The sequence below is a fragment of the Vicinamibacterales bacterium genome (assembly GCA_036496585.1).
In the GTDB taxonomy this organism is placed as follows: domain Bacteria; phylum Acidobacteriota; class Vicinamibacteria; order Vicinamibacterales; family 2-12-FULL-66-21; genus JAICSD01.
The window spans coordinates 57,672-172,582 of record DASXLB010000029.1 but is presented as its reverse complement, the minus strand read 5'-3'; the positions used below and the strand labels follow the sequence as shown (position 1 = coordinate 172,582).

Annotated in this window: 107 protein-coding genes (2 of these 107 cut by a window edge); 65 read left to right on the top strand and 42 right to left on the bottom strand. The window is 68.3% G+C overall.

Translation table 11 applies throughout. The features are described from left to right. From VGI12_10260 to folK, 4 genes are all read left to right on the top strand, one after another. Positions 1–1,918, top strand: the 3' portion of a protein-coding gene (locus VGI12_10260; GenBank protein ID HEY2433044.1) for an FtsX-like permease family protein. Its footprint begins 674 nt before the window's first position; the window shows 1,918 of its 2,592 coding nt (coding positions 675–2,592); the start codon falls outside the window, past its left edge; the stop codon is at positions 1,916–1,918. Positions 1,919–2,237: 319 nt separating this feature from the next. Beyond that, positions 2,238–2,579: a TraR/DksA family transcriptional regulator gene (locus VGI12_10255; protein ID HEY2433043.1), complete on the top strand. Its 342-nt coding sequence runs from the start codon at positions 2,238–2,240 to the stop codon at positions 2,577–2,579. Further along, positions 2,576–3,073, top strand: a complete 498-nt coding sequence (locus VGI12_10250) for a hypothetical protein (GenBank protein HEY2433042.1) — start codon at positions 2,576–2,578, stop codon at positions 3,071–3,073. Before VGI12_10255 ends, VGI12_10250 begins: the two co-directional genes overlap by 4 nt. Positions 3,074–3,104: 31 nt before the next feature. Further along, positions 3,105–3,560, top strand: a complete 456-nt coding sequence (gene folK / locus VGI12_10245; GenBank protein ID HEY2433041.1) for a 2-amino-4-hydroxy-6-hydroxymethyldihydropteridine diphosphokinase — start codon at positions 3,105–3,107, stop codon at positions 3,558–3,560. Between the two features lie 115 nt (positions 3,561–3,675). Here folK and VGI12_10240 read toward each other — a convergent pair whose 3' ends face one another. The 9 genes from VGI12_10240 to VGI12_10200 all read right to left on the bottom strand — a co-directional run bounded on the left by VGI12_10240 (position 3,676) and on the right by VGI12_10200 (position 13,056). Further along, entirely contained in the window at positions 3,676–4,125 is a 450-nt protein-coding gene (locus VGI12_10240) for a hypothetical protein (protein HEY2433040.1), read from the bottom strand. A gap of 56 nt (positions 4,126–4,181) precedes the next feature. Further along, the gene (locus VGI12_10235; GenBank protein ID HEY2433039.1) at positions 4,182–5,399 is read right to left on the bottom strand and encodes an ABC transporter permease; all 1,218 of its coding nucleotides are present in this window, start codon (positions 5,397–5,399) and stop codon (positions 4,182–4,184) included. Positions 5,400–5,406: 7 nt separating this feature from the next. Further along, a complete protein-coding gene (locus VGI12_10230; protein HEY2433038.1) occupies positions 5,407–6,267 on the bottom strand; it encodes an ABC transporter ATP-binding protein in 861 nt (286 codons plus the stop codon). A gap of 15 nt (positions 6,268–6,282) precedes the next feature. Further along, positions 6,283–8,085: an efflux RND transporter periplasmic adaptor subunit gene (locus tag VGI12_10225; protein HEY2433037.1), complete on the bottom strand. Its 1,803-nt coding sequence runs from the start codon at positions 8,083–8,085 to the stop codon at positions 6,283–6,285. 33 nt (positions 8,086–8,118) lie between these two features. After that, positions 8,119–9,801: a TolC family protein gene (locus tag VGI12_10220; protein ID HEY2433036.1), complete on the bottom strand. Its 1,683-nt coding sequence runs from the start codon at positions 9,799–9,801 to the stop codon at positions 8,119–8,121. 38 nt (positions 9,802–9,839) lie between these two features. Beyond that, positions 9,840–10,346 (bottom strand): Spy/CpxP family protein refolding chaperone, encoded by a 507-nt coding sequence (locus VGI12_10215; GenBank protein ID HEY2433035.1) that lies wholly within the window; start codon positions 10,344–10,346, stop codon positions 9,840–9,842. Between the two features lie 208 nt (positions 10,347–10,554). Continuing rightward, positions 10,555–11,760: a 4-hydroxy-3-methylbut-2-enyl diphosphate reductase gene (locus VGI12_10210; GenBank protein HEY2433034.1), complete on the bottom strand. Its 1,206-nt coding sequence runs from the start codon at positions 11,758–11,760 to the stop codon at positions 10,555–10,557. Further along, positions 11,760–12,374: a hypothetical protein gene (locus VGI12_10205; GenBank protein ID HEY2433033.1), complete on the bottom strand. Its 615-nt coding sequence runs from the start codon at positions 12,372–12,374 to the stop codon at positions 11,760–11,762. Before VGI12_10205 ends, VGI12_10210 begins: the two co-directional genes overlap by 1 nt. After that, a complete protein-coding gene (locus tag VGI12_10200) occupies positions 12,361–13,056 on the bottom strand; it encodes a sigma-70 family RNA polymerase sigma factor (protein ID HEY2433032.1) in 696 nt (231 codons plus the stop codon). Before VGI12_10200 ends, VGI12_10205 begins: the two co-directional genes overlap by 14 nt. 91 nt (positions 13,057–13,147) lie before the next feature. Between VGI12_10200 and VGI12_10195 the strand changes: the two genes are divergently transcribed. Then, the gene (locus VGI12_10195) at positions 13,148–13,816 is read left to right on the top strand and encodes a DUF4159 domain-containing protein (protein HEY2433031.1); all 669 of its coding nucleotides are present in this window, start codon (positions 13,148–13,150) and stop codon (positions 13,814–13,816) included. 12 nt (positions 13,817–13,828) lie between these two features. Here the strand turns inward: VGI12_10195 and VGI12_10190 are convergent, their stop codons facing one another. Continuing rightward, on the bottom strand, positions 13,829–14,761 hold the full coding sequence (locus tag VGI12_10190; protein ID HEY2433030.1) for a SpoIID/LytB domain-containing protein: 933 nt from the start codon (positions 14,759–14,761) through the stop codon (positions 13,829–13,831). Positions 14,762–14,883: 122 nt separating this feature from the next. On the opposite strand from VGI12_10190, the gene VGI12_10185 reads away from it, so the two are divergent. The 9 genes from VGI12_10185 (at position 14,884) to VGI12_10145 (ending at position 26,105) form a co-directional block, all read left to right on the top strand. Further along, complete coding sequence (locus VGI12_10185) at positions 14,884–16,233, top strand: sigma-54 dependent transcriptional regulator (GenBank protein HEY2433029.1); 1,350 nt, start codon at positions 14,884–14,886, stop codon at positions 16,231–16,233. A 129-nt stretch (positions 16,234–16,362) separates the two neighbouring features. Further along, positions 16,363–18,732, top strand: coding sequence for an ATP-binding protein (locus VGI12_10180; GenBank protein HEY2433028.1), 2,370 nt, complete (start codon positions 16,363–16,365; stop codon positions 18,730–18,732). Further along, positions 18,729–20,159: a sigma-54 dependent transcriptional regulator gene (locus tag VGI12_10175; protein HEY2433027.1), complete on the top strand. Its 1,431-nt coding sequence runs from the start codon at positions 18,729–18,731 to the stop codon at positions 20,157–20,159. The genes VGI12_10180 and VGI12_10175 overlap by 4 nt, the downstream gene beginning before the upstream one ends. Positions 20,160–20,272: 113 nt before the next feature. Continuing rightward, positions 20,273–21,316 carry an HD domain-containing phosphohydrolase gene (locus tag VGI12_10170; protein ID HEY2433026.1) on the top strand — a complete coding sequence of 348 codons (1,044 nt, stop codon included), beginning with the start codon at positions 20,273–20,275 and terminating at the stop codon, positions 21,314–21,316. A gap of 84 nt (positions 21,317–21,400) precedes the next feature. Then, positions 21,401–22,849 carry an Asp-tRNA(Asn)/Glu-tRNA(Gln) amidotransferase subunit GatB gene (gatB, locus tag VGI12_10165; GenBank protein ID HEY2433025.1) on the top strand — a complete coding sequence of 483 codons (1,449 nt, stop codon included), beginning with the start codon at positions 21,401–21,403 and terminating at the stop codon, positions 22,847–22,849. Next, a complete protein-coding gene (gene ftsE, locus VGI12_10160; protein HEY2433024.1) occupies positions 22,846–23,505 on the top strand; it encodes a cell division ATP-binding protein FtsE in 660 nt (219 codons plus the stop codon). The genes gatB and ftsE overlap by 4 nt, the downstream gene beginning before the upstream one ends. Next, positions 23,505–24,395, top strand: coding sequence for an ABC transporter permease (locus tag VGI12_10155; protein ID HEY2433023.1), 891 nt, complete (start codon positions 23,505–23,507; stop codon positions 24,393–24,395). Before ftsE ends, VGI12_10155 begins: the two co-directional genes overlap by 1 nt. Positions 24,396–24,481: 86 nt before the next feature. Next, positions 24,482–24,763 carry a hypothetical protein gene (locus VGI12_10150; GenBank protein HEY2433022.1) on the top strand — a complete coding sequence of 94 codons (282 nt, stop codon included), beginning with the start codon at positions 24,482–24,484 and terminating at the stop codon, positions 24,761–24,763. Continuing rightward, entirely contained in the window at positions 24,714–26,105 is a 1,392-nt protein-coding gene (locus tag VGI12_10145) for a DUF4147 domain-containing protein (protein ID HEY2433021.1), read from the top strand. The genes VGI12_10150 and VGI12_10145 overlap by 50 nt, the downstream gene beginning before the upstream one ends. A gap of 39 nt (positions 26,106–26,144) precedes the next feature. Here the strand turns inward: VGI12_10145 and VGI12_10140 are convergent, their stop codons facing one another. From VGI12_10140 to VGI12_10130, 3 genes are read right to left on the bottom strand one after another with little or no spacing between them, the layout of a single operon-like run. Then, a complete protein-coding gene (locus VGI12_10140) occupies positions 26,145–26,714 on the bottom strand; it encodes a hypothetical protein (GenBank protein ID HEY2433020.1) in 570 nt (189 codons plus the stop codon). Positions 26,715–26,726: 12 nt separating this feature from the next. After that, positions 26,727–27,320, bottom strand: a complete 594-nt coding sequence (locus VGI12_10135) for a hypothetical protein (protein ID HEY2433019.1) — start codon at positions 27,318–27,320, stop codon at positions 26,727–26,729. After that, entirely contained in the window at positions 27,313–27,918 is a 606-nt protein-coding gene (locus VGI12_10130; protein ID HEY2433018.1) for an RNA polymerase sigma factor, read from the bottom strand. Before VGI12_10130 ends, VGI12_10135 begins: the two co-directional genes overlap by 8 nt. A 55-nt stretch (positions 27,919–27,973) precedes the next feature. Here VGI12_10130 and rnr point away from each other — a divergent pair, with 55 nt between their 5' ends. Both rnr and selB read left to right on the top strand, forming a co-directional pair. Further along, positions 27,974–30,229, top strand: coding sequence for a ribonuclease R (gene rnr / locus VGI12_10125; GenBank protein HEY2433017.1), 2,256 nt, complete (start codon positions 27,974–27,976; stop codon positions 30,227–30,229). 10 nt (positions 30,230–30,239) lie between these two features. Beyond that, positions 30,240–32,108 carry a selenocysteine-specific translation elongation factor gene (gene selB / locus VGI12_10120; GenBank protein HEY2433016.1) on the top strand — a complete coding sequence of 623 codons (1,869 nt, stop codon included), beginning with the start codon at positions 30,240–30,242 and terminating at the stop codon, positions 32,106–32,108. 25 nt (positions 32,109–32,133) lie between these two features. Here the strand turns inward: selB and tatA are convergent, their stop codons facing one another. Next, entirely contained in the window at positions 32,134–32,364 is a 231-nt protein-coding gene (tatA, locus tag VGI12_10115) for a twin-arginine translocase TatA/TatE family subunit (protein ID HEY2433015.1), read from the bottom strand. Between tatA and VGI12_10110 the strand changes: the two genes are divergently transcribed. Continuing rightward, the gene (locus VGI12_10110; protein HEY2433014.1) at positions 32,351–33,169 is read left to right on the top strand and encodes a VWA domain-containing protein; all 819 of its coding nucleotides are present in this window, start codon (positions 32,351–32,353) and stop codon (positions 33,167–33,169) included. The two genes, tatA and VGI12_10110, sit on opposite strands and share 14 nt — an antisense overlap. On the opposite strand, the gene VGI12_10105 is transcribed toward VGI12_10110, so the two are convergent. Beyond that, the gene (locus VGI12_10105; GenBank protein ID HEY2433013.1) at positions 33,105–34,355 is read right to left on the bottom strand and encodes an NAD(P)/FAD-dependent oxidoreductase; all 1,251 of its coding nucleotides are present in this window, start codon (positions 34,353–34,355) and stop codon (positions 33,105–33,107) included. The two genes, VGI12_10110 and VGI12_10105, sit on opposite strands and share 65 nt — an antisense overlap. Positions 34,356–34,445: 90 nt before the next feature. Between VGI12_10105 and VGI12_10100 the strand changes: the two genes are divergently transcribed. The 3 genes from VGI12_10100 (at position 34,446) to VGI12_10090 (ending at position 40,390) form a co-directional block, all read left to right on the top strand. Then, positions 34,446–35,270, top strand: coding sequence for a TonB family protein (locus VGI12_10100; protein ID HEY2433012.1), 825 nt, complete (start codon positions 34,446–34,448; stop codon positions 35,268–35,270). A 176-nt stretch (positions 35,271–35,446) separates the two neighbouring features. After that, positions 35,447–38,743 (top strand): TonB-dependent receptor, encoded by a 3,297-nt coding sequence (locus VGI12_10095; GenBank protein HEY2433011.1) that lies wholly within the window; start codon positions 35,447–35,449, stop codon positions 38,741–38,743. 126 nt (positions 38,744–38,869) lie between these two features. Then, positions 38,870–40,390 (top strand): Gfo/Idh/MocA family oxidoreductase, encoded by a 1,521-nt coding sequence (locus VGI12_10090; protein ID HEY2433010.1) that lies wholly within the window; start codon positions 38,870–38,872, stop codon positions 40,388–40,390. A gap of 53 nt (positions 40,391–40,443) precedes the next feature. Here the strand turns inward: VGI12_10090 and VGI12_10085 are convergent, their stop codons facing one another. Then, a complete protein-coding gene (locus VGI12_10085) occupies positions 40,444–42,228 on the bottom strand; it encodes a thiamine pyrophosphate-requiring protein (protein ID HEY2433009.1) in 1,785 nt (594 codons plus the stop codon). A 78-nt stretch (positions 42,229–42,306) separates the two neighbouring features. Between VGI12_10085 and VGI12_10080 the strand changes: the two genes are divergently transcribed. Further along, entirely contained in the window at positions 42,307–42,501 is a 195-nt protein-coding gene (locus VGI12_10080; protein HEY2433008.1) for a hypothetical protein, read from the top strand. A 62-nt stretch (positions 42,502–42,563) separates the two neighbouring features. Next, positions 42,564–42,866: a hypothetical protein gene (locus tag VGI12_10075; protein ID HEY2433007.1), complete on the top strand. Its 303-nt coding sequence runs from the start codon at positions 42,564–42,566 to the stop codon at positions 42,864–42,866. A 60-nt stretch (positions 42,867–42,926) separates the two neighbouring features. Here VGI12_10075 and VGI12_10070 read toward each other — a convergent pair whose 3' ends face one another. Genes VGI12_10070 through VGI12_10055 form a run of 4 tightly spaced genes read right to left on the bottom strand, consistent with a single transcriptional unit; the run spans position 42,927 to position 47,863 of the window. Beyond that, entirely contained in the window at positions 42,927–45,860 is a 2,934-nt protein-coding gene (locus VGI12_10070; protein ID HEY2433006.1) for an FAD-binding and (Fe-S)-binding domain-containing protein, read from the bottom strand. A gap of 9 nt (positions 45,861–45,869) precedes the next feature. Further along, on the bottom strand, positions 45,870–46,964 hold the full coding sequence (locus VGI12_10065) for an enolase C-terminal domain-like protein (protein HEY2433005.1): 1,095 nt from the start codon (positions 46,962–46,964) through the stop codon (positions 45,870–45,872). Positions 46,965–47,000: 36 nt separating this feature from the next. Continuing rightward, complete coding sequence (locus VGI12_10060) at positions 47,001–47,507, bottom strand: GNAT family N-acetyltransferase (protein ID HEY2433004.1); 507 nt, start codon at positions 47,505–47,507, stop codon at positions 47,001–47,003. An 8-nt stretch (positions 47,508–47,515) separates the two neighbouring features. Next, on the bottom strand, positions 47,516–47,863 hold the full coding sequence (locus tag VGI12_10055) for a phage holin family protein (GenBank protein ID HEY2433003.1): 348 nt from the start codon (positions 47,861–47,863) through the stop codon (positions 47,516–47,518). Positions 47,864–47,976: 113 nt separating this feature from the next. Here VGI12_10055 and VGI12_10050 point away from each other — a divergent pair, with 113 nt between their 5' ends. Beyond that, the gene (locus VGI12_10050; GenBank protein ID HEY2433002.1) at positions 47,977–48,588 is read left to right on the top strand and encodes a DNA-3-methyladenine glycosylase I; all 612 of its coding nucleotides are present in this window, start codon (positions 47,977–47,979) and stop codon (positions 48,586–48,588) included. Between the two features lie 65 nt (positions 48,589–48,653). Here the strand turns inward: VGI12_10050 and groL are convergent, their stop codons facing one another. The 5 genes from groL to VGI12_10025 form a co-directional block, all read right to left on the bottom strand. Continuing rightward, on the bottom strand, positions 48,654–50,279 hold the full coding sequence (groL, locus tag VGI12_10045) for a chaperonin GroEL (GenBank protein ID HEY2433001.1): 1,626 nt from the start codon (positions 50,277–50,279) through the stop codon (positions 48,654–48,656). A 48-nt stretch (positions 50,280–50,327) separates the two neighbouring features. After that, the gene (groES, locus tag VGI12_10040; GenBank protein HEY2433000.1) at positions 50,328–50,618 is read right to left on the bottom strand and encodes a co-chaperone GroES; all 291 of its coding nucleotides are present in this window, start codon (positions 50,616–50,618) and stop codon (positions 50,328–50,330) included. A gap of 189 nt (positions 50,619–50,807) precedes the next feature. Beyond that, positions 50,808–51,017 (bottom strand): helix-turn-helix domain-containing protein, encoded by a 210-nt coding sequence (locus VGI12_10035; GenBank protein HEY2432999.1) that lies wholly within the window; start codon positions 51,015–51,017, stop codon positions 50,808–50,810. 5 nt (positions 51,018–51,022) lie between these two features. Further along, positions 51,023–51,937: a phosphoribosylaminoimidazolesuccinocarboxamide synthase gene (locus tag VGI12_10030; GenBank protein ID HEY2432998.1), complete on the bottom strand. Its 915-nt coding sequence runs from the start codon at positions 51,935–51,937 to the stop codon at positions 51,023–51,025. Between the two features lie 128 nt (positions 51,938–52,065). Then, positions 52,066–53,151, bottom strand: a complete 1,086-nt coding sequence (locus tag VGI12_10025; protein HEY2432997.1) for a hypothetical protein — start codon at positions 53,149–53,151, stop codon at positions 52,066–52,068. 132 nt (positions 53,152–53,283) lie between these two features. On the opposite strand from VGI12_10025, the gene VGI12_10020 reads away from it, so the two are divergent. Genes VGI12_10020 through VGI12_10005 form a run of 4 tightly spaced genes read left to right on the top strand, consistent with a single transcriptional unit; the run spans position 53,284 to position 58,580 of the window. After that, positions 53,284–54,420: a lysylphosphatidylglycerol synthase transmembrane domain-containing protein gene (locus tag VGI12_10020; protein ID HEY2432996.1), complete on the top strand. Its 1,137-nt coding sequence runs from the start codon at positions 53,284–53,286 to the stop codon at positions 54,418–54,420. Next, on the top strand, positions 54,417–54,875 hold the full coding sequence (gene nrdR, locus VGI12_10015) for a transcriptional regulator NrdR (protein HEY2432995.1): 459 nt from the start codon (positions 54,417–54,419) through the stop codon (positions 54,873–54,875). Before VGI12_10020 ends, nrdR begins: the two co-directional genes overlap by 4 nt. A gap of 23 nt (positions 54,876–54,898) precedes the next feature. Beyond that, positions 54,899–57,187, top strand: coding sequence for an ATP-binding protein (locus tag VGI12_10010; protein ID HEY2432994.1), 2,289 nt, complete (start codon positions 54,899–54,901; stop codon positions 57,185–57,187). A 19-nt stretch (positions 57,188–57,206) separates the two neighbouring features. Further along, positions 57,207–58,580: a sigma-54 dependent transcriptional regulator gene (locus VGI12_10005; GenBank protein ID HEY2432993.1), complete on the top strand. Its 1,374-nt coding sequence runs from the start codon at positions 57,207–57,209 to the stop codon at positions 58,578–58,580. Positions 58,581–58,715: 135 nt separating this feature from the next. Here the strand turns inward: VGI12_10005 and ftcD are convergent, their stop codons facing one another. Then, positions 58,716–59,642, bottom strand: a complete 927-nt coding sequence (ftcD, locus tag VGI12_10000; GenBank protein ID HEY2432992.1) for a glutamate formimidoyltransferase — start codon at positions 59,640–59,642, stop codon at positions 58,716–58,718. A gap of 30 nt (positions 59,643–59,672) precedes the next feature. On the opposite strand from ftcD, the gene VGI12_09995 reads away from it, so the two are divergent. The 10 genes from VGI12_09995 to VGI12_09950 are packed head-to-tail and all read left to right on the top strand — an operon-like array spanning position 59,673 to position 68,599. Beyond that, positions 59,673–60,452, top strand: coding sequence for a hypothetical protein (locus VGI12_09995; GenBank protein ID HEY2432991.1), 780 nt, complete (start codon positions 59,673–59,675; stop codon positions 60,450–60,452). Then, entirely contained in the window at positions 60,453–61,325 is an 873-nt protein-coding gene (locus tag VGI12_09990; protein ID HEY2432990.1) for an RDD family protein, read from the top strand. Beyond that, positions 61,322–61,786, top strand: coding sequence for a phosphatidylglycerophosphatase A (locus VGI12_09985; GenBank protein HEY2432989.1), 465 nt, complete (start codon positions 61,322–61,324; stop codon positions 61,784–61,786). Before VGI12_09990 ends, VGI12_09985 begins: the two co-directional genes overlap by 4 nt. A gap of 1 nt (position 61,787) precedes the next feature. Further along, complete coding sequence (locus VGI12_09980; protein HEY2432988.1) at positions 61,788–63,050, top strand: competence/damage-inducible protein A; 1,263 nt, start codon at positions 61,788–61,790, stop codon at positions 63,048–63,050. Positions 63,051–63,093: 43 nt separating this feature from the next. Next, entirely contained in the window at positions 63,094–63,699 is a 606-nt protein-coding gene (gene plsY, locus VGI12_09975) for a glycerol-3-phosphate 1-O-acyltransferase PlsY (protein ID HEY2432987.1), read from the top strand. Further along, positions 63,696–64,703 (top strand): NAD(P)H-dependent glycerol-3-phosphate dehydrogenase, encoded by a 1,008-nt coding sequence (locus tag VGI12_09970; GenBank protein HEY2432986.1) that lies wholly within the window; start codon positions 63,696–63,698, stop codon positions 64,701–64,703. Before plsY ends, VGI12_09970 begins: the two co-directional genes overlap by 4 nt. 37 nt (positions 64,704–64,740) lie before the next feature. Continuing rightward, positions 64,741–65,664, top strand: a complete 924-nt coding sequence (gene ftsY / locus VGI12_09965; GenBank protein ID HEY2432985.1) for a signal recognition particle-docking protein FtsY — start codon at positions 64,741–64,743, stop codon at positions 65,662–65,664. A gap of 22 nt (positions 65,665–65,686) precedes the next feature. Continuing rightward, positions 65,687–66,775: a bifunctional diaminohydroxyphosphoribosylaminopyrimidine deaminase/5-amino-6-(5-phosphoribosylamino)uracil reductase RibD gene (ribD, locus tag VGI12_09960; protein HEY2432984.1), complete on the top strand. Its 1,089-nt coding sequence runs from the start codon at positions 65,687–65,689 to the stop codon at positions 66,773–66,775. Continuing rightward, positions 66,756–67,358, top strand: a complete 603-nt coding sequence (locus VGI12_09955; protein HEY2432983.1) for a riboflavin synthase — start codon at positions 66,756–66,758, stop codon at positions 67,356–67,358. Before ribD ends, VGI12_09955 begins: the two co-directional genes overlap by 20 nt. A gap of 17 nt (positions 67,359–67,375) precedes the next feature. Beyond that, the gene (locus VGI12_09950) at positions 67,376–68,599 is read left to right on the top strand and encodes a bifunctional 3,4-dihydroxy-2-butanone-4-phosphate synthase/GTP cyclohydrolase II (GenBank protein ID HEY2432982.1); all 1,224 of its coding nucleotides are present in this window, start codon (positions 67,376–67,378) and stop codon (positions 68,597–68,599) included. Positions 68,600–68,605: 6 nt separating this feature from the next. On the opposite strand, the gene VGI12_09945 is transcribed toward VGI12_09950, so the two are convergent. From VGI12_09945 to VGI12_09930, 4 genes are read right to left on the bottom strand one after another with little or no spacing between them, the layout of a single operon-like run. Then, positions 68,606–69,244, bottom strand: coding sequence for a phosphoadenylyl-sulfate reductase (locus VGI12_09945; protein HEY2432981.1), 639 nt, complete (start codon positions 69,242–69,244; stop codon positions 68,606–68,608). Beyond that, positions 69,241–70,539, bottom strand: a complete 1,299-nt coding sequence (locus VGI12_09940) for a GTP-binding protein (protein HEY2432980.1) — start codon at positions 70,537–70,539, stop codon at positions 69,241–69,243. Before VGI12_09940 ends, VGI12_09945 begins: the two co-directional genes overlap by 4 nt. Next, a complete protein-coding gene (gene cysD, locus VGI12_09935) occupies positions 70,539–71,435 on the bottom strand; it encodes a sulfate adenylyltransferase subunit CysD (protein HEY2432979.1) in 897 nt (298 codons plus the stop codon). The genes VGI12_09940 and cysD overlap by 1 nt, the downstream gene beginning before the upstream one ends. Continuing rightward, positions 71,435–72,313: a sulfite exporter TauE/SafE family protein gene (locus tag VGI12_09930; GenBank protein HEY2432978.1), complete on the bottom strand. Its 879-nt coding sequence runs from the start codon at positions 72,311–72,313 to the stop codon at positions 71,435–71,437. The genes cysD and VGI12_09930 overlap by 1 nt, the downstream gene beginning before the upstream one ends. Positions 72,314–72,726: 413 nt before the next feature. Here VGI12_09930 and VGI12_09925 point away from each other — a divergent pair, with 413 nt between their 5' ends. The 4 genes from VGI12_09925 (at position 72,727) to VGI12_09910 (ending at position 81,714) form a co-directional block, all read left to right on the top strand. Beyond that, a complete protein-coding gene (locus VGI12_09925) occupies positions 72,727–75,222 on the top strand; it encodes an HD domain-containing protein (GenBank protein HEY2432977.1) in 2,496 nt (831 codons plus the stop codon). Then, positions 75,219–75,551: a P-II family nitrogen regulator gene (locus VGI12_09920; GenBank protein ID HEY2432976.1), complete on the top strand. Its 333-nt coding sequence runs from the start codon at positions 75,219–75,221 to the stop codon at positions 75,549–75,551. The genes VGI12_09925 and VGI12_09920 overlap by 4 nt, the downstream gene beginning before the upstream one ends. A gap of 135 nt (positions 75,552–75,686) precedes the next feature. Further along, positions 75,687–80,267, top strand: a complete 4,581-nt coding sequence (gltB, locus tag VGI12_09915; protein HEY2432975.1) for a glutamate synthase large subunit — start codon at positions 75,687–75,689, stop codon at positions 80,265–80,267. Next, positions 80,260–81,714 (top strand): glutamate synthase subunit beta, encoded by a 1,455-nt coding sequence (locus VGI12_09910; GenBank protein HEY2432974.1) that lies wholly within the window; start codon positions 80,260–80,262, stop codon positions 81,712–81,714. Before gltB ends, VGI12_09910 begins: the two co-directional genes overlap by 8 nt. 105 nt (positions 81,715–81,819) lie before the next feature. On the opposite strand, the gene VGI12_09905 is transcribed toward VGI12_09910, so the two are convergent. The 5 genes from VGI12_09905 to amt form a co-directional block, all read right to left on the bottom strand. Next, positions 81,820–83,043 carry a porin gene (locus VGI12_09905; protein HEY2432973.1) on the bottom strand — a complete coding sequence of 408 codons (1,224 nt, stop codon included), beginning with the start codon at positions 83,041–83,043 and terminating at the stop codon, positions 81,820–81,822. 167 nt (positions 83,044–83,210) lie between these two features. Next, positions 83,211–83,348 carry a hypothetical protein gene (locus tag VGI12_09900; GenBank protein HEY2432972.1) on the bottom strand — a complete coding sequence of 46 codons (138 nt, stop codon included), beginning with the start codon at positions 83,346–83,348 and terminating at the stop codon, positions 83,211–83,213. Continuing rightward, the gene (locus VGI12_09895) at positions 83,345–83,854 is read right to left on the bottom strand and encodes a hypothetical protein (protein HEY2432971.1); all 510 of its coding nucleotides are present in this window, start codon (positions 83,852–83,854) and stop codon (positions 83,345–83,347) included. Before VGI12_09895 ends, VGI12_09900 begins: the two co-directional genes overlap by 4 nt. A gap of 3 nt (positions 83,855–83,857) precedes the next feature. After that, positions 83,858–85,420, bottom strand: coding sequence for an ammonium transporter (locus VGI12_09890; protein ID HEY2432970.1), 1,563 nt, complete (start codon positions 85,418–85,420; stop codon positions 83,858–83,860). Between the two features lie 372 nt (positions 85,421–85,792). After that, positions 85,793–87,067: an ammonium transporter gene (amt, locus tag VGI12_09885; GenBank protein ID HEY2432969.1), complete on the bottom strand. Its 1,275-nt coding sequence runs from the start codon at positions 87,065–87,067 to the stop codon at positions 85,793–85,795. A gap of 79 nt (positions 87,068–87,146) precedes the next feature. Between amt and VGI12_09880 the strand changes: the two genes are divergently transcribed. From VGI12_09880 to VGI12_09870, 3 genes are all read left to right on the top strand, one after another. Beyond that, positions 87,147–88,982, top strand: coding sequence for an SLC13 family permease (locus tag VGI12_09880; GenBank protein ID HEY2432968.1), 1,836 nt, complete (start codon positions 87,147–87,149; stop codon positions 88,980–88,982). 134 nt (positions 88,983–89,116) lie between these two features. After that, positions 89,117–90,700 carry a sigma 54-interacting transcriptional regulator gene (locus VGI12_09875; GenBank protein HEY2432967.1) on the top strand — a complete coding sequence of 528 codons (1,584 nt, stop codon included), beginning with the start codon at positions 89,117–89,119 and terminating at the stop codon, positions 90,698–90,700. 51 nt (positions 90,701–90,751) lie between these two features. Further along, positions 90,752–92,287, top strand: coding sequence for a hypothetical protein (locus VGI12_09870; GenBank protein HEY2432966.1), 1,536 nt, complete (start codon positions 90,752–90,754; stop codon positions 92,285–92,287). A 30-nt stretch (positions 92,288–92,317) separates the two neighbouring features. Here the strand turns inward: VGI12_09870 and ilvA are convergent, their stop codons facing one another. Next, complete coding sequence (gene ilvA / locus VGI12_09865; protein ID HEY2432965.1) at positions 92,318–93,829, bottom strand: threonine ammonia-lyase, biosynthetic; 1,512 nt, start codon at positions 93,827–93,829, stop codon at positions 92,318–92,320. Between the two features lie 754 nt (positions 93,830–94,583). On the opposite strand from ilvA, the gene VGI12_09860 reads away from it, so the two are divergent. Then, positions 94,584–94,976: a nucleotidyltransferase domain-containing protein gene (locus VGI12_09860; GenBank protein HEY2432964.1), complete on the top strand. Its 393-nt coding sequence runs from the start codon at positions 94,584–94,586 to the stop codon at positions 94,974–94,976. Next, on the top strand, positions 94,973–95,404 hold the full coding sequence (locus VGI12_09855) for a DUF86 domain-containing protein (protein HEY2432963.1): 432 nt from the start codon (positions 94,973–94,975) through the stop codon (positions 95,402–95,404). Before VGI12_09860 ends, VGI12_09855 begins: the two co-directional genes overlap by 4 nt. A 25-nt stretch (positions 95,405–95,429) precedes the next feature. On the opposite strand, the gene VGI12_09850 is transcribed toward VGI12_09855, so the two are convergent. From VGI12_09850 to VGI12_09840, 3 genes are read right to left on the bottom strand one after another with little or no spacing between them, the layout of a single operon-like run. Next, the gene (locus VGI12_09850; GenBank protein HEY2432962.1) at positions 95,430–96,956 is read right to left on the bottom strand and encodes a VWA domain-containing protein; all 1,527 of its coding nucleotides are present in this window, start codon (positions 96,954–96,956) and stop codon (positions 95,430–95,432) included. Further along, on the bottom strand, positions 96,953–97,264 hold the full coding sequence (locus VGI12_09845) for a hypothetical protein (GenBank protein ID HEY2432961.1): 312 nt from the start codon (positions 97,262–97,264) through the stop codon (positions 96,953–96,955). Before VGI12_09845 ends, VGI12_09850 begins: the two co-directional genes overlap by 4 nt. A gap of 6 nt (positions 97,265–97,270) precedes the next feature. Then, complete coding sequence (locus tag VGI12_09840) at positions 97,271–97,756, bottom strand: hypothetical protein (GenBank protein HEY2432960.1); 486 nt, start codon at positions 97,754–97,756, stop codon at positions 97,271–97,273. Positions 97,757–98,084: 328 nt separating this feature from the next. Here VGI12_09840 and VGI12_09835 point away from each other — a divergent pair, with 328 nt between their 5' ends. The 14 genes from VGI12_09835 to VGI12_09770 all read left to right on the top strand — a co-directional run bounded on the left by VGI12_09835 (position 98,085) and on the right by VGI12_09770 (position 108,107). After that, on the top strand, positions 98,085–98,651 hold the full coding sequence (locus tag VGI12_09835; GenBank protein ID HEY2432959.1) for a hypothetical protein: 567 nt from the start codon (positions 98,085–98,087) through the stop codon (positions 98,649–98,651). Positions 98,652–98,865: 214 nt separating this feature from the next. Further along, complete coding sequence (locus VGI12_09830) at positions 98,866–99,363, top strand: hypothetical protein (GenBank protein HEY2432958.1); 498 nt, start codon at positions 98,866–98,868, stop codon at positions 99,361–99,363. Between the two features lie 65 nt (positions 99,364–99,428). After that, positions 99,429–100,787: a signal recognition particle protein gene (gene ffh, locus VGI12_09825; protein ID HEY2432957.1), complete on the top strand. Its 1,359-nt coding sequence runs from the start codon at positions 99,429–99,431 to the stop codon at positions 100,785–100,787. After that, the gene (gene rpsP / locus VGI12_09820) at positions 100,787–101,056 is read left to right on the top strand and encodes a 30S ribosomal protein S16 (GenBank protein HEY2432956.1); all 270 of its coding nucleotides are present in this window, start codon (positions 100,787–100,789) and stop codon (positions 101,054–101,056) included. Before ffh ends, rpsP begins: the two co-directional genes overlap by 1 nt. After that, complete coding sequence (locus tag VGI12_09815) at positions 101,053–101,292, top strand: KH domain-containing protein (GenBank protein HEY2432955.1); 240 nt, start codon at positions 101,053–101,055, stop codon at positions 101,290–101,292. The genes rpsP and VGI12_09815 overlap by 4 nt, the downstream gene beginning before the upstream one ends. A 29-nt stretch (positions 101,293–101,321) precedes the next feature. Beyond that, positions 101,322–101,852: a ribosome maturation factor RimM gene (gene rimM / locus VGI12_09810; protein ID HEY2432954.1), complete on the top strand. Its 531-nt coding sequence runs from the start codon at positions 101,322–101,324 to the stop codon at positions 101,850–101,852. Positions 101,853–101,921: 69 nt separating this feature from the next. After that, complete coding sequence (trmD, locus tag VGI12_09805) at positions 101,922–102,614, top strand: tRNA (guanosine(37)-N1)-methyltransferase TrmD (GenBank protein HEY2432953.1); 693 nt, start codon at positions 101,922–101,924, stop codon at positions 102,612–102,614. An 11-nt stretch (positions 102,615–102,625) separates the two neighbouring features. Continuing rightward, positions 102,626–102,979: a 50S ribosomal protein L19 gene (gene rplS, locus VGI12_09800; GenBank protein HEY2432952.1), complete on the top strand. Its 354-nt coding sequence runs from the start codon at positions 102,626–102,628 to the stop codon at positions 102,977–102,979. 55 nt (positions 102,980–103,034) lie between these two features. Next, positions 103,035–103,661, top strand: a complete 627-nt coding sequence (locus VGI12_09795) for a ribonuclease HII (protein ID HEY2432951.1) — start codon at positions 103,035–103,037, stop codon at positions 103,659–103,661. A gap of 14 nt (positions 103,662–103,675) precedes the next feature. Then, on the top strand, positions 103,676–105,643 hold the full coding sequence (locus VGI12_09790) for a tetratricopeptide repeat protein (protein HEY2432950.1): 1,968 nt from the start codon (positions 103,676–103,678) through the stop codon (positions 105,641–105,643). A gap of 80 nt (positions 105,644–105,723) precedes the next feature. Further along, positions 105,724–105,897, top strand: coding sequence for a hypothetical protein (locus VGI12_09785; protein ID HEY2432949.1), 174 nt, complete (start codon positions 105,724–105,726; stop codon positions 105,895–105,897). A gap of 11 nt (positions 105,898–105,908) precedes the next feature. Continuing rightward, a complete protein-coding gene (locus VGI12_09780; protein HEY2432948.1) occupies positions 105,909–106,460 on the top strand; it encodes a thiamine phosphate synthase in 552 nt (183 codons plus the stop codon). A 10-nt stretch (positions 106,461–106,470) separates the two neighbouring features. Then, positions 106,471–107,256, top strand: coding sequence for a helix-turn-helix domain-containing protein (locus tag VGI12_09775; GenBank protein HEY2432947.1), 786 nt, complete (start codon positions 106,471–106,473; stop codon positions 107,254–107,256). Positions 107,257–107,327: 71 nt separating this feature from the next. Continuing rightward, positions 107,328–108,107 carry a hypothetical protein gene (locus VGI12_09770; protein ID HEY2432946.1) on the top strand — a complete coding sequence of 260 codons (780 nt, stop codon included), beginning with the start codon at positions 107,328–107,330 and terminating at the stop codon, positions 108,105–108,107. Here VGI12_09770 and VGI12_09765 read toward each other — a convergent pair. From VGI12_09765 to VGI12_09755, 3 genes are all read right to left on the bottom strand, one after another. Beyond that, positions 108,104–108,292 (bottom strand): hypothetical protein, encoded by a 189-nt coding sequence (locus VGI12_09765; protein HEY2432945.1) that lies wholly within the window; start codon positions 108,290–108,292, stop codon positions 108,104–108,106. The two genes, VGI12_09770 and VGI12_09765, sit on opposite strands and share 4 nt — an antisense overlap. Before the next feature lie 27 nt (positions 108,293–108,319). Further along, positions 108,320–109,585, bottom strand: a complete 1,266-nt coding sequence (locus VGI12_09760; GenBank protein ID HEY2432944.1) for a helix-hairpin-helix domain-containing protein — start codon at positions 109,583–109,585, stop codon at positions 108,320–108,322. Between the two features lie 71 nt (positions 109,586–109,656). Continuing rightward, positions 109,657–110,652 (bottom strand): hypothetical protein, encoded by a 996-nt coding sequence (locus VGI12_09755; protein HEY2432943.1) that lies wholly within the window; start codon positions 110,650–110,652, stop codon positions 109,657–109,659. Positions 110,653–110,718: 66 nt separating this feature from the next. On the opposite strand from VGI12_09755, the gene nagZ reads away from it, so the two are divergent. Next, positions 110,719–111,816, top strand: a complete 1,098-nt coding sequence (gene nagZ / locus VGI12_09750; GenBank protein ID HEY2432942.1) for a beta-N-acetylhexosaminidase — start codon at positions 110,719–110,721, stop codon at positions 111,814–111,816. Positions 111,817–111,907: 91 nt separating this feature from the next. Next, positions 111,908–112,834 (top strand): LD-carboxypeptidase, encoded by a 927-nt coding sequence (locus VGI12_09745; GenBank protein HEY2432941.1) that lies wholly within the window; start codon positions 111,908–111,910, stop codon positions 112,832–112,834. After that, positions 112,831–114,228 carry a UDP-N-acetylmuramate:L-alanyl-gamma-D-glutamyl-meso-diaminopimelate ligase gene (gene mpl / locus VGI12_09740; GenBank protein ID HEY2432940.1) on the top strand — a complete coding sequence of 466 codons (1,398 nt, stop codon included), beginning with the start codon at positions 112,831–112,833 and terminating at the stop codon, positions 114,226–114,228. The genes VGI12_09745 and mpl overlap by 4 nt, the downstream gene beginning before the upstream one ends. Further along, the gene (pxpB, locus tag VGI12_09735; protein ID HEY2432939.1) at positions 114,225–114,911 is read left to right on the top strand and encodes a 5-oxoprolinase subunit PxpB; all 687 of its coding nucleotides are present in this window, start codon (positions 114,225–114,227) and stop codon (positions 114,909–114,911) included. Before mpl ends, pxpB begins: the two co-directional genes overlap by 4 nt. After that, on the top strand, positions 114,908–114,911 hold the 5' end (the start) of the coding sequence (locus VGI12_09730; protein ID HEY2432938.1) for a biotin-dependent carboxyltransferase family protein. 923 nt of this gene lie beyond the right edge of the window; only the first 4 of its 927 coding nucleotides appear in the window; it begins with the start codon at positions 114,908–114,910; its stop codon lies off the right edge, out of view. Before pxpB ends, VGI12_09730 begins: the two co-directional genes overlap by 4 nt.

Genomic DNA, 114,911 nt, shown 5'->3' with positions numbered 1-114,911 from the left:
CGCGCTGACCAAGCGGATCCGCGCAGACTTCCGGACGCGGTTCGTGACCGTCACGTCGTTCCGCGCGACGGAAGATCAGATTGGCGACGATCTGAACCGCGCCGAGAACTACCTGAGCCTGGTCGGCTTCGTCATTCTGGTGCTGGGCGGCATCGGCGTGTGGAGCGTGACCCGCGTGTTCGTGCGCCAGAAGATCCGGAGTGTCGCCATTCTCAAGTGCGTCGGCGCGACGACCCGGCAGGTACTGGCGGCGTATGTGCTGCAGGTCGTGTTCCTCGGCCTGGCGGGGAGCGCGATGGGCGTGGCTCTGGCGCGCCTCGGGATCGCCGCGATTCCGGCCCGCGTCGCCGCGGCGCTCGGTGCCTCCGCCTATCGCCTGACGGCGTCGGCGTCGGCGCAGGGGGTCGCGGTCGGGCTGCTGGTCTCGCTGCTGTTCTCGCTGGTCCCGCTCCTCGAAGTACGCCGCGTCAAGCCGCTGCTGCTCATCCGCGGCGCAGCGGCCGGCGGAGAGGCGGGAGTGCGCTGGTGGACGCCGGCCGGCCTGCGCGCCTGGGCGGCGGCGCTCGATCGGGTGCAGGCCGCCGCGGCGGTGCTCGTCGTGGCCGCGCTCGTCGCGGTCGCGTCGTGGCAGGCGGCGTCGCTGCGCGTCGGCCTCTATGTCTGCGGCGGTTTCGCCGGGATTGCGTTCGTCCTGCACCTGGTGTCGACCGGGGTCGTCGGCCTGGTGCGGCCGATCGCGCGGGCGCGGTGGTTTCCGCTGCGGCACGCGGTGCTCAGCCTCGGGCGGCCTGGCAACCAGACGCGGGTGATCCTGCTGGCGGTCGGGATCGGCAGCTTCTTCGTGATCGGCGTCCGGTCGCTGCAGGCCAACTTGCTGCAGCAGTTCACGCTCGAGCTCGGGTCGAGCGGCGCCGACATGTTCCTGATCGAGATTCTGCCCTCGCAGGTCGGCGGCGTCCGCGCGTTCCTGGACGGACACCAGGCGTCCGGCGCGGCGGCGCCGCGGCTCATCCCGGTGCTGCGCGCGCGGGTCACCGGCGTGCACGGCGGTACGACCGCGCTCGACACCTACGAAGACGTCCGGCGCCAGGGGCCGTTGTCCCGCGAGTTCACGATCACCTACCGCGATCATCTCGAGGCCAACGAGAAGATTGTCGACGGCGCCTTCTGGAGCACGCCGACGCCGGCGGGCGGCATGGCGGAGGTGTCGATCGAGCGCGGCCTGCACGATCGCGCGCGGGTCGAGGTCGGCGACATGATGCGGTTCGACGTCCTGGGGCGGGTCCTCGACGCGCGGGTCACCAGCGTGCGCTCGGTGGAGTGGGAGGACGCGCGCAGCGGCGGGTTCATGTTCGTGTTCCGGCCCGGGCCGCTCGACAAGGCGCCGCAGACCTACATCGCCATCCTGCAGGCGCCGCCCGACCCGGCGGCGCGCGGCCGCTTCCAGCGCGATCTCGTGGAGGCGTTCCCCAACGTCTCGGCGATCGACGTGCGCGAGATCCTGGCGACCGTGCAGCAGGCGGTGGCCAACGTCACGCTGGCCGTCTCGATCGTCGGCGCCGTCGCGCTGGTCAGCGGCATCCTCATCCTGGCCGGGGCTGTCGCGATGACCAAGTTCCAGCGCGTCTACGAAGCCGCCATCCTGAGGACCCTCGGCGCCAGCACGCGCACGCTCGCCGCGATGCTGGCGCTCGAGTACGGCGGCCTCGGCCTGCTCGCCGGGCTAGTGGGCGCCGGCGGCGCGATGGCGCTCACCTGGGGCGTCTCGCGCCACGTCTTCGACATCCCGTGGCACCCGGCGCCCGGCCTGGCCGCGCTGGGCGCGGTCGTCACGACGGTCCTGGTCGGGGTGGTCGGGGTCGCGTCGAGCTACGACGCGCTGCGGAAAAAGCCGCTGGGTACGCTGCGCGCCGAATAGTTCGCGCCCGGCCACGTCGGCCGAGGGTGCTAAGGGTGCTAAGGGCGCCAAGGGTGCTAAGGGTGCTGGTGCGAAGGGTGCTAGAGGTGCGGAGGGTGCAGGGGGCGGAGGGTGCGAGCTTCGCACTCAGCACCCTTCGCACGGAGCACCCTTCGCACCAGCACCCTTCGCACCAGCACCCTTCGCACCAGCACCCTTCGCACTCTTGGCACCAGCACCTTTAGCACCCTTGGCGCCCCTAGCACCCTTGGCACCGACAGCATCGACTCCAAGTGATACTATGGAAGTTTAGTCAGGCCTTCCCGCGGAGAATCAGGGAATGGATACGTCGAGCTACAAGGAAGCGCTGCTCAAGAAGCGCGGTGAGATCCTCTCCCAGGGCGGTGGCGTCAAGCCGATCCAGACGACCATGGGGGACGTGAATTCGCGGCAGGGCGATCTGGCCGATCAGGCCAGTGGCAACAACGAAGTACACATCCAGCTCAAATTGAAGCAGACCGATGCCAAGATTCTCCAGGCGATCGAAGAGGCGCTCTGGCGGATCGAGAAGGGCACCTACGGCATCTGTCGCGACTGCGGCGAAGAAATCGCCGCGCCGCGCCTGAACGCCATCCCGTGGACCCGCGTCTGCATCACCTGCAAGGAAAAACAGAGCGCGTGAAACCTTCAGAACTGATCGAACTGCTCCGCGACTGCTTCCGCGACAAGGCCGTGCTGCTGCAGCGGCACATCGCCGCCGCCCGCGTGGTCGGCGACTACGACTTCAACAACACGTACCAGTACGTGATCAACCGCGAGGAGATCCAGCTGCAGTGGCTGCGCGACGCGATTGAAGATCGTGGCGCGAAGGCCGAGGAAGCGGCGGAGGTCCGGGTCAAGGCGCCCGGGACGAGCAAGGGCGCCACGCTGGCGTTCTTCACCGAGGAAGCCGCCGCCGTGCAGGCGTTCATCGACAAATGGACGCCGCGCGTCGAGCATGTCACCAACGCCCGCAACCGCTCGCTGCTTCACGTCATCCTCGGCGAGACGAGCGAGGCGAAGCGCTTCTTCGATCAGATGGCGGCCGGGCGCACCGATCTACTCGGGCGCAGCGCCGACGGCGCGAGAACCAGCGGTGTGGTGCTGCCGACGCGCTGGGTGGGCGACACGCGCTGATCGCGGCCGGCTGACGCTGCCTGGTGCACGCGTGATCGTGGTCGCGTTCGGCTCCAATCGCGGCGACCGACGGCAACAGATCCTCGAGGCGGCCGATCAGGTCGCCTCTTTTCTTTCCGGCTTCCGTCTCTCGCCCCTCATCGAGACCGCCCCGGTCGGGCCGGGCACGGAGGGGCAGCCGCCGTATCTCAACGCCGTCGGCGTGGGGGAGTCGGAGCTGCCTCCGGCTGCACTCCTGGCGCGCCTGCAGGCGATCGAGGAAGCCGCCGGGCGGACGAGGCCGTATCCAAACGCGCCGCGCACGCTGGATCTGGATCTAATCCTTTACGGTAATGAAATTCTGGAGACCAACGGCCTGCAGGTTCCGCATCCACGATTCCGCGAACGGAGATTCGTGCTCGAGCCCTTGCTGACGCTGGCCCCGGATCTGCGCGATCCGCTGACCGGACTGACCGTGAGCGAGCTGCGGGCGCAGCTGGAAACCTAGCTCCAGACGACTTTGGTCATGGCTGCCTTGCGGGGAACAGCGCACTATACACAAAAAAAGGCCGGGGCGTTCGCCCCGGCCCGGACCATCCGATGATCCCTATCCCGCCGATGTCTTACGTGCTCTTCTTGTAGGTCTGTTTGACGGGGCCATTCGGGCCCTGGCGCTCGATGCTGAGCTTGCCGCTGTCGAGCGACCACGTCTGCACCTGGTCACCATTGTCGGTCTTGGTGGTGATCACGAGCTTGCTGCCGTCCCACTTCGCGGTCGCCTTCATCATCGCGCCACCGCGCCCGGCGACTTCGAACTCCGAGCCGTCGGTCTTGTAGACGGTCGTCGTCGCGCCGTTGCGGCCCTGGCGTTCGACAGAGATGTCGGCCGCCGTCTGCTTCACGGTCATCGGGCCACCGCCCATACCGCGGCCACCACCACCGCCGCCGGCCGGCGCCGCCGCCGCCGGATCGACGTCTGGGGTCCACACGCCGGAGAAGTCCGGCTTCTGCGCGTAGCCGGCCACCGCCAACGCGACGACGAGGGCCGCCGCCAATCCGAGTTTCCGCCTCATGCTCTATCTCCTTCTGATTACGAGTAATGACTCACACGTGCTATTGAAAGCGTGCGTTACTCGAAGCGCAGCGCCTCAATCGGGTCCAGGCTCGCGGCCTTGCGAGCCGGGTAGAAGCCGAAGAACACGCCCGTCAGGGCGGAGAAGCCGAACGACAACGCGATCGCATCCGGCGAGATATCAGCCGGCCACTGCATGAACTTCTGCACTGCCGCGCTCAAGCCGAAGCCCATGCCGATGCCGATCATCCCGCCGATCAGGCTGATGACCACCGCTTCGACGAGGAACTGCAGCAGCACGTCCTTGCCGCGGGCGCCGATCGCCATGCGCAGCCCGATCTCGCGGGTCCGCTCGGTGACCGACACCAGCATGATGTTCATGATGCCGATGCCGCCGACGAGCAGCGAGACGCCGGCGATGCTGGCGAGCAGCGTCGTCATCGTCTTGGTGGTCTCGGTCTGGACGCTCGCCATTTCCTCGAGCGTGCGGACCATGAAGTCGTCGTCAGCCGGGTTGCTGATCTTGTGGCGGACCCGGAGCACGCCGCGGATCGCCTCGGCCGTCTCCTGGATCTGATCGCCTCTTTCCGCCGACACCGTCACGTTGTTGATGTTGGTCTGCCCCTGCAGCTTCTTCATGACGGTGGTGTAGGGGACGAAGATGGTGTCGTCCTGGTCCTGTCCCTGCGACGACTGGCCCTTGCTGATCATCACGCCGATGATCTTGAACGGCTCGTTCTTGATGCGGATGATCTGGCCGGTCGGGTCGACGTCGTCGCCGAAGAGCACGCCGGAGACGACCGTGCCGAGGACCGCCACCTTGGCGGCGCTCTGCACGTCCTGCGGCGTGAAGAACGAGCCGAACTTGCACGGCCAGCTGCGGATCTGCGGGAGATCGATGTCGGTTCCCTGGACCTGGGTGGACCAGTTCTGGTTGCCGGCGATGATCTGGGAGCGCGTCGTCGCGCCGGCCGCCGCATACTCGACGCCGGGGATCTGCTTGATCGCGTTGGCGTCCTCGGGCGTGAGCTTGGTCGAGTTGCCCTGGCCCATGCGGACGCCGCCGGTGGAGAAGTTGCCGGCGTTGACCAGAATCATGTTGGTGCCGGCCGACTTGACCCGCTCCTCGATCGTCGTCCGCGCGCCGGTGCCGAGCGCCACCATGGTGATGACGGCGCCGACGCCGATGATCATGCCGAGCATCGTCAGGACGGTGCGCAGCTTGTTGCGGTTGAGCGCCTTCAGCGCGATCCGCAGAGTCATGAGAATCGACATGTCAGCCTCAGTGAGACGGGGAAGGCGGCGGCTGTTGTGCCTGCTGCGCCTGCACTACCGATGCCGGCAGGTGCGACGCGTCGTCGTCGGCCGGCGGCAGCTCCTTCAGTTCGTCGCCGGCCATGCGCCGAGCGGCAATCTGCTGGTCGATCTGGATCCGGCCGTCCCGGAACTTGACGATGCGCGTGCCGTGCTCGGCGATGTCCATTTCGTGGGTGATGAGCACGACCGTGATGCCGCGCTCCATGTTCAGCTTCTGAAAGATGTCCATGACCTCGATCGAGGTGCGGGTGTCGAGGTTGCCGGTCGGCTCGTCGGCCAGCAGGATTGAGGGCTGGTTGATCAGCGCGCGGGCGATGGCGACGCGCTGCTGCTGACCTCCGGAGAGCTGGTTCGGGTAGTGATCCATGCGCTTGCCGAGACCGACGACCTCGAGCACCTCTGTGGCGCGTTTGTGACGCTCGGCCGATTTGAGCTTGTCCTTGCCCGCGTTATAGAGGAGCGGCAGCTCGACGTTGTCGAGCGCGGTCGTGCGCGAGAGCAGGTTGAACCCCTGGAACACGAAGCCGATCTTCTTGTTCCGGATGATCGCCAGCTCGTCCTTCGACATGCGCGAGACGTCTTTCCCGTCGAGGAAGTAGTTGCCGCTCGTCGGCCGATCCAGACACCCGATGATGTGCATGAACGTCGACTTGCCGGACCCGGAAGGCCCGGTGACGCAGACGAACTCCCCCTTCTTGACGTCGAGAGAGGCGCCCCGGAGGGCGCGCACCTCGATGTCCCCGACCTGATAGGTCTTGGTCAAGTCGCGGACGGAGATGACGGTCTCCGATGACGCTGCCGGTGTCGGTGTCGGTGTGGGTGTCATGTGCAGTCTCAGCGACTAGCGGCCGGGACCGGGGCCGCGTCCGCGCTGCTGCGGCATCAGCGGATTGCCGTTCTGGTTGTTGGTCTGGCCGGCCGGACGGCTCGCCATCTCCGGCGTCACGAACGTGACCACCACGTCGGTGTTCACCTGGAGTTCCGCCGGGTCGTTCAGGATCTCGGTGTAGGTGCCGTCGCTGATGCCGAGACGGAGGTCGATCGACTTCAACTGCTTGGCGGCGTAGAGCCACGCGCGGCCGCGGGTCTCGACGGCCGGCAGCGGGCCGAACAGCGCGTCGATCGTCGTGGCGTTCTGCGGCGCCTTGGTGTTCGGGGCAGCATTGCCGCCGTTCCGCGCAGGCCCCGCGGCGAGGTTGCCCTGGCCGTTGCGCTGGAAGTTGGCGCCGCCGCCCTGGCCGCCGCCGGCATTGCCGCCGCTGGCGGTGCCGCCGCCGAAGCCGCCGCGGCCACCGCCGCCGCCATTGGCTTCACGCTGCTTGCGGCGCTCTTCGAACTGCGCCCGCTCTTCGGGCGTCATGTTCTTCATCCGCTCTTCCATCGCCTTCTGGCGCTCCTCGGGCGTCATGTTGGCGAACCGGCCGCCGCCGCCAGGGCCCTGGCCCTGACCGCCGGCCTGGGCCACAACGCCCTTACCCTGAGCCACTGGGGCACCCTGCGGGGCCGTCTGCCCACCCTGTCGGTCGGCTCGCGCCTGCTGACCCGTCGCGCCCGATGGGGCACCCGCACCCGATGGGGCACCCGCGCCCGACGGGGCACCCGCGTTGAATCGTCCGCCGCCGTTGCGGCCGCGGCCGCCGAACCCGCGCTCGAGCTCGGGCGGCATCGCCTGGTTGAGCGAGTCGAACATGTCCTTGGTCGGACGGAAGCGGATCGCCGCGTTGGGGATGCGCAGCACGTTGTCGCGACGCGCGATCTGGATCGTGACGTTGGCCGTCATGCCCGGCTTCAGCTTGAGCTCGGGGTTCGGCACGTCGATGACGGTGGAGTAGGTCACGACGTTCTGGACCGTCGTCGGGTTCAGGCGCACCTGCTTCACCGTGCCGCGGAAGTTGTCGGTCGGGTACGCGTCGACCGTGAAGTTCACGTCCTGGCCCGGCCGCATGCGTCCGACGTCGGTCTCGTCGATGTTCGCGTTGACCTGCATCTTGGTCAGGTCGGCGGCGATGATGAAGAGTTCCGGCGCCTGCATGCCGGCGTTGACGGTCTGGCCGCGGTCGACGCTGCGCTTGATGATGATGCCGTCGATCGGCGCCGTGATCACCGTGTGGTCGATGTCGACGTCAGCCTTGCTCACTGCCGCCTGGGCCTGGACAATCTGCGACTGCGTGGACTTGAGCTGCGCGTCGGCCGACTTGACGGCGACCTCCGCGTTCTCGAGATCGACCCGTGTCGACAACTGCTTCGCGTCGAGCTCCTGCGCGCGCTTGTACTTGACCTGGGCGTCTTCCAGCGCCACCTTCTGACGCTCGAGGTTGGCCTCGGCGTTGACCAGGTTGGCCTTCGCCGTCTCGAGCTGCGTCTGCAGGATCGAAGGGTCGAGGCGGGCGATCACCTGGCCCTTCTTGACGATGTCGTTGAAGTCGGTGGGAAGGTCCTGGACGATGCCGGAGACTTGCGCGCCGACGGTGACCGAGGTCACCGCCTGCAGCGTGCCCGTCGCGCGCACGCCATCGATAATCGTGCCGCGCGAAATCGGCAGCGTCGTGACGGTCGGTTCCTTGTCGCCGCGCTTGGCGTAGAAGACCGCACTACCGGCACCGACGGCAATCAAAATGATCAGAACGGGAAGCAGCTTTTTCATGACTATTAGGTGGTTGTATCTGCGAATCCGAATTTAGAGGCCGCCGGGGCCGCCCGTACCGCCGGTGGTGGTCGTGTTGGTGTTGGTGGTGCCAGTCCCACCGGTGCCGCTGCCGACGGTCGAGCCGACGGCGCGCGAGCCGACCGTCTGCGCCGTCTCGAAGTTCACCAGCGCCTTGCGATAGTTGGCGACGGCGCGCAGCTCGGCGTTCTGCGCGTCGAAGAAATCGCGCTGCGCCTGCACCACCTCGTAGTTGGTGGACATGCCGACGTCGAGCTTGCTCTGCGTGGCGCTCAGCTTTTCCTGCGCGAGCTGCCGCGCGACCTGCGCCGCCTGCACGCTCTCGAGTCCGCTCTGGACGCTGAGCGCAGCGTTCTGCACGTCGGTCGCGATTTGCAGCTCGAGCGCCTTCAGATTCGCGTTCGACTGTTCGACCGACAGCTTCGAGCGTTCGACCGTCGCCTGCTGCGCGCTCCGTCCCAGGGGATACGCGAAGTTCACCAGGAAATTCCACTGCGGCGCGTCGAGCCCGTAGATGTTCGAGATGGCGTCCCAGTATCCGGACGGCAGGCTGCTGCCGTTCGCGTTCAGCTGCGGACCGCCCAGACCCTGCAGACCATAGCTCGTCGTCAGGGTGAGCTGCGCCCGCGTCTGGTCTTCCTGCAGGCGGAGATTGATGTCGCTGATCTTCAGGCTGTTCTTCGACTGCTGGAAATCGGTGCGCTGGTTCAACGCACGCGCGATCGCCGCGTCGACGTTCAGCGGCTCCGGCGTCGCCGGCGGACGGTCGGTCGGGTTGATCGACGACACCCACACGGGATCGTCGGTGCCACTGACGATGAGTCGCTTGAGCGCCAGTTCGGACGTGCGCACCGTCGCCTGCGCCTCGACCAGCGTCAGGCGGGTATTCGCCGCTTCCGCCTCCGAGGTGCGAACGTCGAGCGGCGCCAGCGTGCCGATCTCGACGCGGGCGCGGTTGTCCGTGACCAGCTTGTTGGCGATGTCGAGCGAGCTCTGGGCCGCCTCGACCGCCTGGATCGCATAGACCAGATCCCAGTAGCCGTTGCGGACGCTGGCGTCGGTAGTGGCGACGGTCGTCTGCAGCGCGATCTCGTCGTTCTGCTGGCTGATGCGTGTCGTCTGGAGCGAGGCCCGGGTCGCGTCGATCCTCAACCCGCGCATCAGCGGCTGCACGTAGGAGCCGGCGAGCGTCGAGTTGAATTGGGGATTGCGGAGGTTGTTGGCGGCGGGCGTGTTGACGCGGGAATTCTGGAAGTTCAGCGTCCAGTTTCCGCCGCCGTGCCACATGTTCTTGGCGAACCCGGACGACCATCCGCTCGTTGTGGTCGGCGTGATGCTCGTGATGCCCTGAATCGTGCTGGTCGGCAGGCGGCTGCTCCGCTGTTGATTGCCCTGCGCGGTCAGGTTCACGACGTAGTTGGCATCGAGACCGGCGAGCGAGAAGTCCGACAACCGCGGCGTGATGCGGGCGACGGCAATGTCGATGTTCTTCTCGCGCGCGCGTGCGACCGCTTCCTCGATCGAGAGATCGATGCGCGGACCCGGGGTCTTGAAGGTTTCCGATGGCTTCAAGACCGGGGCCGGAACCGGCTGCGGCGTCTGTGCCTGCGGCGTCTGCGCTGGTGTCGTCTGCGCTGCGGCCGGCACCAGCGACGCCAGCACGAGCGCAGCTGCCGTCAGTACGTTCTTCTTCACGATTGCCTCCAACTAACGAGTGGGGTGAAACCTAGAGTCTACCGGTGATCGCCGCGGCCGTCACGCTGGTCGCGCATCGCCTTGGCCTTGTCGGCCAGCTTGGTGCGCTGCTCTGGCGTCAGCAGCTTGTTGATGCGATACAGCATCAGCACGCGTGCCTTGCTCGCCTCGGTGCGTGCGGCCTCGACCCGATCGATCTGCGCCACGACGGCCGCTTCGTCGCTCGACGCCTCGACCATCATCTGGTCGAGCTGCGCTTCGAGCTTGTGGACCCGCGCCCCGGTCTCGGTGCGCTGCGACAGGTCCCGCTGCCAGATCGCTTCGATCGCGGTCGACTGCTGGTCGGTGATGCCGAGTTCCGCGCGCAGTTTGGGATCGACCCAGAACTTCGGCGGCTGATGCGGGGAGTCCGTCCTGCCGTCCGTGTGGCTGGCCGGCGACGCCCCCCGCGCGGGCGGGTTCTGTCCCTTGTCACACTCCGCCGCGAACCCAGACGCGGGAAGCACTAGCAGGGCCGCGAACGCCCACGCCAACAACCTTGCCATGTAGGTGAATCTCTCCCCTTGGACTTCTGCCGCTAATACGACCTCCCGCGGTGGCCTGTTTACTGGTCGGCGTAAGGTGACGGGCGATTCGTGGCAGGGATGTGACGCCCGTAAGACATTGCAATGGCACGGCTTCCGTCTGCACATCGACTGATCGGCTGATTGTGCGATCGGAAGAGTTGAGCCTGGGCCTCAGCCGATCCCGTGATCACCCGATGCCTGTGAACTTTTCCAGCGTCTCGATGACCTGGCCCACGATGTTGTTGGGGGTCGACGCGCCAGCGGTGAGGCCAATCACGACCGGACCGCTCGCCGGAAGCCAGTCCTCCGACATGACCTGCGGCGCCGACGCGGTCGAGGGAGCGCCGACGGGGCGGTGGAGGATGCGATTGGCCGACACCAGGCACGCCGGGTCGGCGATGTGGAACGTGCGGACCCGTCCGGCACAGATGCGCGCGAGGTTGCAGGTGTTGCTGCTGTTGTAGCCGCCGACCACGATCATCATCTGCACCGGCTCGCGATCGAGGAGGGCCACGACCGCGTCCTGCCGCTCCTGGGTGGCGCTGCAGATCGTATCGAAGGCGCGGAAGTGCTCGGGCAGCTGCTCGGCGCCGTAGCGGGCGCGCATCGCCGCCGCGAACATCTCGCCGATCTCCAGCGATTCCGACATCAGCATCGTCGTCTGGTTGGCACAGCCGATCCGATCGAGATCGGCGTCCGGGTCGAACCCCGGCGACATCGCCTGCGCGAAACGCTCGAGGAACCGGGTGCGGTCGCCGCCCAGCCGGATGTGGTCGCAGACGAACTGCGCCTCGTCGCGATCGAGGACGACGAGATACCGGCCGCGCGGGTACTTCAGCGCCTGTGAGGCGGTGGCGCGCGTCTCCTCGTGCTTCACCTTCCCGTGAATCACGGCGGTGAAGCCGTCCTGGGCGTAGCGCACGACGTTCTTCCAGACGTTGAGCACCGAGCCGCAGGTCGTGTCGACGAGCGTGCAGCCGAGATCGGTCAGCCGCACCATGTCCTGCACGGCGATGCCGAACGCCGGCAGGATCACGACGTCTTCGGGGCCCAGCGCGTGGCCGCGTTCCCCGGCGTCGCTGAGGAACCGGATGCCGCTGGCCCGGAGGCGATCGTTGACGTGGGGGTTGTGGATGATCTCGCCGGTCAGGAAGACGTTGCGCTCGGGGAAGCGGGCGACCGCCTGGTAGGCGTAGTCGACGGCGCGATCGACGCCGTAGCAGAACCCGAACTCGCGTGCGAGGTGGAGCGTGAATCGCCCCCGCTGATGGACGAAGCCGCCGGAGCGGACCTCGTCGACGAGGCGGCTGTGGTACGCGGCGGCGAGCTCTCCGGCAACGGCCTCTTTCATGTCGAGGCCCTTGCGGAAGATGAGAGGCTGCGCGGGCGCCACTACTTGTTGCGGCGGTTCAGGAGGATGTCGCGCGCGTGCGGCGTCATGTCGTCGAGCGCGCTGAGGGCCGAGACGTGCGAGCGGCTGAACGCGTCCGACAGGAGTTCGTCCTCGCTGATCGACTCGACGACCGGCGCGATCTCTTCCGCGCGCTGGACGGCTCTCGGCAAGGTGAGCGTCGCGGCCGCGACCGGGTGCCGCGGGCTCACCGTCCGGAGCGGGACGATCTGACCCAGGCCAAAGCCGGCGATCAGGCTCGCGGCGGCCGCCACCGTCACCCAGCGCCGGACGTGCGAGTGGCCGCTGATCACCGCACGGGCGGCTTTCGGGAACGCGATGACCTTGGCGGGGCGATCGACGGTTTCGAGGCGCCGCGCGATCTGCGCCTGCTGGACGGCCAGCCGCTCCGGCGTCAGCAGTTCGTCGGCCTCGCCGCGCATCTCCTCCGAGATGTCCATCGCCCAGGCGCCGAAGTCCGAGAACCGCTCACGGCAGGCGGGGCAGGTGTCGAGGTGCGGATGCGCCGGCTGATCGCCGGCGGACGCGGTAGCCCACAGGCGCGCACACGTTGCGTCGCTCAGGTGACCCCGGCCAAGGCGTTCAAGAAGTGACACGGCGTTTTCCTTTCTGTTCCGCTTGCGCGGCAGTACCATCGTGCGTCAGCAGCGCCCGCAATTTTCGGATCGCGCGGAACAGGTGCACGCGAACCGTCGACTCATTGAGCCCCGTCAGCGCGCTGACCTCCTTCGACGTACGCCCCTCCACGTGACTCAGCACGAACACCGATCGCTGCCGCTCGGGCAGCCGCGAGAGCGCCGCCGCAATCTCGCGGCGCCGCTCGCGCCCCAACAAACTCTCCTCGGGCGACAGCCCGCGGGCGGCCACCCGATCGGTCAAGTCGCGCTCCGGCGCGACCGAGTCGCTCCCGGACGAGATCGGCCGCGTCACCATCGGCACCAGCCACCGCTCGCGGCGCGTCCGCGCCTTGATCCGGTCCAGGCACCCGTTGATCAGGATGCGCGTGAACCAGACGTCGAACGGCAGCTCTTCGCGGAACGAGGCCAGGTGCTGATATGCCTTGACGAAGGCATCCTGCACCGCTTCGTCGGCTTCGGCCGCGTCCCGCAGGTAGTGGTACGCAATCCGACCGGCCCGGCGCTGATGCCGGGCCACCAGTTCCGCGTACCGTTCGCGAGCATCCGCCTGCTCACCCGCGGCCTGCATCGCCTTGACGGCTGAGGCCGCGACAGAGTCGGCTTCACGGGCGGCGACGAGTGCGGGCGAGCTTCCTGCCATGGAGATACGCCATTGCGGCGGGGGCGTTTACCGCCCCTGAGGGGCGCCGCGGCTGCCATTCATTATAAAGGGCGGGCGGTAAGATACATCGATGGAATTGTTTCCGGCCGACGCCAGCCAGCAGATCCGCCGGCCGGCCGCGTCCGAATTCGTCTTCGCCCGCCTGCGCTACGACTCGGGCGACTGGGACTATAACCCCAAAGTCGCGGCCAACGTCCTCAATTCGCTCGTCGAGTACACCAGTATTCCGGTCTATCCCGAGGAAGTGGTGGTCACGGCAGACTCGGCCGAACTGCTCGCGTTCCCCTTTCTCTTCATGACGGGTCACAAGCTGGTGCGCTTCGCCCGCGAGGAACGGGAACGGCTGCGGGTGTTCGTCGAGCAGGGCGGCCTGCTCTTCAGCGACGACTGCAACCACGACGTGAACGGGTTGTATGCGAAGAGCTTCGAACAGGAAATGCACACGGTCTTTCCGGGTCCGACGACGCTCGCCAAGCTGCCGGCGCAGCACCCGCTCTATCGGTGCTTCTTCCATTTTCCGGACGGCCCGCCGACGACCTCGCACGAGCTCAACGGCTGGGGGGACGACATGGTCCACGACTATCTGCGGACCGTCGACCACCGCGGCCGCATCGGCGTGCTGTATTCGAACAAGGACTATGGCTGCGAGTGGGATTACGACTGGCGGAACAAGCGATTCCAGCGCGAGGACAATACGAAGTTCGCGGTCAACGTTGTCGTCTACTGCATGACCAGCTAGCAGGGGGCAGGGTCAGTGGACGGTAGTGCCTGGGAAGTAGTGCGCGAGTACTGCGTCCACGCTGGCGCCGGCTTTGAGTCGTGCGAGGGCGCCGGCCTGGCAGAGGCCGACGCCGTGGCCGTAGCCTTTGCCGGTGAACGTGAGGTCCTGACGGCCTTTGCTGACCGAGAAGAGGGTGCTGCGGATCGACTTCGCCCCCAGCGTACGCGTCACCGCGTCGCGGAAGATCTCGCCACGCACGACGAACGTGCGGGTGCCGCGCAGGATGACGAGCTCGGCGCGTCCCGCCGAGTCGCGGCCGCTGACCTCGACGCCGTCGAGGCGCGCCCCGACCGCCGTTCGCGGATCGGCGTTGAGCGCCGCTCGGAGGGCGCTCGACGCGACGGCGAACGTCCATGCCGTATGCGCCGCGTCCGCCGGCCCGTCGTCCTTCGCGCCATCGAGATAGGGAGGGGCCGGGCCGCCCCAGACGGCGGACGCGTCGCTCGTGTGGCCGCCGCAGTCGGCGTGGAACAGCGCGAGGGCCGGTGCGTCGGCGAACCAGAGCAGCGCGCCTGAGGTGTGCGCAACGGCCTGACGAGCGGTCGGCGCCCAGCGCGACGCCGTCAGCCGCGACGGCTCGTACAGCTGGCAGTGCGTGGTCGAGCAGAGGTCGAACCCGTCCTTCGCGTGGCGGCCGCGGTTGGCCATCGCGTAGGTGCGGGCGAGGACCGCCTGGACTTCGAACACGCGCTCGGCGATCGGCGCGTCGGCGATGTCGGGGTGGACTTCCGAGAGCGCGGTGGCGGCGACGTAGTCTTCTAGCGGCACGTCGCGGACGACGAGCTGATCCCCCTCGCGCACCTGGACGCGGAGGCTGATCGGCCGCGCGGCGTGCGACGCGCGCGGCATCGCCACCTCGATGGGCCCGGGCGCGCAGCCGGCCAGCACCAGTCCGGTCAGCATCCAGATCCACCCAGCCCGTCCGGTGGCACTGGCCGCCGCTCCCCATCTGTCGTGCCTGTCAGTTCGCCCGTGCATCTCCAGTACCCTGGTATCGGCGCCGCGTTGTCATAGACTTAGCCCCCGTGTCCCGCATCCTCGTCATTGACGACGATCAGGGCGTTCGCGACAGCATCTCGCGGATGCTGCGCGGCGCCGGTTACACCGTCGAGACCGCCGGGAGCGGCGAGGAGGGGGTCACGCTCGCGCGCGGCAACGCATTCGACGTCATTCTCTCCGACATGCGGATGCCGGGCATCTCCGGCCTCGACGTGCTGCGGCGGCTGCGCGACCAGCGCGTCGACACCGCGTTCATCGTGATGACCGGCTTCGGCACGGTCGACAGCGCGGTGGAGGCGATGAAGCTCGGCGCGGTCGATTTCGTGCAGAAGCCGTTCTTCCGCGACGAGCTGCTGATGCGGGTCAAGTCGGTCGCCGATCGCCGGCAGCTCGCGCGCCAGGTCGATCTGCTGCAGCGGCAGGTGCGGCGGCCGCGGCCGCCGCTCGACGCCCTGGTGGGCGACAGTGAGGCGATGCGCCGGGTCACCGATCTGATCGTCCGCGCCGCGGCCGTCGCGGGCACGGTCCTCATCACCGGCGAGACCGGCACGGGCAAGGAACTGGCGGCCCGCGCGATCCACGGGCTCAGCCCGCGCGCCGAGCGCGCGTTCGTGGCGCTCAACTGCGCCGCGCTGACCGATTCGCTGCTCGACAACGAGCTGTTCGGCCACGCCCGCGGCGCGTTCACCGGCGCCGCCGCCGCCCGCGCCGGGCTGATCGAGCACGCCAGCGGCGGCACGCTCTTCCTCGACGAGATTGGCACGATGCCCGGCGGCGTGCAGGCAAAGCTGCTGCGGGCGCTCGAGGCCGGGGAAGTGCGCCGCATCGGCGAGAACGAGCCGCGCCGCGTCGACGTCCGCTTCGTCGCAGCGACCAACGCGGACCTGCAGGCGGCCGTCGACGGCGGCAGCTTCCGCAGCGATCTCTTCTACCGGCTGAACGTCCATCGCATCCACTTGCCGCGCCTCCGCGATCGCCGCGGCGACGTCGAGATCCTGATCGCGTTCTTCCTCGATCAATACGGCGCGCCGGCCGGCGTGACCGGGATGAGCGACGCCGCGCGCGAGGCGCTCGCGGCCTACGACTATCCGGGCAACGTGCGGCAGCTCGAACACATGATCCAGCGGTCGGTGGCGGTCGCGCGCGGAGCCGTGCTGGAGCCGGCGGATCTGCCCGAGGAGCTGTTCGCGTCGCGCCAGGCCGACGCGCAGGCCGCCGCGGCCGACGGCACGGTGGCGGCGGCGCGCGAGCGCGCCGAGCGCGAGATGATTGTCGCCACGCTGACCCGCCACAACGGCGAGATGGCCGCGACCGCGCGCGAGCTGCAGGTGAGCCGCACCACGCTCTGGCGGCTGCTGAAGAAGCACCAGATCTGAAACACGGTCCGTTTCACGGCTGAAACAGGCGCGGCGGCGGTGCGACCGTCTGCGAGCGTTTGGCAGGCAAATCGCCGCGTGTGCGCGTGTGCGGCTGCGGCCCGCCTCTTGCTGATCTGCAGCCGGACTGTGGGGAAACCGATCACGCTGCTCATCGTCGAAAGCGATCCGGATCTGCTGACCATGGTCGCGCATCATCCGGCCGCGGCCGCCTACGCCGTGACGGCGGCGCCGACCCCGACCGCGGCGCTGGCCGCAATCGCGCGGCAGCCGTACGACGTCGCGCTGATCGACCTCGGCGCCGGCGACGATGCCGGCCTCGAGGCGATGCGCGCCATCCGCGCGCGCACCCGGGACACCGAGATCGTCGTGGTCGCCGGCACCTCCTCGGTGAACGCGGCGGTCGCGTCGTACGAGATGAACGCGTTCGCCTTCATCGCGAAGCCGTTCGAGGCGGGGCACCTGCTGGCGACGGTGCACCGGGCCATCGAGCACCGCGCCGTGAACCGCGCCAACGTGCGGCTCGCCTGGGAGCAGGCGCTGCTCAACGAGATCGGCGACGACCTGCGGCATCTGCTGGCGCCGGAGCAGCTCGTCGAGCGGGTGCTGCAGCGGCTGATGCGCGGACTGGAAGTCAACGTCAGCGACGCGCGACTGCGCGATCCCGAAACCGGCACCTACGATTTCCGGATGATCAGCGCGCCGGGCGAGATACGCGACGCGTGGCTCGCCGCCGAGCCGCTGGCGCCGCGGCCGAGCGACCGCGTGCTCGCCACCGGCCGGCCGGTCCGCTTCGACGACCTTCACGAGTGCGTCGCGGTGGAGCACCGCGCCGCGGTGCCGATGCGCGCCGCGCTGAGCGTGCCGATGCTGGTCGGCGACGAGCTGATCGGCGCGCTGAGCGTCGGTTGCACCGAGCCGGGGCGGTTCACGGCCGACGACCAGCGGCTCCTCTGTACCGTCGCCAATCAGGTCGGCGTGGCGGTGCAGAGTGCGCGGCTTCACGACTACATCCGCGCCGGCAAGCAGCAGTGGGAGGCGACCTTCGACGCGATTGGCGACGCGATCGCGGTGTTCGACCGCCGCGGCCGCCTGCTGCGGGGCAACACCGGCCTCAGCACGATGCTGAACCGTCCGATCCGATCGCTGCGTGGTCTCTCCTGCGACGAGGTCGGGCTGTGCGATGCGCCGTTTCCGCGCTGCGCCGTCGGCGGGGCCGCCGGTCGCGCCTGCGTCCGTGACGAAGTGTCGCGCGGCGACCAGATCTTCAGCGTCACGACCTGTCCGGTGCTCGACGCGACCGGCGGCGCCGCGATCGTGCAGATTGCCAAGAACGTGACTCCGGAAATCCAGAGCGCGCGGCGGATGCGGCAGATGAGCGATGAGCTCGCCGCCACCAACGCGCGGCTGGTCGCCACGGTCGACCGCCTCAAGGCGACGCAGGCGCAGCTGCTGCAGTCCGAGAAGCTCTCGGCGATCGGCCAACTGGTGGCCGGCGTCGCGCACGAGCTGAACAACCCGCTGACCAGCGTCATCGGCTACGCGCAGCTGCTGCAGGAAGAAGTGCGGGAAGTGGCCGAGGGTGCGCCGCCGCGGCCGACCGCCGAACTGGGCCAGGACCTGCGCCGCATCGCCGAAGAATCCGAACGGGCCGCCCGCATCGTCCGCAACCTGCTCGCCTTCGCGCGGCGCCAGTCGGCGGCGCGCGCCGCGCAGGACGTCGGCGAGCTGCTCAACCGCGTGCTCGCCCTGCGCGCCTACGAGTTCCGCCTCAACGCCGTTGAGCTCGAGACCGAGTGCCAGCCGGCGCTGCCGCCGGTGCTCGGCGACGGCGGTCAGCTGCAGCAGGCGCTCCTCAATCTGGTACTCAACGCCGAACAGGCGATGCGCTCGCGCCCGCTCCGGCGGCTGCGGGTCGCGGCGCGCCACGTGCGCGAGGCCGACGCGGTCGAGTTGTCGATCGCCGACACCGGCCACGGCATCGCCGACGAGAATCTGCGCCGCATCTTCGATCCGTTCTTCACCACCCGCGAAGTGGGGCAGGGCACCGGACTCGGCCTGAGCATCTGCTACGGCATCATCCGCGATCACGGCGGCCAGATCGCGGTCGACAGCCGGGTCGGCGAGGGCACCCGCTTCACGGTCCTGCTGCCGGCGTCGGTGACGGCGGCCGGCGAGGCACGCCGCGTGATCGTGGCGCATCACGATTCGACCGAGCGCGACTATGTCGCGGCGGCGCTCACCGGCTGGGGCCATGCCGTGACCTGTGCGGAGAGCGCCGAAGACGCGCGCAGCCGGCTGGTTGCGGGCGGGTTCGACGTGGCGTTCCTCGACCCGGCCCTTGTGAGAGACCGCCGCGCCGGATGGGCCGCACGCGCCGGCGAGCCGACTGTCGTGATCCCGATGACCGACGAGACCGGAGACGGCGGCGTGGCGCCGCCCTACGAATTGGCGGCGCTGCGGGCGGCGCTGCGCGGGCAGGCAAAGGAGTACGCATGAGCGGGCCGAAGCCGCTGCTGGTTGTGGTCGACGACGAACAGGGGATCCTCGACGTGGTCAGCCGGTTCGCGCGCCGGATGGGCTACGACGCGGAGACCTGCTCGAGCGGCGGCGCCGCCATCGCGTTGCTGCAGACGCGGCGCGCCGATCTGCTGATGGTCGACCTGCGCATGCCCGACGTCGGCGGCCTCGACGTGCTGCGCGCCATCCGCGACATCGACCCGCGCTGTCAGGCGGTGCTGATGACCGGCTACGCGTCGGTGGAGACCGCGGTCGAAGCGATCAAGCTCGGGGCCACCGACTATCTGAGCAAGCCGCTCGACTTCCATCGCCTCGAGCAGCTGCTGACGGGCGTGCGCGACGACCTGGAGCGGCGCCGCAGTCTGCTCTCGATCGAGGGCGATCTGGCGCGGCGGCTCGAATTCTGCGGAATGATCGGCCGCGGCCCGGCGATGCAGGAGCTGTTCGGGATGATCCGCCGTCTGGCGCCGCACGTCCGCACGGCGCTGATCAGCGGCGAGACTGGAACCGGCAAGGAGCTGGTCGCACGGGCGCTGCATCGCACGGGTCCGCGCTCCGATCGGCGCTTCGTCACCGTGAACTGTTCGGCGGTCGTGGAAACGCTGTTCGAGAGCGAGCTGTTCGGGCATGTCCGAGGCGCCTTTACCGGCGCGACCGAGCACAAGCCGGGCCTGTTCGAGCTGGCCGACAACGGCACGCTGTTCCTCGACGAGATCGGCGAGCTGCCGCTGACCGTGCAGGCGAAATTGCTGCGGGTGCTGGAGCTCGGCGAGGTGAACCGCGTCGGTTCGATCGATCCTCGCAAGGTCAACGTCCACGTGCTGGCCGCGACCAATCGCGATCTGCGCGCGGAGGTGGCGGCCGGCCGATTCCGCAGCGACCTCTACTACCGACTCAACGTCGTCGAAGTGCGGCTGCCGCCGCTGCGCGACCGGCGGGAAGACGTGCCGTATCTGACCGCGGCGTTCGTTCGCGAGACGGCGGAGCGGCTCCAGAAGCCGCTGCGCGGCATGACGCCGGGGGCGGAGCGGCTCCTCGGCGTGGCGGTGTGGGACGGCAACGTGCGCGAGCTGCGCAACGTCATCGAGCGCGCGTGCATTCTGGCCGACGGCGATTTCATCACCGAGCGCGAGGTGTCGGTGAGCATGCCGCCATCGGGGGCGGCGTGGGGCCCGCAGACGCCGGCTGCCGGCGCCGCCGCGGCGGGGACCGCGGAGGACGCCCTGCTCGTCAACGTCGAGCGCGAGCACATCCAGCGCGCGCTGCAGCGCGCCAACGGCAACAAGAAGGCGGCGGCGCGCATGCTGGGCCTGAGCCGGCGCGCGCTCTATCGGCGACTCGAACGCCTCAATCTCGCCGACACGATCTCGCGGCGTCAGACCGGACTCCAGAACGTGGGCGCCTGAGGCGCGCGGTGTGCGCGGGCGTGCCCCGGCCGCACACCAGTTCGCACACGACACGCCATTTCGGCCGCGTTCGAAGCTGATCCGCTGGCGGCATCTTTGCACTGTCCTCGCGCATGACGCCGGCCTCCGCCGCTCCCGTGCACTTGAACCCATCGATCCTGGTCGTCGACGACGAGGACGGCATTCGCGAGCTGATCGCGCGCTGGCTGATCGCCGGCGGCTACGACGTGCGCACCGCCGCCAATGCCGAAGAGGCGCTCGACCGTGTTCGCCATCGCGCGCCGGCGGTGGCGCTCTGCGACATCCGCATGCCCGGCCACGACGGCCTGTGGCTCGCGCAGCACATCCGCCGCGACTCGCCCGAGACGGCGGTGATTATGGCGACCGGCGTCCAGGACGTGAATTCGGCGGTGACCAGCCTGCGTCAGGGGGTCATCGACTATCTCACCAAGCCGTTCGGCCGCGACCGTCTTCGCGACTCGGTGCTGCGCGGGCTCGAATGGCACAAGGCGGCCGCCGATTCGCGCCGCTGGCGCGAGTCGCTCGACGCCGAGGTCGAGCAGCGCCGCCAGCGTCTGAGCGACGCGCTCGCCTCGCTGACGATCGACTCCGATGAGGCGCTCGACGGCCTGCTGTCGGCGCTGACGCTCTCGGATCCCGACGCCTATGCCCACGCCTACCGGGTCGCCGCGCTGGCGGCCAGCGTCGGCTGTGCGCTCGGCCTCGCCGAGGAGGACATGACCGCGCTCGAACGCGCCGCGCTGCTGCACGACGTCGGCAAGCTGGCGATGCCGGAGGCGGTCCTGCGCAAACCGGCGCCGCTCACCGCCGAAGAGCAGGCCATCATCCGCCTCCACCCCGAAGTGGCTGCCGATCTGATCGCCGCCGTGCCCTATCTGGCGCCGGCCGCGGAGCTGGTGCGCGACGCCTGCGAGCGCGTCGACGGGCTGGGCTACCCCAACGGCGCGCCGGCGCTCGACGTGGCGCTCGGCGCGCGCATCATCGCGGTCGCCGACGCCTACGACACGATGACCCGGCCGCGCGTATTCCGCGACGCCATTTCGCCGCGCGAGGCGGTCCTCGAACTCGACCGCTGCGCCGGCTCGCAGTTCGACACAGCGGTCGTCGAGGTGTTCAAGAGGGTCGTGCAGATCTGATGTGGAAATGTGGGGATGTGGAAATGTGGAAACGACATCTCCACATTTCCACATCTCCACATTTCCAAATACAATCGGCCGCACGTGCCCGAATTCGAGCCGGTCATCGGTCTGGAGATTCACGCCCAGCTGCTGACCGCCACCAAGATCTTCTGCGGCTGTTCGACGCGGTTCGGCGCCGAGCCCAACACCGCGCTGTGCCCGGTGTGCCTGGGGCTGCCCGGCGCCCTGCCGGTGCTCAACCGCCGGGCGGTGGAGTTGGCGGTGCGCACGTCGCTCGCGCTCGGCTGTCAGGTGCATCCCGCCTCCGTGTTCGCGCGCAAGAACTACTTCTACCCTGATCTGCCCAAGGGCTACCAGATCTCGCAGTACGACCAGCCGCTGGCGACCGACGGCGAGATCGCGTTTTCGACGGACGGCCGTCGCATCGCGGTCGGCGTCATCCGCGTGCACATGGAAGAGGACGCGGGCAAGTCGCTCCACGACGGGCTCCCCGACTCGTCGCGGTCCACGTACCTGGATTTCAACCGCAGCGGCGTACCGCTCGTCGAGATCGTGACGCGTCCCGACCTCCGATCGGCCGCCGACGCCGCCGAGGCGTTCAGCCGCGTCCGGGAGATCCTCGTGGCGGTCGGCGTCAACGACGGCAACATGGAAGAGGGCAGCCTGCGCTGCGACGCCAACGTCTCGGTCCGGCCCGCCGGCGAGACGGCCTTCGGCGTCAAGACCGAGCTGAAGAACCTCAACTCGTTCCGCCACGTGCAGCGGGCGGTCGAGTTCGAGATCGCGCGGCACGTTCAGGCCCGGCGTGACGGCACCCCGCTCGTGCAGGAGACGCGGCTCTTCGATCCCTCGACCGGCCGGACGACGGTGATGCGCACCAAGGAAGAGGCCGACGACTACCGCTACTTTCCGGAGCCCGATCTCGCGCCGCTGGCCGTCGACCCGGCGTGGGTCGAAGGGATCCGCGGGTCGCTGCCCGAACTGCCCGAGGCACGCCGCGCCCGCTTCGTGTCGCAGTATGGGCTCCCCGAATACGACGCGGGCGTGCTCACGCAGTCGATGGCCTTCGCCGATTATTTCGAGCGGGTGGCCGCCGCGAGCGGCAACCCGAAGGCGGCGAGCAACTGGGTGATGGGGGAACTCGCGCGCAAGCTGAAGGAGACCAGGGATGCGATCGAGTCGGCGCCGCTCGCCGCCGAGGCGCTCGGCGGCCTGATCGCGCTCATCGACGCCGGCACGATCACCGGCCCGGTCGCCAAGGACGTCTTCGAGAAGATGTACGGGACGCCGCGCTCCGCCCGCGACATCGTCGACGCCGAGGGGCTGGCGCGCATCGACGACGCCGCCGCAATCGATCGCATGGTGCGCGAGACGCTGGCCGGGCACCCCGCCACCGTCGCCGAATACCGGGCCGGCAAGTCGAAGGCGTTCGGCTTTCTCGTCGGCCAGGTGATGAAGGCCTCCGCCGGCAAGGCCGATCCGGCGACGGTGAACGCGGCGGTGAAGCGCTTCCTCGAGGAGCCCGCGTGATCGAGGCGCAGCACGTCTCGAAGATGTACAGCCGCGGCGTCTACGCCCTGCGCGATCTGTCGCTGCGGATCGACAAGGGGGAGTTCGTGTTCCTGACCGGACCGAGCGGCGCCGGCAAGTCGACGCTGCTGCGCATGCTGCTGCGGCAGGAAATCCCCAATGACGGGCGTCTGGTCGTCGGCGGTCGCGACCTGTCGCAGTTGTCGCTGCGCCAGGTGCAGGCGTACCGCCGTTCACTCGGATTCGTCTTTCAGGACTTCAAGCTGCTGCCGAACAAGACCGTGCTCGAGAACGTCGCCTTCGTGCCGCGCGTGCTCGGCATGGTGCCGACGCAGCAGCAGCGGCGGACGTTCCAGGTGCTGAAGTGGGTCGGGCTGCAGCACCGCATGTCCGCCTATCCGCTCGAGCTGTCGGGCGGCGAGCAGCAGCGGGTCGCGATTGCGCGTGCGCTCGTCAACGATCCGGTGATCATTCTCGCCGACGAACCGACCGGGAACCTGGATCCGGACCTGTCGCTCGAAATCATGAACCTGTTCCGCGAGATCAACGCGCGCGGTACCACGGTGCTGGTGGCGACGCACGATCGCGAGTTGATCCGCCGGGTCGGCCGCCGCACCGTCACGCTCGATCACGGCGCGCTCGTGGAGGTCGCCTGATGCGGGCCCTCGGCTATTTCTTCAGCGAGGCGGCGGAGAGCCTCTGGCGAAGCCGCCGCGCCGCCGTGGTGTCGATCGCGACGATTGCTGCGGGCCTCTTCGTCCTCGGCTTCTTCGTCATGGTCAACGCCAACCTGCAGCGAGTCGTCCGCGGCTGGACCGACGCCGCCGAACTCGCGGTCTATCTGCGAGACGATGCGTCGCCGGCGCAGGTCGCGGCGGTCGGCGAGATGGTCAACCAGAGCGGTCTGGCGTCGTCCGTGCAGTTCGTGTCGAAGGACGACGCGCGGCGCGAGTTCGCGCGGGAGTTCCCGGACCTGGCGCCGGCGTCCGCATCGCTCGATCACAATCCGTTTCCGTCCTCCTACGAGGTCCGCCTCAACGACGTCGCGCAGGACGCGACCGCGGCGATCGACACGCTGGTGACAACGCTCGGCGCAGTCGGCGGCGTGGCCGATGTGCGCTACGACCGGACGTGGATTGCACGCCTCAACGCGACCGTGCGGGTCGTCCGCGGCGTCGGCGTCATCATCATCGTGCTGCTGACGGTCGCCAGCGCGATGACCGTCGCCAACGTCGTCCGACTGGCGGCGCTCGCGCGGCGCGAGGAAATCGACATCATGCAGCTGGTGGGGGCCCCTTTCGCCTACATCCGCGGGCCGTTCATCGCCGAGGGTCTGGTCCAGGGGGGCATGGGGGCGGTGCTGGCGGTGGCGGCGCTGCTGGCCGCCTTTGCCGCGATCCGGGTGCGCTATGCGGCCTTTCTGGGGGATGCGGTCGGGCTGACAGGGCTCGCCTTTGTGCCGGCGCAGGTGGTACTCCTGCTCGTAATCGGGGGTATGGCGCTCGGCTGCCTCGGCGGTTTCGCCGTGGCGCGCGGCGTCCGCTGAGTCCGTGTGACATTTGTTTGACAAGCTCCGGCGCCGCGACTTAGACTCGATTCATCCACTCGGATATGTCTCACCCGAGGAGTCGCATGGCACGCGTTACCAGCCCGGATCGGGTCTCGAGCGCAGCTTTTCTCACCGCCTTCTACCGCGAAGAATTCCTGAAACACCGCGCGTGTCTCGCGCGACAGCGCGAATACTATTCCGAGCGCGCCATCACCGACGCTGACTGCGCCATCTCCCGGGTCTTGAACCAGCTCGAGCATCTGTGCGTTCGCGATGATGCCGACGCCGTGATGACCGGTCTGCTGCGGAAGTTCGATGTCGTCACCGGCCTGTCGGGCTGGAACGATCCCAGGAAATATCACTAATCGATTCGACGCCCACCTCCGTGCGATTGTTGCGGGTGCCTTGCGCGCCTGCGATGCGTCCGCGCTCCTCTCACGCGCGCTGGCGCTCCACCCGGTTTCCCCTGACGTTCCGCTGACTGTCATAGCTGCCGGCAAGGCAGCCGTGCCGATGGCCGATGCCTTCCGGCGAGTGTATGGAGCGCGGATCCGCGAGCTGCTGGTGGCTCGGGGATCGCACCCGCTGCCCGATGCGGCGAGCGTCGAGTCGGCGCGCCGGGCGCTTGCCCTGGCGGCCGAGTCGCGCCGGCGGAACGAGCTGCTGGTGGTGCTGCTGTCGGGAGGCGCGTCGGCCATGCTGGCCGCCCCGGCCGAGGGGCTGACCCTGCAAGACAAGATCGGCCTGACGCGCTGGCTTCTCGGAAGCGGTCTGCCGATCGCGTCGATCAACGCCGTCCGCAAGCACGTCTCGGCGATCAAGGGTGGACAGCTCGCGGCAGCGGCCGGCCTGTCGGTGACCTACGCGATTTCCGATGTCCACAGCCCGATCGAAGACGACCCCGCCGTCATCGGCTCCGGCCCGACCGTCGCCGACCCCTCGACCTTCGCTGCCGCCCTCCACGCCCTTCACCCAGGGTCAGACCGGGGTCAGACCGGGGTCAAACCGGGGTCAGACGGGGGTCAGACCACCTTCGCCGGTCTGTTCGCCGGCGACGAGCAGTCGCGGAGCCGCATCGTGCAACTTCTGCAGCGGGGCCTCCGCGGCGAGATCGCAGAAACGCCGAAGCCCGGCGATTCGCGTCTGGCGGGAGCCCACTTCGTTCTGGCGGGGTCGAGACGTGACGCGATGGACGGCGCGGCTGCGGAAGCCGCGCGGCTCGGCTACGTGGTCGAGCGCATCGATCCGCCGACGTTCGGGGCGGCCGCGCCCGCCGGCCGGGCGTTCGTCGAGCGTGCGCAGGCCCGTGCGGCCCGACACGACCGGCCTGCCTGCATCATCGCCAGTGGCGAGACGACGGTGACGCTGGAAGGGAAGACGGGAGTGGGGGGCCGCAACCAGGAGTTCGCGCTGGCGGCCGCGCTGGCGATGGCGCGCGGCGGCGACATCGCCCTGGCCAGCATCGGCACCGACGGGATTGACGGCCCGACGGATGCGGCGGGTGCCATCGCCGACGCGACGACGATCGCGCGGGCGCAGGCGCTCGGCCTGGACGCCAGCGGGGCGCTAGGGCGGCATGACTCGCATCCCTTCTTCCTGGCACTCGGCGATCTCGTCGTCACCGGGCCGACCGGCACGAACGTGGGGGACCTGCAGGTGTTCGTGAGCGGCGAACCTGAAGGCACGCCCGACGGGCCGCGGAGATAGGGCGGACCCGACATCCGCCCTTCAGATCGCAGAGGCAGGCTACTTCAGAATGGTCGCAGTGACCTCCACGGTGATCTTGCGATCGGACATGGGGTCGGCCGCCTGTGACACGATCATCGGCTTGCCGGAGTCGAGCACGAGCGTGAGGCGCTCGTTCAATTGCGACATGCCCGGTTCGAGTTCCTCCGACCCGCCGGCGGACTTCGGGAGATACTCGAGGCCAAAGGCGACCAGTACTCTGTTCGGCTCCTTCTGGACGATGGTCGGGCGCGCGTCGACGTTGATAGTCACGTTGCGATAGTTGACCATCGGTCCGTTCGCGCCCGCCTTCACAGGCATGCTCGCGCTGCTGCGGATACTGTTACTTTGGCGATCGCTCGTGATCATCGTCACGATCTTCTTCGCCGGCTGATTCGTGCCCGTCTGATCGGTAATCGACACCTCGATCTTGACGTTGATCGGCAGCGGCGCCGGTTCGGGCGGCGCCGCCTTCGCGGGTGCCGCATCGCTCTTGCTGACTTCCTTTGCCGGCGCGGCTTTGGCCGTCTGCGCTGACGCTGTGGCGGCGAACGCGACGGCCAGAATCATGAACACGACTCTCTTCAACATAGGCTCCTCGTCTTACCGCCGGTCGGGCGGTGTCAATGGTGCGATCTGCATTTCGGCGATCGGAGACAACGGGGCGATTGCAATCGTTGCCGGCGTGACGCGGCTCCCGGCAATCGGGGCGACGTTGATCGGTGCGATCCTGTTCAAGGGTTCGATCGTGATCGACGGGCCATCCAATTCGACGGCGGCGGCCGCAATCCTGCGGGGCGCCGCGGCGGCCACCGGGCGCGGCGGCGCAAGCGGGATCGCCGGCGGCGGCTCGACCGCCGCCACGCGTTTGGCAGGCAGCCGCGTATCCAGCGCCGTGGCGACAACCGGCGCGTGCGGCAGGATCGCCGTATCGTGCCGCGTGACGACCAGCGCGAGCAGGATCGCCGCCGCGACCCCCGCAGCGAGGATCCAGCGAGTCCGCTGCGAGCCGGCTGGAAGCCACAACCCGGCGCCCGGCAGCCGCGAGCCGGATCCGGGCAGCTGCGACACGATCCGCGCCCGCAGATCCGCCGGCGGCTCGACGTCGAGCATCTCGCGCACCGCCCGATCGATCGCCCGGTCGAACCGGTCGTGCGACCCTCGACCCTCGAACTGCGGCTCGCCGACCTCAGACATCCGTGTACCCCATCCCCGCCATCTTCTGTTTCAACACCCGGCGCGCCTCAGAGACGCGCCACTTCACCGTCCCCAAAGGAATACCCAACATTTGACTGATCTCTTCGTAACTGTAATCACCCGATCCCGCCAGCAGCAGCGCGTCGCGCAGCTTCCTCGGCAGCGCTGCGATGAGCGGCTTGAGCCGCCGCCGCAGGTCCGCCGTCAGCGCGTCGTCCTCCTGCGTCCACGATCCCGCCGACAACCGCTCCAGCGGATCCCGCTCCTCGCCGTCGCGATGAGCCGCGGGCGCCGCCAGCCGCTCCAGCCACCGGGTCACGCTCTTGCGCCGATCGATCGCCTTTCGCCAGGTGATCGACAAGAGCCATGTCTTGAACGACGCCTCGCCGCGGAATCCCGCCAGCTTCTGGAACGCGGTGATGAACGCGTCCTGCGCGACCTCGTCGGCCTCCACCGGCGACCGCACCGCGGCGAGCGCCGCCCGGAAGACCGCACGGCGGTGCCGTTCGACGAGCGCCCCGAACGCGTCCGCGTCTCCAGCCTGGGCTCGGCGCACGAGCGCCAGGTCGTCGGCGGGGGCGGCCTCCGCGGCGGTCACACGGTCTATAGAGTGCTGAGCCGGCATTCCGGTTGGGAAAAGTAGAATGAACGCAATGTTGAACGGCGAACAACTGCTGACGCTGATCCGCGAGAAGGTCGAACATCCTGCCACGTCCCGCGAACTGTTGCAGCGGCTGCAGATCCCCCGCGAGCAGCGCGCCACGGTAACCCGGCTCCTCAAGGAGCTCGTCCAGGCCGGCCATCTCGTTCAGACGCGCGGCAACCGTTTCGGTCTGCCGGATCGCATGAACCTGGTCGTCGGCCGCGTCCAGACCCATCCGCGCGGTTTCGGCTTCGTCGTCCCGGATCGGCCACTCGAGGGCGTGGCGGGCGATATCTTCATCGCCGGCACCAATCTCAATCAGGCGATGCACGGCGACAAGGTCGTGGTGCGCGTCGAGCGGACCGGCGAACGCGCCGAGGGACGGATCCTGCGCATCCTCGAGCGCGGCGCCTCGAGCGTGGTCGGGCGTTTCGAGGTCGATGAATCGGGAATGGGTTTCCTGGTGCCGTTCGACCGCCGCCTGATCGTCGACGTGCTGATCGCCAGCGAGGAACGCGGCGAGGCCAAGGCCGGGGACATGGTGGTGGTCGAGATCACCCGCTGGCCGACGCCGACCCGCAGCCCGCTCGGCCGCGTCGTCGACGTGCTCGGCGGCATCGACGAGCCGGGCGTCGACACCGAGATCATCATCCGCAAGTACGGCATCAACGACGCGCATGGCCCCGCGGCCATCGAGGAGGCGACGCGCCTCGGCGGCGCCGTGAAAGAGAAGGACATCCGCGGCCGCACCGACTTCCGCCCGCAGACGACGGTGACGATCGACGGCGAGCACGCGCGCGACTTCGACGACGCGATCACGATCGAGAAGCTCCCCAACGGCCACTACTGGCTGGGCGTCCACATCGCCGACGTCGCCCACTACGTGCCGGAAGGCGGCGCGCTCGACGAGGAGGCCTACGAGCGATCGACGTCGGTCTACTTCCCCGAACGCGCGGTCCACATGTTCCCGGCGGAGCTGTCGACCGGCCTGTGCAGCCTGAACCCGCAGGTCGACCGCCTGGTGCAGTCGTGCCTGATGGAAATCGACCGCCGCGGCGAGGTCGTCCGCTACGAGATCCACGACGGCGTGATCCACAGCGACGCGCGCATGACGTATACGGACGTCAGCGCGATCCTGACCGATCGCGAGCCGCGACTCCTGCGCCAGTACGCGACGCTGGTGCCGATGTTCGAGACGATGCGCGAGCTGTTCGAGATCCTCAACGCGCGCCGGCGCCGGCGCGGCTCGATCGACTTCGACCTCAAGGAGCCGGAGATCATCCTCGACGACCAGGGGATGGTCGAGCAGATCATCGCCCGCGAGCGCAACGTCGCCCACCGGATCATCGAGGAGTTCATGCTCGTCGCCAACGAGACTGTCGCGCAGCACCTCGACGAGCACGCCGTGCCGACGCTCTACCGCGTGCACGAATCGCCCGACCCGCTCAAGGTCGAGGAGTTCGAGGAGTTCGTCAGCACGCTCGGCTACAGCCTCGGCGCGCCGACCAATGCCGTCAAGCCGCGCCACTTCCAGCGGCTGGTGGAGAAGATCCAGGGGAAGCCCGAGGAAAAGCCGATCGCCTTCCTGATGCTGCGGACGATGCAGAAGGCGCGCTACGACCCGGAGAACCTGGGGCACTTCGGCCTGGCGGCCAGCTACTACGCGCATTTCACCTCCCCGATCCGGCGGTATCCGGATCTCGTGGTGCACCGCACGCTGCGCGAGTCGCGCCGCGGTATGCCGGCCGACCGCGTCGAGCAGCTCACCGAGGACCTGCCCGAGATGGCGCGCCACACCTCCGAGCGGGAACGCCGGGCCAACGACGCCGAGCGCGAGCTCGTGCAGTGGAAGAAGGTGCGCTTCATGGCCGACAAGGTCGGCGACGAGTTCGAGGGCTACCTGACGGGCGTGACCGCGTTCGGCCTCTACGTCGAGCTCGTCGAGCACTTCGTCGAGGGCATGGTGCACGTCTCGACGATGGCCGACGACTACTACCGATTCATCGAGCGGGCGCACATCCTGCGCGGCGAGAACCAGGGACGCGTCTACCGGCTCGGCGATCGCGTCCGGGTGCAGGTGATCAAGGTCGACATGGAGCGCCGGCAGATCGACCTCGGCCTCGCCGAGATCCTCGATCGCGTGCGCCTGTCCGAGCAGAACCGCGGTCCGCGGCGGAGCAAGGCCGAGCCCAAGGCCGAACGCCGCCCCACCAACAGCCGGCCGGGCAAGAAGGAGCGGCAGGAGCGACGGCGGAGGCGCCGCTGACGAGCCACGCATGAGGGATGCCGCACGGGCCACGCCGACGTCGGTCGTCATCGGGACGGCAGGGCATATCGACCACGGCAAGAGCTCGCTCGTCCTGGCGCTGACCGGCACCGATCCCGATCGGCTCAAAGAGGAAAAGGCCCGCGGCATCACCATCGATCTGGGCTTTGCGCACGCCTCGGTCGGCAACGTCGACCTCGCGTTCGTCGACGTGCCCGGGCACGAGCGGTTCGTGAAGAACATGCTGGCGGGCGTCGGCGGGATCGATGCCGTGCTGCTGGTGGTGGCGGCCGACGAATCGGTGATGCCGCAGACGCGCGAGCACTTTGCGATCTGCCGGCTGCTGCGGATTCCGTGTGGCGTCATCGCCGTCACCAAGACCGATCTCGTCGATGCCGACACGCTGGCAGTGACGCAGATGGAGGCGCGGGAACTGGTGGCCGGCTCGCAGCTCGCCGACGCGCCGATCGTTGCCGTCTCGGCGCGTACGGGCGAGGGGCTCGATGCGCTCCGCGCGGCGCTCGCCGATCTGGCGCCGGCCTCAGCCGGGCGGCCGCCGCACGGCGCCCCCCGGCTGCCGATCGATCGGGTGTTTTCGATGCGCGGGTTCGGCACGGTGGTGACCGGCACGCTGACGTCCGGGACGCTGCGCGCCGACGACGACCTGGTCGTGCTGCCGGACGGCCGCCGCGTCAAAGTGCGCGGTCTTCAGGTGCACGGCGCGCCGGAGACGCGGGCTGAGGCCGGGCGGCGGGTCGCGGTCAACCTCGGCGGTGTCGAGGTGTCGGACCTCGCCCGCGGAGACACCCTCACGATCGAGGGCGGGTTCGAGGTGACGCGCCGCTTCGACGCGCGGGTGGAACTGCTCGAAGACGCGCGCCGGCTCCGACACGGCGGCCGCGTCCGATTTCACCAGGGGACCGCCGAGCTGCTCGCGCGTGTCGGGCTCGCCGACGTCACCGAGCTCAGGGCGGGTGAAGGCGCCTTTGCGCGGATCCGTCTCGAAGCGTCAGCTGTACTGGCGCGCGGCGATCGGTTCGTGCTGCGGCAGTATTCGCCGCCGCTGACGATCGGCGGCGGGATCGTCCTGGATCCGCAGCCGTCGCGAACGCCGATCCGGACCGCGCCAGCTCTCGCGCGTTTCAAGCGGCTGGCCGCCTCGGATAGCGACGCGGCGATGGCCTTCGTCGAGGAAGCGCGCACCCGTGGCATCGAGCGTGCGGCGCTCCTGCGGCGCGCCGGCGCCCTGCCGGCCGGTGAGGTCGTGACCGTCGGGTCGGCGCTCTTCGCCGCGCCAGTGGTGGCGGATCTCGAGGCCCGCCTGCTGGCGGCGCTCGACAGCTACCACGGCGCGCACCCGCTCGCTGACGGCATGCCGCGCGAGGAAGCGCGCGAGCGGATCTTCGGCGCGGCGCCGGCGGCGCTGTTCGACGAGGTCGTGCAGCGGCTTGGCAAGGCAGGCAGGCTGGCCGGGCGCGATCGGCTCGCGTTGCCGGGGCGCGGGGTGACGCTCAGCGACGAAGAAGGGAAGGCGCAGACCGCCATCGCCGGGGTGTTTCGCGCCGCCGGACTGGCGCCTCCGGACCTCGCCGCAGCCGCGGCGTCAGCGCAGGTGACGGGGGCGGTGGCTGATCGTGTGGCGAAGCTCTTGCTGCGGCAGAAGACGCTCGTGCGGATCGAGACGATGCTGTTTCACGCGGAAGCGCTGGATCGCCTGAAGCAGGACGTGACCGGATTGAAGGGGAGCCGGGCGACGGTGGATGTCGCGGCGTTCAAGGAGCGGTTCGGCGTGACGAGGAAGTTTGCGATCCCGCTGCTCGAATGGCTGGACCGCGAGCGAATCACGAGGCGGGTCGGCGATGCGCGGGTGATTCTGTAGGGCCGATCCCGGGATCAACCGAGAATCAGCTCGGGTCTTCGCCTTCCTTGGTGGCGTCCTTGAAATTGCGGATCCCCTTGCCGATGCCGCGACCGATCTCCGGCAAACGGTTTGCCCCGAAGATCAGGATGACGATCATCAGGATGATGATGAGTTCCGGGATACCGAGCCTGCCGAGCATGATGAAGCCTTTCCCTGAAACAGAACGCTCCGATTCTACCACTTTCGGGGCGCTGGCCGCCTTGTTCCTGAGCACCGTCGGGCTGGCGGCGCAGTTCACGTCCGGGGTCAACCTCGTCGAGGTCTACGCGGCGGTGGTCGATCGGGAGGGTGCACCGGTGACCGGCCTGACGCGGGCCGACTTCACCGTGCTGGAAGAGGGCGAGCCGCAGTCGCTCTCGGCCTTTGCGGAGGGGGAGTTTCCGTTGTCGGTGGCGGTGGCGATCGACCGCAGCTTCAGCATGACGGCGCGGCTCCCGACCGCGGTCGCCGCGGCGAGCGCATTTCTTGGGGACCTCCGCCGCGAGGACCAGTCGACGCTCATCGCGATCGGGTCCGAGATCGAGACGATCGCGCCGCTTTCGTCCGACCGTCCGCCTCAGCTGGGGGTGCTGGACGCGCTGAAGCCGTGGGGAACGACCGGCCTCCACGACGCCGTGATCGCGTCGATCGACGCGATCCAGTCGGCGCGGGGCCGGCGTGCGCTCGTGCTGTTTTCCGACGGCGTCGACCGTTACAGCCGCGCCGGTGCGCGCGAGGCCCTGGCGCGCGCGCGGGCGTCCGACGTCATGATCTACCCGGTCGCTCTCGGCGAGGCCCGAGCCGAGCTGTTTCCACAGCTGGCCGCTTTGACGGGCGGGCGCTCGTTCCAGACGCGCGATCCGGGGCAGGCGACTGCCGCGGCGCACCAGATCGCCTTGGAACTGCACCACCAGTATCTGCTCGGGTATTCGCCGGCGAGGCCGATCGTCGCCGGCGCGAACCAGTGGCGCGCCATCAGCGTGCGGGTCCGTCGTCCCGACGTGACCGTGCGCGCGCGCGACGGCTACCTGGCGCGCTGAGCTGGCGGGGTTCGCGAGCCCAGTCCTGGCGCAGGGCCTGCCATGCGAGCCCGACCTCGAGCGTCCGGAGCAGGCGGCGCTTCAGCCCCCGGTACGGCTGGCGGCCGGCCACCAGGTCGATCATCACGTCGCGGATGCCGGCGCTGTGCTGCAGAGCGTCGACGAGCAGCGACGTGAAACGCGGACGGAAGAAGCCGGCCTTCAGCCGCGCGGCTCGGCGCACCTCGGCGTACAGCTCGTCGCGAACCGCCGCGGCGTACTGGCGCGCCGGGTTCGCGGTGGTCAGCGCCGCGGCCGCGAGCTGCCCCGAGCGGAGCGCGAAGAAGATCCCCTCGCGGGTGATCGGATCGACCAGGCCGGCGGCGTCCCCGAGGAGCAGCCAGCCGTTCCCGGCCGGGCGCTCGGCGTCGACGTCACCTGCCGACAACGACGGGATCGGCCAGGCGTAGCGCCGCCGGTGTCCCGACGCCGCCGGAGCATACCGGTCGAGCCACGCGTCGGTGATGGCGTGCATCTCCCTGGTTGACGTCTCATCGGCCTGCGCGCACGTGCCGACCGCGAAGTGTCCGGGTCGCGGAAAGGACCACAAGTATCCGCGCGGACGATCTACGAACCTGATTACGATTTCCGGAATGTCGGGAGCATCCACGTACGATCCGGCCGCAATCGACAGCTGCGACCGCGAGAAGGGGCGCGCGACCGTCTTCCTGACGATCCCGGCCGCGCCATCGGCGCCGAGGATCCACGGGGCGGTCGCCGATCGGCCGTCGGCGAATGCCACCGTCCACATCCCGGCGTCGCGGGATATGGATGTGGCGCGCGCCCGAATCAGCGAGGCGCCTCGTGCGACCGCCGTTGCGACCAGGGCCGCGTCGAACGGCTCGCGGGCGAACACATCGAGGTCGCCAGCCGGAAGGGGGACCGTTGCGGCGCGAGCGCCCGCCTCGAACCGCACGCGGCCAACCGGCGCGAAGGGGACCGGCGGGTCGGGCGATGGGTGTCCATCGATGCCGCTGAGCGCGCGAATCAGCTCGAGCGCGCGCCGCGTGACGCCGCCGCCGCACGGTTTCTCTCGTGGATGGCTGCCGTCGGCCATCGCCACCCGTGCGCCGCCGGATGCGAGCGCGGCCGCCGCCACGGCCCCGGATGGTCCTGCTCCGATGACGATGACCTCGAAACGCTCCACCCCTGGTAAGCGTATATCGCGGCCAGGGGGGAGGATTCTGCGTCCAAAGCGAAGGACTCGAAATTGCGTACAATGGTCGTAGCCCCCGCCATGGCGGACGCACAATTCAAGGGCGCGAGCCCGAACTCCCAGTTTCTCGTCGGCGAACTGCCGCACGGTCAGGTCAAGACCAGTTGGTGGGAGGGTACGGGTGTCTCCATCGTGGCGCACGTGCTGCTGCTCGGCCTGTTCATCTACACCGCCACGCACGCCCGGCAGATCGTCCAGACCGTCACCGACGTGCCCACGAAGCTCGATTTCATCTTTTTGCCACAGAAGGGTCCGGGGGGCGGCGGCGGCGGGCGGCCCAAGGACTTCGAGCCGCCGCGCAAGGCGGAGATCGTCGCGAGCAAGCCGGTCGAGGTCAAGCCGATTCCGAAGCCGGCGAACGTGCCGATGCCGGACATCACCGTGCCGCTCCAGACCGCGAATGCCGTGCAGACGCTCCCGGGCTCGATCTCGGGACTCGAGGTGCCGACTGGAACCGGCTCCGGCAGCAACGGGCGCGGCAGCGGTATCGGCAACGGCACCGGGAGTGGCGTCGGCGAGGGTAGCGGCGGCGGCATCGGTGGGGGCGTCTACCAGATCGGCAACGGCGTCACCTCGCCCGTGCTGATGCGCGAGGTGAAGCCCAATTACACGGGCGACGCCATGCGCGCCAAGCTGCAGGGGGTCGTCGAAATGGAGTGCGTCGTGCTCCCCGACGGCACCGTCGATCCCAAGTCGATCAAGATCACCCGGTCGCTCGACTCCACGTTTGGCCTCGATCAGCAGGCGGTCATTGCGGTCAAGCAGTGGCGGTTCCGGCCCGGCATGTTCAAGGGACAGCCCGTCCCGGTCATCGTCAACGTCGAACTGACGTTCACACTCCGCTAACGATTCCCGTCTCGCCCGGCCGGGAACCGGCCGGCGCCGACATTCCCGTCCGTACTCCGGTCCCACAGGCATACTGGGGACCAGTCCCCTTTCCCTCAGTATTCGGTTGCCGCATGGACTGCCATGCGCTACGCTTCGCCCGGCCTCGGAACATCCGTCTTACGGGAGGAAGTGGAATGTTTAGGCGCGTTCTCACGATCAGCATGCTGATCGCGGCAAGCGCGGCCGGCCCCGCATTTGGGCAGGCCGTCAGCGGAACCATCCTCGGAACCGTGACCGACGCGACCGGTGCCATCCGGCCCGATGCGAAAGTCACGGCGGTGAATGAAGGCACCGGCCTCTCGCGTACGATCACTTCCAGTGCCAGCGGCGAGTACACGTTCCCGTCGCTGCCGACGGGGCACTACACGGTGACCGCGGAGCTCACCGGATTCCGCGCGCTCGCGTTGTCGAACATCGAGCTCGGCGTCGATCAGAAGGTCCGCGTCGATCTGAAGCTCGAGACCGGCGCCTTGTCGGAGACGATGACCGTCGTCGGGCAGACGCCGCTGGTCCAGACCTCGACGTCCGAGCTGGGGGCGACGATCACCAACCAGAATATCGAGGCGCTGCCGCTCAACGGCCGCAACTTCGTCAATCTGACCCGCACGGTGCCGGGCGTACTGCGCGGCATTCCTGGCGCGAACATCGACGGCGCCGGCAGCCTCGCGTGGCGCGCCTCGGCGTCGTTCTCCGCCAACGGCCAGCGTCCGCGCGACAACAACTTCATGCTCGACGGGGTCGACAACAACGAGACCTGGCTGCAGACGGTCGTCATTTTCCCGAGCGTCGACTCCCTCGACGAGTTCAAGCTGCAGACCTCGACCTACTCGGCCGAGTTCGGCCGCTCGCTTGGCGGCGTCGTCAACCTGCAGATCAAGTCGGGCACCAACAATCTGAGCGGGAGCGCGTTCGAGTTCCACCGCGACTCGGCGTTCGACGCCAACGACTTTTTCAACAACCGCGCCGGCCGCGCCAAGCCCGACTTCAAGCAAAACCAGTTCGGCGGCACGCTCGGCGGCCCGATCTTCAAGAACAAGACGTTCTTCTTCGGCTCCTACCAGGGGCATCGTGAAGACCAGGGGCAGACGTTCCTGTCGACGGTGCCGTCGCTGGCGATGCGCAACGGCAACTTCTCCGAGCTGAACCGCACCATCTTCGATCCGCAGACCGGCCAGCCCTTCGCCGGAAACGTGATTCCGACCGACCGATTCGACCCGGTGGCGGCCAACATCCTCAAGCAGCTGTATCCGGAGCCGAACACCGCCGGCACGCGCTCGTCGAACGGGCAGATCATCAACAACTACCTGATCAACCCGGTCAAGACGCGGCACGACGACCAGTTCGACACCAAGTTCGATGAGAACCTGTCGGACGCCAACCGCTTCTTTGTGCGCTACAGCTACCAGAAGACGCACCGCGTGCAGCCGGCCTCGCTGCCGCACGGCGACGCCGGCGCGACCTTTGGCGCCGGCGACGGCAACGTCAAAGCGCAGGGGCTGGCGTTCAACGACACCCACATCATCTCGAGCCACCTGCTCAACGAGGCGCGCTTCGGCTGGACGTCGATCAAGTTCTTCATGACGCCGATCGACTACCTGGCCAATCCGGCCGCGGCGGTCGGCCTGGCGAACATCAACCTCAACGACGCCACCTCGGGCATGACGCAGCTGACCTTCCAGAACATCCGCAACCTGGGGGCGAACAGCAATCAGCCGCTCATCACCAACCAGAACGACTTCTCGTTCGCCGACAACGTAACCTGGACGAGGAACAAGCAGACGATCAAGATGGGCGGCAACCTGATCCTGCGCTCGCGCGAGATTCTCAACGCCGACACGATCGTCGGGCAGTTCGGCTTCAACAACAACATGACGTCGAACTGCGCCGGCCAGCCGGCGGGGTGCACGGTCAACAGCACCACCGGCTTCGACGTGGCGAGCTTCGAGCTCGGCCTGACCGCGGCGAAGAACCGCAACCTGTTCGACGCCAACACCTACACCGAGAAGCGCCCGGAGATCGGCGCCTACCTCCAGGACGACTACCGCGCGACGTCGAAGCTGACGGTGAACATGGGCCTGCGCTACGACGTGTTCCCGCCCTGGGACGAGATCGACAACCGGCAGTCGAACTTCGACGTGACGACCGGCCAGTTCGTGCTCGCCTCGGACGACGCGACGATCGCCGGAGTCAAGGTGGGTCGCCGCCTGCAGACGTATTCCAAGGGTGACCTCGGGCCGCGCGTCGGCTTCGCCTACGACATCGCGGGCGACGGCAAGATGCTCGTCCGCGGCGGCTACGGCATCTACTGGAACTTCTCGCCCGGCGGCACCTCGTCATCCAAGGCGCAGAACCAGCCGTTCCTCCAGTCGACGGCGCTGACGCCGACGCCGAGCGCCTACGGCAGCAACCTGCTGCTGAAGGACAGCCTGCCGGCGCCGCCCGGGGTGAATCCGTCCGCCTCGCCGACCGGTTCGACGCGGTCGATCTTCGACGTCAACTTCCGCGACGCCTACGCGCGCCAGTGGAACATCAACACCCAGCGCGGCTTCGCCACCAACTACCTGGTCGAAATCGCCTACGTCGGCTCGCAGGGTCGTCAGATGATGATCAAGACCGACGCGAACCAGGCGCCGCCCATCGTCGGCGTGACCGACGCGAACGTCAACCGGCCGTTCATCCTGACCGACCCGCTGCTGCGCACGCTCGGCCAGTCGCAGAGCAGCGGGACGCTCGACTACAACGCCCTGCAGATGAAGTTCCAGCGTCGCTTCGCGAACAACTTCTCCTTCCTCAACTCGTACACGTGGGGCCAGGCGCTCGACCTGTCATCGGACAACGACGGCACCGTCACCCTGACCAACATCTTCGATCCGCAGTACAACCACGGCCCGGCCGACTACGACATCAAGCACACGTTCTCGTCGAGCTGGGTGTACGAGCTCCCCTGGGCGCGCGGCCAGTACTACGGCGGCTGGCAGCTGGCCGGCATCATGCTCATCCGCGGCGGTCTGCCGCTGACCGTGACCCAGACCCAGGGCGTGGCGTCGACCGGCACCGGCAACCGGCCGGACCGCGTCTGCAACGGCACGATCGACAACCCGACGATCGATCACTGGTTCGACACGTCGTGCTTCGTGGCGACCACAGACACGACCGGCACCTATGGGAACTCCGGCCGCGGCATCATCCGCGGGCCGGGGTCGGTCAACATCGACGCGTCGCTCGTCAAGAACACCAAGTTCGGCCACACCAATACCGAGGTCCGGATCGAGGCGTTCAACGTACTGAACCATCCGCAGTTCGCCAACCCGAACACGACGATCGGCAACGCCGCCGTCGGGACCATCTCGGCGATGCTGTCGAGCCCCTCGTGCTCGCTGTGCGGGACGACGGCGCGGCAGGTGCAGATCGGGCTGAAGGTGAGGTTCTAAACGACGGCAGGAGTGGTTCACCACCTCTGCGTTTCACCGCTCCGCTTCTAGGGGCGCCCGGACCGGCGCGTGCTACCATGCCCGGTCCGGGCGCGTTTGTGTCCGGCCGACAGTCAGGAGGTTCGCGTGGCAACTGATCGCACCGATCAGGGCGGCATCACCCGCCGGGATTTCGCAACCCGCGTGGGCGCGGCCGCGGCCGGCGTCGTCGCGGCCGAGGCCTTCGGGCCGTTCGTCAGCGCGGCGCACGCCGGCGGTCGCATCCTCGGCGCCAACGATCGCGTCGTCATCGCGCATATCGGTATCCACAGCCAGGGCAACGCGCTCAAGCGCGGTTTCGCCCAGCTCAAGAACGTCGAAGTCAAGACGCTCTGCGACGTCGACGAGAATCTGTTCGCGTCGCGAGCCAACGACAAGGCGGTGCTCGACAAGGTGCCGACCTTCAAGCCTGCCTACCAGCAGGATCTGCGGCGGGTGTTCGACGACAAGGACGTCGACGCTGTCGTGATCGCGATCCCGAATCACTGGCACGCGCTCGCCAGCATCTGGGGCGCCCAGGCCGGCAAGCACGTCTACATCGAGAAGCCGGCGTCGCACACGATGTGGGAAGGGCGGCAGATGATCAATGCCGCGCGCACTCACAGCCGCATCATGCAGGTCGGCACGATGAACCGCAGCCGTCCGGCCGTGATCGACGCGATCAAGTTCATCCAGGACGGCGGCATCGGCAAGGTCTACATGGCGCGCGGCCTCTGCTTCAAGCCGCGGCCCAACATCGGCAAGTATCCCGACGGTCCGATGCAGGCGAGCGATCCGGCGTTCTCGTTCACGGTCGGCGGCAGGGGCAACGACGGTCCGTATACGACCGAGTACCTGTCGAAGGTCGACTACGACCTGTGGATCGGCCCGGCGCCGGCCAAGCCGTTCAACCGCAACCGGTTCCACTACAACTGGCACTGGCAGTGGGACTACGGCAATGGCGACACCGGCAACCAGGGGCCGCATCAGTTCGACATCGCGCGCTGGGGCCTGGGGAAGAGCGAGCACCCGGTGAAGGTCAGCTCGATGGGCGGCTACTTCGGCGAGCAGCCGAGCGCGCAGGAGACGCCCGACATGCAGACGTCGCTCTTCCAGTACGCCGACGGCGCCTACCTCGAGTTCGGCACGCGCGGCGAGCACACCAACGACGAAGGCGGCGTCCGCATCGGCAACATCTTCTACGGCTCGAAGGGCTGGCTCTGGATCGAGGAGAGCGGCCGCCAGTGGCAGTCGTACGTCGGCGAAGTGGGCTCGAAGAACCAGAAGGGCCCGGGGTCGGCCGACAAGCCGGATTCACAGCAGGCTGAAGCCCAGGGGCTGACGACGGTGGAGTTCCCGCACTACCAGAACTTCATCGACGCCATCCGCGCCAACGATCCCAAGATTCTGACCTGCGACATTCTCGAAGGGCACCTGTCCGCCGCGCTCGTCCACATGGCCAACGCGTCCTACCTGGTCGGCCATTCGCTCGAGTTCGACGGCAAGAACGAGCAGTTCAAGGGCAACGAGAAGAAGGCCAACGAGCTGCTGACGCGGGAGTACCGGAAGGGCTTCGAAGTGCCGAAGATCGCCAACGCCAAGGACATGACGACGTCCGGACAGAAATAACAAACAGAGAACAGAAGACAAAAGGCGGAGCGCTCGTGGCGCTCCGCCTTTTGTTATTTGCGCGGCGTCGTGAAGCGGGCCGTCACCTGGTTCCAGGTGTCCTTCAGAAACCCCATCGCGTTGACGTCGCGCTTGATTACCGATGACGCGAAGTTCTTCGCCTGCTCGATCGAGATGTGCGGCGGCAGCGGCGGCACGTTCGGATCGGTGATCGCCTCGAAGACGAACGGCCGATCGGCGCTGAGCGCGCGGTCCCAGGCGGCGGCGACCGCTCCAGGGCTGTCGACGCGGATGCCGTCCAGGCCGAGCGATTTCGCATAGTCCGCGTACGGGAAATCGGGGAGGTCCTGCGACGCCTCGAACTTCGGGTCTCCGGCCAGCACGCGTTCCTCCCAAGTCACCATGTTGAGGTCGCGGTTGTTGAGCACGAGAATCACCAGCCGCGGGTCGCTCCACTCGCGCCAGTACTTGCCGATCGTGATGAGCTCGTTCAGGCCGTTCATCTGCATCGCGCCGTCTCCCGCGATGCCGATGACGACGTGGTCCGGATAGGCGAACTTGGCGGCGATCGCGTAGGGCACGGCCGGCCCCATCGTCGCCAGCGTGCCCGATAGCGACGCCCTCATGCCGCGGCGGATCTTCAGGTCGCGCGCATACCAGCTTGCCGCCGAGCCCGAGTCGCACGAGATGATGCAGTCGTCAGGCAGCCGCGGCGAGAGCTCCCAGAAGACACGCTGCGGGTTCAGCGGCTCGGCGTCGGCCATCGCCCGCGCCTCGAGCAGGGGCCACCACTCGGCGACGTTCTTCTCGATCGTGTCGCGCCAGGTGCGGTCGGCCTTGCGCGCCAGCAGCGGCAGGAGCGCGCGCAGCGTCTCGCGGCTGTCGCCGATCAGGTTGAGCTCCATCGGATAGCGAATCCCGAGCAGCCGCCCGTCGATGTCGATCTGTATGCCGCGCGCCTGACCGGGTTTGGGCAGGAACTCACTGTACGGAAAGTTGCTGCCGACCATCAGCAGCGTGTCGCACGCCTCCATCATCTGCCAGCTCGGCTTCGAGCCGAGAAGCCCGATCGGGCCGGTCACGAACGGATAGTCGTCGGGCAGAACGGCCTTGCCCAGCAGTGCCTTGGCCACGCCTGCGGCGAGGACCTCGGCGACGTCGACCACCTCGTCGGCGGCGTGCAGCGCCCCGGCACCGACCAGGATCGCGACCCGCTCTCCGGCGTTGAGGATATCGGCCGCCCGCTGCAGGTCGGCATCGTAGGGCACGACGCGCGGCGTCGTGAATCCGAGTGCGGAATGCACGGTTGCGTGCGTGCGCGGCGGCTCTTCGACGGCGTCGAGCTCCTGCACGTCGTTCGGGACGATGATGCAGGTCACGGTTCGTTCGGCCCGGGCGATGCGCATCGCGCGATCGACGAGGTGGCGCATCTGCTCGGGAGTCGACGCCATGTGGACGTATTCGTGCGCGACGTCCTTGAAGAGCGACAGCAGGTCGACCTCCTGTTGGAACTCGCCACCGATCGCCGCGCGGGCCGACTGGCCGACGATCGCGACGACCGGCTGGTGATCCAGCTTCGCGTCGTAGAGGCCGTTCAGCAGGTGGATGGCGCCGGGTCCGGATGTGGCCAGGCAGACGCCGACCTCACCCGTGAACTTGGCGTGCGCGCACGCCATGAACGCCGCCATCTCCTCGTGGCGCACCTGGATGAAACGCATGCGCTCCTGCGCGCGCTCGAGCGCGCCCATGATGCCGTTGATGCCGTCACCGGGATATCCGTAGATTCGGGTCACGCCCCAGCTCGACAGCCTCTGCACGAGTTGATCGCTGACAGTCATGGGGGATCGAACAAGCAATTCGAGATCCGTCCGCTCCGGATCCAATCGCGGGTCGGGATCTTGCACGGAAGCCGGGTCATGAAGACATTTCTGAAGTGGTCTGCGGCCATCGCGGGCGTGTGGGCGGGCGGTGTGCTGGCCTGGTCCGTGGTCGAGGCAGGACGGCAGCGCATGCGCTCGGCGCTCGGGCGCGCCGAGGCGATCGCCGATCGCACCCGCGCGACGCTCGAAGAAACCGAGGCCGCGCTGCACGACCTGCGCACGTCAGTCTAGTCGGCTTCGACCGCGAGGCCTGGAGAACGCACATTGCATTCACGGGTGACAGGAGGTATCGAATGCGGAATCGCAATACACCGTCGAGCTGGCAGGACGAGAGCGCGTATTGGCGCAACACTTTCAGCTCGCGCCCGTATACGGTCGATGCGCCGGACTACAGTCTCTGGGAACCTGCCTACCGATACGGCTACGAATCGGCGAACCGTGACGGGGAACGAACCTGGCAGGACTCGGAACCCGAGCTCTCCCGCGGCTGGAACAGCTACCCACACCGCGGCAGTTTCAGCTGGGACCAGGTGAAACATGCCGTCCGCGACGCCTGGGATCGGGTGACCGGCCACCACCCGGTCGGGACCCGCTAGAGGTCGAACGGCAAGGGTCGGCTGGGTTGGCCCAGCCGGCCTCTGCCTCCCCTCGCGACCTCAGACGGCCTGACGCAGGATCTGCGAGAGGTGCTGGGCATGGCGTCCCGCCGCTTGCGCGAGCTGCTCACGGCAGCTGAAACCGTCGGCGACTATCAGCGAGCCGACGGGGAGGCGCCGCGCTGCGGGTAACAGGACGCGCTGTCCGACCGCGATCGAGAGATCGTAGTGCGACGCCTCGAACCCGAACGAGCCGGCCATCCCGCAGCAGCCCGTGTCTGGAGCATCGACCTGGGCACCGAGCGAGCGCAGCAGTTCCGTGTCATCGTCCACACCGAATACCGCCTTCTGATGGCAGTGCCCGTGAAACAGCATGCCCGCCTCGAGACGCGCCAGACGAAATCGATCCTGGTGCCGCCGGACGAACGCCCCGAGCAGGGTCACCTGCGAGGCGAGCCGCGCCGCGTCCTGGTCGTGCGGAAGCATGTTGGGCAGCTCGTCGCGAAACACGGCGGCGCAGGACGGCTCGAGGACGATCACCGGCAGGCCGGCGCGAATCTGGTCGCGGATATCGGCCAGCGTCCGCCGCAGCTGCCGTCTGGCGAGCCCGAGAAAGCCGTAGTCGTACAGCGGACGCCCGCAGCAGACGTCGCGCCGCGGCACGATGACATCGAACCCGGCGCGTTCGAGCAGTTCGTATGCCGCGATCGCCGTGTCGGGATGAAAGTGGTTGTTGAACGTGTCGGGCCAGAGGACGACCTGGTCGTGGCCGCGCACCCTTGCACGGCGTTGCTTCGCCTGCCATGACGTGAACGTTTCCGGTGCGAAGGCCGGCATCCGCCGGGCCGCCGCCGCGCCCGACAGCAGCTTGGCGACAGCCGATACACCCGCTGTCTGCGTCATCCAGTTCGCCAGCGACGGCGCGATCGCGGCCCCCCGCGCCCACCAGTGAATCAGCCCGAAGGCGTAGGCGGTGCGGGGCCGCAGGTGCCTCTTGTAGTAGTGCGACAGGAACTCCGCCTTGTAGGTGGCCATGTCGACGTGGACGGGGCAGTCTCCCTTGCATCCCTTGCACGACAGGCAGAGATCGAGCGATTCCTTCACCGCATCGCTCTGCCATCCGCCGCTCACCGGATCGCCCTCGAGCATCTCCCACAGGAGGTGAGCGCGTCCGCGGGTCGAGTGGCGCTCTTCGCGCGTCACCTGAAAGCTCGGGCACATCGTCCCGCGATCGGTGCGGCGGCATTCGCCGACTCCGACGCAGCGTTGCATCGCGCGTGCGAAGCTGCCGCCGGCGTCGGGATAGCGGAACTCCGTTGCCGGAGACGGATGGTTGTAGTCGCCCCCGTAGCGAAGGTTCTCGTCGATCCGGAACGGATCGACGAGCTTGCCCGGGTTCATGCGGTTGCCGGCATCCCAGATCTGCTTGAACTCGCCGAATGCCTGCATGATTTCCGGGCCGAACATCTTCGGCAGCATCTCGGCCTTCGACTGCCCGTCGCCGTGCTCGCCGGAGAGCGATCCGCCGTACGAGACGACGAGCTCGGCCGCTTCTTCGATGAACGAGCGGAAGTGCGCGATGCCGGCCGCTGTGAACAGATCGAAATTGATGCGGGTGTGAAGACATCCCTGCCCGAAGTGGCCGTAGAAGTCGCCGATGTAGTGATAGCGGTCGAGAAGCTGCCGCAGGTCGCGCAGATAGCCGCCCAGACGCGCCGGCGGGACGGCGGAATCCTCCCAGCCCTCCCACGTCGGATGGTCGCTGGTGACGTGCGCCGTCGCGCCGAGCCCGGCCTCACGCGTCCGCCAGATCTGCTGCTCCTGCGCGCGGTCGTCGAAGATCTTCGCGGCCGGGGCATGTCCGCGCCGGCTCAGGTCGTCGACCATGTGGCGCGCCTGATCGTCAGCGCCGTCGCGGGTGTCGGCCCCGAATTCGACGAGCAGCCAGCCGCTTCCGTCGGGCAACTGGCGCAGCGAGTCCTCCCGAATGCCGATGTGGCGGATGTCGCGGACAAGACGATCGTCCATGCCTTCGAGGCCGATCGGCCCGTATTCCATGATCCGGACGACGTCGTCGGCCGCGGCATAGACGTCGGAATAGCCAAGCGCGACGAGCGTGCGGCACGGCGGGCTCGGCACGAGACGCACGTCCGCTTCGAGCACCATGACGCACGTGCCTTCGCTGCCGACGAGCGCGCGGGCGACGTTGAATCCATGCTCCGGCAGCAGCCAGGGCAGGTTGTAACCCGAGACGCGGCGGGGAATGTCGGGGAACTCGCGGCGGATCGCGTCCGCGTGGCGATCGCGCAGCGCGCGGAGGGCCGAATAGATCTCGGCCGGTCGACCGCCGGCGCGGACGATCGCGTCCAGTTCCTCCTCGCTGGTCGGACCGACCCGCATCCGTGTGCCGTCGTAGAGCAGAAGCTCGAGCGCTTCGACGTTGTCGTCGGTCTTGCCTGCCATCACCGAGTGCACCCCGCACGAGTTGTTGCCGATCATGCCGCCGAGCGTGCAGTGATCGTGCGTCGAGGGATCCGGCGCGAAAGTGAGCTGGTGCCGCTCGGCTGCGGTTCGCAGGTGATCGAGGATGAGACCAGGCTGCACTCGAGCCACGCGGGTCTCCGGATCGAGGTGGACGATTCCGTTCATGTATTTCGAGCAGTCGATCGCCACCGCGACGTTGCAGCACTGGCCGGCGAGGCTCGTCCCGCCGCCGCGCCCGAAGATGGGCGCGTCGTGCTCCCGGCAGATCCGCACCGCTTCGACGATGTCGCCGGCGTGGCGGGGCATGACGACGCCGATCGGCACCTGACGGTAGTTCGATCCGCCAGTCGCATACAGCGCGCGCGAGCCGGCGTCGAAGCGGACCTCGCCTTCGATGGCGCCTGCCAGCTCGCGTGCGAGCGCGGCGCGCGCCGCGTCGGTCCAGTCGTGCGATCCAAAGCGATGGCGGCGGTCTCTGGTGGAGCGAATCAAGGGAAGCGGCTGGTGCATGGTCGTGTGTCAGGGGCAGCGATAGGGCTCGGCGTCGGCGCGTTTGAGTGCGAGCCCGAGACCGGGACGGGTGCGATCGGCGCGGATCTCGCCGGCCCGAGGGCGCGGCGCACCATCGAACAACAGCTGTTCGATCCGCGCGTGGTCGTGGAAATACTCGATATGGCAGACGTGCGGGACGGCCGAACAGACCTGCGCGTGGATCGAGGGCGCCGTGTGCGCCGAGAGGGGCAGATGCCAGGCTTCGCTGAGCGTCGCGGCCTTCAGGAAGCCGCTGATGCCGCCACAGCGCGTCGCGTCCGCCTGCAGGACGTCGACGGCCCGCTTCTGCAGCAGGCTTCGGAAATCGTCGACGTCGTAGGCGTATTCGCCGGCGGCGATCGCCATACCGGCCGGCGCGCGATCGACGAGCAGGGCCAGGCCGTCAAGGTCATCGGAGGACACCGGTTCTTCGAACCACGTGACCTGGCAATCGGCGAATCGCGCCGCCAGCGCCAGCGCCTGCTTGCGGGTGTAGGCGCCGTTGGCGTCGACGAAGAGCTCGGCCTCGGGCCCGATGGCTCGCCGTGCCGCCTCGACCCGCGCGATGTCGTCGCGCGCCGAGCGACCGATCTTCATCTTGACCCGCGTGAACCCGTCCGCGATCCATCCGCCGAGCTGTTCCGTCAGGCGATCAACGGAATACGACGTGAAGCCGCCGCTGCCGTAGAGCGGCACCGCGTCGCGCGCGGCGCCGAGCAGCGTGACGACCGGCATACTGACCAGCCGTCCCTTCAGATCCCACAACGCGCAATCGAGCGCCGACAATGCCGTCGCTCCCAGACCAGACCGTCCGACGTTTCGCAGGGCGGCCGTCGCCGCAGTCGAAGCGGCCGGTACGTCGAGCGCTTCGATCCCTGTGACCGCCGGTGCCAGCGTCGCCACGAGCGATACGGCCGAGGCGTGTGTGTACGAATAGCCGAGGCCGACCTCGTTGCCGGCTGACACTTCCACCACCAGGAGCGTCGTCGAGTTCCACGTGAAGGTACCGTCTGATTCCGGGGCGTCGGTCGGAATTCGGAACGCCGACGCCGTTACGCGCTGAATGGGCGCGTCGGCCCGCATGCCGCTGGGATAAGCAAGCGCGGGTCCGCCGGCGACTCAGCGGTGCGCGGGGTGACAGGGCCGCTGCAGCCAGGCGACGTCCCAGAACCGATCAAACTTGCGGCCGACCTCCCGGAAGACGCCCACCTGCCGGAATCCGCAGCGCTCGTGGAACGCGATCGACGCCGGGTTGGGGAGTGCCACGCCGGCGACGATGGTGAGGACGTCTTGATCGGCCATTGCGGCGAAGAGCGCGTCGTAGAGCAGACGCCCGATGCCGCGTCCGACCAGGTCGTGCCGCACGTAGACGGTCGACTCGACGGTCGTATCGTACGCCGCTTTGGGCCGCCAGCGGCTCGTCGAGGCGTAGCCGGCGATCGCGTTCCCGTCGACGGCGACGAGCAGGCGATAGCGTCCGCCGGCATGGCTGTCGAGCCACGCACGCCTCTGCTCCGGCTCGAACGGCTCGACGTCGAACGTAATCGGCGTGTGGACGACGTAGTGGTTGTACAGGGCGGTCAGCGCCGGAAGGTCGGCGGCCGCGGCTGGTCGGACAGCCGGCATGCGGGTAGTCAGCGCCGGCGGTCGCTGACGATCGCGTGCAGCAGCCAGTTCACCGCGCTGATCACGAGCGCGCCGAGGAACGCGGCGCCGAACCCCGCGATCGAGAAGCCGGGGACCAGCCACGCCACCAGCGCCAGGCAGATCGCGTTGACGACGAAGATGAAGAGGCCGAGCGTCAGGATGGTGAAGGGCAGCGTGAGCACGAACAGGATCGGCTTGATGACGGCGTTGACCAGGCCGAGGATCAGGCCCGCGAGGATCGCCGTGGCGGGCCCCGTCACGTGGATACCCGGCACCAGGTTGGCGGCGAGGAATACCGCGACGGCATTCACCACCAAGCGGAGCAGGAAACGCATGATCAGAGATTAGCCTGTTTCGCGCCGCCGGGAGGTAACATACACCTCGCTGACGTGAAAAGCGGGTCGATTAAAACGGGAAGCGCGCGCGATGACGCCGCGGTGCGCCTGAGATGAACCAGGGACTCTGGCGCGGACCGGACAGGCGGCTCCGTTGCGCGTGGTGCCGCAGCGATCCAGGCTACGTCGAATACCACGATCGCGAGTGGGGACGGCCGGCGCCCGACGATCGCGCACTCTTCGAGAAAATCTGTCTTGAGGGATTCCAGAGCGGTCTCAGCTGGCTGACCATCCTGCGGAAGCGGGAGAACTTCCGCCGGGCGTTCGCCGGCTTCGAGCCGGCCAGGGTGGCGCGCTTCACGCAGCGCGACGTGACGCGGCTCCTGAACGACGCCGGCATCGTGCGGCATCGCGGCAAGATCGAGAGCACCATCAACAACGCGAAGCGCTGTCCCGCGATCGCCGACGAGTTCGGATCGCTGGCGGAGTATGTCTCGCGCTTCGAGCCCAACAAGAGCACGCGGCCAAAGAAGCTGACGTGGACCCTGTTGAAGACGATGTCGACGACGCCCGAATCGACCGCCCTCTCGAAGGACCTGCGCAAGCGCGGCTGGACGTTCGTCGGTCCGACGACGATGTATGCGTTCATGCAGGCGATGGGGCTGGTGAACGATCACCTGCACGGGTGCAGCTTCCGGGTCCCGGAGGGCACGCGTCAGAGATGAAAAAAGGCCGGCTGGATTGCTCCAACCGGCCTTCGTTATTCGGCAGTCGCCAATGACGGCGATGCTCAGTACATGCCGCCCATGCCGCCGGGGCCGCCCCCGGACGGAGCTTCCTTCTTCTCTTCCGGAATCTCCGAGACGAGCGCTTCGGTGGTCAGCAGCAGCGAGGCGATCGACGACGCGTTCTGCAGCGCCGTGCGGACGACCTTGACCGGGTCGATGACTCCCGCCGCGACCAGGTCCTCGTACTTGTCGGCGCCCGCGTTGTAGCCTTCGTTGCCCTTGCCGTCCTTCACCTTCTGGACGACGATCGAGCCTTCCTGGCCCGCGTTGGTCGCGATCCAGCGGCACGGCTCCTCGATCGCCTTGCGGATGATCTCGGCGCCGACCTTCTGGTCGTGCTCCAGCTTGAGCCCCTCGAGCGCCTTGGCCGCGCGGATGAGCGCGACGCCGCCGCCGGGGACGATCCCTTCTTCGACGGCAGCCTTGGTCGCGTGCATCGCGTCCTCGACGCGCGCCTTCTTCTCCTTCATCTCGGTCTCGGTGGCCGCACCGACCTTGATGACCGCGACGCCGCCGACCAGCTTCGCGAGGCGCTCCTGCAGCTTCTCGCGGTCGTAGTCCGAGGTGGTCTCCTCGACCTGCGTGCGGATCTGCTTGACGCGACCCTCGATCTGGCTCTGCGTGCCGGAGCCCTCGACGATCGTCGAGTTGTCCTTGTCGATCGTGACCTTCTTGGCCTTGCCGAGATCGTCGAGCTTGATGTTCTCGAGCTTGATGCCGAGGTCTTCCGTGATCGCCTTGCCGCCGGTGAGGATCGCGATGTCTTCGAGCATCGCCTTTCGGCGGTCGCCGAAGCCCGGCGCCTTCACCGCCGCTGCCGACAGCGTGCCGCGCAGCTTGTTGACGACCAGGGTGGCGAGCGCTTCGCCGTCCACGTCTTCAGCAATGATGAGCAGCGGACGGCCGGCGCGCGCCACCTGTTCGAGCAGCGGCAGCAGGTCCTTCATCGAGCTGATCTTCTTCTCGTGGATCAGGATGAGCGGGTTCTCGAGCGCCACTTCCATGCGCTCGGGATCGGTCACGAAGTAGGGCGACAGGTAGCCACGGTCGAACTGCATGCCCTCGACGACCTCGAGCGAGGTCTCCATCGACTTCGCTTCTTCGACGGTGATGACGCCGTCCTTGCCGACCTTGTCCATCGCTTCCGCGATGATCTTGCCGATCGTCTCGTCGCTGTTGGCCGAGATCGTGCCGACCTGCGCGATGGCGGCGCCGCTGACCGGCTTCGACGCCTTCTTCAGCTCGGCCACGATCACTTCGACGGCCTTCTCGATGCCGCGCTTGAGTTCCATCGGGTTGGCGCCGGCGACCACGTTCTTGGCGCCCTCGCGGAAGATCGCCTGCGCGAGCACGGTCGCGGTGGTCGTGCCGTCGCCGGCGATGTCCGAGGTCTTGCTCGCGACTTCACGGACCATCTGCGCGCCCATGTTCTCGAGCGGGTCCTTCAGCTCGATCTCCTTGGCCACCGTCACGCCGTCCTTGGTGATGGTGGGGGAGCCGAACTTCTTGTCGAGGACGACGTTCCGGCCCTTGGGGCCGAGGGTCACCTTGACGGCGTTGGCGAGCTGATTGACGCCGCGCAGGATGGCCTGACGCGACTCCTCGCCGTAAATAATCTGCTTTGCCATGGCTTGTTGGATTCTCCTCTAGCGGTTTGCCGGGCCTGACGGTCCGACCTACTTGGTAATGACGCCGAGGATCTCTTCCTCGCGCATGATCAGGTACTCGTCGCCTTCGAGCTTGATTTCCTGGCCCGAGTACTTGCCGAACAGGATCGTGTCGCCTTCCTTGACGTCGAGCGGCGTGACTTTGCCGTCCTTCTCGACCTTGCCCTTGCCCACGGCGATCACCTTGCCCTGCTGCGGCTTTTCCTTGGCCGAGTCGGGGATGATGATGCCGCCGACCTTCTGCTCGCCTTCTTCGATGCGCTGCACAATCACTCGGTCGTGCAGGGGCCGGATGCCCACCTTCGTTGCAGTTGCTGCCATACGTTATTGCTCCGTGAATGAGAAATGGTGCCCCACTGGGGACTAGCAATCAGTGTGGTCGACTGCTAATTCTATGAAACGGCTGGCGGGGTGTCAAGCAGTCTCGTATCCGGACTGCTAATCGGGCAGGGGCCCCGGCAGACCGGCCCGCCCCCTCGTCCCGCGGACTCAGGCGGTGCGCTTGATCCGGTATTCGGCGACCTTGCGGGCGATCGTGTTGCGGTGGACGCCGAGCAGTTCGGCCGCTTCGCCGAGACTGCCCTTGGTGCGCTGGAGGGCGCGGGTAATGGAGAGCTTCTCGAACTCGCGGCGGACGTCTTCGTAATGAAGACCCTTGTCGAGCATCTCCGAGACCAGCCGCTCGAGGGAATCCCGCACGGGCGCTACTCGAGCTCGCGGCCGGAGAGCCGGCGGAAGGCCTCGACATACTTCTCGCGCGTCCTGGCGATCACCGGGTCTGGCAGCGCCGGCACCGGCGGCTGCTTGTTCCACTTGATCTCTTCGAGGTAGTCGCGGACGAACTGCTTGTCGAAGCTCGGCACGGCTCCGCCGGGCCGGTAATCGTCCTTCGGCCAGAAGCGCGACGAATCCGGCGTCAGGACTTCGTCGATGAGCACCACGTCGGCGGCCGGGTTCCCTCCGCCGACCAGGCCGAACTCGAACTTCGTGTCCGCGATGATGATCCCCTTGGACTCGGCGTGCTCGCAGCCACGGCGGAAGATCTCGAGGGTCAGATCGCGCAGACGCGTCGTCAGCTCGCGGCCGATGATCCGGGCGGCTTCGTCTTCGCTGATGTTGATGTCGTGCCCGCTGTCTTCCTTGGTGGCCGGCGTGAAGATCGGCTGCGGCAGCCGGTCCGATTCCCGCAGGCCCCCTGGCAGCTTCACGCCGCACACCATGCCGGTCTTCTGGTATTCCTTCCACCCGGAACCGGAGAGGTAGCCGCGCGCGACGCACTCGATCGGCACTGGCCGCGTGCGCCGGCACAGCATCGAGCGTCCCTTCAGCTCCGAGGCGTACTTCTGCAGCGCCGCCGGGTACCGGCGCACGTCGGTCGCGATCATGTGGTTCGGCACGAGATCGCCCATCCGCTCGAACCAGAACGCCGACAACTGCGTCAGCACCTTGCCCTTGTCCGGGATGGCCGAACCGAGCACGTAGTCGAAGGCTGAAATGCGATCGGTCGCCACCAGCAGCAGTGCCTCTTCCGAGCCGAGGCCAACCTGATAGATGTCGCGTACTTTGCCGCGGCCGTGCAGGGTGAGATCGGCGAACGATGTTTCGAGAACAGGATCCATGAGTATTGAGTCGTGTGCAGTCAGCCGTGAGTGGTGGGCCGTGAGCAGTTGGCAGTATGCCGTCGGCGCGCGCGAATTGGAACCGCAAACTGCGCGCTACGAACGGCTCGCCGCTGCGGGTTCCTAGGTTATTTGCCCCCAGCCCGCACGTCGATCCGGCCCCGCGTCGCCCGCAGCGTGAGAACGGGGCCGCCTCCGCGAATGGCCGCGCTCACCCGCATGTCGGGTCCGTCGGCGGGCGCCGCCGGGACGTTCGTCAGATCGGAGGTGATGCGTCCGTCCGTCGCGATGGCGTCGAGCGTGAAGCCTCCGGGCGGCGCGGTCACGACGATGGCGCCGACGTTGTAGATCGTCACCGGGGCGGCCGCGGCGAGGCGGATGTCGAGGTCGGTGTTGTGACCGTCGATACGCCCCTCGGTGCGCAAGCCATCGACGCGCAGCGCGCCGCCGGTCCCGTTGTATCGCAGTGGTGGCTGCATGCGCTCGATCTGCCCCAGTGAGATGTCGCTGTTGCGCGACTCGATATCGAGAGGACCGGAGAGCCCGTTCAGGCTCAAACGGCCGCCGCTGGTCTCGAGGGCGAAGGTGCCGGTGATGCCCGAGACGTCGCCACGGCTGTTGCGGGTCGTCAAGTGCAGCGACGCGCCGCCGGCGATCTCGAGCGTGCCGCCGCCGTGCTGGAGGCGCACGTCGCCCGCCGTCCCGGTCACGTGGGTTTCGCCGCGCGACGAAGCCGCGTCGAGGGCGGCGACGTCCTTCACGGTGAGCAGGCCGATATGCGGCAGCAGGCTCACCCGCATCCGCCGGGGCACCGAGATCGCAATCGTCGCCTGGGTGACGAACCCCATCGGTCCGCGGCGGTCGTCCCAGTCGCCGGTCAGCGCGATCGTATCGGAGGCCCTCGCGTCGGTGATCCGGGTGGCGTCGGCCGCGGTCCTGGCTTCTGCTGGCGAGAAGCCGCGCGCCGTCGAGTGGATGTCGATGCCAATCTCATCGCCATCGCTGCCGGTGATGGACAGATCGCACGGCCGGGGAAGGTTGATCCGGACCGTCGTGATGCCCGCGTCGAGCGGGATCATGCGATGCGACGTGCCGCTCGCCGTCTCGCGAGGCCCATGGATGCTCCGCTGCATGCGCTGGAAGATCCCGCCCACGCTCAGATCCGAGCCGGCCGGTGCGGGCGGCGCCGTCAACTGGTAGACGACGATCCCCACGGCCGCGAATATGGCGATGAGGACTAACTCACGCTTTCCCATAGACTTGGCGGCTGTTTTCGTAGTAGAGTTCCAAAGGGTCGTCTCCCGGCCATCCGGATTCTAATCCCGACTGTTCACTGTTACATGTAGATGCGGTCCCGACTTCGTGCGGTCATCGTGGTGCTGCTCACGGTTGGGCTGCTCGCGTACTTCCTCCACGGGGTGCCGTTCGGGGAGGTCTGGAGCCGGACGCGCGAGGCCGATCCGCGTCTGCTGGCGACTGCCGTGGCGGTCACGATGATGACGTACATGCTGCGGGCCTTCCGCTGGCAGTATCTCCTGGCCCCGATCGGACCCACGCGTTTCACGGTCGCGTTCCAGACCACGGTGATCGGATTTGCGGCGAGCTTCCTGCTGCCCGGCCGCCCGGGCGAAGTCCTGCGGCCGTATCTCCTCGCCAAGCGCGAGGGGCTGCCACCGACCGCGGCCTTCGCGACGATCATTCTGGAGCGCCTGCTCGATCTCGTCACCGTGCTGATGCTGTTCGGTCTATTCGTAGTGGCGGTCGATCCGGCCTCGCTCTCGGGCGATCCCGCGTTGTACGCGCGCGTCAAAGTCGGAGGGTTGATCGCGGCCGGCGCCTCGGTGGCAGGCCTGATCGTCTTCTTCTTCCTGGCGGGACACCCCGAGACGCTCGGCGCATGGGCGCTGCGGATCGAGCGGCTGCTGCCGGCGAAACTGGCGCGCGTGGTGGCCTCGCTCGTCGAGAGCTTCGCACAGGGGCTCGCCGTCATGCGGCGCCCCGCGCACCTGCTGGGATCGCTGGCCCTGTCGATTCCGCTCTGGCTGTCGATCGGGTTGGGGATCTGGCTGACCTCACGCGCCTTCCATATGACGTTCGGCTATCTGGGTTCGTTCCTCGTGATGACGCTCCTCGTGGTCGGCGTGGCGGTGCCGACGCCCGGCCAGGTCGGCGGGTTCCACGCAGCCTACAAGATCGCCGTGGTGACGTTTTTCGGGGCCCCTGAGACGGCCGCGGTCGGGGCGGCGATCGTGCTGTGGGCGGTGTCCTTCGTTCCGGTCACGCTCCTCGGCCTCGTGTTCATGGCGCGGGAGGGCCTCTCGCTCGGCCGGATGCGCGAGATGGCGGCGGAGAGAGCGGACGCCAGCCAGCGGCCACGCGGTCTCCAGCGCGACGTGCCGGGGCCTGATCCGTCGCGGGGCGCCGGCCCTGGCGCGCAGCGAGGTGGGGATGTCTGGACCCCCGCCGAGCGGAGAAACCGATGAAGTGTCCGTTCTGCGGGCATCTCGGCGACAAGGTCGTCGATTCGCGTGAGAGCAAGGAAGGCAACAGCATCCGCCGCCGCCGCGAGTGTCTGGGCTGCAGCAAGCGATACACCAGCCGCGAGCACATCGAAGAGATCGAGTACCGCGTCATCAAGAAGGACGGCCGTCCGGAACCGTTCCAGCGCCAGAAATTGATCGGCGGCCTGGTTCGCGCCTGTGAGAAGCGGCCGGTCAGCGTCCAGCAGCTCGAAGGGATTGCCGACCGGATTGAATCGGAGCTGCAGGATCGTCCCGATCGGGAGATGAAGACCACCGAGATCGGCCAGCGGATCATGGACGAGTTGCGGCGCATCGATCATGTCGCCTACGTGCGCTTCGCCTCGGTCTATCGCCAGTTCCGCGACGTCGGCGAATTCAAGCGCGAGATCGACGAGTTGCAGCGGAGCAAGAGCTAGCGTCCGCCCCCGGCGAGCATCGAATGGGCAGCAGTGTCGAGCCTTTGCAGTCGCGGCCCCGAACGCCATTCGCGGGCGGGTCGACTCCCGGGCCGGAACGCCGGCCCTTCAGGGACAATCCGCGCCTGATTCTCGCCGGCATCCTCCTGCTGCTGGCCAGCCTCGCGGTCATCGTCTGGCTCTCCGATCGCACCACGCAGCTGAATCCGAATTTCCTGAGCGAGGCGGTCCTCTACACGCTGTCGGTGGCGGACGTGACGATGCTGCTGGCGCTCGGGTTTGTGCTCGCCCGCAACGTCATCAAGCTGTTCGTCGAGCGGCGGCGCGGCCTGCCGTTCGCGCGCTTTCGGCTGAAGCTGGTGGCGGCGCTGCTGGGCCTGACGATCGTGCCGTCGCTGCTGGTGCTGGCGGCGGGCACCGAACTCATCCGGCAGACGACGGCCCGCTGGTTCAGTGTGCCGGTCACCGACGTGCTGACCTCCGCGAACCGGATCGCCGGCACCTTCTACCGCGATCGCGAGTCGGTGGTGGCGGCCCAGGCGGCCGCGCTGGTGTCGTCGGTGCCGGCGTCGCTCTTGCTCGCCGGCGACGTCGACGCGCTGCAGCGGGCGGTCACGGCGCCGGTGATGGACGGCCGCGTCGGCATGATCGAGATCTATCGGGTGCAGCCCACCGCGACGCGACTCGACGTCGTGCCGATCGTCGCGCTGCAGTCGCCGTCGCTGCCGCCGGGGCACCTGCGCGCCTCGTCGGATCGCCTCGCCGCGAAGATCGCCGCCGGCAGCAGCGACACGCAGGCGCACGAGCCGCTCGAGGGGGGCGGCGAGCTGGTCCGTGCCGGCGTGGTCATCAGGAACGGGGCGGGGCAACCGGCCGGCGTGGTGATCGCCAGCGACTTCCTCTCCGGGGATCTGGCCCGCGACGCGCGCCGGATCGCCGAAGCCTACGAAGACTACAGCCAGCTGCGGGTGCTGAAGGGGCCGCTCGAAGGGGTCTATCTCTCTCTGTTCGTGATGATGACGCTGATGATTCTGGTCAGCGCGACGTGGCTCGGGTTCTACCTGGCCAAGCGCATCACGCGGCCGGTCGGGATGCTGGCCGCGGGCGCCCGCGAAATCGGCGCCGGCCATCTCGATCATCGCATCGAGCCGGAAACGCACGACGAGTTCGGGTCGCTGGTCGAGGCGTTCAACGCGATGGCGGCGGAGCTGGCGACCAGCCAGCGGCGCCTCGATCGATCGCGGGTGGAGATGGAGCGCAAGAACGCCGAGCTCGAAGAGCGGCGCCGCTACATCGAGACGGTCCTCCAGCGAATCGCGACCGGCGTGATCTCGATCGGCGCCGACGGCCGGGTCGGCACGGTCAACGCCGCCGCCGTCCGGCTGCTCGCGGTCGAGGCCGGGATCGTCGGTGCGCCGATCGAACAGGTCCTGGAGCGGGACGACCTGCAGCCGCTGGCGGCGCTGGTCCGCGCCGTGCGGGCGGCCGGAGGCAAGCCGACCGGCCAGGAGATCGCGCTTGCCCGCGACGGCCGCGAGATCCATCTGGCCGCCGCGGCGACGGCGCTGCAGGGGGAAGCCGGCACCCACGAAGGCACGGTGCTGATGTTCGACGACGTGACGCCGCTGGTGCGGACGCAGCGGGTGGCGGCGTGGCGCGACGTGGCGCGGCGGCTGGCGCACGAGATCAAGAACCCGCTGACCCCGATCCAGCTCTCCGCCGAACGCATGGCCCGGCACTTCGCCGGCGCGCCGGAAGCGACGCGCGCGCTGGTCGGCGAGTGCACCACCGCGATCGTCGCCGAGGTCGAGTCGCTGAAGGCGCTGGTCGACGAATTCGCGCAGTTCGCCCGGATGCCGGCGCCGCGCGCGGTGCCGGCGAGCCTCAACGCGCTGGTCATCGAGACACTGGCGCTCTATCAAGGCCTGCTCCGCGACGTCGTCATCGAGCGCGAGCTGGCGGTGGCGCTGCCGCCGGTCCGCCTCGACGTCGAGCAGATGCGGCGGGTGATCATCAACCTGGTCGACAACGCGATCGAGGCGCTGACCGACACCCCGAACGCCTGCATCGTGGTCCAGACGGGGCACGACGCCGTCAACGCCGTCGCCCGGGTCGTGATCGCGGACAACGGACCCGGCGTGCCGGCCGCCGACCGCGAGAAGCTGTTCATGCCGTACTATTCGACCAAGAAGCGTGGCAGCGGCCTGGGCCTGGCCATCGTGCGGCGGATCGTCGGCGAGCACGGCGGCTCGATTGAGGTGGGCGACAACACGCCGACGGGATCGCGGTTCGTGATCGAGTTGCCGTGCTGAGGCCGGAGCTTCCAATTCCATGAAAGAACGGATCTTGATCGTCGACGACGAAGCGGGCGTGCGCAACGCCGTGAGCGGCGTGCTGCGCGACGAAGGCTACGTCGTCGAAGCGGTCGGGTCGGGCGAGGCGTGCATCGATCGCGCGCTGCGCGTCAGCTTCGACGTGATCGTGCTCGACATCTGGCTGCCCGGCATCGACGGGCTCGCGACGCTGGCCAAGCTGCAGGAGCGGCGCGTCGACGCGCCGGTGGTGATGATCTCGGGCCACGGCAACATCGAGTCGGCGGTCCGCGCCATCAAGATGGGCGCGTTCGACTTCGTCGAGAAGCCGCTATCGCTCGACAAGACCGTGCTCGTGATCGGCAACGCGGTGCGGCAGCGGCGGCTCGAGGCGGAGAACCGCGAACTGCGCGCCACCGTCGACCGCCGGCAGATCATCGTCGGCCAGAGCCACGTGATGCGCCAGCTCCTCGAGCAGGTGGAGATGGCGGCGCCGACCAACGGCCGGGTGCTGGTCTACGGCGAGAACGGGACGGGCAAGGAGCTGGTGGCGCGGACCATCCACGGCCACAGCCGCCGCGCCCGCGGGCCGTTCATCGAGGTCAACTGCGCGGCGATCCCCGAGGAGCTGATCGAGAGCGAGCTGTTCGGCCACATGCGCGGCTCGTTCACCGGCGCCACCGCGGATCGGCGGGGCAAGTTCGAGCTCGCCGACGGCGGCACGCTGTTCCTGGACGAGATCGGCGACATGAGCTTGAAGACGCAGGCGAAAGTGCTGCGCGCGCTGCAGGAGCAGGTGGTCGAACCGGTCGGCGGGAGCGCCAGCGTCAAGGTCGACGTCCGGGTGATCGCGGCGACCAACAAGGATCTGCCCTCGGAGATCCGTGCCGGGCGGTTTCGCGAGGACCTGTACTTCCGGCTCAACGTAATCCCGATCTTTGTGCCGCCGCTGCGCGAGCGCGAGAACGACGTCATCCTGCTGGCCGAGCACTTCATCGGCGGCTTCGCGCGCGAAGACGGCCGGCGGCCCAAGCATCTCGACAGCGGCGCCGCGACCGGTCTGCGCAGTTACCGCTGGCCCGGCAACGTCCGCGAGCTGCGCAATATCATCGAGCGGCTGATGATCATGGTGCCCGGCCATGTCATCGCGCTGGCCGACCTGGCCTTCCTCGAGGGGGCGGCGGTGTCTGCGGAGCCGACCGACGCCGCACCGCTGCCGCTGCACGAGGCCCGCGATCGCTTCGAGCGCGAATACATCCTGCGCGCGCTGGCGGCGAACCACGGCAATATCTCACGCACCGCCGACGCGCTCGGCGTCGAGCGCAGCAACCTGTATCGCAAGATGCGCGGCTTCGGCATCGCGCCCGCGCGCCGGGAAGAAGAAGCGGTCTAGGGAGAATCGGGTGATCCGGTGATCTGGTGATCGGGTGATCTGTCTGATTGCCCGATTGCCCGATTGCCCGATTGCCCGATTGCCCGATTGCCCGATTGCCCGATTGCCCGATCGCCCGATCACCCGATCACCCGATCACCCGATCACCCGATCACCCGATTCTCCGATCTCCCGGAGCTTGTTTTCCAACACTTGGCTGGCCTTGAAGCCTGCCATCTGCAAGTAGTATTCGGCGCAGGCGTGAAGCGCAGCCGCCGGCACCAGCCCGACGATCTCGCTCTCGAGAATCGCCACGCCGTAACGCTCGGCTTCTCGTTTCACCGCTTCGAAGACGCGGAAGATCGGCGTCTTCTCGAAATTGGTCAGGTTCATCGAGACCTGGACGATGCCGCGGTCCTTCAGTTCGAAGCCGGCCGCCTTGACGAAGCGGAACCCGCCGCTGCTGTGGCGGATGGCGGCGGCGATTTTCCTGGCGACGTCGATCCGGTTCGTGTCGAGGTTGATGTTGTAGGCGACGAGCGGCGGCCGCGCGCCGATCACCGAGGCGCCGGCGGAAGCGTGCGGCGCGGCCGGCCCGAAGTCGGGCGTCCATCCCGGCGAGGCCATCTTCGCGGCGAGGCCTTCGAATTCACCGCGCCGGATGTCCTCGAGGTTCCTGCGCGTGGGGTCGGTCGACGCCTCTTCGTACAAGTAGACCGGCACGCCGAAGCGCGACGCGACTTCGTCGCCGACGCTCCTCGCCAGCGCGACGCATTCGGCCATCGTCACCCCTTCGATGGGGACGAACGGGACGACGTCGACGGCGCCGAGCCGCGGGTGTTCGCCGCGGTGGGAGCGCAAGTCGATGGCGGGCAGCGCCCGCTCGTAGATCGCCAGGACCGCCGTCTTCACGGCGGCGGCGTCACCGGCGAAGGTGAACACGGATCGGTTGTGCGATGCATCCGACGAGTAGTCGAGCAGCGTCGCACCGGGCGTCCGGCGGATCCCGTCGGCGATCGCGTCGACGATCTCGGCGCGGCGGCCTTCGCTGACATTGGGAATGCACTCAATGATTGGCGCCATTAAGGGATATAATCTCGCACAACTCTTCCCATGGCGGATGCGCTTCGCGACCACGAGGTCCCCGACTCGCGAATCGAGGAGCTGCTCCTCGCCGGACTCGACCACTATTTCAGCGGCCAGCACGAGCTGGCGATCAGCGTGTGGACGCGGGTGCTGTTCCTGGATCGGAGCCACGCGCGCGCCAGAGCCTACATCGAGCGGGCCCGCACCGCGATCGCAGAACGCCAGCGCGAAGGTGACGAGCTGCTGCACGCCGGGCTGGCGGCCTTCGCCCGCGGCGATGCCCAGGGCGCTCGCCGTCTGTTGACCTCGGCGGTCGACCGCGGCGCGCGGCCGGAAGAGGCGATGGCGGTGCTCGAGCGGCTCGAGCGGATCACGCCCGTCGAATTGCCCGTGCTGCCGCGGCGCGGCGCGGCGCGCCGGCTCGCCCGGCATCCGGCCGAGCCGGGTGGTGTCAGTGCCGCGACCCTGCTCCTCGTGCTGGCCATCGGACTGGCGTGCGGAGCGTTCTCGATGATGGCGTGGAGTTCCGGGCTGCTGCCGTGGGGGCCCGTCGCGGCCGACGCGGCGCACGGCCGAGTCACGCCCGAGGCCCTTCCGGTGCCGTCGGCCTCCGAGGTGTCGTTGGCGCGCGCAGGCGCGTGGTACCGCAGCGGCCATCTCCGCGACGCGCTCGCGGCTCTCGACGCCATCCACCCGGGCGATCCGCTGCGCGGGCGCGCCGACGAGCTGCGCGCCACCATCCAGCAGAAGCTTCTCGAGGCGGCACGCGCCACCGGGCCGGCGACTGCACGCGAACCGGCCCGATAGATGCCGAAATGCCCCAAGTGCCAGTACTTCAGCTTCGATAGCGGCGACCGCTGCCGCAACTGCGGCTACGATTTCTCGCTCGCCGTCGAACCGCCGCCCAGCGATCTGGAGATTCAGAACGGGAAGGAACCGGTCGGTCCGTTCGGCGACTTCACGCTCCACGAACCGGCCCGAGGTCTTCCGCTGTTCACTCCCGGCACCGAGCCGGACGCGCCGCTCGTGCCGCCGAATCCGACGCCGCGGGCCCCGCTCGCCGTCCGCCGCGGTCCGACGCCCGGCCGCCCCGCGCGGCCGAAGCGCGAACGCGCCGATCGCGATCCGGAGCCGCGCCTCGCGCTCGACACCGCGGAATTCCCGATCGTCGCGGTGCCGTCCGCTCCGGAGCCGGAACTTGGACTCGACCTGTCATCGTCGCCCCCCGCGCCTGCTGCGGCTTCCGAGCTCGACAGCCGCCGCGCCGGCATGATGGCGCGGATCGGCGCGGCAGCGGTCGATTTCTCGCTGCTCGCCGTCATCAACGTCATGGTGCTGTACTTCACCTTGCGGATCTGCGACCTGACGTTCGCCGACATTACGCTCCTGCCCGGCGCGCCGGTGATCTCGTTCCTGCTGCTGGTCGACGGCGGCTATCTCGCGACCTTTGTGGCAGCGGGCGGTCAGACGATCGGCAAGATGGCCACCGGCATTCGCGTCGTCCCGGCGGACCCGGCCGCGCCGCGCTCGGAGCACGTCACTTTCGGGCACGCCCTCGTCCGCGCCGCCGCGCTCTTGCTCGGGCTCGTCCCGGCCGGGCTGGGCCTGCTGCCGGTTCTTTTCGGGGACCATCGCGGTCTGCACGACCGCCTCGCCGACACCCGTGTCGTGAAAGCGTGATTCGTCTCGCGGTCTTTCTCGCGACTGTCGCCTATTGCGGGTATTTTCCTGTCGCGCCAGGCACCGTCGGATCCGCGGCGGGGCTCATCGTCTACCTCCTCGTGTGGTGGACGCGGTCGCCCATCATCGAAGTGGGCCTCATCGCGGTCACGTTTTTCGTCGGCACGTGGGCGGCCACCCACGCCGAACGGTATTTCGGAGGCATCGATCCCGGACCCGTCGTGATCGACGAGGTGCTCGGGATGCTGATCACGCTGGCGTTCATTCCGGCGGGATGGTCGGCGGCTCTGGCCGGGTTCCTGCTGTTTCGCGTCGCCGACGTGATCAAGCCGTTTCCGGCGAACCGTTTCGAAAAGCTGCACGGCGGCCTCGGCATCATGGCCGACGATGCGATGGCTGGGGTGTACGCGAACCTGGCGCTGCGGCTGCTGATGTGGCTGCTGCCGGCGTGGATCCGGTGAGATGCCGCTGCACGCCGCGGAAATCATCGCTGTCGGTTCGGAGCTGCTCGGCTCGGCGCGGGTCGACACCAACTCGCTCTACATCGCCGACAGGCTGTCGGCGCTCGGCATCGAGCTGCGGCTCAAGCACGTGGTCGGCGACGAACCAGGGGACCTCGCGTCCACGGTACGCCAGGCGCTGGCGCGGGTCGACGTGATCGTGCTCACCGGCGGGCTCGGCCCGACCGACGACGACCTGACGCGCGATGTCGTTTCGGCGGTGCTCGAGCGGCCGCTGACGATCGACGAGCGGATCGTGCAGGCGATCCAGGCGCGGTTCGCGCGCCGCGGCCTCGAGATGCCGGAGATGAACCGACGCCAGGCACAGGTGCCTGAAGGAGCGTTGGTGCTCGACAATCCCAACGGTACGGCGCCGGGGTTGTTCATCGATCACCATGGGCAGGCGGTGGTGTTGCTGCCCGGGCCGCCGCGCGAGATGCAGCCGATGTTCGATCGCGTCTGCGAGGGTCCGCTGGCCGAGCGCGCCGGCGACGAGCGCATCTTCCGGACGTCGCTCTTCCTCACCGGCCTGGGCGAATCGCATGTGGAGCAACTCGCGCAGCCGATTTATGCGCGTTATCGCGGCGCCACCCCGCCGGTGGCGACGACGATTCTGGCGGCGATGGGGCAGGTCGAGCTGCACCTGTCGGTTCGCGATCGCGACCAGCCGCGGGCGCTCGCGGTCCTCGACCGCGTTCGCGCGGAGCTGCTTGCCGCGCTCGGCAGCCACGTCTACAGCAGCGACGGCCGCGCGATGGAAGAAATCGTCGGCGAGCGTCTCGTCTCGCGCGGCTGGACGATCGCGGCCGCGGAGTCGTGCACCGGCGGCCTGCTGATGTCGCGCCTCACCGACGTCGCCGGCAGCTCCGCCTACGTCCGCGCCGGCGTCGTCGCCTACGACAATGCCGACAAGATCGCGCTCGTCGGCGTCCCGGCGGTGACGCTGCAGCAGCACGGGGCGGTCAGCGAACCGGTGGCGATCGCGATGGCCGAGGGCATCAAGGCGCGCACCGGCGCCGACGTGACGGTCGCTATCACCGGCATCGCCGGCCCTGGCGGCGGCTCGGCGGAGAAGCCGGTCGGCACGGTGGTGATTGCCGTGCTGGCGCCGGGGCGTGACGCGTTCGTGCGGACGTTCCAGTTCATCGGCGCGCGGACCCAGGTGAAGTATCAATCAACGCAGGCCGCGCTGAATCGCATCAGGCTCATGACGGTCGACGTCTAGCCGTCTGCCAACCGCCAACTCTCAACCTGATACGCTGTCCACGATGATCCCGTGGATCCTCATCGGCTACGCCGTCGGTTCAGTGCCCTTCGCCTTCATCGTGGCGCGCCGCGCCGGCATCGACGTTCGCGTGTCCGGCAGCGGCAATGTCGGGGCGGCCAACGTGCTCCGCACGACCGGCACGCCGCTCGGCGTGATCGTCATGGCGCTGGACATTCTCAAGGGGGCCGCGACGGTGCTGCTGGCCGCGGCGATCGAAGGCACGCCGTCGGCGATGGCGGCCGCCGGCGCCGCGGCGGTCGTGGGGCACATCTATCCCGTGTGGCTTCGGTTCCACGGCGGCAAGGGAGTGGCGGTTGCGGCCGGCGTGTTCGGAGTGCTGGCGCCGATCGCGACGATCGCGGCGGCGGCCGTGTTCCTGATTGTCGTCTGGGGCACGCGCGTCATCTCGCTCGGGTCCGTGGCCGCCACGGTCACCCTGCCGTCGGTCGCGCTGTTGAGCGGCGGCTCCCGAACCGTGGTGGCCGCCTCGGCGGGCAGCGGCGTCCTGATTCTCTTCCGACATCGCGCCAACCTGCGGCGGATCCTGCGCGGCACCGAACGCCGGATGGGGCCTCGCGACGGAGCGCTGGGAGGCGAGCAGCGATGAACGAACCCGTCGCGGTGCTGGGTGCCGGCAGCTGGGGGACGGCGCTCGCGGTTCACTGCGGCCGCGTCGGGCTCGACGTGCGGCTGTGGGGTCGCGATCCGGCGCTGATGGCCTCGATCGTGAACCTCGGGCGCAACGAGCGCTACCTGCCCGATGTCGTCGTGGGACCGAGCGTGCGGTCGACGGCTTCGATCGAGGAGGCGCTCGCCGGCGAGCCCCTCGTGCTGGCGGCGGTGCCGTCGCACGGCATGCGGCACGTGCTGCGGCAGGCGCGCCCGTTCCTCGCGACCGGCGCGGTGATTGTCAGCGCCACGAAGGGCCTCGAGGCGGACTCGTTGGCGCGGATGTCGCGCGTAATCGGCGAGGAGCTGCCGGGGCATCCGGTGGCGGTGCTGTCGGGACCGAGCTTTGCCGTCGAGGTCGCACGCGGATTGCCGACGGCGGTGGTGGTGGCGTCGACCGACGCCGCTGCCGCCGCGCGCGTTCAGGAGCGCTTGAAGGGACCGGCCCTTCGCCTCTACGCGAGCGACGATGTGGCGGGCGTGGAGTTTGGCGGCGCGCTGAAGAACGTGATTGCGATCGCGGCCGGCGTCGTCGAGGGGCTCGGGCTCGGGCACAACGCGATGGCGGCGCTCATTACCCGCGGCCTGGTGGAGATGTCGCGGCTCGCCTGTGCGGAGGGCAGCCGCCGCGAGACGCTGGCCGGCCTGAGCGGACTGGGAGATCTGGTGCTCACGTGTACCGGGAATCTGAGCCGCAATCGCCACGTCGGAATCGAGCTTGGCCGGGGTCGGGCGCTGCCGGAGATTCTGGCCGGGACCAGGATGGTGGCCGAAGGCGTGCGCACGACCGGGGCGGCGCTCGCGCTCGGGAGGCGGCACGGTGTCGAGTTGCCGCTGGCTGCGCAGATGGCGGCCGTGCTCGACGGGCGGACGACTGCGCTGAGCGCGGTCGACGCGCTGATGCTGCGGCCGCAGCGTTCGGAACGTGACGGCCTCGCCTAGCGGTCAATACAGATCAACAGAGACAACGCGGAACAGCATGGGTTTCTTCGACCGGATCAAAGCCTCTCTATCGCGCACCAAGGAGCAGTTCGTCGAGCGCTTCGACGAGATCGTCGGCCGGGCCGATACCGCCGAGACGCGCAGCCGGCCCATCGACGTCGAGACACTGGACGCACTGGAAGAGGCGCTTATCTCGGCCGACGTCGGCGTGGCAGCGGCCGATCGCATTGTCGGCGTCGTGCGCGAGCGGCGCACGAAAGGCGCGTCGCTGCGCGATCTCGTCAAGCAGGAGATCCTGGCGATCCTGAAGGCCGCAGACGTTCCGGTCGCCGACGGCTCGAAGCCGCACGTCACGCTGGTCGTCGGCGTCAATGGTACGGGCAAGACGACCACCGTCGGCAAGCTGGCGCGAGCGATCAAGGAGCAGGGCCAGGTGCCGCTCATTTGCGCCGCCGACACGTTCCGCGCCGCCGCCGTCGAACAGTTGCAGGTGTGGGCGACGCGGGCCGGCGTCGACTTCATCCGCGCGCAGGCCGGCTCGGATCCCGCGGCCGTCGTCTTCGACGCGATTGCCGCCGGCAAGGCCCGTGGGCGCGATGTGATCCTCGTCGACACGGCCGGCCGTCTGCACACCCGCGCCAACCTGATGGCCGAGCTGGAGAAGATCCGGCGCGTGGCCGCGCGCGAGGTGCCGGGAGCGCCGCACGAGGTGCTGCTCGTGCTCGACGCCACCGTCGGCCAGAACGGCCTGACCCAGGCGCGCGAGTTCATGGGCGTGGCCGGCGTGAACGGCATCGTGTTGACCAAGCTTGACGGCACCGCCAAGGGCGGCATCGCCGTCGCCATCGCCCACGATCTCAAGCTGCCGATCCGCTACGTCGGGGTCGGCGAAGGGATCGACGACCTGGTGCCGTTTTCCCCCGACGACTATGTGAACGCGTTGTTCGAAGAAAAATGGTGACGGATCGCCATCCGCCGCACGCATGAAGGACGATGGTCGGTTCATGCGCACCGCGATCGCCGTTGCCGAGCGCGGGCGCGGCACGACGAGTCCCAATCCGCTGGTAGGCGCGCTGATCGTGGACGCCGACGGTATCACTGTCGGCCGCGGCGCGCACCGGATGGCCGGCGGCCCGCACGCCGAGGTCCTGGCGCTCGAAGATGCCGGCGGCCGCGCACGGGGCGCGACACTCTACTGCACGCTCGAACCCTGTGCCCACACCGGGCGAACCGGGCCGTGCGCCCCGCTCGTGGCGCGCGCCGGCATCGCGCGGGCGGTAATCGCGATCGAGGATCCGAATCCGCTGGTGAACGGCGCCGGTCTCAGGTATCTGCGGCAGCACGGCGTCGAAGTGAGCGTCGGCATCGAGCGCGACCGCGCGGCCGAGCAGAACGCCGTGTTTCTCACCAATATCCGCGAGCGGCGTCCCTATGTAATCCTGAAAGCGGCGGTCAGCGCCGACGGCAAGCTGTCGGCGGCTGCCGGCGCGCGAACCTATCTGACGAGTGCGGCGGCCAATCGGCGGATTCACCGGCAGCGGGCTGAGGTCGACGCGATCGGCGTCGGGTCGGGGACGCTGCTGGCCGACGATCCGTTGCTGACCGCTCGTGGAGCCTACCGGGCGCGGCCGCTCACCCGCGTCGTCTTCGATCGACGGCTCCGAACCGCCGCGACCGCTCGCATCATGCGCACGCTCGAGGCCGGTCCTGTCATAATCATCGGTACGAAAGTTTCGGACACCGACTCAGGGAAGGCGGCCGAAGCGCTCATCGCGGCCGGGGCGAACGTGCTCGAACTCGACGATGCGGGGATCGTGCCGGCTCTCCACGCACTGATGGCTCGCGGGGTCATGTCGATCCTCCTGGAGGGGGGCGCGGCGCTGCACCGCGCGGCGCTCGACGCCAACGTGGTCGACGAGGTGCACCTCTATATTGCGCCGGCGGTGCTGGGTCCGGGCTCGGTAGACTGGATCGGGGGCGGCCGGCTGTCGTGGGAATCATTGCAGAAGCGCCGCGCCGAGTGGCTGGGCGAGACGGTGCTCGTGGAAGGCTATGTTCACCGGACTGGTTGAAGCGGTCGGCGAGATTGCCGAAATCAAGCCGACGACGTTGGGCGTGCGGCTTCGTCTGCTGACGGATCTGTCGGATCAGCTTGTCCCCGGGGACTCCCTCGCGGTGAACGGCGTCTGTCTAACAGTGGTCTCGGCGGAGAAGGGCGGCGCTTACATGGACGTGTCGCCGGAGACGCTGCGGGTGACGACGCTCGGCGCCCTCAAGCGCGGCGCGGCCGTCAACCTCGAGCGTCCGATGCGCGCCGACGCGCGGTTCGGCGGGCACTTCGTGCAGGGACACGTGGATGCGACCGGCACGATCGAGGATCTGCGCCAGGACGGCGACTGCTGGTGGATGACCGTGATGTTCCCGCCTTCGCTCGCCGCGCAAGTCATCCGCAAGGGTTCGGTCGCCATAGACGGCATCAGCCTGACGGTCGCGGGGGTCGACGATCGGCAGCTCGACGTGCAGATCATCCCGTATACGTGGGAACATACCAACCTGAAGGTGGCCCGCGTGCACGACTCGGTCAACATCGAATGCGACATGCTCGGCAAGTACGTGCTGCGCGCCATGGAGAGCCTGAAGGACGTCCGCAAGTGAACGGGGAAGACGCAAGCATGGCTACGCGAAAAGGCAAGACACCGTTCGCGTCGATCGAAGACGCGGTGGCCGCCATCCGCGACGGCCGCATGATCATCGTCGTGGACGACGAGGACCGCGAGAACGAAGGGGACCTGACGATCGCGGCCGAGAAGGTCACGCCCGACGTGATCAACTTCATGGCGAGGCACGGCCGCGGCCAGATCTGCCTGTCGATGGAGGGAAGCCGCCTCGACGAGCTCGAGCTGGCGCTGGCGGTCAACGACAATACGACGCCGTTCGGCACCGCCTTCTGCGTGCCGATCGACGCCAAGTACCACATCACCACCGGCATCTCGGCGGCGGACCGCGCCGCGACGATCCTGACGGCGATCGATCCGCGCACGCGGCCGTCGGATCTGGCGCGTCCCGGCCACGTCTCGCCGCTGCGGGCGCGCGACGGCGGCGTGCTGGTCCGGACCGGTCAGACCGAAGCCGCCGTCGATCTCGCGCGGATCGCCGGACTCTATCCCGCCGGCGTGATCTGCGAGATCATGAACGAGGACGGGACGATGGCCCGCGTTCCCGAGCTGGTGCGGTTCGCCAGGAAGCACGACCTGCTGATGATCACGGTCGCCGACCTGATCAAGTACCGCATGAAGACCGAGACGCTGGTGCGGCGGGTCGCGTCGGCCAAGCTGCCCACCGACTTCGGCGACTTTCGCGCGGTGGCCTTCGACGGCGGGATCGACGGTGAAACGCACGTCGCGCTGGTCAAGGGGGACATCGGCGATGGCGAGCAGGTCATGGTGCGTGTCCATTCACGCTGCCTGACCGGCGACGTCTTCCACTCGCTGCGCTGCGACTGCGGGCCGCAGCTCGCCGCCGCCATGTCGCGCATCGAGCAGGAAGGGCGCGGCGTGATCCTGTATCTCAACCAGGAAGGCCGCGGCATCGGGCTCGCCAACAAGATCCGCGCCTACGAGCTCCAGGAGCAGGGGCTCGACACCGTCGAAGCCAACGAGCGTCTCGGCTTCAAGGCCGACCAGCGGGACTACGGCATCGGGGTGCAGATCCTGAAGGACCTCGGGGTCCGTTCGATGCGGCTGCTCTCGAACAACCCGCGCAAGCTGGTGGGCCTCGAAGGCTACGGCTTGTCGGTAGTCGAATGGCTGCCGCTCGAGATTCCGGCGTCGGCGACGACGCTGGCATACCTCAAGACGAAGAAAGAAAAGCTCGGGCACCGCCTCCGCGGCGTGTAGACGAAATCAGCTCGCGGGCTGGATGTGGATGCCGCACTCGAGCTTCTGGCCGCCCCAGCGGCCGGATCGCTCGTTCTCGAGATCGAGCGGCAGCGTCGTGCAGGGTTCGCACCCGACGCTGGTGTAGCCCAGGTCGTAGAGCGGCAGCAGCGGAATCGCGTGCTGTCTGGCGTACTGCCACACCTCGCTGGTCGTCCACCGCGCCAGCGGGCTGACTTTCCGCAGCGCGGTGCCGTCGGCCAGCGCGAACGGCTCGACCTCTGCGAGCCCGGCGCGTGACGGCGACTGGTCGCGGCGAAGCCCGGTGAACCAGGTGTCGTGGGCCGCGAGCGCCGCGAAGAGCGGTCCGACCTTGTGGCGTCCGCAGCAGGCCTGGGTGCTTTCGCGCCAGAGGCCCGGCGACGGCTCCGCGGCCGCCAACGTCACGAGATTCAGATCCCACGCCGCCGCGATCTCGTCGCGATAGCGCAACGTCGCGGCGAAATGGTGCGCGGTGTCGAGGAACAGGACCGGGATCCGTGGCCGGCGCGCGCGCAGCATGTGCACCAGGACCACGCACTCGGCCTGGAAGCTCGCCGTCACACACGGCGCGGCGGCGCGATCGACCTCGGCGGCAACGAGTTCCAGCGTGGCGTCGACGTTCATACCAGGACCTCCTCGAGTACGGCTCGCACCGCGGCGATGGCGTCGGCTTCCGATCCCGCGTGCCGGGCGGCCGCGGCGAGCCGCTCAGCGGCTCCGCCGGCGACCGCTGCGGCCCGTGCCGGCAGCGCCTCGACGATCATGCCGGCGCCGGCGGTGAAGTTCGTCGCCGGATCGATCAGGATGAAGCTGCCGGTCGTGCGGTTGGTCGCATACGGCTCGAACACGAGCGGGCGGCCGGTCGTCAGCCCCACGACGCCGATCTGGTTCAGCGCCAGCGGTGCGTCGGCGTCGGCGGTCACGGTGCGCGTGCCGTGCTTCAGCACGTAGGGGCGGCCGGGCTGCAGCGGCCGCTCGTCCATCCAGACCATGTTCGCGCTGAATCGCTGCCCGACGTGGACGGTGCCCTCCGCGAGGGTGTCGCCGCGGCTGACGTCGAGTTCGTCGGCGAGCGTCAGGGTCACCGACATCGGCGCCGAGGCGGCCGGCAGATCGCCGTCCCACGTCACGATGCGCGAGACGATGGTCGTGCGGCCCGATGGCCAGACCGTCACCGGGTCGCCGACCGCGATCCGGCCCGACGCGATCTGTCCGGCGTAGCCGCGGAAGTCGTGATCGGGGCGGATGACGAGCTGCACCGGGAAGCGGAATGGCGCGGCCGGGTCGGCGGCGCCGGCGTCGGCCTGTTCGAGAAACGGCAGCAGTGCCGGGCCGCCGTACCACGGCGTGCGGGCGCTGTTGCTGATGACGTTGTCGCCGTCGAGCGCGCTGATCGGAATCGACTGGACGCGCGCGCCGTCGAGCACGGCGGGAAGGCTCTCGTGAATTCCGGCGAACACCCGCTCGTCGAAGCCGACCAGATCCATCTTGTTTACCGCCACCACGAAGGTCGAGATCCCGAGCAGCCGCGCAATTCGCGCATGGCGATCGGTCTGCGGCCGCACGCCGTGCCGCGCGTCCACCAGCAGCACCGCCACGTCGGCGGTCGACGCGCCGGTGGCCATGTTGCGCGTGTACTGCTCGTGTCCAGGCGTATCGGCGAGGATGAAGCTGCGCCGAGCGGTCGCGAAATAACGGTAGGCAACGTCGATCGTGATCCCCTGCTCACGCTCGGCGCGCAGGCCGTCGGTGAACAGCGAGAAGTCGAGCGGCCCAGCCGTGCGGTTGCGGGACGCGGCGCGGACCGAGGTCACCTGGTCCTCGTAGACGCTTCGCGAGTCGTAGAGCAGCCGGCCGATCAGCGTGCTCTTGCCGTCGTCGACGCTTCCCGCCGTGCAGATGCGCAGCAGTCCCGACATCAGAAGTAGCCCTCCCGCTTCTTCATTTCCATGGATCCGTCCTGGTCGTGATCGATGATCCGCAGCTGACGCTCCGACTGGCGCACCGCCAGCAGTTCTTCGACGATCTCGGGAATCGTCGTGGCGGTCGAGCGGATTGCGCCCGTGCAGGGAGAGCATCCGAGCGAGCGCATGCGGCAGACGACGCGCTCGGTCTGTTCGCCGGGCAGCCGCGGCACGAAGGGTTGTTCCGGCACGAGCAGGCTCTCGCCGCGGACGAGGACCTCGCGTTCCCTGGCGAAGTAGAGCGGCACGACGGGAATGCGTTCCGCGTCGATGTAGTGCCAGACGTCGAGTTCGGTCCAGTTCGAGAGCGGGAAGACGCGGACGCTCTCGCCGGGGTTGAGGCGGCTGTTGAGCAGGCGCCAGAGTTCCGGACGCTGCCGCTTGGGATCCCACTGGCCGAGAGGATCCCTGAGCGAGAAGACCCGCTCCTTGGCGCGCGACCGCTCTTCGTCGCGGCGGGCGCCGCCAAACGCCGCGTCGAAGCCGCCGGCCTGCAGCGCGTCGAGCAGGGCCTTCGTCTTGAGCAGCGCGCAGCACCGCTGCGTGCCGACGGCGTGCGGCTGGGTGCCGTCGGCGATCGCCGCCGTGTTGGTGTGCACGATCAGCCGGGCCCCGACCGCTGCCGCCTGCCGGTCGCGGAACTCGATCATCTCCCGGAACTTGTAGGTGGTGTCGATGTGGAGGAGAGGGAAGGGAATCGGCCCCGGGTGGAACGCCTTCTGCGCCAGCCGCAGCAGCACGGACGAATCCTTGCCGATGGAGTAGAGCATCACCGGCCGGGCGAACTCCGCCGCGACCTCACGCATGATGTGGAGGCTGTCAGCCTCGAGTGTGCGCAGGTGACTCGACATCACGCCTCCCCGTGCGACAGCGTCGGCGCCAGGGCCGACGGCGTCTGCCGCTGCCGCGAGAAAAACCGGTAGAGCAGGATCGCGTCGGCCGCGGCGACCACCGCGAGCACGGCGTAGGCCTGCGGCCCATCCACCACGTGCAGCACCCGCAGCAGCACTGACGCGCCGAAGCCGACGATCCACGCATCGACGCTCATACAGATCCGCCGGAACGATTCGGCGTCGACGCGGCGGATGATCCAGGCGCCGAGCGGCACGCCGACCAGCAGGCTCGGCACCATCGCCGGCGCCAGCGCCAGCGCTTCCCGCGTGAACAGCCCGGCAGCGGCATAGGCCGCCGCCGTGAATGCCGCTTCGGCGACCCGCACGAAGGCCAGCGAGGCGCGGAACTCTCGTTTCGCCAGCCCCTGGTTGTTGAGGAACAAGGCGAGCGGCGGACCGGAGATCGTCGTCAACGCGTAGAGCGCGCCGACGCCCGCCCCGAGCGGCGCCCCCCACCTCCGTTCGGCCCGGATCGGCCGCCGTACTCCCGCCGCCTGCAGGAGGATGAGCGGCAGCAGCACGCCAAAGGTCCAGAGCTTCAACCAGTCGGGCCGGACGAGCGCTACCAGCAGCGTCCCCACGAGGATTCCCGGGACGAGGCCGACGACGATGGGCGTCATGCGCCGGCGCACGTCGGGCAGCGCCGCCCGGTTCACGAACAGCACGTAGCCGTTCAGCACGAGCTCGACGATCACCAGCGCCGGATTGAGCACGCGGCTCGTCGTGAAGAGCAGCGCGAGCGGCACCGTGATCGACGAGAAGCCGTAGCCGAGCGCGCCGTTGACGATCGCGGCGATCAGTGTGATGACGGCGAACTGCGCAAGATGCGGCGGCATGAGCTTCTCCCTGAACACGGAACCAGTAGCGCCTCGGGTGTGCCGGGCGATCCCTGGAGAGAAGCTGTCGGGAAGTTAGCGCGTTGGAAGGCCTCTCACCTGCGGGTCGCCGGCACCGTACATGCGCAACAACACGCGCAGGCGCTGGTGAACGGGCGACAACAGGTGAAGAGGGTCGTCATTCGAGTCTGTCAGACACCTTAGCACAGTCGGCGCGGAGTCGCGTGGGGAGCCGCGCCCCGGTCGGCGGCGGGGACGCATCGGTCAGACATTCCTGTCGATCATTTTACCGAGATCGACATTTCCGTCGACAGGCAGTGGCCGCCATCCGCCGCATGGCGGCGTCGGCGCGGGCGGGCGGTTTGCAACACCGTCCGCGGGAGGGTGTATGACCCGAGTCGGGCAGCAATTCGATGTACGGTAATGCCGTGGCGGCGGCTCTCGAAGACGCACGGCGCACGCTCGGCCGCGACATCATCGCGGGCGACGGTGGCGCGTCGGTGCTGCGCAGATACGCTGCCGCGGTCGATCGTGAGATCCAGCGCCTGTACGCGGCGGCCAACGGCGACGCGCTCTCGGTCGCGCTCATTGCCCTCGGCGGCTACGGCCGCCATCATCTCTGCCCGTACTCCGACATCGATCTGCTGGTGCTGTTCGGCGGCGCGATCGGCGCGGCCGAAGAACGGTTCCTGCGCGACCTGCTGCACCCGCTCTGGGATGCCGGCCTCGTCGTCGGCCACCAGATCCGCGAGGCGGGCGAGCTGGCGGCGCTCGAAGACGACAATCCGGAGTTCCTGCTCGCCGTCTGTGACGCGCGCCACGCCGCCGGCGATGCGGCGCTCTGCCGCCGCCTGCGCGAGGCCTGGGACCGGCCGCGCACCCGCGCCCGCGTCCTCGCCGCCCTGTCCGAGCTGATGGAGACGCGCCACGCCCAGTTCGCGCACACGCTCTATCAGCTCGAGCCCGATGTGAAGGAGTCCCCAGGCGGCCTGCGCGACATCTCCGCCGTGCGCACCATCGCCGAAGCCTGCGATCCCTCGCTGCTGCGGCGCAACGAGGACGACGCCGCGCGGCTCGACCGGGCGGAGAACTTCCTGTTGCGGATCCGCGCGCTGCTGCATCTCGAGCGCCGCCGCAACGACAACGTGCTCAGCCACGAGCTGCAGGAAAAAATTGCCGGCGAGCTCGGTTATCCGGGACAGTCGCCGCGCCAGCAGGTTGAGTCGCTGATGGCCGACTACTTCAGCCACGCGCGAGGCGTCGCCCGTACGCTCGATCGGGTCCGCCGCACCGCGCCGGCGCCGGTCGGCGTCAATCTCGGACGTACGGCCGATGGCGTGCGCTTCATCGACGAGGCGCGCGCCGGCCGCCAGCCCGACGTCTGGCTGAGCGCGTTCCAGGCGGCGATCGACGCCGGCGTGGCCGTCGCCGACGAGACTCTGGACTGCATTCGCCGCCACGCCGACGGCGTGTCCTTCGCCGGCCTCTTTCCCACCGCCGAGCGCGCCACCGCGCTGTTGGCGTTTCTGGCACCGCGCGCCGGACTCTACGCCCGCCTGTCCGAGATGCACGACTGCGGCCTGCTGGAGCGGATGATTCCGCCGTTCCGCGGGGTGACCTGCCGCGTATTCCGCGATTTCTACCACAAGTACACCGTCGACGAGCACACGCTTCAGACGATCCGCAACATCGAGCGGCTCGTCTCGCACCCCGAGGCGCGCCCGCGCTTCTCGGGGCTGCTGCGCGAGCTCGACGCGCCCGAGCAGCTCGTCCTGTCGCTGCTGCTGCACGACGTCGGCAAGTGGCGCGACGAAGACCACGCCGTCGAGAGCGTGCGCATGGCCGAGGGGCTGCTCGACCAGCTGCAGCTGTCGCCGCGGGCGACCGAGACGGTGCTGTTCCTCATCCGCCATCACCTGCGCATGTCGCAGGTCGCCTTCCGCCGCGACACCGAGGATCCGGAAATAGTCCGCGAGTTCGCCGCGCTCGTCGGCAGCGAGGAGCGCCTCAAGCTGCTGTGCCTGATGACGCTGGCCGACGTCGACGCGGTCAGCCCCGAGACGCTCACCCCCTGGAAAGAAGAGCTGTTGTGGCGGCTCTACGTCGACACCTACAACACGCTGACGCTGCAGTACGGCGACGACCTGATCGAGCGCACCCAGAGCATGGTCGCCGCGTGCGTCGAGCGCCGTCCGCCGGATCTCGAAGCCGGGGAGATCGCGGCGTTTCTCGAAGGACTGCCCAAACGCTACCTGCAGCTTTTCGATCGGCGCGCCGTCTACGAGCACGTGCAGCTGGCGCGCGACATCCATCCCGACGAAGTGCACCTGCGGCTGGTGCGCGCCGAGACGGCGTGGGAGCTGACCGTGGTCACCCTCGACAAGCCGATGCTGTTCGCCAACATCTGCGGCGTGCTGTCGTCGTTCGGCATGGACATCCTGCGCGGCCATGCCATGACCAACCCCAACGGACTGGTGCTCGACGTCTTCCAGTTTGCCGACGCCGAGCGCTTCCTGGCGCTGAACCCCGGCGCTTCGGAAGCGGTCCTGCACGCGCTCGAGGAGGTCGTGGCCGGCAGGTCCAACGTCGCCGACCGCCTACGCGGGCGCCTGCGCGGCCTGCGCCGGCGGCCGCTTCCCCGCGTCGATCCCATCGTCCGCATCGACGGCACCGTGTCGCGCAAGTATTCCGTCCTCGAGATTGTCCTCCCCGACGACTTCGGGCTGCTGTACCGTATCAGCCGTGCCATCTCGGAACAGGGCTGCGAGATCGATCTCGTCCTGATTTCCACAGAGGGGCACACGGCGATCGACGTGTTTCACCTGACCCGGCGCGGCGCCAAGCTGACGTCCGCCGAGCAGGAAGCCCTGAAGTCGTTTCTGCAACGCACGCTGGAGGACAACGAATGAAGCTGCTGAAGGCCATCATCCGGCCGAGCAAGGTCGACGAGGTCAAGGATGCCCTGGCCAACCTGAACATCTCGGGGATGACGGTGACCGAGGTCCGCGGCCACGGCAAGCAGAAGGGGCATACCGCGATCTACCGCGGCAAGGAATACAACGTCAGCCTGCTGCCGAAGATGCAAATCGAGGTCGTGGTGACCAACAACATCGCTGAAGAAGCCATTCGCGCCATCGTCACGGCGGCGCGGACCGGCGAGATCGGCGATGGCCGCGTCTTCGTGCTGCCGGTCGAGCGCGCGTACCGCATCCGCACCGGGGAGGAGGAAGTGGTCTGACTCAACACAAATGTCGATGGCTATGCCTGGATCGACATTTATGTCTGATAAACCCACTTAGCCATATCGCCAGGGAATGGGTTTGATGTGATCTTTCTATTTTGCTAATGGGCGCGAGGGTGCGATAACGGCGGCGTGGGCTTGCACGACGTCGACCCTCCGCAGCGCATCGGTCTTTACGATCCGGCGTTCGAGCACGACGCGTGCGGCGTCGGCTTCGTCGTCGACATCGCCGGCCGCCGCTCGCACTCGGTGATCGCGCGCGGCCTCGAGGTGCTCATCAACCTTCAGCACCGCGGCGCCTGTGGCTGCGAGTCGAACACCGGCGACGGCGCCGGCATCCTGATTCAGATTCCGGACCGGTTCCTGCGCAAGGCGCTCGCCGGTAGCGTCACGCTGCCCGATGCCGGCCGCTACGGCGTCGGCATGGTCTTCCTGCCGACCGACCACAGCGCGCGCGCCCGGGTGCGCGCCGCCGTCGAGCGCGTCGTGGCTGAGGAAGGGCAGACGCTCCTCGGCTGGCGCCACGTGCCGGTCGAGGACAGCCACCTCGGGCCGTCGGCGGTTGCGTCCCGTCCCGTGTTTCAGCAGGTCCTGATCGGCGCGTCGGACGAGATCGGCAGCGCGCTCGAGCGCGATCCGATTGCGTTCGAGCGGCGCCTCTACGTGATTCGCAGGCGGGCCGAGGCCGCCGTGGACGCGCTGTCGGAAACGGATCGACAGCGGTTCTACATCGCGAGCCTGTCGTCGCGCACGCTGATCTACAAGGGCATGCTGACGGCGGCGCAGATTCAGCCGACCTTTCCCGACCTGGCCGATCCCGACATGGAATCGGCGCTCGCGCTCGTCCATCAGCGCTTCAGCACCAACACTTTCCCGTCGTGGCCGCTGGCGCATCCCTATCGCCTGATTGCGCACAACGGCGAGATCAACACGCTGCGCGGCAACGTCAACTGGATGAAGGCGCGCGAGGGGCTGCTGCGGTCGCCGCTCTTCGGCCCGCTTCCCGAGGACCTGGGGAAGCTGCTACCGGTGATCCGCGAGGGCGGCAGCGACACGGCGACCTTCGACAACGTGCTCGAGCTGCTGGTCATGGCCGGACGTTCGCTGCCGCACGCGCTGCTGATGATGATTCCGGAGCCGTGGGCCGGCCACGAGACGATGGACCCGGCGCTGAAGGCCTTCTACGAGTACCACTCGGCGCTGATGGAGCCGTGGGACGGCCCGGCGGCGATCTGCTTCACCGACGGCACGCTGGTCGGCGCGGTGCTCGATCGCAACGGCCTGCGGCCGCTGCGCTATTCGGTGACGCGCGACGGCGTGGTCGTCGCCGCCTCGGAAGCGGGCGTGCTCGACCTGGCGCCCGAGGACATCGTGATCAAGGATCGGCTGCGCCCCGGCCGTATCTTCCTTGTCGACACCGCGCAGGGGCGCATCGTCTCCGACGACGAGATCAAGCAGGAGCTGGCCGCGGCCCATCCCTACGCCGACTGGCTGCGCGAGAACCTGGTCGACATCGACGATCTACCCGAGCCGCCCTACCTCCCGCGCGTCGAGCACGAGCACGTCATCCGGCGCCAGCGCCTGTTCGGCTACACCGACGAGGACTTGCGGCTGCTGCTGACGCCGATGGCGACGACCGGCGAGGAGCCGGTCGGGTCGATGGGCACCGATTCCGCGCTGGCCGTGCTCTCCGACCGTCCACACGTCCTGTTCGACTACTTCAAGCAGACCTTCGCGCAGGTGACCAACCCGCCGCTCGATGCCATCCGCGAGCGGCTGGTGACGATGATGGGATCGACGGTCGGCCCCGAGGGGAACCTGCTCGAGCCGCGGCCGGAGTCGTGCCGCCAGATCAAGATCGCCTACCCGGTCATCGACAACGCGCAGCTGGCGCGGCTGCGCCACGTCTACCTGCCGGCATTCCGCTCGACGACGATCTCGACCTTGTTCGATCCATCGCGCAAGGGGATCGGGCTGGAGCGGGCGCTCGAGGACGTGAAGCAGCGCGCCTCCGATGCGGTCGAGGCCGGTTACACGATCGTCATCCTCTCGGACCGCTCGACGGATCGGCACATGGCGCCGATTCCGAGCCTGCTGGCGACCGCCGCCGTCCACCATCATCTGGTGCGCAAGGGCACGCGCACGCGCTGCGGCCTGGTCGTCGAGTCCGGCGACGCGCGCGAAGTGCACCACTGCGCGCTGCTGCTCGGCTACGGCGCCGGCGCCGTCAACCCCTATCTGGCGTTCGAGTCGATCTCCGACCTGATCGAGCAGGGACTCCTGACCCACGTCACCGACGACGAGGCGGTCGCCAAGTACGTGCACGCCCTCAACAAGGGCATCCTCAAGGTGATGTCGAAGATGGGGATCTCGACGCTGCAGAGCTATTGCGGCGCGCAGATCTTCGAGGCCGTCGGCATCGACATTCGCGTCGTCGCCAAATATTTCACCGGCACCTCCTCGCGCATCGGCGGCGTCGGCATCGACGAGATCGCGATGGAGGTGCTGCAGCGGCACCGCCGCGCCTTCGCGCCGCGCGGGCGCGACGCCGCAGGGCCGACCGTGGGCGGCGAGTACCAGTGGCGGCGCAACGCCGAGTACCACCTGTTCTCGCCCGAGACGGTGTTCCGACTGCAGCATGCCACGCGCAGCGGGCAGTACGAGGTCTTCAAGCAGTACACCAGGTCGGTCGACGATCAGTCGCGGCGGCTGGCAACACTGCGGGGGCTGCTCGATCTGCGCCCCTCGACGGCGCCGATCCCGATCGATGAAATCGAGCCGGTCGATCAGATCGTGACGCGCTTCGCCACCGGCGCCATGTCCTACGGATCGATCAGCGAGGAAGCGCACACGACGCTGGCGATCGCGATGAACCGCCTCGGCGCCAGATCCAACACCGGCGAAGGAGGCGAAGACCCGGGCCGCTATCGCCGCGACGCCAACGGCGACTGGCGCCGCAGCGCCGTGAAGCAGGTCGCCTCGGGGCGCTTCGGCGTGACCAGCGAATACCTGGTCAACGCCGACGAAATCCAGATCAAGATGGCGCAGGGGGCCAAGCCCGGCGAGGGGGGCCAGCTGCCCGGGTTCAAGGTCTATCCGTGGATCGCCAAGGTCCGCTATGCGACGCCAGGAGTGGGGCTGATCTCACCGCCGCCGCACCACGACATCTACTCGATCGAGGATCTCGCGCAGCTCATCTACGACCTGAAGAACGCCAACCCGCGGGCGCGCATCTCGGTCAAGCTGGTCGCGGTCGCCGGCGTCGGCACCATCGCCGCCGGCGTGGCCAAGGCGCACGCCGACGTCGTACTCATCTCCGGCCACGACGGGGGCACCGGCGCTGCGCCGCTGACCAGCATCAAGCACGCCGGCATCCCGTGGGAACTGGGGCTGGCCGAAACGCAGCAGGTGCTGCGTATGAACGGCCTGCGCGGCCGCATCGTCGTGCAGACCGACGGTCAGCTGAAGACCGGCCGCGACGTCGTCGTCGCGGCGCTCCTCGGCGCCGAAGAGTTCGGCTTCGCCACCGCGCCGCTGGTCGTCTCGGGCTGCGTGATGATGCGCGTCTGCCATCTCAACACCTGCCCGGTCGGCATCGCGACGCAGGACCCGGCGCTGCGCGCGCGCTTTACCGGCAAGCCGGAGTTCGTCGTCAACTTCTTCCGCTTCATCGCCGAAGAAGTTCGCGAGTACATGGCGCTGCTCGGCTTCCGCACGATGGACGAGATGATCGGCATGGTCGATCGCCTGAACCTGCGCCCGGCGATCGAGCACTGGAAGGCGCGCGGTCTCGACTACAGCCCGATGCTCAAGGAGCCGTTCGCGCCTGGACCGCGGCGGCGCGTCGAAGCCCAGGATCACGGCCTCGAGCGGGCGTTCGACCGCGGCCTGATCGCCGAGTGCGGCGAGGCGATCGCCGCGCGGACACCGGTGACGATCGTGCGGACGGTGCGCAACGTCGACCGCGCCGTCGGGACGATGCTGGGATCGGAAGTGACGCGGCGCTGGGGCGGCGAGGGGCTGCCCGACGACACGATCAGCATCGCCTGCACGGGTTCGGCGGGGCAGAGCTTCGGCGCGTTCGTGCCGCGCGGCATCACGCTGCGGCTCGAAGGGGACGCCAACGACTACGTCGGCAAAGGGCTGTCGGGTGGACGCATCGTGGTCGTGGCGCCGCGCGGCGCCGGCTTTGCCCCCGAGAACAACGTCATCATCGGCAACGTCGCGCTCTACGGTGCGACGAGTGGCGACGCCTTCATTCGCGGCGTGGCCGGCGAACGCTTCGCGGTCCGCAACAGCGGCGCCAGCGCTGTCGTCGAAGGGGTCGGGGATCACGGCTGCGAGTACATGACCGGCGGCCGCGTCGCAGTGCTGGGACATACCGGCCGCAACTTCGCCGCCGGCATGAGCGGCGGCATTGCCTACGTGTTCGACGGCGACGGCGCCTTCGCGTCGCGCTGCAACACCGAGCTCGTCGAACTGCAGACCATTGCGCCGGACGACGAAGGGGAAGAGCTCGCCTCGCTGTTGCGGCGGCATGTCGCCGCCACCGGCAGCACCGTGGCGACGCGGCTGCTCCTCGATTGGCCGGCCTCGCTCGGCGCGTTCGTCAGGGTGATGCCGGTCGACTATCAGCGGGCGCTCCGCGCCGCCGCCGATGCGGTGGCGGTGGCGTCCGCCGCCGCGCCGCTGGCGCAGGTGGCCCATGGGTAAGCCCACCGGCTTTCTCGAGATCGCCCGTCAGAAGCAGCCATCGCGCCCCGTCGCCGAGCGGTTGCACGACTGGCGCGAGGTCTACCTGCCCCACGAGGATCGCGTGCTGCGCGGCCAGGCCTCGCGCTGCATGGACTGCGGCATTCCCTTCTGCCACCAGGGCTGTCCGCTCGGCAATCTCATCCCCAGCTGGAACGACCTGGTTTATCGCGATCGCTGGCAGGCCGCGATCGACCAGCTCCACGACACCAACAATTTTCCGGAGTTCACCGGCCGCCTCTGTCCGGCGCCGTGCGAGGCCTCGTGCGTGCTGGGGATCAGCGACACCCCGGTCACGATCAAGGCGACCGAGGTGGCGATCATCGACCGCGCCTTCAGCGAAGGCTGGATCGTGGCGCGACCGCCGGCCTGGCGCACGGGCAAGCAGGTGGCCGTGGTCGGCTCGGGTCCGGCGGGCCTGGCGGCGGCCGATCAGCTCAATCGCGCGGGGCACACCGTGACGGTGTTCGAGCGGGCCGATCGGATCGGCGGCCTGCTGCGCTACGGCATTCCCGAGTTCAAGCTGGAGAAGCGGCTGCTCGATCGCCGGATCGCGCTGATGGCCGACGAGGGCATCCGCTTTCGAACGCGCTGCGCGGTTGGCACCGACATCGCGTCGGAGGACCTGCGCGCCGATTTCGATGCGATCGTGCTGGCCGGCGGCGCGACGCTGCCCCGCGATCTGCGCGTGCCGGGACGTGAGCTGCAGGGCGTTCACTTCGCGATGGACTATCTCACGCAGCAGAACCGCCGCTGCGAGGGAGACGGCGTCCCGGCGGAAGGGGAGATCACGGCGGCAGGCAAACGCGTCGTGATCATCGGCGGCGGCGACACCGGCGCCGACTGCCTGGGCACGGCACACCGCCAGGGAGCGGCGGCCGTCGTCCAGATCGAACTCATGCCGCGGCCGCCCGACGAGCGGGCCGCCGACAATCCGTGGCCCGAGTGGCCGCGCATCTTCCGCGTGTCGAGCGCGCACGAAGAGGGGGGCGAGCGCCTCTTCGCCGTGTCGACCGAGTGCTTCGTCGACGACGGGCAGGGCCGGGTGAAGGCGCTGCGCGGCGTACGGGTCGAGCCGTCGATCGTGGCCGGCCGCACCGTGTTCGCGCCGGTCGCCGCATCGGCGTTCGAGGTGCCGGCGGATCTGGTCCTGCTGGCGATGGGCTTCACCGGTCCCGAGACGGCCGGTCCGGTGCAGCAGTTCGGGCTGCGGCTGACCGATCGCGGCACGGTGTGGCGCGATAGCGACTGGATGACCAGCGTGCCCGGCGTGTTCACCGCCGGCGACATGCAGCGCGGCCAGTCGCTCATCGTCTGGGCGATCGCCGAGGGTCGAAGCTGCGCCCGCGGCGTCGATCTGTTCCTGATGGGCGAATCCGATCTGCCGGCCCCGTTGCCCGGCGCCTGAGGCGCCGTCAGCCGCGTTACGTCGGCGCGTGATCATAGGGCGGCCGGGCCGGATCCCGCAGCAGGTCTCGTGCGGAGGATCAGGCGCCGGCCGCGGTGTTCCGCGCTAGGGGGTCTTCGAGCTGAAGGCGTAGACCCAGCCGATCGTGAAGACGCTCTGGTTCCTGACTTTCTCGTCGGTCTCCTTGATGAAGTAGTCGGTGTCGGCGTGATCGTTGCGGTACTCGATCCGCATCAGCACGCCGTCCTTGTGTTTGAACTCCGCCGTCAGCGTGAACTCCTGGAGATTCTGCGACGTGCCGGTCATGAAGCCGTCGCCGTCCTTGAGGAACTCGACGCGCGGCACCAGCGAGAACCACGCGTTGGGCGAGAGCTTCGCGTAGCCGGCGACGCCCTGCCAGCTGACGCCGCTGTCATTGATCTTGTCCGAGCCGTAGTCGTAGTTCAGCATCAGGCTGACCTTCGGCGTGGCCGTGAACGAGAACGTCGTGTCGAAGAGATTCCTGGTCGGACTGCTCTCGATGGCCTGTTCGGGGCCGACGAGGTAGTTCACACTCCAGGAAACCTTGGCCGTTGGTTTCAGGGTCGCGACGAACGCGACGGTTTTCCCGCTGTTGTTGTCGACGACGTCGTTCCAGCCGTTGGTCAACTGGGCGCCGACGGTCACCTTGTCGTTCGGCGAATAGTTCATCCGCACGCCTTCGTGGTAATAGGGGATGGCCAGCGAGAACAGCAGCGAACGCGAGTAGTTCCAGTTGTCTTTCGTCTCGATGACTTCGGCGCCGGCCGGCGTGACGAACTTGCCGAAGTCAAACTGCAGCGATCCCTTCTTGGTGGGAGCCAGGTAGCTCAGATAGGCCTGCTCGATCGTGCTGTTCACCGCGGCCGGGGCCGTATCGTAGCCGCCGATGATGGCAGCTGACTGGCCATAGGCGAGGTCGACGCGGAAGCCGCCGCGGCTGTCGGGCGTCGGCTTTTTCTCGAGCGCCAGCTTGGCCATATTCAGGCTGAAGGAGTTGTGGGCGACATCGAAGTTGTGCAGGCAGTTGAAATCGGCGACGCCGCCAACCGTTACACACGGTGTCGCCGGCTTGTTGAAGTTATAGGCGTAGTAGGTGTCGACGAAGCCCGACAGCTCAGTGTTCTTGAAGAACGCGAGTGTCGGATTCTCGGCCGGCTTGTCGGCCTGCGGATCGGGCGGCGGCGGGGGTGGCGGCGATTGCGCTGCCGCGGATCCCGCCAGCAGCAGCATTACCGCTGCAGTCGCCAGCGATGTGCCCGTCACGGATGCCGCGACGCGTTTCGTGATCATGCTCATGATCTTGCTCATGCGAACTGACCTCCCGAGATCGGCGAGCGGCGCTGGTGGCGGCCGCCATCCCCAATTGACGAATATGCCCATGCGGAGCGTCCCGCCTCCGCGCGCGTGTCGAGACACACGACGACTGCTGAGAAACGCGGGATTGCGTTTCGTCCGGTCTTGCAGTGTCGTCAGGTTCAGTGGCGGCTCAGCCGCCACCAGTTAAAGCCGGCGGCGCCCGCCATCCCCAGCAGGATGGCAGGGACGGGAGCGCCGGCCTTGAAGAGCAGTCCACCGGCGAGCACGCACGCGCCGGCGAAATAGCGCCAGGTCATCCCCAATGCAGCGCGAGATACGCGCAGAGGCTGAGCCCCGAGAGGAAGACCGCGAGGCCGCGGATCGATCCGGGGCCTCGGCGCGTCGGCACGCCCGTGGCGCGAATGTCCCGGAGCTGACGCCGCGCGATCGAGAGCTGGATCGGGTTGTCGGCGAGCGCCAGCGCCGCCAGCGTTTCGTCCTCCGCCGTCTGCAGCGTGCGCAGCCGGTAGTGCAGCTCGCCGTGCTTCAACCGCGCCCAGAAGTTGAGCGGGTCGGTGTCGCAGGCGCGTGCCAGCGCCGTCATGGAGTTCGGGACGTCGAAGTTCACGGCGTGGGCCATGCCGAGCCGCGTCCACAGCACCGGCGAGGCCGGGTTCTCGGCGCACGCCATTTCCATCTCACGGATGTAGGCGACGAGATCCGTGCGCGGGATCGTCGCCGGGTCGCGCCAGGGAAACGCCGGGACCCCGGACGGGTCCCAGCGGTCGACTGAAGTGTGGCTCGGGGCCAGCGCCGTCGACATCGGCTACTCCCCGGCCTTCAGCGTGAACTCGGGATACGCGAGCACGCCCATTTCGGGGATGTCGAGGCCGGCGAGTTCAACCTCGGCCGGCACGCGGTTGCCGATGATGGCATCGACGATCTTGAAGAAGATGTAGAAGGTGACGAAGACCCAGATCGCGCACGCCAGCACGCCGATGCACTCGGCGACGAACTGCTTCGGCGCGCCGTAGAAAAGACCGGTTACCGTCCCGGCGACGCCGTTCCAGCCGTCGCCGTACGAACCGTCGGCGAACAGGCCGAGCGAGAGCACGCCCCACGCGCCGTTCACGCCGTGGACGGCGATGGCGCCGACCGGGTCATCGATCTTGAGCGTCCGCTCGATGAAGAAGGCCGCCCAGATGACGAGCACACCCGAGATGAGCCCGATCAGCACCGCGGCCGGGGCGGTCACAAACGCGCACGGCGCGGTGATCGCCACGAGTCCGGCGAGCATGCCGTTGACCAGCATGCCGGGGTCCGGCTTGCCGTAGACCAGCCACATGTAGAGCATCGCCGAGAAGGCGCCGCCCGCTGACGCCAGCATGGTGTTGGTGGCGACGACGGCGATGCGCAGGTCGGTGCCGGCAAGCGTCGAGCCGGGATTGAAACCGAACCAGCCGAAGGCGAGGATGAACGTGCCGAGAATCGCCATCGGCAAGTGATGCGCGGCCATCGCGCGCGGCTTGCCCTGCGCGTCGTACTTGCCGAGGCGCGGACCGAGGACGATCGCCCCCGCCAGGGCGGCGACGCCGCCGACCATGTGCACGACCGAGGATCCGGCGAAGTCGACGTGGCCGTGGCCGAGACCGAAGTTGGTGCCCAGCGCCGACAGCCAGCCGCCGCCCCACACCCAGTTGGCGTAGATCGGATAGACGAATCCGCCCATGAAGAAGGCGAACACGCAGAAAGCCGAGAATTTCCAGCGTTCGGCCATCGAGCCGGTCGGAATCGTCGCCGCCGTGTCCATGAACACCATCTGGAAGAGGAACAGGGCGAAGACGCCGACGTCGTAGGTCGAGCCGGAGAGGAAGAAGCCCTTCAGCCCGAACAGGCCGAACGACTTGCCCAAGAGCGTGATCGCCACCTCGTGATTGAGCGGCGGCGTGCCGCCGAGCGTCGCCACCGCGCCGACGCCTCCCATGTGCAGCGCGAAGCCGCAAACCCAGTAGCCGAGCATGCCGAGGGCGTAGACCATGAAGTTCATCGACATGGTGTGGCCGGCGTTCTTGGCGCGGGTGAAACCGGTCTCGACCAGCGCAAACCCGGCCTGCATGAACATGACGAGGAAGCCGGTGATCAGCGTCCAGACGAAATTGATCGAGATCTTGTTGTGCCCGACCGTGGTCATGACTTCGCCGAGCGTCGGGTTCTTGGCGTCCTTCACCGTCACGTCGCTCGCCGTCCCGGTGTTGGCGCCGCTCGGGTCGCCCACACCAGCCGCCGGCGCCTGCGCCGTCACCGTCTCGGTCGTGACCGCCGGCACGATCGCCAGCATCATCACGAAGGCGAACGCCAATCTACAGATAAGGCCAGCGCGTCTGTTCATGCTCGGTTCCTCTCCTCGCTAGGTATGGATGCGGGACGCCCACCGCGTCGGGCGGGCGCACTCGCCGGGAGGGGAGCAAGGGGAACGCCACGGGGCCGGCGCGCCAGGTCGCTCAGCGAAGCCCTTGTCGCGGAAGGTATTAGCGGAAGCTGTGTCGGTCGTGGAGCGCTGCGTCGCCAGACGCATGGACGGACACAAATGTCGTACTGCCCCAGGCGACCAGACGGAAGTGTCGGGATCGCCCGCGCCGGTCAGTCGGGAAGGATCGCGGCCGCGACGCGCCACGAACCCTGTCCGGACCGCGACCAGACACAAATGTCGCGACCGCCGATGGTATCGACAATTATGTCGATCCGCCGGCCGCCGTGTCCGCTACTCGCGCGGGACTTTCATGAAGGCGGCGTAGGCTTCGATGCCGTGTTCGCTGACGTCGAGGCCGATCTGTTCCTCGTCGGGCGAGACACGAATCCCGAGGGTGGCGCGCAACAGAGCCCAGGTGATGAAGGTCAAGGTGAACGTGGCGGCGCCGACCGCCGCGATGCCCATCGCCTGCGTCGCCGTCCGCCCGAAGCCGCCGCCCATGAACAGGCCGCCGCTGGTGGCGAAGAAGCCGACGCTCAGCGTGCCGAAGACGCCTCCCACCAGGTGCACGCTCAGCGCGCCCACCGGATCGTCGAGCTTCAGTTTCTCGAAGAACAGCACCGAGTAGATCGCCAGCGGACCGGCGAGCAGCCCGATCACCACCGCGCCCACCGTGCTCACGGCATTGCACGCGGCGGTGATCGCCACCAGCCCGGTCAGCGTCCCGCTCAGAATCAGGCTCAAGTCCGGCTTGCCCAGCAGCAGCCAGGCGACGACGGTGGCAGCCACGCCGGCGGCGGCCCCAGCCAGGCCCGTATTGAGCGCGATCCGTGCGATGGCCTCGGGATCGGCGGCCATGGTGCTGCCGGCGTTGAAGCCGAACCAGCCAAGCCAGAGGATGAAGGCGCCGAGCGTCGCCGCCATCATGTTGTGCGCCGGCACCGGCACGGCGTCGCCGTTGGGCCGGTACTTGCCGAGCCGCGGCCCGAGCAGCATGATCCCGCTCAGCGCCGCCCAGCCGCCGACGCTGTGCACGACGGTGGCGCCGGCGAAGTCGACGAAGCCGGCGCGCTCGAGCCAGCCGCCGCGCACCCAGTGCCCCGTCATCGGATAAATCACCGCCACCAGCACGAACGAGAAGAGCAAGAACGCGCTGAACTTGATCCGCTCGGCGACCCCGCCACTGACAATGGTGGCGGCGGTGCCGGCGAACACGAGCTGAAAGAGAAACTTCGCGGCGAGCGGCACGCCCGCGCCGGCCAGCGCATGGTAGACGCCGGCATACGCGCCGCCGCTCAGCGGACTGTTGTCGGCGCCGCGCAGCAGCCATCCCGACAGACCGACCAACAGGTTGCCGTCGCCGAACATCAACGCGAATCCCGCCACCCAGAAGGCCAGCGCCGAGACCGCGAAGACGACGAAGTTCTCGGCGAGCAGGTTGACGGTGTTCTTCGAGCGGCAGAGGCCGCTCTCGAACATCGCGAATCCGGCGTTCATGAAGAACACGAGGAACGCCGTCAGCAACACCCAGATCGTGTCGAGCGCCACCTTCATCTCGGGATTCATGCGCTCAGTTATACAACGAGGTGGATCGCCGCGCGTGCGCCGTTTCGTATACTAAGCGCCACGTGACGATCGCCGCCGCATGACGATCCCAGCCGACGACCCTCGAGCGCATGCGACGCCGCCAGCGATCGTCATGCTGTCATCCCGGCGTTTCCTGCTCGCCTGCGCGGTGACGGCGGCGGCGATTCTGCTCGCCGGCCACGTCATCGCGATGCCGGTCGGGCTGCTGGCGGCCGAGGTGCTGGCCACGATCCTGGCGCTCTTCGCACTCGGTTCGTTCCGCTACCAGCTGCACAAGAACGCCTTGACCTACGGCATGCTGCTGGTCATCGTGGCGACCTTCTGCCGGCTGCGGACCTCGGCCTGGCACGAGGAGCTGGCGGCGATCGGCTGGTCGCACTGGCTGCAGCGGCATCTGTTCTCGTTCAGCGGCCTCGACGACCTGCTGCACGCCGACACGATGCTGTTCATTCTCGGGCTGACGCTGTTTGTCGCCGTCATGGCCCAGACCCGCCTGCTCGAGGGGGTGACCTACGTGCTGCTGCGGCGCTACCGCGGCGCCATCGAGCCGACGGTGATCGCGGTGACGGCGGCCGTCGCCGTGGCTTCGGGCATCTTCGGCGGCGTGTCGATGATCAGCCTGACCATCCGCACGCAGGTCATCATCCTGATGCTGGCGTCGGTGCCGATCGCCCAGACCCGCTTCGCGATCATGCTCTGCACGGCGGTGACCACGATCTGCGGCGTCTTCTCCGCCTACGGCGAGCCGCCCAATCTGATCATGAAGGCCAATCTCGCGCCGCATCTGGGTAACGATTTCTTCCTGTTCTACTGCGGGCCCGTGGCGGTGGTGTCGTATCTGATGGTGGCATGGCAGCTGCGCCGCAAACTGCGCGGCCGGCGCATCGACCTGGCGGAAATGGACATCATCGACGCCAACGTCGCCGACGTCCGCTTCCTGCAGGCGACCCGGCACGGCGAAGTCCTCACGCCGATCGAGCTGATCGAACAACACGTCGACGCCCTCGGCGACGCCGTCGAGGGCCTGCTGAACCGCGTGCGTCACGGCGAGTCGATCGGCATCGCGCTCGTGCGTGAGGCCGTGCCCGAACCGATCCGCCGGCAGCTGCTCGGGCATTTCGTCAGCGAGGATCTCGCCGACGCGCTCGATCGGCACTACGTGCTGGCCGCCGCCGGCGACCGGGAAGGGGCCCTGCGCGCCGAACGCGTCGTCGACACGGTCGTCGACGACCTCGGCATCCGTCGGCGCAGCGCTCAGCGCTTCGGCGGGCTGGCCATCATTCCCTTCGCCGTGGTGCTCGTCCTGCACGGCCTCGAGCCGCGCGTGCCGCTGTTCGTGTCGTCGTTTGTCGCCTTCGCCTTCGCCCTGCCGGCGATCGCCGACATTCCACGGATGCGGGCGCTTGCCTGGCGCGAGGCCCGCAGCGAATACGCCGAGTACTATTTCCTGTTCCCGTTGTTCATCTCGATTACCCTGCTGACCGCCGCCGGCTTCTTCTCGACCATCGAGGCGACCGTGCAGCACGGCGCGACCGTGCTCGGGGCCGCGCCGGTCGCCCTGGCCCAGTTCACCGGCTCAACGTTCCTTTCGGCGATTCTCGACAACAACATCGTCGCCGACTTTGCCTCCCGAGGACTCCACGGCCTCGACCTCCACCTCGTACAGCTCTTCGCCATGTCGCAGATCGCCGGCTACGCGCTCGGCGGCTGCTGGACCCACATCGGGTCGGCGCAGTCGGTCGTCGCCTATGCGTTCATTCAGCGCGAAGTTGACACCCACTTCACGCCGGTGGGTTGGATCAAGGAAATCACGCCGGCCATCTTGCAGATCTTCGGCGCCATCGCGGCCCTCATTTGCGTCGAAAGCGTCGTCCTCCGGTGGTGGCACGGCTGAAGTGCCATCTCTATTACGCATGAAACCGATGCGATTTTTCTATTCTGCTTATAGGTAAAGATCTGCGATAACCGCCAGTATGCTGCGGCCATCTCGAGCGTCTGAAACCAGACGGGTCTGACGGAGTCCTCGACATGTCCATCGCGATACCTCCCGAGACCGAATCCCCGTCGAGAAGTCCGGTGCACTTCGACCTCGGCACCGGCCGATCGTCCGGCGAAATCCGCAAGCTGACCTCGCTGCTCGAGATCAGCCAGGCGCTGGCCGACGCCACCCACTTTCGGGCGTCGCTGCTGCGCGTGATCCAGACGCTCGAGAAATCGCACGACGCCGTGCGCGGCGCCGTGGCGATGACGCAGGCGGAGCAGGCGCCGCTCGAGGTCGTCGCGGCGGCCGGCACGGGGCGCGAGCGTAGCGGTCCCGCCGGCGTTCCGGGAGGGACGCTCGCCCGCCAGGTGCTGGCTACCGGCCGGCCGGTCATCATCCCGCGCGCCACCCGCGAGCCGGCCCTGGCCGACTCCCGCCGCGACAACAACGAGTGGACGTTCGTCTGCGTGCCCTTGATGCTCAATCGCCGCGCCGTCGGCGTGCTGTGCGTCGATCTGCGCTTCAAGGCCGACCGCGACTACGAGCGCACCGGCAAGTTCTTCGGTGTCGTCGCGTCGATGATCGCGCATGCGATCAAAGTGCAGAGGCTGCTCGAAGCCGACCGCGCGCGCCTCGTGCAGGAAAACGTCCGGCTGCAGGGAGAGCTGCGCGAGCGCTACGACTTCTCGCAGATCCTCGGCACCAGCCGCGCCATGCACGCCGTCTGCGAGCAGATGATGCAGGTGGCGCGCAGCAACGCCACGGTGCTCATTCGCGGCGAGTCCGGCACCGGCAAGGAGCTCATTGCGCAAGCCATTCACTACAATTCGCAGCGATCCGCCAAGCCCTTCGTCAAGGTGAGCTGCGCGGCGCTCCCAGACACGCTGATCGAGTCGGAGCTGTTCGGCTACGAGAAGGGGGCGTTCACCGGCGCGACGAACCGCAAGGCCGGCCGCTTCGAGCGGGCCGACGGCGGCACGCTGTTCCTCGACGAGATCGGCGACATCAACCCCTCCGTCCAGGTCAAGCTGCTGCGGGTGCTGCAGGAGCGCGAGTTCGAGAGGCTGGGCGGCATCGAGCCGGTACGGGTCAACGTGCGCCTGATCACCGCGACCAACAAGCCGCTCGAGGAGGCCATCGCCGCCGGCGCCTTCCGCGAGGATCTGCTTTACCGCCTCAACGTCTTCACCCTGTTCGTGCCGCCGCTGCGCGAGCGCAAGACCGACATCCTGCTGCTCGCCGATCACTTCCTCGAGCGCCTCGCCGCCGATCACCGCAAGCGCATCCGCCGCATCTCGACGCCGGCGATCGACATGCTGATGGCCTACCACTGGCCGGGCAACGTGCGCGAACTGCAGAACGTGATCGAGCGCGCCGTGCTCGTCTGCGACGGCGACGTCGTCCACGCGCACCACCTGCCGCCGACGCTACAGATGGCCGATACCAGCGAGGCCGCCGCGACGCAGCCGCTGACGACGGCGCTCGCCGCCTATGAGAAGGATCTCATCCAGGACGCGCTGAAGATGGCGCGCGGCAACCGCGCCAAGGCCGCCCGCCTGCTGCACGCCACCGCCCGCATCGTCAATTACAAGATCCAGAAGTATCGCATCGACTGGCGACGGTTCCGGTAGGACGGGCCGGGACCCGGCGTCCGCGGCACAGCGTTCCGGTATGCTCTGCCGATGACACTCACGTGCCGCCGCATCGGCGTCCTCGTTCGCCCCGCACTCGCGTGCGCCGCCATCTCGCTCGTCGTCCCGGTGCTCCGGGCGCAGCAGCCGGCGCCCCCTTCACCTGCGGTAGCGGAGAAGCCGGCCGAGAAGGCCGCCGACGCGCTGCCGCCGTTACCGCCCGACGCGCACGTCGATCAGACGATGCAGCTCGGTGGCAAGACGTTGAAATACACCGCCACGGTCGGGACGATTCCCGTCTATGCGGCCGACGGCAGCAAGAAGACGGCGGACGTGGTCTACACCTCCTACGTGATGGAGGGGGCGGACCGGCCCGTGACGTTCGCGCTGAACGGGGGGCCCGGCGCCGCATCGGTCTATCTGAACTTCGGCGCCATCGGGCCGAAGCATCTCGCGTTCGGCGCCGAGGGGGACAGCGCGTCCAACCCGGTCGCCCTGACCGACAATCCCGGCACCTGGCTCGACTTCACCGATCTCGTCTTCATCGATCCGATCGGCACCGGCTTCAGCCGCCCGCTCGAAGCCGCCGACGCCGCCAAGAAGGACTTCTTCAGCACCGACAACGACATCCACTACCTCTCACGCGTCATCTTCGACTGGCTCGTCAAGAACCAGCGGCTGCGGTCGCGCAAGTACATCGCGGGAGAGAGCTACGGCGGCTACCGTGTGCCGCGCATCACGCATTACCTGCAGACGCAGCTCGGCGTGGCGATGAACGGCGTGGTGGCGGTGTCCCCCTACCTGAATCCGTCTCTCGACGACAACCAGGACGTGTCGCCGATCGCGTGGGTGGTGAACCTGCCGTCGATGGCGGCGGCGAATCTCGAGCGGCAGCACCGGCTCTCGGCCGAGACGATGGCGCCGGTGATCGCCTACGCGCGCGGCGAATACGTCTCGGACCTGCTGAAAGGTCGCTCCGATCCGGCGGCCACCGATCGTGTCGTGCAGAAGGTGACCGAGCTCACCGGGCTCGACAAGGCGTTCGTGCGCCGGTCGGGCGGCCGCATCGAGATCGGCGCCTATCTGCGCGAAGTCTTTCGCGAGCAGGGGAAGATCGGCAGCGTCTACGACTCGAACGTGACCGCCTTCGATCCGTTTCCGTACGCGCCTGAGCAGCGTTTCAGCGATCCGCTCCTCGAAGGCATCGTCGCGCCGACCACGTCCGCGATGGTGGACTTCGTGACGCGCGTCGTCGGATGGAAGGCGAGTGGTCCCTATCACGCGCTCAGCTACGAGGTCGGCGGCCAGTGGGACTTCGACAGCGCCGCGCTTCGCAACGGCGCCACCGCCGATCTCCGGCAGGCGGTCGCGGCCGATTCGAAGCTGCGCGTTCTGATCGTGCACGGATGGAACGACCTGTCGTGCCCGTTCATGGGCTCGGTGCTGACGGTCGATCAGATGCCCGCGATGGGCGATCCGTCGCGGGTCACGGTGCGCATGTATCCGGGCGGCCACATGTTCTACTCGCGTCCCGACAGCTCCGCCGCGCTGCGCAAGGACGTGCAGGAGATGTTCGCGAAGCACTGATCCGCCGAGCCGTGATCCGCGAAGCCGTGATTAAAGATGGGCGAGAAAGCGCTGGTACGCGTCGTTCTGCTCGTCGAGCGCGTAGCGGTAGTCGAGGCCCGCGAGGAAGCCTTCGAACGCCGCTGATTCGGATGGCGGCACCTCAAATGCCGCCAGCACGCGGCCGAAGTCGGCGCCGTGGTTGCGGTAGTGGAAGAGGCTGATGTTCCAGCGGCCGCCGACCGCGTCGAGGAAGTGCAGGAGCGCGCCGGGGCGCTCGGGGAATTCGAAACGGCAGACGCGCTCGGCGACCACGGCTGGCGGGTGTCCGCCAACCATGTGGCGGACGTGCAGCTTCGCCATTTCGTTGGCCGAGAGGTCGGCCGTCTCGTAGCCGAGCGCGCGCAGGCGCCCGGTCAGTGCCGCACCCTCGGCGTGCGTCTGGGTGGCGACGCCGACGAAAATCTCGGCGTGATCGCGTCCGCTCAGGCGGTAGTTGAACTCGGTCACGACGCGCGCGCCGAGCGCGGCGCAGAAGGCGCGGAAGGCGCCCGGCTGTTCCGGAATCGTCACCGCGAGCAGCGTTTCGCGGCCCTCGCCGAGCTCGGCGCGTTCGGCCACGAAGCGCAGCCGATCGAAGTTCATGTTGGCGCCGCTCATGATCGCGGCGAGCCGCCGCCCGGCGGTCGGCTCGTGCTCGACGTACGACTTCAGTCCGGCGAGCGCGAGCGCGCCGGCCGGCTCGACGATCGTGCGGGTGTCGTCGAAGATGTCCTTGATCGCAGCGCAGATCTCGTCGTTGTCGACGAGGATGATCCGGTTCACCGTGGCGCGGACGATCGGAAACGTGTAGGCGCCGACCTGCTGCACGGCGACGCCGTCGGCGAACAGGCCCACGTCTTCGAGGCGGACCCGCTCGCCGGCGGCGAGCGATCTCGCCATCGCGTCGGCGTCGACAGGCTCGACGCCGATCACCTCCACGTCCGGCTGGAGGGCCTTGATGTAGGCGGCGATCCCGGCGATCAGCCCGCCGCCGCCGACCGGGACGAACACCGCATCGAGCGAAGGGCTCTGGCGGAGCAGTTCCATGCCGATCGTGCCCTGCCCGGCGATCACCAGCGGGTCGTCGAACGGATGGATGAACACGAGTCCGCCGGCGGCGGCCAGTCGCTCGGCATGCTGCTGCGCCTCCGCGTAGCGATCGCCCGCCAGCACCACGTCCGCGCCGAGCGCACGGACCGCGTCGACTTTGATCTCCGGCGTGGTCCGCGGCATCACGATCAGCGCCTTCAGCCCGAGGCGCTGCGCCGAGAACGCCACCCCTTGGGCGTGGTTGCCGGCGCTGGCCGCGATCACGCCGCGGGCCCGATCGTCGGCCGACAGTCGCGCGATCCGGTTGTAGGCGCCGCGCAGCTTGAAACTGAAGATCGGCTGCAGGTCTTCGCGTTTCAGCAGGATTTCGTTGCCCAGCCGGCGTGACAGCCGGGGAGCGGGATCGAGCGGGGTCTCCCGGGCGGCTTCGTACACACGGCTGGTGAGGATCTCGCGGAGCAAAGTGTCCATGGCGGCGGCTCCTATGTTGTGCCGTCCGTCCCTGTTCCCGCAAGGTGCTCGCCACGCAGCCTGTTCGTACGAAGTGAGGCAAGTCTGAAGCCGATCTGGATGTAGGGCCCGAGCGGCTGCGAGCCGAAAACGAGGAGTTGAGACGCAGCGCGGCCGGGCGTCGGATCGAAGGGGGCGAGAAAGGCGCCGAATTGTGAAGGATTTCAGGTACTGGTCGTGCGCAGCGCGTCCTCGAAAGGGCGAAGCAGGTCCGGGTCTTCATCGTTCATCGGCTTCGACCGGCGCGTGCAAACACCCGCTGGTGCAGCAGCAAGCCTTCGCCGTCATCGGCGGGCCAGTCGGACTGCCGCGGCTCGAACAGGCGCAAGGCATCGCGCGCGGCGTCCTCGTCAGACAAGACTCTGACGCGCTCCCACCGCTCCATGAGGGGTCCGACGTGTGCCCAGGTGTCGAGCAGCGTTTCGCCTGCGCGCGCTCCTCGTCGGTCAGCAGCGGGCGTTCGGCCGTGCCGCCATTGTAGCGGCGACGGGACGGGGCGAGGCGGATCATACCTGCCGCGTCAGGTGGTCGTTGAGGATGTCCGCGCGCAGAGCGGGGAAGGCCTCCGGAGTCGGGCGATGTCGGCGAGGCCCTTCTGTCGTTTGCTGGCGCGGCGAGCCGGGTCCTGGAACGCCCAGACGTTCCCGTGAACCACGTCCTCGGCGGCGGCGACGGGCACCGGGATGCCGCTCGCCGCCGAGCGTATGATGATTGTGTGAGCGAGAACGACTTCGAGGCCACGGCTCGCCGCCATGGGATCCGTGTGCTGATCCAGTTCGGTTCGACGGCGACGGGGCACATGCACGTGCGAAGCGATGTCGACCTTGGTGCTTGGTTCGAGCGCGCCCCTGGCTCCCTGATGAGTGAGGCCGAAGTGGCCGCCGACCTCCAGCCGCACTTTCCCGGTCGCGAGGTTGATCTCGCGGTGCTCAATCACGCGGACCCGTTGTTCCTGAAGCAGGTGTTCGAGCGATCACGCGTGCTCTTCGGCACGCCCAGCGACGTGGCGGAACTGCGCCTCTACGCATTCAAGCGCTATGTCGATCATCGTCGCTTCCTCGACATGGAACGCGCCTACGTAAGGCGCAAGGTCGGGGCTGAGCGGTGACGATCGACCCGGCGCTCGTGACGCGCAAGCTGACGTTGATTGCCGGCGATCTCGACGCGGTGGGTGAGGTAGCGGCGAAATCGCGCGAGGCGTTTGTCGCCAGCGCATTCGACCAGCGGGTGGCTGAGCGACTGCTGGAACGGATGATCGGCCGGATGATCGACGTTAATTTCCATCTGCTCGTCGAGCAGGGCCACCCGCCGCCGGCCGACTACTACACGTCGTTTCTACGATTGGCCGACCTGGGTGTGGTCGATGCCGCCTTTGCGCGGCGTCTCGCGCCCTCGGCGGGGTTGCGCAACCGGCTCGTCCACGAATACGACGCCATCGATCCCGGCCGTCTGTTCGACGCGCTCGCGCCGGCACGCACCGACATCGTCGACTACGTGCGGGCGGTCGAGGCGTACCTGACGCGCGGTGGGGGATAGGTGAGCGGCGTCGCCGGAGAAGCCCTCATGGAGACTGCGAAGCTCCCCGCAGGCTCGCGGCGGAAATTACCACTGACCCTACGGCACCTGTGGCGGCATCGCGAACGACGACGACGACGCGCGAGGTATCGGCGAGTACCACGATTGTCTTCGTGATCGTCAGTCCGTTGCTGATGATGGTGTGGTGCTGCCCCTCGTTCAGATGGAGCGTGATGGTCGTGTCGACGTCGATCGTCGACGTGCCGTCGTCGCGCAGTTGGGCGATCGCAAGGTCCAGTGCATCGGACCAAACGCCGGCGCGGTTCAGGAACGCCAGGTTGCCTGCATCAGCATGAATGGCGAGTTCCATCCCGTTCGGTCGTGGCGTCGGCGTCACATCGAGGAGAATGCCGGTGGCATCGAGTGGATTGGCGAGTGTCCGCTCCAATATCGTCTTGCGGTCACCGCCTGGCGCGGCGGCGAGCGTCGCGAAATAGCCGCGACGGTACTGAAGATCCACACCGGATTTCTTCACCACGGCGCTGATGACGCGGTATCTGTCGTCTGGCGTCGAAGCCGGTGAGTAGTAATCGAACTCGTAGTGGTGCTCCGAGTCGTCGATCGCGCGCCGCACTGAACCGGCCGTGTCGTTGTTATTGAAGAACGCGCGGCCGCCTGTCCGCTCTGTTAGCGCCTCGATGACCTCGTGATTCCCGTTCACGGTGTTCATGCTGACGAACGTGTCGCTCGTCGCTGTCATCCGAACGGCGCCGATGAGACCGCGCGTATCGATGCCGTACAGCGAGATGTTGGCGGTATTCAGCGAGCGGGCGGCGCGCTCGATTTCCTGAGTGCGGTTGTACTCGGCATTGGGAGGGATGGGAAATGCATTGGAGACCCAGACGAGATTCTTCCGCCCTGGAATCCCGGCCAGGTGCTGTCCGATCGTTTCGAGTGCGGTGAAGGTCGTCAGCGCCGTGGTCCGGCTGAGTTGATTGACGTACTCGTCAGCGAGATTCGCGGGGGCCGCCGTCTGCAGCTCGGCGGCCGGTGAATCGGGACGGGCGTTGTCGCTGATCGCGCGCACGAGCGCCGACGCGTCCGAGGTGAAGTCGTGTATCACGCGCAGCGCGGTATCGTCGAGCGCATACACGGCCACGCGATCGTCGGGCCGGAGCTTCGCGAAGAACGTCTTCAGCTGCTCGCGCGCCCGCGCCTGGTCTTCCCACTTCGTATTGAGGCGATCGAACAGAATCACGGTGACGTTCGGTGCGGCTGTCGCGGCTGCGAGATTGGAGAACGCCCCCGTCGGCACTGTCGTAGTCGGTGCGGATGAAACGGCTGGTGCCCCCGTCACTTCCGTGAAGAAGCTGGCCGTGACCGGCTTCCCGTCTTCGGAGACTTTGAAGTCGTCAGCCGTGAGACTGCCGACGAACGCACCTCTATGGTCACGAGCAACCACCGTGAGCCGGACGAGTATGGAACCGCTGCGGGCGACCGGCTGCGGATGCTGCGAGGGCGCCGCTACCCCCGTCATCTGCCCAACGATGAGCGCGCATGCGATCCACGTCATACTCCCCTCCAATACTCGGTGGTAAAGGCATACGGACTCGGACGAGTGTTGCCGCGGCCGATGAAACATTCGTTCGAGGCTTGGGCAGCAACGGCGCTGGCCACCGCCGCATCGAATGCGGTCACGAGCAGCCCGAGCTGAGTGCCGCCGCTCACGAGCGCCCAGCCGCTGCCGCCCCGATCCACAACCTGCAGCGCGGCGGCGCTGTACGGAATGCAGTCCTCGCGCGCGATCGTGGTCTGCTGACCGGACGCATTCTTGAAGAACGTCAGCGTGAACTTGGGATCATTTCGACCGATGTAGCACACCTGCGTCTACCTCCGATACAACGCCACCAGGTCGCCGGCATCGATCAGACCGTCGGCGGTGGGGTAAGAGAGTTGAGAGCGGCCGAACGGATCGGGTGCGGTGATGAGCAGCTGGCTCGGGTCCTTCGTGGCCGGCATCGTAGAGACGTTTGACGGGTCATACGGGATGCAGTCCTGATCCGCAATAGCAGACATCTGAGAAGACAGGGTCCGGCCCTGGTACGACGCGTTGACGGTCGTCGTGCCGACACCAGTCGCGCGTACGAGGCCCAGTGACACCGTCGCGACCGACGTGTTCGACGACTGACATGTCGCGGAATTGGTTACGTCCTGGCTCCCGGAGAGCAGCGTCAGCTGCACGCTCGGATTGACCTCCCCGAGCGTCACGAGCCCCGTGATTGACAGCTGCTGCTGTGATGGCGTGCCCGATGGCGCGGCAGGCTGGCTGCCACTGCATGAGAGTTGACACAGGACCGCGAGCGCCATGAGCATCAAGGACCGTTTCATCACGTGCTCCGAATGGCAGGCCGCCTCTGCCGCCACATCTGAGGGCCCAGTCTACGATCAAGAACCCACGACGTTCCACTCAACATCAGCCGGCTTCGTGGACTCCGCCGCTCAATGGAGTGCCTGAAGATTTCCTCCGCCGAGGCCCGATATAGTGCTGCACGAGCGCAGACCCGAGAGCCGCCGATGCCCACCTGGACGCAACGATCCCTGCCCCTGCGGCAGCGCACAGAAATACAAGAAGTGCTGTCTGCCGAAAGAGGAGGCGGCGCGCCTCGCCGCTCGCCCGGCTGACACGCCCCGCGAGACGGCGATGCCCAAGATCCTGCGGTTCGCCGATTCCCCGGAGTTCGATGGCGATCGCGACATCGCCGACATCCTGTTCTGGGCTGATTTTCTCGACCAGATGGACGATGACGTGAAAGACGCGCTCGTCGAGGACGACGACGCGATCGTCAAATACAGCTCGTGGTTCATCTGGGATCTGGATATCGACGAAGGCCGCACGGTCGCCGATCTGTTCCTCGAGGCGCGCGGCCGCTCGCTCGACGCCGCCGAGCGGGCGTTCGTCGACAGGATGCGCGCGTCGCACCTGTCGCTCTACCAGGTCGAGAGCCTGGAGCGCGGCCGCGGCGTGCTGTTGCGCGACCTGCTCGTGAGAGAGACGGTGTTCGTCCACGAGAAGCTGGGCAGCGAGCAGCTCGTGCGGTCCGATCTCGTCGGCGCCCGCGTCGTCGCCAACGAGCACGCGTGCCGATGTTCGAAGGCGGACTCTATCTCTACGACGTTGCCGACAAGGCGGATCTGCTCGCCGACCTCCGCCGGCATCAGCGCGCTTACCGGCGGAAGTGGCCCGAGCACGATCGCCGCGCTTTCCTGAAGCGCCACGGCATGGTGTTCAACCACTGGTGGCTCGATCGCGTGGTGCTGCGGCCGCTGCCGACGATCGGCACGCCCGAAGGCGACCAGATGATGTTCGCGCGGTCGACCTTCGACGTGCCGGATCAGGCAGCGCTGCGCGCGGCGCTCGAGGCGGCCGCCGACGTGCACGCCGACGAGGACGGTGAAACACGTGGGGCGAAGACGGCGGCACGATGTGGCGCATCCTCGCGACGCTCCGGATCGACGGCGGGCGCCTCCATGTCGAAGCCATGTCGCGCGCGCGCGACGAGCGCTGCCGCACGTGGCTGGCCTCGCTGGCGCCGGACCTGGAATATCGCGCCACGTCGCTCGAGAGCGTGGCCGCGGCGCTCGCGCGCCTGGAGCAGGGCCCGCCGGCCCCTGCCGCCCCCAGCGATCTTCCGCCTGACGTCAAGGCTGGCCTCGAACGTCAACTCCAGGACGAGCATTGCCGACGCTGGCTCGACGAGCAGGTTCCGGCGCTCGGTTTCATGACGCCGCGCGAGGCGGTGCGATCCCGGAAGCACCGGCCGGCGCTCATCGAGGTGCTGCGCGGGTTCGACAATCACTACGAGCGCGCCCTCCGTCAGGGGAGCCAGGCCTACGACTCCGCCTGGCTCTGGGAGGCGCTGGAGTTGGACCCGGATTCCCCGGCAAAGCGCCGGCGGCCGTCCGACCGCACGCCGCGTTGACACCAGGCCCAATCCTCCTCTACAATAAGGGTTTGCCTAGAAGTAGTTAGGGCTTCCCTACGGCCATGTTCGAGTCCCTTTCCACTCGTCTGCAGGACGTTTTCCGCGGCATTCGCGGACAGGGACGCCTTACGGAAGAGACCGTCGAGCTGGCGCTCCGGGAAATCCGGATGGCGCTGCTCGAGGCGGACGTCAACTTCAAGGTCGTCAAGGCGTTCATCGATCGCGTGCGCGATCGCGCCGTCGACCAGGAAGTGCTGAAGAGCCTGACGCCCGAACAGCAGGTCGTGCGGATCGTTCGCGACGAGATGCTGGCGCTGTTCGGCGACGCGCAGGGCGGCCTGGGGCAGACGAACGAGCGGCCGCGGGTCGTGATGCTGCTCGGCCTGCAGGGATCGGGCAAGACGACGACCTCGGCGAAGCTGGGGAAGTGGCTGGCGAAGCAGGGACGGCATCCGCTGCTCGTTTCGACCGACGTCCGGCGTCCGGCGGCGATCCAGCAGCTGGCGGTCGTCGGCAAGCAGGCCGGCGTGCGGGTCCACGATCCCGCCGGCGAGATGGATCCGGTGAAGCGCGCTGCCGGCGCGCTTGCCGAAGCGAAGAACGGCGGCTTCGACGTCGTCATCGTCGACACCGCCGGCCGGCTGCACATCGACGACGACCTGATGGTCGAACTCGACGCCATCAAGGCGGCGGTGAAGCCGGTCGACCAGTTGTTCGTCGCCGACGCGATGACCGGGCAGGACGCAATCAAGAGCGCCGGCGAGTTCAACCGGCGGATCGGCATCACCGGCGTCGTGCTGACCAAGATGGACGGCGACGCGCGCGGCGGCGCGGCGCTGTCGGTGGTCGGCGTCGTCGGCGTGCCGATCGCGTTCGTCGGCAGCGGCGAGCGGCTGCAGGACCTGGAGCCGTTCCATGCCGATCGCGTCGTGTCGCGCGTGCTCGGCATGGGCGACGTGCTGTCGCTCATCGAGAAGGCGGAAGAGGCCGTCTCGATGGAGGACGCGGCCAAGCTCGAGGAGAAGATCCGGCGCGACGATTTCACGCTGGAGGACTTCCGCGACCAGCTGCGGACGATTCGCAAGATGGGGCCGATCGAGCAGATCCTCGGCATGCTGCCGGGGTTCGGCGCGATGAAGGAGATGCAGCAGGCGCGCGAGCAGGTCGACGAGAAGCAGTTCGGCCGCGTCGAGGCGATCATCAACTCGATGACCGCGAAAGAGCGGCGCAGCCATCAGATCATCAATGGGCAGCGCCGCAAGCGCATCGCGAAGGGCTCGGGCACGTCGGTCGAAGAGGTGAACAAGCTGTTGAAGCAGTTCATCCAGATGAAGAAAATGCTGAAGGCCATGGGCGGCATGGCGGGGCTGGCGAAAGGCAAGCGTCCGAATCTCTCGGCGCTGAAAGGGTTGATGAGGTAATGCTGGTAATCAGATTGCGTCGTGCCGGTTCGAAGAAGCGGCCGTTCTTTCGGGTCGTGGTTACCGACTCGCGCGCCGCGCGCGACAGCTCGTTCGTCGAGGTGCTGGGGCACTACAACCCGCGCACCAAGCCGGAAACGCTGAAGCTCGATCGCGAGCGGTTCGTTCACTGGGTGAAGCTGGGCGCGCAGCCGTCCGACACCGTGCGGACGATGCTGGATCGCAACCCCGCGCCGCCCGTCGACACGGCTGTGGCCGTCGCGCCGTGACCAGGGCGAGCGCCGTCGTCGAGGCGATCGCCAAGGCGCTGGCCGACAAGCCGGACGCGGTCAGCGTGACGGAGCGCGAGGCCCGCGGCCAGACGTGGATCGAGCTGACGATGGCGCCGGGTGACATGGGGCGGGTGATCGGGCGCCAGGGGCGCACCGCGCAGGCCGTCCGCACCCTGGCCAACCTGGCGGCGGAAATGGACGGCCGCAAAGTGTCGGTCGATTTCAGGGATTGAGCGGAGACACGCGCGGTTCCCTTCCGACAATGCCCGAATTGATTCTGGTTGGCCGCGTCGCCCGTGCCCACGGCAGCCAGGGCCAGGTGATCGTCAATCCGGAGACGGACTTCCCGCACGACCGGTTCGCTGAAGGCAACGTGCTGGTGGTGGAGCAGAACGGCACGGCAGTCGAGCGCCGGCTGGTCGCGGTGCGCTTCCACCAGGGACGGCCGATTGTGGCCCTGGATGGCGTCGCGACGATGGACGCGGCCGAGGCGCTGGCCGGCGCCGAGCTGAAGATGCCGGCCGACACGCTGGGCCCGCTGCCCGGCAACACGTATTACCGGCACGATTTGGTCGGGTGTGAGGTGATCGACACGGCGGGCGTGCGGCTCGGCAGCGTGACCGAGGTGCAGGGACCGGTCGAGAGGAGCCTGCTGGTCGTCAGCGACGGGCAGCACGAAATCCTGATTCCGATGGTCGAAGGGATTGTCACTCGCGTCGATCCTGGCCAGCGGTTAGTCGTCGTCGATCTGCCGGAAGGACTCGCGGGTTTGAACGTGTCTGGACGCCGGTGACGAGGGCTCGACGTGAACGAGGGCGCGAGCGAGCGTAGCGGACGAGTCCGAGGGGCGACGCCCCTCGGGTTGAAGATAGACATCGTCACGATTTTTCCCCGGATGGTGGCCGCTCCACTCGAGGAGGGGATCGTGGCGCGGGCCATCGCGAAGGGGCTGGTGGACGTCGCCATCCACGACCTGCGTGATTTCACGGCCGATCGGCACCGGGTCGTCGATGACGCGCCGTTTGGCGGCGGGCCCGGGATGGTGCTGAAGCCGGAGCCGCTGTTCGCCGCGGTCGATCGCATCCGCGAGACGCGCGGCGAGCCGGGGGCGATCGTGCTGACGTCGCCCGACGGCGAGCGTCTGACGCACGCGGTGGCGGAGCGGTTGCGCGCGCGGGATCACGTCGTGATCCTCTGCGGGCGCTACGAAGGAGTGGACGAGCGGGTGCGGGAGCAGCTGGCGACCGACGCCATCTCGATCGGCGACTACGTCGTGTCGGGCGGGGAACTGCCGGCGCTGGTTATCGTCGACGCGATGGCGCGGCTGGTGGCAGGGGTGGTGGGCGACGAGTCGTCCGTGGCGGGCGATTCGTTCGCGCGCGGCGGGATGCTCGACTTCCCGCAGTACACCCGGCCCGCGGAGTTTCGGGGCTGGCGGGTGCCCGACGTGCTGCTGTCGGGCCACCACGGAGAGATCGAGAAGTGGCGACGGGAGCAGGCGATCGCGCGGACGCGCCGCCACCGCCCGGATTTGTTGAACGAGAGCGAAGGATAAAGGAGAACGTCATGAATGCCGTTGAGACCGTCGAGCGGGGGCAGCTGGCCAAGCGCCCGGCGATCAAGCCCGGAGACACCGTCAAGGTGCACGTCAAGGTGCGCGAAGGCGACAAAGAGCGCATCCAGGTGTTCGAGGGGATGATCATCGGCATGCACCGCGGCGGCGCGCGCGCCACGTTTACCGTGCGCAAGGTGTCGTTCGGCCAGGGCGTCGAGCGCATCTTCCCGCTGCACTCGCCGGTGATCGACAAGATCGACGTCCTGCGCACCGCGAAGGTCCGCCGCGCCAAGCTGTATTTCCTGCGTGACTTGAAGGGCAAGGCGGCGCGCATGAAGGAGACGGGCCGGAAGCAGACCGCGTGATGTGGAAATGTGGAGATGTGGGCATGCCCACCTCTCCACATCCTCCGATCTCCACATGAAAGTACGCGCCTACCGAACCCTGGAGAATGCGCTGCGGCGCATGGGGTTCGTGTACGTCGCCGGCGTCGACGAAGTGGGACGCGGCTGCCTGGCCGGACCGGTGGTGGCAGCGGCCGTCGTGCTCGATCCGGATCGCTACATTCCCCGCATCAGCGACTCCAAGACCGTGACGGCGCTCGAACGCGAGCGCCTCTACATCCAGATCACCCGCGAAGCCGTCTGCTGGTCGGTGGTCGGCGTGGCGCCGACCGAAATCGACGAAATCAACATTCATCAGGCCGGCCTGCGCGCCATGCAGCGCGCCGTGCTGTCGTGCGCGCCGCTGCCCGACATGGTGCTGGTCGACGGCGGACGCGCGTTCCGTGTCCCCGACCTGCCGATGGGGCAGCGCTGCGTCGTTCACGGCGACGCCCGCTGCACGGCGATTGCGGCGGCCTCGATCGTCGCCAAGGTGACGCGCGACCGCAGCATGCTCGAGCTCCACGGCCAGGATCCGCGCTACGGGTTCGACCGTCACAAGGGTTACGCGACCCGCGATCATCTGGACGCGGTGGCCCGCCACGGCTATTCGGACGCGCACCGCCGCTCGTTCCGGCCGCCGTCGCTGTTTGATAGGATCTAGCACACTAGGAACCCGTGGCCATCGACCGCGCCGAGGTGCTGAAGAAAGCGGAGAAGCTGCTCCGCACCGGCAAGCTCGATCTTGCCATCGCGGAATATGTGCGTCTGGTCGAGGAGTACCCCCGCGACTGGAACACCCGCAACACGCTCGGGGACCTCTGCGTGCGGGCCAGCCGGCCCGACGATGCCGCGGCGTACTACTCGCAGATTGCCGATCACTTCCTGGCCGAAGGCTTCTACCCGAAGGCCGCCGCCATCTTCAAGAAGGTGCTCAAGATCAAGCCCGACCAGGAGTCGGTGCAGTTGCGGCTGGGTGAGATCTCGGCGAAACAGGGTCTGCTTGCCGACGCGAAGGCATATTTCGTGGCCATCGCGGCCAAGCGCCGGGCTCGCGGCGACCGCGCCGGCGCCGACGAGATCACCCTGCGTCTCGGTACCCTCGACCCGGCCGACTTCGAGGCGCGCGGGCTCGCGGGGCGCATGCTGGCGCAGAACGGCGACGAACTCGGGGCCGCGGCCCATTACCGGTCGATGCACGCCGATCTGCTCGAGAAGGGGCGGGCGCCGGAGGCCGCCGCGGCGCTCCGTGACGCCGTGCGGCTCAATCCCAACGACATCGAGGGGCGCACCGAGCTGGCGAAAGCCGCCATCGCCGCCGGCGATCTCGACTCGGCCAAGCCGTATCTCGACCGCGCCATCGCCGGCGACGATCCGGCGCTGAAGTTCGCGCTCGCCGACATGGAGCTGCGTTCGGACCACCTCGACGCAGCACGCGAGCTGCTGGGCGAGCTGCTGCGCGCCGACGAGTCGGCGAGGACGCGGATTGTCGATCTCGCCTGGACGCTCGCGCCTGCCGCCCCCGATGCTGCATTTGTCTGCATCGACGTCGCAGTGGAGACCGAGCTCGCCTCCGCCAACTACATGGACGCGGCGGCGCTGCTCCACGAGTTCACCACTCGCGTGCCCGGCCGCATCGTCGCGCTGCTGAAGCTCGTCGAGATCTGCGTCGACGGCGGGCTCGAGGCGACGATGTACGAGACGCAGGCGCAGCTCGCCGATGCCTATCTCGAACTGGGCCAGGGGGCCGAGGCGCGCGTCATCGCCGAAGATCTGGTGGCACGCGAGCCGTGGGAGCACGCGCATATCGACCGGTTCCGGCGGGCGCTGGTCATGCTCGAGATTCCCGATCCGGACACGATGATCGCCGACCGTCTGAGCGGACAGGGTCCGTTCGTCGCGACCGATCGGTTCATGGCCTTGGACTCGCTCGGCGGGCACGCTGCGCCAGCCTTCCTGCACGGGTCGGCGCCGCCGATCGGCGAACCCGAGGAGCCGGCGAACCCCGAACCAACGCCCGACCGAGACCCTGAATCGCCTGTCGCGCCGCTGCAGGATCCGCCTTCGCCCGAGCCGGCGCGTCAGGAGCCCCCGCCCTCGCCCGAGGCGCCGAAGAAGAAGGCGGGCGGCAGCGTGGTGATAGATCTCAATCAGGCGCTCTCGCAGCTTCAGGAGGCTCCCAACGATGACGCGCCCCTGACCATTCATCAGAGCCTTGACGAAGTGTTCGACACGCGCCGTAACGAGATGTCGCGCCAGGCGGGCGTACAGGAGGCGGCCCGGCAGCTCACAGTGGGCAGGAGCTACGTCGACATGGGGATGCTCGACGAGGCCATCGGCGCGCTCACCAAGGCGGCGAAGATCCCGACGCATCGCTTCGAGGCAGCATCGCTTCTCGGGCGCGTCTACCTGAAACGGGCGGACCTGCCGCAGGCCGTTGAGTGGCTGGAGCGCGCGGCCGAGGCGCCGGCGCCGACGCACGAGTCCGGCTGGGAGCTGCTCTACGATCTCGGCGTGGCGCTCGACGCCACCGGCGAGGTCTCCCGTGCGCTGGCCGTCTTCATGGAACTGCAGGCGGATGCCGGCGAGTATCGCGACATCACCGAGCGCATCGACCGGCTCGCCCGCGTGCAGGCCGGAGGCTGATCATCCGTACACTCAGCCGCCTTCTGTTTGCGGCCTACTTCCTCGAGGCGGGCTTCATTCTTGCCGCGGCGCCCTGGTCGGTGTGGTGGCAGCGCAACGGCTTCGCCGAAGCGCGGCCGGCGCTTCGTGCCGCGATGACGAGCCCCTACGTGCGCGGCGGCGTCAGCGGCGTCGGCGTGGTCACCGGCGTGGCCGGCCTCATCGAGCTCGGCGCCGTGCTCGCCTCGCGCGCCCGGCGCCATTCCCAGCCGTGATCCGTCATTTTGTGACCGACCGACGCCGCTTCGGACTGAGTCCGAGCGAGCTGGTCGACCGCGCCGCGGCGGCGATGGCGGGCGGCGTGTCAGTCGTGCAGATCCGCGAGCGCGATCTCGCCGACGGCGCCCTGCTGGATCTGGTGCGCCGGATCGTCGACGCGGCGCGCGGCCGCGATGTCGCCGTAGTCGTGAACGATCGCCCTGACATCGCGCTGGCGGCGGGCGCCAGCGGCGTGCACCTGCGCGGCGATGCGCCGCCGGCGTCGCGCATGCGCGTCGTCGCCCCCTCGCCGATGCTCATCGGCCGCTCGGTCCATACGCTCGACGAGATCGACGCCGCCGCCGCCGATGGCGGCTGCGACTATCTCATGTTCGGCACCGTGTTTCCGTCGGCTGGCAAGCCCGCTGATCACCCGGCCGCCGGCCTCGACGGCCTCGCCGCGGCGTGCCGCCGGTCGCCGCTGCCGATCATCGCGATCGGCGGCATGACGCCGGACCGTGAGGCGGAGGTGGCGCGCGCCGGCGCCGCCGGCCTGGCGGCTGTCAGCTGGTTCATGTAGAGTCGCAGCGATGGACGATTTCGGCGGCCGGCTCCGCCAGGCTCGCGAGCAGCGCGGCATGTCGCTCAGGCAAATCGCGACCACCACGAGGATCGCGACGGCGGCGCTCGAGGCGCTCGAGCGGAACGACATCTCCAAGCTGCCGGGCGGCATTTTCAGTCGCGCCTTCGTCCGCTCCTACGCCGTCGAAGTCGGCCTCGATCCGGAGGCGACGGTGCGCGAGTTCCTCGATCGCTTCCAGCAGGAGCCCGCGCCCACCAGCGAGACGCTCGCCACCGCCGTGCCCGAAGAGGAACGCGCGTTCCTCGAACGGCGCCGGCGCGCCGTGCGGCTCGCAGTCGGCGCGGTCGCGCTCGCCCTGGTGCTGATCGTGATTGTGATCGCCGTCGTGCGCGCGCGCAGCCGGGCCCAGCGCGATGTCCCAGCGCCGGACGCGTCAACCGCGATCGCGCCGCCGGCCGCGACATCTTCCGTTCCACAGCCGACGCCCGTAGCCGCCGCCGGACTCGCTCGGCCGGCGCCGGCCGCGGCAGCGGGCACCATCCGTCTCGAGATCGCGCCGACAGCCAACTGCTGGGTGTCGGTCACCGCCGACGGCAGGAAGGTGTTCGCCCGCGTGTTGAGCGCCGGGCAGAAGGAATCGGTGGATATCGCCAGGGAAGCGATCGTCGAGGTCGGAGACGCCGGCGTCTTTTCATATACGATCAACGGCAGGCCGGGACGATCGCTCGGCGCTCCAGGGCAGGTCAGGACGGTGCGATTGACGGCCGCGACGGTCGATCAGTTCGTGCGCTGAAGAGAGGAGACCGTTTCGTTGGCACGCTGCAGTCGCCAGTCGTTCGGGCCGGATCGGTCGCCAGGTTCCTAGTGCCGGATCCAGGCTTTCGGTCGCCGCTCATCGACTTCTTCCGCCGCGGCGAAGTGGCCCGCGACGTCCGGCTGCTCGCCGCCCAGGGAGCCCTGGCGCCTCGCGCCCACGAACAGCTCGCCCTGCTGGTGCTGCTCGCCGACGATGCCGATCCCGACATCGCACGCGCCACCGCCGCGACGCTTGACGCGCTGCCGCGCGAACCGCTGGCCGCGTTTCTCGGCCGATCGGACGTCCCGCGAGAGACCAGGGAGTTTTTCGCCGCGCGCGGCGTCGTCGTGGAAACCGGCGCCGCTGGCGCATCCGCCGCTGGCGACGATCCATTGCTCGACACGCTGGCGGAGCTTCCCAAGGCCCCTGACGGGGAAGGGGAGGACGTACGCAAGCTGTTGTCGTCGCTGCCGGTCATCGAACGCGTGAAGCTGGCCATGAAAGGCTCGCGCGAACAGCGCGCACAGCTCGTGCGGGACACGAACCGCCTCGTCGCCGCCGCGGTGTTGAGCAGCCCCAAGCTGAACCACGCCGAGGTAGAAGCGTTTACCAAGATGGGCAATGTGTCCGAGGACACGATGCGCACGATCGCCACCAACCGCGGCTGGCTGAAGAACTACGGCATCCTGGCCGGGGTGTGCCGGCATCCGAAGACGCCGCCGGCCATCTCGATGCAGCTGCTGCACCGGCTGCACGAGCGTGATCTGAAGACGCTGACGACCGATCGCAACGTGCAGGAGGGTCTTCGGGTGCTGGCGCGGAAGATTGTCAGCAAGGGCAAGGCCTAGCATTTTCCCTTCCACTCCTTCCGCATCTCGTTCAGTCCTTCCATGAACACCGCCGCCCTGCTCCGCTCGGCGTCGTCTTTCAGCGTCTTGAGGATGTCGATCGCGCGCTCGATGTCCCGCTGAATCGTCGCGGCGGTTGCGCCGAAGTACAGCCGTCGGATTTCGGCGATCTGGTCGGAGCTCATGGTCCTCGATTGGCGCTGACCGTCGCGTCAGTTGCGCTGGCGGCGGAGCGACGCCCTGAATTCTTGCACAGAACGTGTGTTGATCACGTCGACGGGCGCGAGCCCTGCGCGGCGTCCGACGGCGACGCCCCATCGCAGGCCGCCGAGCGCGAGCGTGCTGTGGGCGTCGGAGCTGATGGTGATCGCGACGCCGGCGGCGTGCGCCCGGCCCGCGTGCGTCTCGTCGAGATCCAGCCGCTCGATCTGGGCGTTGATCTCCATGGCCACGCCGGCCGTGGCCGCCGCCGCGAACACGACGTCCATGTCCCCCTGGTGCCCTTCACGCTTGAAGAGCCGGCGCCCCAGCGGATGGGCGAGCACGTCGACCCACGGACAGGCGATCGCCCGCAGCAGGCGATCGGTCATGCGGGCCGGATCCTGGGAGAAGCCGGAGTGGATCGACGCGTTGACGATGTCGAGCCCGGCGAGGCAGTCGTCGGCGAGATCCATCGTGCCGTCGGCGCGGATGTCGCACTCGATGCCGGCGAGCAGCGTGAAGCCGTCGAGGCGCGCGCCGACTTCGCGAATCGCGCGGACGTGCGCGTCGACGCCGCGCTCGTCGAGGCCGTTGGCCATGGCCAGCGACTGGCTGTGATCCGTCACCGCCAGGTACTCGAGGCCGGCCGCTTGCGCGGCGCGCGCCATCGCCTCGATGGTGTCGCGGCCGTCGGTGGCGGTCGTGTGGCAGTGGACGTCGCCGCGCAGATCCGCGACGGTGACGAGCGGCGGCCCCGCGCCGGCCAGTTCGGCGTCGAGGGCCGCGGCGATGTCGTCGACGTTGCTGAAGAGCCCGCCGTTCTGCTGTCGGCGGCGCTGCTCGAGCGCCTTGAGAATCTGCGCTTCCTTCCTCAGCCCCATGCCGCTCATCCGGCGGAGCCGTCCGTCGTGCGCGGCGCGCTCGAGATCGTCGAGCGAACTGACGCCGATCTCGCGATAGAGACGGGCCACGGTCTTCGGCCCGATGCCGGACAGACGGAGGACGTCGAGCAGCGTTGACGGGAATGCCTGGAGCAGCTGCTGGTGATAGGCGATCGAGCCGGTCTGGATCAGCTCGCCGATCTTGGCGGCGAGGTCCTTGCCAATCCCTGGCAGCGCCAGCCGCGCCTGCGGCGTCATCGCGTCGATCGGATCGGGTTCGTCGCCGACCGTCTCCGCGGCGGCGCGGTAGGCCCGAATCTTGAACGGGTTGTCGTCCTTGATTTCGAGGAGGTCGGCGATCTCCTTCAAGACGCGCGCAATCGAGCGGTTATCCACGGGCTGAAACAAACCTCGATGGTTCTGCGGTCGTCATTTGATGAGCGCCTGGCATGCGTCGTCGGCCGCGATCAGAGCGTGTCGATCAGCAGGCCGCGCGCTTCGATCGTGAACTCGAGCACCTGCGCGCCAGATGCGTGCAGCGCCTGACGGATGGCGGGAATGTTGGCCGGATCGCCGAAGCAGAACAGGCAGCCGCCGCCGCCGGCGCCACAGACCTTGCCGCCGAGCGCGCCGGCCTGGGCCGCGGCCGCGAGCATGGCGTCGATGCCGGCGGTAGTGACCCCTGGAGCCAGCGCCTTGCGGTTGTCCCACTCGGCGGCGATCTGGCGTCCCACCTCCGGCCAGTCGCGGCGTTCGAGCGCCAGCCGCATCGCGGCGGCAATGTCGCGGATGCGGTCGAAGGCGGTCCGGACGCCGGAGTCGCCGTCGATGTGGCGCTTGGTGACTTCCCAGTTGTTGATGCCGGAGTTGCGTGAGGCGTTGGTATAGGCCAGCGCGATCCGCTGCTGCAGTTCGGCGGGGGCGACGTCGAGCCCGATGCGGCGGACGCCGTTGACGCCGAGCTCCACGGCCGAGATCCCTCCGTAGTAGGCCGGCCGATAGTCCTGGGCGCCGGTGGGAACGTCGATCGCCTGCGCCTCGACGTTCATCGCGATCAGGAAGATGTCGTCCGCCGACCGGTGTCCGCCCGTCCAGGCGTTGAGCGCGCCGCAGACCGCGATGTTGAGCGCCGAGGACCCGGCGATGCCGGCGCCGACCGGAGAATCGGATCGGGTCGTCAACTCGAGCCCTTCGGCCTGGAAGTAGTGCAGCAGCTTGCCGATCAACTTGAGGTCGTGGGTGTTGCGCAGCTGCGACCAGTGATCCACCTCGACGCGCTCGCCCGAGTCCTCCGACACGATGACCAGCCGCTGGTCGGAGCGCGAGCGGACGTCGCAGCTGGCGCGCAGGCTGATCGCGGCGTTGAGCGTCTGCGCTCCCTCGTGAAACAGGTAGAGCGGCCAGATGTCGAGCGTGCCGCCGGCGAGGTCGATGCGCGTCGGCGCCGAAGCGTGGATGTGCACGGCGGGATCATACATGCGGGACGTGCAGGGGAGCGAGATGCGATCGGATAGACTTACCCGATGTCGATGCGCGATCTCAGGCGGCATGTCGGGCAGCTCGCGATCGTCGGCTTCGACGGGCACGATATTCCAGCGGAGCTGCGATCGCTGGCGCGCGAGTTCGATATCGGCGGCGTGATCTTCTTTGCCCGCAACGTCGACGCGCCGGAGCAGGTAGCCGACCTGTCGCGACAGGCGCAAGCGCTCGCCACCGGCACGCCGCTGTGGGTGAGCGTCGATCAGGAAGGCGGCCGGGTTGCGCGGCTGAAGCGTCCGTTCACGGAATGGCCGCCGATGATCACGCTCGGTCGCGCCGCCGCCGCGGAGCGCGAACGGCTGGCGGAGCGGTTCGCGGCGGCGCTCGCCGCGGAACTGCAGGCGGTCGGCATCTCGCTCGACTACACTCCGGTGCTCGACGTGCACACCAACCCGCGCAACCCCGTGATCGGCGACCGCGCGCTCTCGGATCGCGCCGAGGACGTGGCCCGCCTCGGCACGGTGATCATCCGCGTGCTCCAGGGCGCCGGCATCGCCGCCTGCGGCAAGCATTTCCCGGGCCACGGCGATACCGGCACCGACTCGCATCACGAGCTGCCGCTGCTCGAACATCCGCCGGATCGCCTCGCGGCCGTGGAACTGGTCCCGTTCGAGGCGGCCATCGCCGCCGGCGTCGCCTCGATCATGACGGCCCACATCCTGATCCCCGCGCTCGACGAGGAGAACCCCGCCACGCTGTCGCCGGCGATTGTCGACGGGCTGCTGAAGAAGAAGCTGGGCTACGACGGCCTCGTGCTGAGCGACGATTTGGAGATGAAAGCGATCAGCGGCCGCTACGGCCACAGCGAAGCGACCGTCCGCGCCATCGCGGCCGGCTGCGACGCGGTGCTGATGTGTGCGCCGAACGCCGAAGAACAGGGGGCCGCGCTCGAAGCGGTGATCCACGCGGTCGAGGACGGGGAGCTGCGTGTCGAGCGTGTCGAGGACGCGCTCAAGCGCCATGGCCGTGTCAAGGAGCGCTTCCTGACACCGTCGCGTCCGCGGCCGGCGTCCGGGGCCGCGCTGCGCGCGATCCTCGGGCGCGACGCACACCAGGCGGTTGCCGCCGAAATGGCGAGGCTGGCTTAGGGCCGCCGAACGACGCCGGCTCGAACGACGAACGACGAACGACGAATGGCGAACGACGCATGGCGTATGACGAAGGCCGAGTGATCCAGCGATGCTGAAGCCGCCGGCGCTTCGTCCAGGCGATCGGATCGCGCTCGTCGCGCCGGCCAGCCCGTTCTCGCGCGAGGAATTCGATGCGGGCGTTGCCGAGCTGCGGCGGCTGGGCTACGAGCCGGTCTACGACGAGCGCGTCTTCGCACGCTCCCGCTACACCGCGGGTGACGCAGCCTTGCGCACGCGCGCCTTCGTGGACGCGTGGCGCGATCCGGCTATCCGCGCGCTGCTGGCCGTTCGCGGTGGTTACGGCAGCGTAGAGCTGCTGCCCAGGCTGCCGATCGACGATCTCCGCCGCACGCCGAAGGCGTTCATCGGCTATAGCGACAATACGTCGCTGCTGACGTGGCTGACCGGCCATTGCGGCCTCGTATCGTTTCACGGTCCAATGATCGAGGGCCGGCTGGCCAGGGGACCCGCCGGCTACGATCCCGACACCTTCGCCCGCGTCCTGACCCGCGCCGAACCGCCCGGCCGCATCGCCCATTCCGCCGTCGAGACCATCCGTGCCGGCGAGGCAGCCGGTATCCTGGTCGGCGGCACGCTCACGCAGCTCGCGGCGTCGCTCGGCACTCCCTATGCGTTCGATCCGCCTGCCGGGCACATCCTTTTCATCGACGAGGTCGCCGAGCGGCCGTATCGAATCGACCGGATGCTGACGCAGCTGCGATTCGCCGGCGTGCTGGGGCGCGCGTCGGCCATCGTCTTCGGTGAGTTGCCGCGCTGCGACGAGCCGCAGCCGGGCGGCCTCGTGATCCGCGATATTCTCGGCGACCTGCTGGACGGCTTCCCCGGGCCGGTGCTGTTCGGCCTGCCGTCGGGGCACACGAATGGCGCCTGCCTGACACTCCCGCTTGGGGTCCGCGCACACGTGGTGACCAGCGGCGGCCCGGCATTGATCATCGAAGAGGCAGCGGTGTCATGACAAAGGTGCATCTGATTGGCGTCTGCGGGACCGCGATGGCGACGCTGGCGGCGATGCTGAAATCGCGCGGCTACGAAGTGCGCGGCAGCGATCAGAACGTCTATCCGCCGATGAGCGAATTCCTCGCGGAGCAGCAGATCACCACGCTGCAGGGTTTCAAGCCCGAGCACATCACCGGCGATCTCGATCTCGTCGTCGTCGGCAACGCGATTTCCCGCGGCAACCCGGAGCTCGAGGAGGTGCTCGACCGAAAAATCCGCTTCTGTTCGCTGCCCGAGGCCGTCCGCGATCACTTTCTCTGGGGGGCGCGCTCGATCGTGATTGCCGGCACCCATGGCAAGACGACGACGACGTCGCTCGCGGGCTGGCTGCTGACCCATGGCGGCGCCGATCCCAGCGTCCTCGTCGGCGGCATCGCCGAGAACTTCGGCGGCAGCTATCGTGTCGGGGGCGGCCGTGACTTCGTCATCGAAGGGGATGAATACGACAGCGCCTTCTTCGACAAGACGGCGAAATTCCTCAAGTACCTCCCCGACATCGCCGTCGTCAATAACATCGAGTACGACCATGCCGACATCTATCCTGATCTCGAGGCGATTCGGATCGCGTTCCGGCGCCTGGTGAACCTCGTGCCGAGACGGGGGCTGCTGCTGCTCGGCGGCGATGATCCGGAAGCCCGGGCGCTGGCCGCCGGCGCGCGCTGCCGCGTCGAAACCTTCGGCGTCTCGGACGGCCTCGACTGGCAGGCGCACGACCTGCACGCCGGCACGGGCAACACCACGTTCGGACTGCGGCGGAACGGTGCGGCGGTCGGTCGCTTCGAAGTGCCGCTGCTCGGCATGCACAACGTGCGCAACGCCGTCGCGGCGATCGCGGCTGGCGCTGCGGTCGGGATCGACCTCGAGACGCTCGGAGCGGGATTGCGCGCGTTCAAGGGCGTCCGCCGCCGGATGCAGCTGCGCGGCGTGGCCTCGGGCGTGGCGGTCTACGACGACTTTGCTCACCATCCCACCGCCATCGCGGAGACGCTGGCCGGCGTGCGCGCCGCCTATCCCGATCGCCGCATCTGGGCGATTTTCGAGCCGCGTTCGGCCACTTCGTGCCGGCGCATCTTCCAGGCCGATTTCGCCCGAGCATTCGGGGCCGCCGATCGCGTGCTGCTTCCGGCCGTGTTCCGTTCGACACTGCCTGAGGATCAGCGTCTCTCGGCCGAGCAGGTGGTGGCCGATCTCAATGCGGCAGGGAAGTCTGCGCGCTACATTCCGAACGTGGACGACATCGTCGGCGTCGTCGCGGATGAGGCCGCCGACGGCGATCTCGTCATCGTAATGTCGAACGGCGGCTTCGAGGGCATCCACGGGAAGTTGCTCGCGGCGCTGGCCGCGCGCGGATGACGACGCGCGTCCTCCCGGCCGGCGATGCCGCGTGGCTCGTCGAGTTGCCCGAGCGGATCGATCCAGAGGTCAACGGCCGGGCGATCGCGATCGCGCGGGCGATCGAGCACGCGCCGCTGCCTGTCACCGACGTTGTCGTCGGCTACCGCTCGGTGATGGTCTACGTGGATCCGCTCGCCGATGGCGCCGGCGCTGTGCCGGCGGCGCTCGAACGGATCGCCGCCGATCCTGGAACCCAGGGCGCAACCGCCAGCCGGCAGATCGACGTGCCGGTCTGCTACGACGATCCCTACGGGCCGGACCTGGCAGACGTCGCGGCATTCGCCGGTGCGTCGGTGGAGGAGGTGATCGCGCTGCACCTGGCGCGGGAGTACCGCGTGTTCGTCGTCGGGTTCGTGCCCGGGTTCGCGTACATGGCGCGCGTCGATCCCCGCATTGCCGCGCCGCGCCGCGCATCGCCGCGCCTGAAGGTTCCTGCGGGTTCGGTGGCGATTGCGGCGGGGCAAACGGGCATCTATCCGGCGCCGACGCCTGGCGGATGGCATCTGATCGGCCGCTGCCCGATTCGTCCCTACGATCCGTCGCGGCCGGCGCCGTTTCTCCTGCATGCCGGCGACCGCGTCCGCTTCCACCGGCTTTCCGCCGAGGAGTACCGCGCCGCCAGCCAGTGGGGAGATGCGTGA

Excerpts from the sequence above, each read along its gene's own strand:
- VGI12_10255 (HEY2433043.1), top strand. The coding sequence starts at position 2,238 with ATGGATACGTCGAGCTACAAGGAAGCGCTGCTCAAGAAGCGCGGTGAG.
- VGI12_10240 (HEY2433040.1), bottom strand. The coding sequence starts at position 4,125 with ATGAGGCGGAAACTCGGATTGGCGGCGGCCCTCGTCGTCGCGTTGGCG.
- VGI12_10235 (HEY2433039.1), bottom strand. The coding sequence starts at position 5,399 with ATGTCGATTCTCATGACTCTGCGGATCGCGCTGAAGGCGCTCAACCGC.
- VGI12_10230 (HEY2433038.1), bottom strand. The coding sequence starts at position 6,267 with ATGACACCCACACCGACACCGACACCGGCAGCGTCATCGGAGACCGTC.
- VGI12_10225 (HEY2433037.1), bottom strand. The coding sequence starts at position 8,085 with ATGAAAAAGCTGCTTCCCGTTCTGATCATTTTGATTGCCGTCGGTGCC.
- VGI12_10215 (HEY2433035.1), bottom strand. The coding sequence starts at position 10,346 with ATGGCAAGGTTGTTGGCGTGGGCGTTCGCGGCCCTGCTAGTGCTTCCC.
- VGI12_10200 (HEY2433032.1), bottom strand. The coding sequence starts at position 13,056 with ATGGCAGGAAGCTCGCCCGCACTCGTCGCCGCCCGTGAAGCCGACTCT.
- VGI12_10195 (HEY2433031.1), top strand. The coding sequence starts at position 13,148 with ATGGAATTGTTTCCGGCCGACGCCAGCCAGCAGATCCGCCGGCCGGCC.
- VGI12_10190 (HEY2433030.1), bottom strand. The coding sequence starts at position 14,761 with ATGCTGACCGGACTGGTGCTGGCCGGCTGCGCGCCCGGGCCCATCGAG.
- VGI12_10175 (HEY2433027.1), top strand. The coding sequence starts at position 18,729 with ATGAGCGGGCCGAAGCCGCTGCTGGTTGTGGTCGACGACGAACAGGGG.
- VGI12_10170 (HEY2433026.1), top strand. The coding sequence starts at position 20,273 with ATGACGCCGGCCTCCGCCGCTCCCGTGCACTTGAACCCATCGATCCTG.
- VGI12_10155 (HEY2433023.1), top strand. The coding sequence starts at position 23,505 with ATGCGGGCCCTCGGCTATTTCTTCAGCGAGGCGGCGGAGAGCCTCTGG.
- VGI12_10150 (HEY2433022.1), top strand. The coding sequence starts at position 24,482 with ATGGCACGCGTTACCAGCCCGGATCGGGTCTCGAGCGCAGCTTTTCTC.
- VGI12_10145 (HEY2433021.1), top strand. The coding sequence starts at position 24,714 with ATGTCGTCACCGGCCTGTCGGGCTGGAACGATCCCAGGAAATATCACT.
- VGI12_10140 (HEY2433020.1), bottom strand. The coding sequence starts at position 26,714 with ATGTTGAAGAGAGTCGTGTTCATGATTCTGGCCGTCGCGTTCGCCGCC.
- VGI12_10135 (HEY2433019.1), bottom strand. The coding sequence starts at position 27,320 with ATGTCTGAGGTCGGCGAGCCGCAGTTCGAGGGTCGAGGGTCGCACGAC.
- rnr (HEY2433017.1), top strand. The coding sequence starts at position 27,974 with ATGTTGAACGGCGAACAACTGCTGACGCTGATCCGCGAGAAGGTCGAA.
- selB (HEY2433016.1), top strand. The coding sequence starts at position 30,240 with ATGAGGGATGCCGCACGGGCCACGCCGACGTCGGTCGTCATCGGGACG.
- VGI12_10100 (HEY2433012.1), top strand. The coding sequence starts at position 34,446 with ATGGCGGACGCACAATTCAAGGGCGCGAGCCCGAACTCCCAGTTTCTC.
- VGI12_10095 (HEY2433011.1), top strand. The coding sequence starts at position 35,447 with ATGTTTAGGCGCGTTCTCACGATCAGCATGCTGATCGCGGCAAGCGCG.
- VGI12_10085 (HEY2433009.1), bottom strand. The coding sequence starts at position 42,228 with ATGACTGTCAGCGATCAACTCGTGCAGAGGCTGTCGAGCTGGGGCGTG.
- VGI12_10080 (HEY2433008.1), top strand. The coding sequence starts at position 42,307 with ATGAAGACATTTCTGAAGTGGTCTGCGGCCATCGCGGGCGTGTGGGCG.
- VGI12_10075 (HEY2433007.1), top strand. The coding sequence starts at position 42,564 with ATGCGGAATCGCAATACACCGTCGAGCTGGCAGGACGAGAGCGCGTAT.
- VGI12_10070 (HEY2433006.1), bottom strand. The coding sequence starts at position 45,860 with ATGCACCAGCCGCTTCCCTTGATTCGCTCCACCAGAGACCGCCGCCAT.
- VGI12_10065 (HEY2433005.1), bottom strand. The coding sequence starts at position 46,964 with ATGCGGGCCGACGCGCCCATTCAGCGCGTAACGGCGTCGGCGTTCCGA.
- VGI12_10060 (HEY2433004.1), bottom strand. The coding sequence starts at position 47,507 with ATGCCGGCTGTCCGACCAGCCGCGGCCGCCGACCTTCCGGCGCTGACC.
- VGI12_10055 (HEY2433003.1), bottom strand. The coding sequence starts at position 47,863 with ATGCGTTTCCTGCTCCGCTTGGTGGTGAATGCCGTCGCGGTATTCCTC.
- VGI12_10050 (HEY2433002.1), top strand. The coding sequence starts at position 47,977 with ATGAACCAGGGACTCTGGCGCGGACCGGACAGGCGGCTCCGTTGCGCG.
- groL (HEY2433001.1), bottom strand. The coding sequence starts at position 50,279 with ATGGCAAAGCAGATTATTTACGGCGAGGAGTCGCGTCAGGCCATCCTG.
- VGI12_10030 (HEY2432998.1), bottom strand. The coding sequence starts at position 51,937 with ATGGATCCTGTTCTCGAAACATCGTTCGCCGATCTCACCCTGCACGGC.
- VGI12_10020 (HEY2432996.1), top strand. The coding sequence starts at position 53,284 with ATGCGGTCCCGACTTCGTGCGGTCATCGTGGTGCTGCTCACGGTTGGG.
- nrdR (HEY2432995.1), top strand. The coding sequence starts at position 54,417 with ATGAAGTGTCCGTTCTGCGGGCATCTCGGCGACAAGGTCGTCGATTCG.
- VGI12_10010 (HEY2432994.1), top strand. The coding sequence starts at position 54,899 with ATGGGCAGCAGTGTCGAGCCTTTGCAGTCGCGGCCCCGAACGCCATTC.
- VGI12_10005 (HEY2432993.1), top strand. The coding sequence starts at position 57,207 with ATGAAAGAACGGATCTTGATCGTCGACGACGAAGCGGGCGTGCGCAAC.
- ftcD (HEY2432992.1), bottom strand. The coding sequence starts at position 59,642 with ATGGCGCCAATCATTGAGTGCATTCCCAATGTCAGCGAAGGCCGCCGC.
- VGI12_09995 (HEY2432991.1), top strand. The coding sequence starts at position 59,673 with ATGGCGGATGCGCTTCGCGACCACGAGGTCCCCGACTCGCGAATCGAG.
- VGI12_09990 (HEY2432990.1), top strand. The coding sequence starts at position 60,453 with ATGCCGAAATGCCCCAAGTGCCAGTACTTCAGCTTCGATAGCGGCGAC.
- VGI12_09980 (HEY2432988.1), top strand. The coding sequence starts at position 61,788 with ATGCCGCTGCACGCCGCGGAAATCATCGCTGTCGGTTCGGAGCTGCTC.
- plsY (HEY2432987.1), top strand. The coding sequence starts at position 63,094 with ATGATCCCGTGGATCCTCATCGGCTACGCCGTCGGTTCAGTGCCCTTC.
- VGI12_09970 (HEY2432986.1), top strand. The coding sequence starts at position 63,696 with ATGAACGAACCCGTCGCGGTGCTGGGTGCCGGCAGCTGGGGGACGGCG.
- ftsY (HEY2432985.1), top strand. The coding sequence starts at position 64,741 with ATGGGTTTCTTCGACCGGATCAAAGCCTCTCTATCGCGCACCAAGGAG.
- ribD (HEY2432984.1), top strand. The coding sequence starts at position 65,687 with ATGAAGGACGATGGTCGGTTCATGCGCACCGCGATCGCCGTTGCCGAG.
- VGI12_09955 (HEY2432983.1), top strand. The coding sequence starts at position 66,756 with ATGTTCACCGGACTGGTTGAAGCGGTCGGCGAGATTGCCGAAATCAAG.
- VGI12_09950 (HEY2432982.1), top strand. The coding sequence starts at position 67,376 with ATGGCTACGCGAAAAGGCAAGACACCGTTCGCGTCGATCGAAGACGCG.
- VGI12_09945 (HEY2432981.1), bottom strand. The coding sequence starts at position 69,244 with ATGAACGTCGACGCCACGCTGGAACTCGTTGCCGCCGAGGTCGATCGC.
- VGI12_09940 (HEY2432980.1), bottom strand. The coding sequence starts at position 70,539 with ATGTCGGGACTGCTGCGCATCTGCACGGCGGGAAGCGTCGACGACGGC.
- cysD (HEY2432979.1), bottom strand. The coding sequence starts at position 71,435 with ATGTCGAGTCACCTGCGCACACTCGAGGCTGACAGCCTCCACATCATG.
- VGI12_09930 (HEY2432978.1), bottom strand. The coding sequence starts at position 72,313 with ATGCCGCCGCATCTTGCGCAGTTCGCCGTCATCACACTGATCGCCGCG.
- VGI12_09925 (HEY2432977.1), top strand. The coding sequence starts at position 72,727 with ATGTACGGTAATGCCGTGGCGGCGGCTCTCGAAGACGCACGGCGCACG.
- VGI12_09920 (HEY2432976.1), top strand. The coding sequence starts at position 75,219 with ATGAAGCTGCTGAAGGCCATCATCCGGCCGAGCAAGGTCGACGAGGTC.
- VGI12_09910 (HEY2432974.1), top strand. The coding sequence starts at position 80,260 with ATGGGTAAGCCCACCGGCTTTCTCGAGATCGCCCGTCAGAAGCAGCCA.
- VGI12_09905 (HEY2432973.1), bottom strand. The coding sequence starts at position 83,043 with ATGAGCAAGATCATGAGCATGATCACGAAACGCGTCGCGGCATCCGTG.
- VGI12_09900 (HEY2432972.1), bottom strand. The coding sequence starts at position 83,348 with ATGACCTGGCGCTATTTCGCCGGCGCGTGCGTGCTCGCCGGTGGACTG.
- VGI12_09895 (HEY2432971.1), bottom strand. The coding sequence starts at position 83,854 with ATGTCGACGGCGCTGGCCCCGAGCCACACTTCAGTCGACCGCTGGGAC.
- VGI12_09890 (HEY2432970.1), bottom strand. The coding sequence starts at position 85,420 with ATGAACAGACGCGCTGGCCTTATCTGTAGATTGGCGTTCGCCTTCGTG.
- amt (HEY2432969.1), bottom strand. The coding sequence starts at position 87,067 with ATGAATCCCGAGATGAAGGTGGCGCTCGACACGATCTGGGTGTTGCTG.
- VGI12_09880 (HEY2432968.1), top strand. The coding sequence starts at position 87,147 with ATGACGATCCCAGCCGACGACCCTCGAGCGCATGCGACGCCGCCAGCG.
- VGI12_09875 (HEY2432967.1), top strand. The coding sequence starts at position 89,117 with ATGTCCATCGCGATACCTCCCGAGACCGAATCCCCGTCGAGAAGTCCG.
- VGI12_09870 (HEY2432966.1), top strand. The coding sequence starts at position 90,752 with ATGACACTCACGTGCCGCCGCATCGGCGTCCTCGTTCGCCCCGCACTC.
- ilvA (HEY2432965.1), bottom strand. The coding sequence starts at position 93,829 with ATGGACACTTTGCTCCGCGAGATCCTCACCAGCCGTGTGTACGAAGCC.
- VGI12_09850 (HEY2432962.1), bottom strand. The coding sequence starts at position 96,956 with ATGACGTGGATCGCATGCGCGCTCATCGTTGGGCAGATGACGGGGGTA.
- VGI12_09840 (HEY2432960.1), bottom strand. The coding sequence starts at position 97,756 with ATGCTCATGGCGCTCGCGGTCCTGTGTCAACTCTCATGCAGTGGCAGC.
- VGI12_09835 (HEY2432959.1), top strand. The coding sequence starts at position 98,085 with ATGCCCAAGATCCTGCGGTTCGCCGATTCCCCGGAGTTCGATGGCGAT.
- VGI12_09830 (HEY2432958.1), top strand. The coding sequence starts at position 98,866 with ATGTGGCGCATCCTCGCGACGCTCCGGATCGACGGCGGGCGCCTCCAT.
- ffh (HEY2432957.1), top strand. The coding sequence starts at position 99,429 with ATGTTCGAGTCCCTTTCCACTCGTCTGCAGGACGTTTTCCGCGGCATT.
- rpsP (HEY2432956.1), top strand. The coding sequence starts at position 100,787 with ATGCTGGTAATCAGATTGCGTCGTGCCGGTTCGAAGAAGCGGCCGTTC.
- rimM (HEY2432954.1), top strand. The coding sequence starts at position 101,322 with ATGCCCGAATTGATTCTGGTTGGCCGCGTCGCCCGTGCCCACGGCAGC.
- rplS (HEY2432952.1), top strand. The coding sequence starts at position 102,626 with ATGAATGCCGTTGAGACCGTCGAGCGGGGGCAGCTGGCCAAGCGCCCG.
- VGI12_09795 (HEY2432951.1), top strand. The coding sequence starts at position 103,035 with ATGAAAGTACGCGCCTACCGAACCCTGGAGAATGCGCTGCGGCGCATG.
- VGI12_09775 (HEY2432947.1), top strand. The coding sequence starts at position 106,471 with ATGGACGATTTCGGCGGCCGGCTCCGCCAGGCTCGCGAGCAGCGCGGC.
- VGI12_09765 (HEY2432945.1), bottom strand. The coding sequence starts at position 108,292 with ATGAGCTCCGACCAGATCGCCGAAATCCGACGGCTGTACTTCGGCGCA.
- nagZ (HEY2432942.1), top strand. The coding sequence starts at position 110,719 with ATGCGCGATCTCAGGCGGCATGTCGGGCAGCTCGCGATCGTCGGCTTC.
- VGI12_09745 (HEY2432941.1), top strand. The coding sequence starts at position 111,908 with ATGCTGAAGCCGCCGGCGCTTCGTCCAGGCGATCGGATCGCGCTCGTC.
- mpl (HEY2432940.1), top strand. The coding sequence starts at position 112,831 with ATGACAAAGGTGCATCTGATTGGCGTCTGCGGGACCGCGATGGCGACG.
- pxpB (HEY2432939.1), top strand. The coding sequence starts at position 114,225 with ATGACGACGCGCGTCCTCCCGGCCGGCGATGCCGCGTGGCTCGTCGAG.